Genomic DNA, 82,058 nt, shown 5'->3' on the forward strand with positions numbered 1-82,058 from the left:
TGCCAGTAGCAATGAAGTATCGGTGAATTTAGCAACCGAGGTCGAAGGAGAAATGCGCTATCACGCTTGTTGTCGTAGCCCTGCTCGCCTGTCAGTCAATTTGCAAGTTGGCTCGGCAGTGCCCGTCGCCCGTACTGCTATTGGGCGCGCTTTTTATGCGGCCAGCTCGCCAGCAAGACAGAGTGTGATTCTTAGTAATTTACAACAGCACTTATCTACAGAAGATTATAAACACGCGCAGTTGGCTTTATCTGATGCAGAAGAGCATTATAGATTGCATGGTTATACGGTATCAGACGGTGAGTTTTCTACCGATATATTGGCCGTGGCCGTTGGTGTATTTGATGTTGCCACTGGACAGTATGCGTATTCGCTCAATGCCAGTGTGCCGAGTGCCAACTGGCAGGCAGATGAATATGCGGCGACGATTGTACCTAAGTTGCAGGTGCTAGCAGAAAAAATTGGGCGCGGTATTTAAGCGCTTATTTGGCTAATAAGTCGTTTCTGCCATGCTAAAACCCTTAAAAACGGCGTTATCATGTCCTTATTAGCAAGCCGTTACTCAATTAATATGGAGCCGTGATATTATAGGCGTATGATGTACGCCATCAATTTGAGCCCCTGCCTTTATTGTCAGTGTTTAAGTTGGTGGCGCTTTAATTTGTTTTAATGAGTATTATCCAATCCTTTTATACTGAATAATGAATAGCGGCAAAGTTACGAAATAACTTTCTGCCGCATTTTTAATTCCAATGTTTTACTGTTGAGTATCGTTATGCCCCAATCTCGTACCAATTTGAATCCAGAATCAAAAACCAGTTCTCCTTATTTAGTCGGCGTATTTTTGCGCTATAGTACCTTTGCTGCCGCGGTCTTGCTGTTTTTAGCCGGACTGTTACTGACGAATTGGTGGCTAATCATTCTTGGCGGCTTCGGTGTGTGCTTGGGGATTTACGATATCACACAGTTAAAGCACGCTATTTTAAGAAACTATCCGGTTGCAGGCCACATCCGCTACGTGCTCGAAGACTTCCGCCCTGAAATTCGCCAATATTTATTGGAAAACGATAAAGAACAAGTGCCGTTTTCACGCCAGCAGCGCGCATTGGTTTATCAACGCGCCAAAAACGTCAGTGACACCAACGCTTTTGGTACGCTAGACAATTTATACGCCCATGATAAAGAGTGGTTTTTACAATCCGCCGTCAGCCAACCGTTAGAAAACAAAGATTTTCGCATCGTGGTCGGTGGCGATCGTTGTAAGCAGCCGCATGATATGTCGGTATTTAATATCTCGGCGATGAGCTTTGGTAGTTTATCTGCCAATGCCATTATGGCGCTCAACCAAGGCGCGAAGATGGGCGGCTTTACCCATGACACCGGCGAAGGTGCGATTAGCCCTTATCACCGTAAATTTGGTGGTGATTTGATTTGGGAGCTGGGCACCGGTTATTTTGGTTGCCGTGATGCTCAGGGTAATTTTGATCCGCAGTCGTTTGCCGAAAAAGCTGTTGACCCGCAAGTAAAAATGATTGAGATTAAACTCTCACAAGGTGCCAAACCCGGTCAAGGCGGTGTGTTACCCGCCGAAAAAATCACCCAAGAAATCGCTGATACCCGTGAAGTACCAACCGGTCAAGATTGCGTTTCGCCCTCTTCGCATAGCGCTTTTAGCACGCCGCGCGAGTTGGTTGGTTTTTGGCAGCAGCTGCGTGATTTATCAGGCGGCAAACCTGTCGGCTTTAAGCTATGCGTAGGCCAGCCGTGGCAGTTTATGGCGATTGTTAAAGCCATGATTGAGACGAACAACTATCCTGATTTTATCGTGATCGATGGCGCTGAAGGCGGCACAGGTGCAGCGCCCGTTGAATTTATGGACAACGTCGGTATGCCGATGGTTGAAGGGTTTTTATTGGTACACAATACCTTGGTTGGCGCCGGTATCCGTGACAAAATCAAGCTTGGTGTCAGTGGCAAAATCGTCTCAGGCTTTGATATTGCGCGCATGATTGCGCTTGGCGCTGATTGGTGTAACTCAGCGCGCGGCTTTATGTTTGCCGTTGGTTGTATTCAATCACGCTCGTGCCATACCAACACTTGCCCGACGGGGGTTGCGACCCAAGACCCATATCGCCAAAAAGCCCTCGATGTGCCAAGTAAAGCGGAGCGCGTGGCGAGTTTCCATAAAAACACCCTGAAATCACTGGCTAGCATCGTTGGCGCGGTTGGCCTCCAGCATCCAAGCCAATTACAGCCTTATCATATTGCGCGCCGTTTAGATAATGGACAAATTAAGCTATTATCGAAGTTCTTTTACTTTGCTGACCAAGGCGCATTACTTGCGCAAAACGCTCGCGCCGACGTCTTTAACCAAATGTGGGTCATGGCAAATCCTGATAGCTTCCTTGCCAATAACGATGCGCTGATTGCTTATAATAAAGACTCACGCGATAGAGGCAAAGAAACCAGCGCGCCGACCACGAAACACCCAGATGATTCAGTAGACATCATCGATGGTGGCATGTTAATTGGCAACGTCAATAATACTTTTCGCGACTTACCCCATACAGATGACTAAGTGGATAAGCACATAAGCGACAAAATATGGTAGAAGCATTACAATAGATAACTTCTGTCCACCTGCCACAAGGCAAGTCATTGATGCCAAGCGCCATTTTTACTTTATCCCACACTCTTTTGACGGCAGCGCTGATTGCATTAAGCATCAGCGCCTGTCAGCCGACAGACCAAAACGATAGCAGCACTGATAATGGCAACAAGCACTGGTCATGCCAGTCGCAAAACGCGCCCTTTACTTATAGCGCTTGTCGTATCGACGCGCAAACGTTATCAGACCCTCGCTATTCTTTACAGCTGTTTTGGCAGCAAGCAAATAGCAGTGCTAATAACACCCAGCCGCTGCTGACTTTTGATACTTTGTTAGCGACATTACCGTCTGAGCAAACGCTGAATTTTGCCATGAACGCCGGTATGTATAATGAAAATTATGCGCCGATTGGCTATACGGTTATCGAAGGTAAAGAGCTGCGCGCGTTAAATATTAAAGAAGGCGGCGGCAATTTTCATTTATTGCCCAATGGCGTTATGTGGTGGGATAAGTCTGGCAAGGTGCAAATTACTGAAAGCAATGCTTTAGATAAGCAGCTCAAAAGTGGTACAGCACAGCCTTGGTATGCGACGCAATCAGGTCCTATGCTGGTCATCAATAATAAGATTCACCCGCAGTTCAATCCTGACAGTACCTCGATTAAACTGCGTAATGGTGCCGGTGTTTGCAGCGATGGCAGCCTACAATTTGTCAATAGCGAAGAGCCTGTGAGCTTTTATCAATTTGCCACCCTGTTTAAGGATGATTTAAACTGTCCAAATGCATTATTTTTAGATGGCGGTATTGCTTCGGCATTGTATGCACCGACTATCGATAAGCATGATAAAAAAGAGATGGGCGTGATGATTGGGCTGATAGAAACAAAAAACTAGAAAAGAAAAGGTAAAAACTAGAAAACAGAAAGAAAAAATAGCCGCTATATTTTATAACGGCTATTTTTATGCGTGTTTCAATAAGAAATAAAGTAAAGGATTCTTATCGTTATCTATAGTTAGACGTTAGCGCGCCAAATAAGTGGTCATCTCTTCCACACCATGCAAAGTCATCGGATACATTTTATTGTCGAACAGTTTTTTAATCTCGACGATGGTTTGCGTATATTGCCAGTACGCGGGGTTTTCAGGATTCAGCCAAGCGACTTTATCAAAATGCGCCAGCACCCGCTTAAGCCAAACGATACCCGCCTCATTATTCATATACTCAACACTACCGCCAACTGTCATCAGCTCATAAGGCGACATCGATGCATCACCGACGAATATCACGCGATATTCTCGGCCGTATTTATTGAGCAGCTCAAAGGTAGGCATCGGCGCACTATGGCGACGATTATTATCCTTCCAAACATAGTCATACAAGCAGTTATGAAAGTAAAAAAACTCTAAGGTTTTAAATTCATTCTTCGCCGCTGAAAACAGTTTTTCTAATGCTTCCACATGGATATCCATACTACCACCGACATCAAATAGCATTAGTACCTTGACGCGGTTACGGCGCTCAGCTTGCATATGAATATCGAGCATGCCTTTTTTGGCGGTGCGCTTGATGGTCTCATGAATATCTAGCTCATCCGCGCTTCCTGTACGCGCAAACTGGCGCAAATTACGCAGTGCCATTTGAATTTGGCGCGTACCAAGCTGATTATCATCATCGAGATTGCGATATTTTCGCTGCTCCCAAACTTTGGCAGCGCTACGTTTACGCGATTCACCGCCGACGCGCACCCCTTCTGGATGGTCGCCGTAGGCACCAAATGGCGATGTCCCACCTGTACCGACCCATTTACTACCGCCTTGATGACGCTCTTTTTGCTCTTTCAGACGCTCTTCAAGCGCTTTCATCAACTCCTCTAGCGAGCCGTATTTTTTTAGCAAGCGCCGCTGCTCTTCGGTCAGATTTTTTGGGTCGAGCTTTAAATCGAGCCATTCTTTTGGGACGTCCGTCAACTTGGCCAACAGCTCGTCCATATCAAGGCTATCGACCCCTTCAAAATAGTCTGCCATGGCGCGGTCAAACTTATCAAAGTGACGCTCATCTTTGACCATACAGAGGCGAATCAGCCGATACATATCCTCGCGACTGGCAAAGGTAGACAGCTCTGGATCCTCAGGATGCGGCTGCATCATCAACCCTTGATCTAACGCAGCGTTTAGGTCAAGCAGCTCACGGGTACTGACGGGCACGCCGTAAGTACGTAGGGTATAGAACAATTTGATAAACATAAGACACGTATCACTTATTGGCTGACATTATTATCTGGCGACGTTGCTGATATGGTTACGAGTGAAGCCGTTTCATTGGCTTTATTCATGACAAATGGTCTGTTGCTTAGCGACGCATCATATTGGCAAAACGCTGTAATAAATTGACATCGGCTTCATTCTTAAGCAGTGCACCATATAATGGCGGGATAGACTTTTCGCCGCGCAAGTTTTCTTGCAGCTCTTCTTGTGCCATATCATCGGCCAATAATAACGTTAACCAATCAACCAACTCTGACGTCGATGGTGGCTTTTTAAGCCCTTGAACATTACGTAGCTTATAAAAGATATCTAATGCATCATTGACCAGCTTTTCTTGAATATCGGGGAAATGCACCTCAATGATTTGACGCATGGTTGCTTCTTCTGGGAAGTCGATATAATGAAAGAAGCAACGACGCAAAAACGCATCTGGCAGCTCTTTTTCATTGTTTGAAGTGATAATGACTACAGGACGCTGCTCGGCGGTGATGGTCTCACCCGTCTCATAAACATAAAATGACATCTTATCCAGCTCATGTAGCAAGTCATTGGGGAACTCGATATCAGCTTTATCAATCTCATCAATCAATAACACACTGCGCTCTTTACTGGTAAAGGCATCCCACAATTTACCCGGCTTGATATAGTTACCAATCTCATAAACCTTATCATCACCCATTTGTGAATCTCGCAAGCGCGATACCGCATCATACTCGTACAAACCTTGCTCAGCTTTAGTGGTTGATTTGATATGCCATGTAATCAGCGGCATACCCAAACTCTCTGCTACTTCTTCAGCTAATAACGTCTTACCGGTGCCCGGCTCGCCTTTGATGAGTAGCGGTTTTTGTAGCGTCATCGCTGCATTGACTGCCAATTGCAAGTCATCGGTGGCGATATAGCTTTGCGTACCGGTAAAGGTTTTCTTGGTTTTATCGGTCGTGTTTGTCATAAACTAAGTCTCAGTTATTGTTATAAATTAAAGGGATTAATGGGCAATTGGTGAATAAGAAATAATGAATTAGACTAGCACAGCTGCCTTAATTGCCAAAATACTCATGCGTTCGCAGTTGCTAACAAATATTACTGATATCGTTTTAATAGTCATTAATTGCTTATATCCTCAACCAGCAAAAAATGCTTTTACATAAAAAAAGACACGCATGGTGTCTTCTATTTTAACTAATGCAGCTTAACTCTACTTTAAAGCTTATCAGATTTATCACTATCCGCTTGCTTCAATGGCTTATTGTCTTTTTTTAAACTGACTTCAGCTGCAGGCTTATTTATTTCCGTCTTAGCCATTTCGGGTTTAGTCATTAATGCTGAATCAGCAGACGGCTCTGTTAAACCAGCATTGTCTGTTAAGTAATTACCCGTGGTTAGCTGCATCGTCGCTTGCGTATCTTCTGCCGTTCGGCTGCGGGCTTTATCTAAGCTTGACTCAAACGCGCCGCGAATCAGTTGCCAAACAAAACCCACAAACAAGCCGACGACCAATACCACCAATATCGGCAACATATTAGCAATCGCACCAGCTGTGTCTTTCATCATAATGGCGTACACGACACTGATACTGGCTGGTGCAATCACGCTAGGGTCACCAAGCGCTGTACCGGGAGCTAATAAAACAGCAAAGAGCATCATCCAGCTCATACCGCCAAGTGGACGCGGCAAGACCCGAGCAACCAGTAGCCAAAGTATCAAGACGATAATGACACCGCCCAAATACGCATACATGGGTAAGTCTGCGGCTGGAACGTCTTTTACCAGCTGCCCCCACCAAATCGCAATCTCGCCGAGAATGTCACTGATGGCTTCCAATGGTAAGCTGTGTAAGATACTTTTAAACCAGTCCATACGTGTTTGGTTACCTGCATTTATCACCGGCGACACGTTATGTGTCTAGCGGTATAGGGTACGTTCTGTCGTACTAGAAATAGGGCCGACTACATCATCGACATCTGTACTGAATAGGCTGCTAGTTTATCACGACTTCTAAATAAAGTGCATGCTGACCACTGTTTGGTAACGTTTTTTATCAATTGGTCGCATCGCCAGTTGGCTTGTTATTAGCACCGATTATGACTGTTTATGACTGGCTACCACTTGGCCGCTGACCTATATTTACCTTCAGTTGCCGTTAGTTGCTTTATAAAATAAGACACATTGAAAATAAGATTGCGATATAACTTAAAAGAAATACTTTAAAACAAGCGCATTAATCGTAGATATTGTCTTGTGCTTCACGGGCGCGCAACTCGGCTTGACGGCGCATAACATCTTGCGGCGGCATTTGTACAAAATAGCCTTGTGATTGTAATTTCGCCAATACTTCTTCTTTATCAACACGCGCAAGCGTTGCCGTGGTTGCCAAATCTAGATGCATGACAAACTGACTGCGCCCTAAGCCTGCACGGAAGTCTTTTGGTAATACGCCAAGCCAGTCTTTAATCTCGTCGGTATCGTTAGGATAATCAGGACGAGCAATATAGACGTACATATCATTGTGTTTGGGAAATTTGTAAATATCGCAATGCATAAAGGGCACCTATTGAGCACGAAAGGTTAAAAACCATCAATTAAAACAGTTATCAAATGACTGGTATTAAATAGCCTATATTAAATAGCTTAAATGAAATGAATGAGGAATATGGGAATAATGGTTGCTAGCCTAGCATAATTTGCCTGACTTTCAATAGTGGCTTTGCGTAGCAGGCTTTAACGAGATGGCTTTTGATTGCCTTATGTTGCTTTGTACAGGCGCAAAAAATTGGCTTTTTTAGCGGTTTATTTGCCTAAATATCTCTAAAAAAGCGCATTTTGGTTAAATTATTCACTTTAATCCATGCGGTGGCTTGTAAAAAAACCATTAACCTTTCATAATAAAAGCGTTTTTCAGGAGAGAGTCTTGGGCACGATGTCAGATGCACTTATTTAATGAGTTGCGTTGATAGTTGTAACAAGACCACCGAAGGCGCATATACCCTGCCAATCGCTCAGGTAAAAGGACTGAAAAACACATGCCACGACTGTTTCGCTGTCTACCGTCAATCGCGTAGCACATCCAAACACAAGGCATAACAAATCTGGAGAGCGGTAAGGACGGACGACGCCTTACCCACCGAAGGGGAGAAAATGCGACATCATTGCTATTTTTTTGCAAATAGATGCTTAAAAAATGATGGTTCGTGTTGAAAATCTCAGGTTACAGGACAGATAGGGCTTTTGCTTAAACCGACGTTCAGCGCTGGTTTGGCTTACTGCTTTATCTTTTTTTTCTGTGCTACCCTTGGTTGCAATGCTTGCACCCTGCAATATTGCTTCTCGCTACTATGAAACTGCACATCGCTCATTACTCTACCGAGTACGACTGATGTACACATAAGGATTTGTTATGACCGACACTCAAAACGCCAATTCTCAAAACGCCAGCCCTCAAAGCACAAGTACTTCAGCCCCTAAACGCACGCCTCTTTACCAGTCTCACGTTGATAGTGATGGCAAACTGGTGGATTTTTCTGGTTGGGAATTGCCAATCCATTATGGTTCACAAATCGAAGAGCACGAAGCGGTGCGTACCGATGCTGGTATGTTCGATGTCTCACATATGGTAGTGGTTGATGTCAAAGGTAGCGATGCCAAAGCATGGCTACAAAAGCTGCTTGCCAATGATGTTGATAAATTAAAAACCGTCGGTAAAGCGCTATATTCTGGCATGCTCAATGAGCAAGGCGGCATCATCGATGACTTAATCGTTTACCTGATGAATGAAGACGCCACCGAATACCGTATCGTCTCAAACGCTGCTACTCGCGATAAAGACATGGTACAGTTTGAAAAAGTCGCTAAAGGCTTTGACATTACCATCACCGAGCGTCCAGAGCTTGCGATGATTGCGGTACAAGGACCAAATGCCGTTGAAAAACTGGCGCAAGTTAAACCGAGCTGGGCAGATACCTTGGCGGGACTTAAGCCTTTCGTTGGTGCTGATTTAACAGACATCGAAGGCACAGATTGGTTCGTTGCTCGTACCGGCTACACGGGTGAAGATGGCGTCGAAGTGATTATGCATGGCGATGATGCTCCAGCGTTCTTTGAGCAATTAAAAGCCAATGGCGTTAAACCTGCTGGCCTTGGCGCGCGTGATACTTTACGTATGGAAGCGGGCATGAACCTTTATGGTCATGATATGAATGAAGAAACCAGCCCTTATGAGTGCAACATGGGCTGGACATTGGCGCTAAAAGACGAGCGTGATTTTGTCGGTCGTGAAGCCTTAGTAAGCAAACGTCAGCAAGCAAAAGACGACAACACCGCCATGAAACAAGTCGGCTTACTATTAACGACGCGCGGCGTATTGCGTGAAGGCATGACAGTGACCATCAATCAAGGCACGGACAATGAGCAAACTGGTCTCATTACCAGTGGCACCTTCTCCCCTAGCCTAAAAAATTCGATTGCGATTGCCCGTGTCCCTGCCAGCTTATCAGATGACGATAGCGTTCAGGTCGATTTGCGCGGCAAAGGTAAGTTTGTCGATGTACGCGTCCTTAAGCTACCGTTCGTCCGTAACGGCAAGCAACAGTTTGACTCGTAGTCATTATAAATTCTATTATTAGCTTCCACTATTTTTGTTAACCATCCTCTATCACTTAGGAGAGAGACCATGAGCAATATCCCAGCAGAACTAAAATACATCGCCAGCCACGAGTGGCTACGCCTAGAAGACGACGGTACTATCACTGTTGGTATCACTGACCATGCTCAAGACCTATTGGGTGACGTGGTGTTTGTTGAATTGCCAGACGTGGGTGACATCATCGCCGTTGATGACGAAATCTCAGTCGTAGAGTCAGTAAAAGCGGCCTCTGACGTTTACGCGCCTCTCTCAGGTGAAGTCGTTGCCATCAACGAAGCATTAGAAGATGATCCAGAAATCATCAACTCTGACCCATACGGTGAAGGTTGGTTCTTTAGAATGAAGCCTGACAACATCGCTGACTACGAAGCGCTACTAACTGCTGATGAGTACGAAAACGAGCTGTAATATCAGCTTTGCTCGCTTGCTGAAAAGCGCTATTTGACTGAAATGAAATATCGCTATTTGCAATCTTAAAAATGTAGCTTGAAAAATGTAACTTGCTATGACAGATATTGGCGTCAGCTGATATCTGTACGCCTTTTTTAACCTATTTATCGCTCAATTGACTACTGCTATTCGATTCACTCGTATTAACCACTTGTCAGACACTATTGAAAAGTTGCACTCAATACTGACCTAAGTTGATCATTCAATCCCCAGTATGGATTCTAATATGACCTCTAGCACTGACCTTAAAGACAATATTGCGACGCCTACTCATACCCCGCAGCTGCAAGCGTTTTGCGAAGTGGTTGAATCACGTCGTTCCGTTCGTCGCTTTACCGATACAAAGATACCTGACGAGGTGTTAGCAGACTGTCTGCGTTTGGCCATGCTCGCGCCGAACTCGAGTAATCTACAGCCGTGGGAATTTTATGTGATTGACGATGCTGACAATCGCAAACGCGCGGTAAAGAATTGCATGAATCAAAACGCGGCAAAAACCGCCGCACGCTTAATTGCGGTCGTTGCGCGTACCGATATCTGGCAGGATCACGCTCAGCAGATATTGCGCGAATACCCTGATACACCCGTACCCAAAAAAGTCAAAGACTACTACACCAAAGTCGTGGCCATGGACTTTTTACGCGGACCAGTTAACGTAATATCAGCGGCGAAATGGAGTGCGACTCAAGTATTTAGACGCGTAAAAGGTCCGATTAAGTCCCCTTACTATACCTTTGAAGACACCAAAAACTGGGCCACCAACAATACCGCCCTTGCCGCTGAAAACCTCATGTTGGCACTACGCGCGCACGGTTTTGATAGCTGTCCGATGGGCGGCTTTGATGAGCCTGCTATGAAACGCTTATTAAATTTAAGCAACGATCAACATATCATTATGATGATTGGTGCTGGTGAGCGCGCTGACAATGGCGTCTACAACACCCAGTTCCGCTTTAACCAAGAGCAGTTTGTCCATTACGTCTAAAACTGTAAGCCGTCATTAGTTATTGTTACTAGTTATTAGTTATTTTAGCCATCCCTTTATTACTCCCTTAACCAAGGACTCTCATGACTATTTCTCAAAACCCAACGTTTGATACCTTTAAAGGTTTATTCAACGAAGCTGAATTTGTCTATCGTCATCTAGGCTCAAATGAGACCAAGCAAGCTGACCTGCTCAGCGCAGTTGGCTATAAAGACATGGCGAGCTTCATTAACGATACCGTGCCTGAACCAGTGCGCTTACATAAAGAGCTAGATTTGCCTGTGGCGATGAGTGAGCATGCCGCGCTTGCTAAATTACGTACCATGGCAGACGACATCACGGTTAATAAGAGCTATATCGGTCAAGGTTACTCGCCTGTGCGCATGCCAGCGGTTATTCAGCGTAATGTGCTTGAAAATCCAGGTTGGTACACCGCTTATACCCCTTATCAAGCTGAAATTGCCCAAGGTCGTCTAGAAGCATTGCTAAACTTCCAGCAAGTTTGTATCGATTTGACTGGTTTAGAGATGGCTGGCGCGTCATTACTTGACGAAGCAACGGCTGCGGCAGAAGCGATGGCGATGTCAAAGCGTGTCAGTAAAAGTAAATCAACCCAGTTTTTTGTTGATGACCGCATTTATCCACAAACCTTAGACGTCATCAATACTCGTGCCAAATACTTTGGTTGGGAAGTGGTGGTTGGTGATTTTGAACTGGCTAAATCAGGTGATTATTTCGGTGCTATTTTCCAATACGTCGGTGTTGAAGGCGATGTAAAAGACTTAACCGACGTTATCGCAGCGGTAAAGAAAAACAAAACCTACGTCAGCGTTGTTAGTGATATCATGAGCTTGGTGCTATTAAAATCACCAGCCGATATGGGTGCAGACGTGGCATTGGGTAGCACCCAGCGTTTTGGTATTCCAATGGGTTTTGGTGGTCCACACGCCGCCTACTTTGCCTTCTCTGATAAAGCCAAGCGCTCAGCACCTGGCCGTATCATCGGTGTTTCAAAAGACTCGCAAGGTAATACTGCATTACGTATGGCATTACAAACCCGCGAGCAGCATATCCGCCGCGAAAAAGCCAACTCAAACATCTGTACCTCACAAGTATTGCTTGCTAATCTAGCGGGTATGTATGCGGTGTATCATGGTCCAGGTGGCGTCAAGCGTATCGCGACTCGTATCCATGCCTTTGCGACTGCCTTTGCGAATGTTATTAAACAAGCTAACGATAGCAATTTAAATGTGGTACATGAGCAGTTCTTCGATACGGTTGTTATTGATTGTGGTTCAGAGAAGCTGGCGACGCAGATTTTTGAAAATGCGGACAATGTTGGCTATAACTTATGGCGTTTGGGCGACAGTAAGCTTGGCGTTGCGTTCAGTGAAATCAGCGATGCGCAGGACTTTAATGTCTTAACTCAGCTATTTGTTAGTAAATCACATGATTTACCTGAAGCGGCTAGCGTATCACTTGATAGCGCCCACTTGCGTACTGACGATATCTTGACCCATCCAGTCTTTAACACGCATCATACCGAACATGAAATGCTGCGCTACTTAAAATCGCTTGAAGACAAAGATTTGGCGATGAACCGTAGCATGATTTCACTTGGTAGCTGTACCATGAAATTGAACGCGACCAGTGAGATGCTACCGATTACGTGGCCTGAATTTGCCAATGTGCATCCATTTGCACCGCGCGATCAAGTCACCGGTTACATTGCGATGATTGATAGCTTGCAAGAGCAACTGAAAGCCATCACAGGTTTTGATGAAGTGTCTATGCAGCCTAACTCCGGCGCTTCAGGCGAATATGCTGGTTTATTAGCAATCCGTCGTTACCATGAGTCATTGGGTGAAACGGATCGTGATGTTTGCTTCATTCCAATGTCAGCGCACGGTACCAACCCTGCTACCGCCATGATGATGGGTATGAAAGTAATCGTGGTTAAAACTGATGACAATGGTAACGTAGACATCGATGACTTGACCGCTAAATGTGAAGAGCACAGCGCCAATCTAGGTGCCTTGATGATTACTTATCCATCAACGCATGGTGTGTTTGAAGAAGGCATTCGTCATATTTGTGATTTGATACATAAGCATGGCGGTCAAGTTTATATGGATGGCGCCAACATGAATGCGCAGGTCGGCATGATGCAGCCTGCTGATGTTGGAGCAGATGTACTGCATATGAACTTGCATAAAACCTTCTGTATCCCACATGGCGGCGGTGGTCCAGGCATGGGCCCTATCGGAATGAAAGCACACTTAGCACCATTTATGGCCAACCATACGTTGAGCCCTGTGCATAATGCGCAAAATGATTGCTCAGCGGTATCGGCAGCACCTTATGGTTCAGCGAGCATCTTACCTATCTCATGGATGTATATTGCTATGATGGGCCGTGATGGTCTGCTAAAAGCAACTGAGCTTGCGCTATTAAATGCCAACTATGTTGCCAGCCAGCTTAAAGACCACTACCCTGTTCTTTATACCGGCAAAAATGGCCGCGTCGCTCACGAATGTATCATCGATATTCGCCCATTGAAGGAAGAAACTGGCATCACTGAAAGCGATATTGCTAAGCGCTTGATGGATTATGGTTTCCACTCACCAACGATGAGTTTCCCAGTAGCGGGCACCTTGATGATTGAGCCCACTGAGTCTGAGTCTAAAGAAGAGTTAGATCGTTTTATCAGTGCGCTACAATCTATCAAAGCCGAAGCGATGAAAGCCAAAGCTGGCGACGATGGTTGGACGTTAGAAGACAACCCGTTGGTCAATGCACCGCATACCGCGGCAATGATTACCAGCAGCGAATGGTCGCATCCGTACAGCCGTGATACGGCTGCATTCCCACTGCCTTATATTCGTGCTCATAAGTTCTGGCCGAGTGTGGCACGTGTTGATGACGCTTATGGTGATAAGAACCTCATGTGCTCTTGCCCAAGCATCGAAAACTATATGTAGTTTTCAAACAACTATAAATAGTCGATATAAAAACAAACCTCCAAATCAGTAGCTGATTTGGAGGTTTTTATTTTGCCTATTCTGGGCTAATAATTTAAAGGGTCATGTGATTAGCGTTTAAATTAGTGGCTAGAGTCTAGGGCGTGTCCTCAATTCAATCGATGGACATCTAAATGGTCTAAAAATAGCTAAATTTTGCCAAACTTCGTCAAATAGCTGGGTAATATCCCGATATTAACTGCACTATTTTCCTTGTTTGGCTACAATTTATCTCATTTTTATCACCATTTTTAAAATGAGGACACGCCCTGATATAATAAAACATCAGTAAAATAACTTTTGGAAAATAACATGCAACAAAAAAGCCGCGTCATTCTGATTCATGGTCTGCATCAAACCGCTTGGATTATGCGGCTATTGGCCAAACGCTTGCAAGCAGCAGGATTTGACACCCACCAATATGGCTATCGTAGTATGCGTGATGGCATCAAAACCAATAGCGCCCGCCTAAATGACTGGCTAGAAAAGCATCATCATCCTGACCAGCCAATCGATTTGGTCGGTCATAGTTTGGGCGGTTTAATTATTCGCGATTTCGTCACTCAGTATCCCAAGTGGCAAATTGGACGCTGCGTAACGCTTGGGACACCGCATTTAGGTAGTGTTTGTGCAGATTATATTTGGCGCTTGACCCCAGCTGTAGTGGGGCGCTCGTACGTCGATGCGCTAGATGGCACGGTCGCGCCCTTACCGGAGCATATTACCTTAGGCGTGATTGCCGGTAATCGTCCTTATGGCTTGGGGCAGTTATTTTTGCAGTATCATAATCGCAAACTACGTAAGACAAATAATATGCCATCAGCAGAACACCTGCTACACGATGGCACAGTATATGTTGAAGAGACCAAAATAGAGGCAGCCACTGACCATATCGTATTACCAGTATCGCATACTGGGATGCTGGTCGATAAAACAGTAGCCGCTCAAACCAAATATTTTTTACAACATGGACAGTTCGACCATAGCGAGCTTAAGCATTTATAAATACTAAGCATTTATAAATACTAAGCGTTTATAAATGCTGAGCACTTATAAACGCTACTCTTTATCGCTTAGCGAACATTGATACCCATACCCTGCTGCAACTCGGTTTTATGCTCCTTAATCACTGGAATCAAGGTTTGCATCACCCACTCATTGCGCCAGCCTTTTAAGCCTTCTGGTAATTCGCTTAAATCTTTATCAAAGGCGATCACTTCATAGAGCTGCGCGAGCCATTTTTTACGCATCAATACATTAGCAGGGACGCCGATTTTTTCTGCTTGCTTGTCTATCGCGTGTTGTACCGCTTTTGACAGTACTTTATTTTTTGAGCGATACGGTGGTAATAGGCAGTCTGGATGTTCAGCAGGATGCAGATTTTTTGCTTCCTTAATCACCTTTAGCAACTCTTCACCATATAGGCGCAGCATACTACGGTGCATCGTGGTTTTATGTGCCAGCTCGCGCATGTTGCTTGGCTTTTCGGTGATAATCTCACGTACCGCTTGTTTTTTTATGACAAAGGTACGCGGTTGATTGGTCGCCCGTGCCAGCTCTTCGCGCCACGTTGCCACTGCTTGTAGTATCGCCATTTGCTCAGAGGTATAACGATAATCTGCCATCGTTAGATACATCGCCTCATCTTCAACGTGCTGCGCGTCATACAAATCACTGGCATAAAGCTGGCAGTCCGCCCACACGTATTCAAACAGACCCTGCTTTTTCAGCTCATATTCAAGACTTAAATAAAGCGCTGGCAAAAATCGCACGTCATCAATCGCATATTGCTCTTGCTCATCTGATAGCGGACGCTGTAACCAGTCGGATTGGCTTTGTTCTTTATCAATATGCATATCTAGCTGATCATCAAGCGCCTGCTGATAGCCCATTTGCAATTGGCCAGTTAAATAAGACAGGGCAATTTGCGTATCAAAGATATTGGTCAATGGCGGACAACCAGACAGTAGATAAAAAATCCCCAAATCCTCGCCGCAGGCATGCCAAATCGCCACATCCACTTTCATCAGCGCTTGCCACAGCTCAGCCAATTGCAGTTGCGGGGCATCTAACAAATAAATATGGTCGCCCACATTTAACTGCACCAGTGCCAAGCGTGGATAATAGGTATCGCGCTTGATAAACTCAGTATCTAACGCTACCCGCCCGCAAGTTGCCAAGGCATCGATAACTTCCTTTAAACCATCTTGCTGACGTACCCAAGTGACCGAGGCTTCATCGGCGATACCTAGCAATGCATCGATATCTGGCTCGGGCGGCAAACCTGCGGGCGCTACCTCATTATTGACTGGTGGTTTTGATAACTCATCATCAGTAGCAGCAGTATTGTCTGAGAGGTTTGATTGGGTGGCAGCAGTTGAAGCAGTTGAAGCATGGTTGGACACGGGCAGATACCTGCATAAATAGGAGAAAATAAAACGCTAAATTGCGTCTTAATAAAAGTGGATAAGAAAACAATTATAACAATTCCATCAAATAAAATGGACAAGACTTGGCTTTTATAGAGAATTTATGAAATTGCTATACAGCATACTATAAGAAAGAGCGATTTTGCATGGCTTGTCCAAGAGTCATACTATCTAGATACTCAAGCTCGCCGCCCATCGGTACGCCTTGTGCCAAGCGAGTGACTTTATTGACATGACGACCAACCGCCTCACTGATAAAGTGCGCCGTCGTTTGACCCTCAACAGTAGTACCAGTTGCCAATATCAACTCTTCAACAGGCTCTTGCTTAACCCGCCAGACCAGCTGATCGATATTTAAATCATCGGCACTGATGCCGTCTATTGGCGATAAATGACCGCCTAAAACAAAGTAGCGCCCACGATAGCCTGCCGTTTGCTCGATAGCCATAACATCTGCGGCAGTTTCGACCACGCATAATAAGCCATTATCGCGCCTTGGATCTTGGCATAATGGACAAATAGCCTCATCACTAAAGCTATGGCAGCGCTGACATTCGACGATATCGCGCATCGCCTCATCAAGCGCTTGCGCGAGCGCCATGCCTTGGGGGCGTTTTTTAGTAAGCAGATGTAGCGCCATACGTTGGGCACTTTTTTGCCCCACGCCCGGCAAAATACGCAGCTGTTTGACCAGCTGATCAAATTTGGCTGTCAGCAAAGTAACTTCCTTTATTTAACTTAATTTATAAATCGTAGCTATAAAAATGGGGTCGTATCGTGTCGATAACAACCCCATTTTTGTGTTCAATCAGCAGTTTTTCGCGCTTAAAAGCTTAATATTTAACGGCTTTATTTTAAAAGAATTAGTCTTTAAAAGTTTCGTCTTAAAGAGCTTAGCGCTGAAAATCCCGCTATTTAGAACATGCCTTGCATACCCGGTGGTAAACCCATGCCTGAAGTCGCGCCAGCCATGGTTTCTTCATATAGCTCATCCGCTTGACGCACGGCATCATTGATCGCAGCAGCAATTAAGTCTTCGATCATATCTGGCTCATCTTCCAATAAGCTTGGATCGATAGTCAAACGCTTAACCACGTGACGACCTGTCATAGTAACTTTTACCAGACCGCTGCCCGCTTCGGCTTGAACTTCTTTATTGGCCAATTCTTTCTTAGCGTTTTCAACGTTTGCTTCGACTTTCTTTTGCATCGTTTGTGCTTGTTGCATCAATGCTTGAATATTCATAGTTGCCTCTTTGTATTTTGTCTTAATGCGTATAATAATGAATCGTCATTAATTACGTAAACCTGATGTTAATTGCGATTATACCTTTATCTTTACAAACTGTCTAAACCATGCGCCAAATCTTTGATGATATCTTCCACATCTTCTAAACCTACCGACAAACGGATGAGACTATCATTAACGCCTGCCTCTGCTCTTGCCTCAGGCGTTAGGCGGAAATGGGTGGTGGTCGCCGGATGAGTAATCGTCGTTTTAGCATCGCCTAAGTTATTGGTGATAGAAACCATTTGTGTTGAATCAATCACATGCCAAGCAGCGGCTTTTGAATCCCTTTTGCTTGAATCAGCGCCAGCCGACGGCTTAACTTCAAAGCCCATGATAGCACCATAGCCACCTTTCATATGATGTTGACGCGTCGCCAATTCATGAGCGGGATGATTACTCAAACCTGAAAAATGCACGGCACTGACATTGGGATGATTGACCAAAAATTCTGCCACTTGATTGGCATTTTGGCAATGCGCTTGCATACGCAGTTTCAGTGTTTCAAGCCCCTTGGTAAAGACCCATGCGTTAAATGGGCTCATGCTGATACCGCCTGAGCGCACCACGGTAAATGCTTCTTGCATCAGCTTATCGCTACCGACCAGTGCGCCGCCCAATACCCGACCTTGACCGTCTAAATACTTGGTCGCAGAGTGAATGACCACATCAGCGCCCAAATCTAACGGGCGTTGCAATGCTGGCGTCGCAAAGCAGTTATCAACGACCAATAAGATATCATTGGCTTTACATAGCTGACTTAAATAGCCGATATCGCAGATTTGCGCCAACGGATTGCTGGGGCTTTCGCAATAAATCACCTTGGTATTCGGCTGTACAGCTTTTGCCCACGCGTCATTATCGAAGCAATCGACATAGCTGACTTCAACGCCGAACTTTGCCATATAGTTATTAAACAAACCAATCGATGAGCCAAATAATTGATTGGCAGCAAGCAGGTGGTCACCTGCTTTTAAATAGGCTAAGCACATGGTCAAAATCGCGCCCATACCTGATGCGGTCGCCACAGCCCGCTCGCCATTTTCAAGCGCGGCTAAACGACGCTCAAAGGTACGCACGCTAGGATTGGTATGGCGTGAATAAACATTGCCCGACTTATCACCGTTGAAATGGGCTGCTGCATCTGCCGCCGACTCATAAACATAAGAGCTGGTGGTAAAAATAGCTTCCGAGTGCTCACCTTCGTCGGTACGATGCTGCCCTGCCCGTACCGCAATCGTTTGCATACCATAATCGAGTTCTAGATTGAGCGCGTCACTGCGCCAGTTAGGGTCTACTTTATTCAAATTTTTATCATCATGCACTTGCGACTGGCTCATAAATTTTCCATTGCACTGGTTATTATTAAACATACGGCTTATTTTGACTATAAACAGCATTTGTTCGCGTTATCATAGCATGGCAACTTATTCCAAACAGCTGGTTTCAAAGACCTGCTAAATATTATTTTTGAATACTATAGGTTTAGCACTTAGCATTAGGTTCCAGCACTTAGTGTTCAGAAATTATTATTAAATATTTAGAATTAACTATTAATGACTTGATACTAAAAACACCGATGCATTTATAAGGATAAGATGCAAGCGCAGACGATGACTGGACGATGTGGTTATCATGACCAAATAACGTGCCGTATCTAACAAAAATAACGTATTTATAATAGGCACAGATGACAACAGCTGCTAAGCTTAGCCGCGCTTTGAATATTGCTCTGAGCGATATTATGATCCGCTTCATAATCAGTGCTATCATCGGTAAAAACAGCAAGCAAAGTTAAGTCCATTATTCACCAGTATGTCATTACATTCAGGCTCATTAAGGTATCTCATTTATGTCGATGTTTAGTATAGAACCAAGCAACTTATCGCTGAGTCTAACACTGGGACTCACCTTAAGTCTTAGTGGCTGCCAAACTTTGCCAAAGCAGCCGCATTTGCCTGAAAGCCAAGCTTTATCAGCGCGTGTTGACGCGCTATATCAGCAAAATGATGAGCCACAAGACGATAGCATTGAAGGTAATGATATTCAAAGCGATAGCAATCAAAATAGTAATAATCAAAGCAGTAATAATCAAGATAGCAGCCAAGAAAATAGCCCAAATACCAATCCAAAAATCGACAATACGGATTTGGTGGCGGCGATTAGTGAACAAAGCGAGATTCACCCTGATTTATCTGGCTACCATCCGATTGTGACCGGTGCCAATGCGTTTGCCTCACGCAGTATTTTGACCAGTATGGCTACCCGCAATATCGATGCGCAATACTATATTTGGCACGATGACCAAGCCGGACAGCTGATGCTAAAAGACTTGTGGGATGCCGCTGAGCGCGGGGTTATTGTACGCTTGTTGCTCGATGATTTTAATAATAATGCCAAATTCGATCAGCATTTATTACGTTTTGCCAGTCACCCGAATATCGCGGTGCGTATTATCAATCCCTTGATGTATCGTAAATTTCAAACTTTAAACTTCGTCACCGGTTTACCGCGAATCAATCGCCGCATGCACAATAAAAGCATGATTTTCGATAAGCAAATCACCATTATTGGTGGGCGTAATATCGGTGATGAATACTTAAGTAACGATAAAAACAGCCAATTTGCGGATTTAGACGTTTTACTGATAGGTAAAGTTGTCGCTGATATTGACAATAGCTTTGCAAGCTACTGGTCGGCACCAATCTCATTTGATATTCAAACCCTAGCGACCCTTGATAAAGGTGAAACCACGGATTTTTTAGAGGGCTTGGATAAGTTAAGAGTTGATGAGAAAAATAACAGCAAAAGTAGCTTAGATGTCTATAAAGCTGCTATCGAAGATTCTTCAATTGATACCGATTTAATCAATAAGCGCGTACCCTTTCGCTGGACGGACATGCAGTTCTTAAGTGATGATGTGGGTAAACTCACCAAAACTGTTCCAGCCGATACCAATTTGGTGCATCAGCTGCGCACTTTATTGGGCAGCCCGACCAAACGCCTAACTATTATCTCATCTTATTTCGTACCGACCAAAGACGGTGTCAATACGCTGGTTGCTTTGGCTGAAGCGGGCATCGATATCAAGATTTTAACCAACTCTTTTGATGCGACCGATGTGACCGCCGTGCATTCTGGCTACAGTCAATGGCGTCCTAACCTGCTGCGTGCAGGGGTAAAAATCTACGAGCTAAAATCTACCGCTTCTGAAGAAAAACGCGAAAACAAACTGTGGAAAGCGCGCAGTCAATCGTCAACCAGCTTGCATGCAAAAACCTTTGCCGTTGATGACTATCAAGTATTTATCGGCTCATATAATGTCGACCCACGCTCCGCGAATATCAATACCGAGATGGGCGTGATTATCAATGATGATGAGCTTGCAAAGCAGTTACATGGTGCGCTCAGCGATGACCTATTAAGCCAAGCTTATGAAGTCAAGTTATTAGAAAATGGCAATTTGCAGTGGCATACCGTAGAAGATGGCAAAAAGGTCATTTACGATTCAGAGCCACGCGTTGATATCAGTGACCATGTGTGGCTCACCATCATGTCATGGTTACCGATTGATTGGTTACTATAACTGTCAGCTCACTTAGCTTTAACTCCTTTAACTTGAATCAATCAGTTTTGTTTATAAGCGCTTATTTACAAATTGTCTATAGCGACAATAACTTGAGCGAGATATCTTAAGCCGATAATTTAACCTTGAAGTATTTTTTAGTGCAAGATCCTATCTTTTCGGCAAATCATTAGCCAGTTATATGATTTGTCGTTTTTTATTATGGCCGGTTATCTAGATGGTGACTGGCTTAACAAACTCTTCCCTATGTGGATGCGTGATATATTATGCCTTCTCGTTCTCAATATGCTCTGATGTCCTCTAAAGATAGAAATGCCGTACTGTTTATTTGCTTTAGCAGCGCGGTCGCGTTTTTTGATTTTTTGATTTATTTATATCTTGCAAATATCATCGCCGCTACCTTTTTACCTGCTAATGCTGACTCTACGGTTGCCAGTATGCAAGGGCTTGGGCTTTTTGCGATTGGGTATTTGGCACGTCCATTCGGCGGCATCATCTTTGGCCGCTTTGGTGATATTAAAGGTCGAAAACCGCTCTTATTAATCAGCATATTGGTGACTGCTGCAAGCTTATTGGCCATGGCCTGCTTACCAACGCATGCACAATGGGGCTTAATTGCACCCGCCTTATTTATTGCCTTACGTTTGATACAAGGGATGGCATTTGGCGTTTTTGTACCACTTGCTTGGGTTTTTGTCTCAGAACACGTGCCGCGCCAATATTTATCAGTCGCTTGTGGCTATGTGACCGCAAGTTTTTATGTTGGTGTGTTATTTTCCAACGCCTTTTTTCTTTGGCTGACCAATGCACTGACCACTGCGCAATTGGCTGATTATGGTTGGCGTATACCATTTTTTATCGCAGCATTTTTGAGCGTTTTACCTTTGTTGGCATGGCGCTGGATAGATGAGTCACCGTTTTTTATCGCTATGAAAGCATCAAAACCACGTGATTATGTGGTCAAACCCTTTACCCTACTCTTTAAACATTGTAAGCATTCTATCTTTATCGGCTTGGTTCTGACCCTCATTGTCGCTAGTATCACGACCGTTATCGTTCTGTTATTACCGGATTTAATTGAATTGCGCTTTACCTTAGATAATGACTTGTTTGGATTTTCACACAGTCTTGGCATTGTGTTTATGATTTTTGGCTGTGTGTTTTATGGCATCATATCCAATCATCAAAATTTTGGTAAAGTATTGGCGATTGGCTCTGTATTATTGATTGTGCAGATGCTTGCTTTCTTTTACCATCTGCAAGCCAGTGGCGACTATATTCTCATTATGTATGCGCTTTTAGGTTTTTGCGCTGGTATTGTCGGCATGATACCCGCCATTATTGTGCAACTATTTCCGACCAATGTACGACTCACTGGTATGGCGCTTTGTTATAATCTATCTTACGGTCTTGTTGGGGTATTGGTGCCTTTTGCGCTTGGTTACGCCACTTTATACATCAGTTTCTCGCCTGCCCTATACATCGTATTTATCGGCTTTATTGGCATCATCATGGGCATTTATTTTTATAATCTGCCAGAGTTTAGAAAAATCAATGAAGTCATTTAAGAAGTATTTATATCATAGTAGCCATGTCATAGTAGATATGTCATTTAGCCCTACTTTGCTTGGCCATTGATTTTTTCATCGTTTAACCAATATACCCTTAGTAATAAAAAGCGCCCTGCCTCTATCAGGCATGGCGCTTTATCGACTATTTTTTTAATATATATAAAAATGCACTTAAAAGCATTTATGCTTAACAACGAGGCTTAACCCTAATGGTTGATATGACCAACAAACGACTCTCTGTTGCGCCAATGATTGATTGGACAACGACAGATTATCGCTACTTTGCACGGCTGTTTAATCCGCACGTTTATCTTTATACCGAGATGATTAGCACCGGTGCGCTGATACATGGCAATCGCGCACGGCATTTGCGCTTTGATACGCTTGAGCATCCGCTGGTGCTACAACTGGGCGGCGCCGATATTAGCGAGATGACCCAATGCGCCCAATTTGCCCAGCAGCATGGCTATGATGAGGTCAATATCAACGTTGGTTGTCCGTCTGATCGTGTCCAACATAATAAGATTGGTGCTTGCCTTATGGCAGAGCCGCATACGGTTGCTGATTTGGTTAAGCACATGCAGGCGGAGGTCGATATCCCGGTGACCGTCAAGCATCGTATTGGTATCGATGATTTTGACAGTTATGAGTTTATGGTGGATTTTGTCGAAAAAGTGGCAGCTGCAGGCTGTACGCGCTTTATCGTCCATGCCCGTACGGCGTGGCTACAGGGCTTGAGCCCGAAGCAAAATCGCGAAATACCGCCCTTACGTTATGATGATGTTTACCGGCTTAAGCAGGACTTCCCGGCCCTTGATATCGAAATTAACGGCGGTATCGAAACGGTTGCTGATATTAAAGCGCATTTACAGCATATCGATGGGGTGATGATTGGACGGGCGTTTTACCATAACCCGTATTTGCTGGCAGAAGCTAATAGCTTATGGGGCGAATCTAGTCCTAAGCGCTCAGATATTTTAGCAAAACTGTATCCATATTTAGAAGAACAAGTTGCTAAAGGTGAAGCGCTACCAACGATGACGCGGCATTATTTAGGGTTGTTTCAAGGTTTGATGGGCGCTCGCAAATGGCGACAGGCATTGAGTGGCAAACCGCAACTAACGATTGATGATATTAAACGAGCCGCTGAAGAAGTCTTAGCCTTAAATCCAGATGCTTAAAGACAAGTAACTACCCTTCTCGCGTAAAATATTATAAGCGCCCAATCACATAAGCATAAAACAATAACTAATTAGTGCATGGCTAATTGACAAAGACATTCGCCAATTAGCCGTTAGTATTTTATATATAAGTATTTAAGCGCCTTGCGCTAAATACTGCGCCATCGCAGCGCCATTATTAATAATATGTAGCAGCATCGGCAGCACTAGCGAGCCTGACTTAATACGCGCGTAGCAAAATATCAATGCCAATACCACAATGGTGCTGATTTCATAAATGCCATATTGCAAATGAATCACTGCAAATATCACGCTGGTCACTAGGCTTGCGACGACTGCGCCGCGATGCTCTGCATAGGTTGTGCCTGAGAATTGCTCTGCGATAGCTGACCACAACAGTCCACGAAATATCAGCTCCTCATAAATTGGCGCGACAATCACCATCGCAAATATCAATAGCCATACTGAGCTGACAGACTGATATAAAGGGTCGACAAAGACCAGTGGCGATTTATCGAGCAGGTAAGTTAATGCCTGACTGCCAATCATAAATATCAGCAGCAATCCTAACATGCCGATGCCTACCGTCCATGAGAAGGGCTTTAGCGCCAGATACTGCTTTACATTCCCGCCTCTCACACGAATCAACAATACGCTGATTGCCACCAGTAATATACAGCCGATGATGATAGAAAGACTTACTACCGTGCCATCGTTACTACCAAAAAAGAAAATATCGCCCATGGTTGCATTTTTAGCGGCGGGCAACACCAGTTTCCCCGCGATATAGACGCCGATTAATTGACTGATAAAAAATGTCACCACCATGCCTATAACCAACACTAGCGCACCCAAGCGCGAAAACAGCGGTGCAGGCTTAGGTGCCTTAGTCATAACAGATGGGATCATAACAGGTTTTGTGGTCGCATCTTTTAGCATAAAGTTGTCACTCAAAGGGGTGTGCTAGCTGCCAACAGGATATTTATTATGAGCATTAATAATGCATCAACTTATTTTGGTAATTGTTTTCTGATAAGCTCAAGCACTTGTAGCGCCACCGATTCTGGATGCTCAAGTGGAAACATATGACCGCCGGCGTGGGTTTCGTAATTTATATTAAGCCGTGATTTGATTTGCTGCGGGAAGCGGCGCTTAAGAAAGATACTGTCTTTACCAATGATAAGCGTCACCGGCGGTTTAGGCGCTCGGTTTGGGGTCAGCCAATACCATGACGGATTGGTACGAAAAACCTCAACTTCGCTGGCTTTAGGGATAGCCAATGTTACCTTGCCATCCGCCCGCTCATGTAAACCATGCTCGATATAGCCCTGAAAGCTACGCTCATCGAAATCTTTAAAAAAACCTTTATGACGCAGCTTATCATAAGCATCGTCGCGGCTATCCCAAACATCACGGCGATGCTTAGAGACGCCAGCTGGCGAGAGCTTATCCATCAAGCGATTATTCATCAGCGGTAATCTATCTGCGGTTTTGGCCAAATGCCATAGCAAGCTGACTTTACCATAAATCCAAGGCGGATCCATCAGTACCGCTTGCGCAAAGTGTTCTGGCGCACGGTATAACGCCTGCATAGTACACATGGCACCAAGCGAATGACCGACGCCCACCACCTGACTAACGCCATGCTGCTCACAAGTACGTTTAACACTGTCGATAATCTGCTGCGTCAGGCTCTGCCAATGGTTATCTACTGGATAATCGGGCGTATTACCCAACATAGGAATATATTCAATGGTAAAAAACTCAGCAAGCGGTGCAAAAAACGGCGCATAAACGGCACTTGGCATACCATTGGCATGAGCAAAATGAATGATAGGCTTTTGGGTTATCTTAGATTTGGGCAATGATGCAAAGGTCTGCAAGGTAATGGCACTCATGACAAGCTCTCAGTAATTTAAATAGCTGTTTATTATAATAGTCAAAATTTATATACAATTAAGGCTGAGCATAGTCATATGCTCAGCCTTAACAATCATACACATTAAATCTAAAATATAAAGGGCTTAGCGCATCTGCGCGTTACCCTCTTCTTGCGGTAGTACGTCAAGCTTGATGCTTGAGCCAAGCCCTGCGCCTAACTTAACCGCAAAGCGATCCATAAATAAGCTAAATGGGTCGGTCGGCGTATAGTTGACGACGTTATCAAGTTTAAGTTGTTTCTCTAAACTTGAAATACTGCCCTTTTTGTCGGCTAAACCAAGCTCAATAGACTGCTCGCCGGTCCAGAATAGCCCTGAAAACAGTTTATTTTGCTCAGGATTTTTTAGACGATCGCCGCGACCTTCTTTGACCGCATTGATAAAGTGCTTATGGGTATTGTCTAGCACTTTTTCGACATGCTGCTCTTCATAAGCCGTGAGCGGACGCGATAGGCTTAAGATATCTTTATACTCGCCTGCGGTAATGGTACGGTCTTTAACGCCAAACTTATCCATTAAGCCTTCGATATTATAGCTTGGCATAATTACGCCAATCGAACCGACCAAGCTTGATGGATTGACATAAATCTCATCCGCCGCTGACGCGATATAATAAGCACCAGAAGCACCCATATCACCAATCACCGCGTAAAGCTTTTTATCAGGGTATTCTTGACGCAAATCCATCATCGTCTGCCAGATTTCATCAGACTGGACAGGTGAGCCACCAGGTGAGTTGATATCGAGCGCCACCGCTTTGGCATTGCTGTTTTTAAAGGCGCGCGTCAAGGCTTCATTGACATCATAAGCATTCGCCACATCACCACTACTAATCGTCCCTTGGATTTCAACCACAGCCAAATGCGGCTTACTGGTATCCATGCCATCGAGACTGGTTGGTGTTTTAGTGCTGCAACCACGGCCAAGGGTTAAAAATATCAATAATATATAACCAAAGGTCAATAGCTTAAAGAAAATACTCCAGCGACGGGCGCGGCGCTGCTCAACCACACTGGCTAATAACGTATTTTCAATCAGTCGCCACTCTTGTCCGCTCGGCTGATTTGATTGCTGCAGCGGCGTTGGCTGATTTGCCGAGTTGTTAGGACGTTTGTTAGGGTCTGGTGGCCAGTTGGGCATATAACTTCCTAAGTCAGAAACAATGTAAAACAATAAAAGAGAGGGTCTTAAAACTTAATCGAGCAAAAACTTAATACAACCGCAATAAGTATATTTGCTTATATAAGTGCATTTTGTAGCGCTTTCATAAAAGTTAAATAAGCTACTAAGTATGATGCCATTTCACTCATGGTTCAATAGCAGAACTGTGAAATAGCTTGATATTATAATGGCGACACCTTATAGCAGTGAGGCATTTCATAAGTAGAAGCGAGGCATTTTATAAGCATAGCACTGTTAAGGTACAGCCTAAGGTTAATCCTTAGTATCAGTATTAAAAGCTAAGGCGGCATCTAATGGCTTATTATCGTAAGTGATTATCTCATGGATTTGTTGCTGGCTTATTACCTCAGTAGAGATATGCGAAGTACTGTGTCCAAGCCATGTTGTGCTATTTATGGCATTGTCTAAGGTGTTGTTTAAATTGGTATTTTTATCATTATACTCAATCGAACATAATAACGACCACATTTGCCAAACGCGCGGATGGGTATCGGCATTCAGAACCAGACGTGATTGAGCATTTTTAGCTTGAGGGGTTGGCGCCTCTATATCGGACTGAAGCGTTTGTATATTAGCAGGTAATGATTTGAGTGGCTCAGCCGCATTATAATTGATGACTTGAATAGGCAATCGACTGTCAATAGCAAGCGTACAATCCCAGACACTAACATCGTTTATTTTTCTCCAACCTGTTATTGCTCGTAAAGTTAAATCGCCATTCATGAGTTGCCAGATTTTACCTTGCTCACAACCTTGGGCGCTAATGGTTGTATGAGTTTTAGCTTGACTGGATTGACTGGCTACTTGATAAGCGTGCTGACGCTCAGGCCAGCGTTCACTACGCCCTGCTTGCCAGTATTGAGCGGTTGGGAAACGTTGACTTAGTTGCGCTACTGTCATGGGTAGTAATTCAGAGTTGCTCGGCTCAGAATTATTTGTTTTAAAACTATTAGCCTTTAAGGATTTACTGTTGCTAGTCGATGATATTGACAGTGTAGCAGTCAATGCGGTGCTACTACTTTGTACCACGATACCCTCTAAGCGCTTAATAGATAAGCTACGTAATTGCTGCTCTAGGGTCGCGGAAAACTTATCAGCCGTTAGCGTGCTTGGCATCGTACGGACACTATCAGGTCTATGGTCGGCCAAAAACAACCAGCTGACATTTTTCTTATTTACCCGTCTAGCGGCTGCGTGTTTATTATTATCCTTATGCACCTTTTCATTATTTATCACAGGGTATTGCAGCAAAACTGCACTCACATATTGGTCGCCAGTCGGTAAAATATAGAGAGTTGGTATCGTGGTTAGTGACTGCTGATTGGCATATACCGTCATCACTAGCAGTGTTAACGGCGCTAGCGCGAGCCAACGACTGATAAGCCCGCGCGGCAATAACCACGGTAACATTGCCAGTAATACCATCAGAAAAATAGCCATATTGACTGGCGTATAGAGCCATGCCCCTGAAAATATCGGTAATGCCGTCAGCCACATAATCAGCTCATGTAAATAAGCGACAATAGCAATTACCAGCGTCCAAATAGCATCTGCCAGCGTGGGCACAATAAGGTAACAAAGCCCTGCCAATAGATTCAGCGGTACAATCACCCAGCCAAATAAACCTATGGCAAATAGATTGACGACAAGTCCTAACAATGACGCTTTGCCGAATAATAACAAGGTAATGGGCAAGAGAGCTATAAATAGCCAAAACTGTAATTTGAACAGTCGTTTAAACCCTAGCCACATGCGTTTAAGCAGCTGCTTGTTTTTATCATCATCATGACTAAAAGCCGTTAATTGGGTAAATTCTGCATGACTTGGCTGTGCTGAGCTATCCTCATATTTTAGCAATAGCGCCACCGCTATAAAGGACAGCCAATAACCTGCCTGCCACAATACATATGGGTCGAGCCATGCCATCAATACCGCCAGCGCCAATAATATGCGCATGGTACTAATCGGTAGCAATGTTAAGCGTATCAAACCTATCGCTAATAACATCCAAGCGGTACGCGCAGCAGGGACATCAAACCCGGTAAATAAAGCATAAATAAAAGCCGCACTAATCATCACCCACCAGCGCACTTGCCAACGCGGGATATGACGATAAAGAGATGGACAAAAGCGATTCAGCAGTAGGACTGCCAATCCCGCTAACACAATCGCTAAAAATAAAACATGCGTCCCCGAGATCGCCAGTAAGTGTGAAATACCGGCCAGCTGATACAAATCTTTGGTATCGCGATTGATTAAACTGCGATCACCGGTCAGCAAACTTAAAGTTACCGCTTTTGCTTGCTGCTGTGCGGTATTTTGTGCTGCCCAATCTTGATAAAAGTATTGGCGCAGCTGCCAGCGTCCTTGGTCGATAGCGCTACGCAAACGGTATAAATAAGACTCGTCAGCTTTAGATAGTGCTGAGTCATCAAACGGAATAGTCGAGGTACTGGTCGCTAGTATATTAGCAACGCCATCGATATGCCGACCCCGTAACCACCGATAACTATCAAACCCGGTTGGGTTATTCAGCGCTTGCTCAGAGCCAGCAAGTGGCGCTAGCGTTAAGGTCATCAATAATTGATCACCGGGCTGCAGATGATTTAAGTCTATAATCTGTGTTTGCTTAGATAGGTTTTTAGCTTGTTTCGTAGAATATTTTTTGGAGGGTTTTTTAGGCTTGGGCTTTTTTGAATACGCGTTTAGCAATACGCGGTATTCAGCTCTCTCAAAGCTTTCAAAATCTTCAGAACTATCATGGCTTAAATTATCTTTAGTTTCTTTATTACTGCTTAGGCTATTATTCAACCCTTCTTTATAATTTGCAGTATAATTCGCCGTAAGATTATCTAAATCCTGTGCTGTCAGTTCAGACAATAAAGGTGATATCTGACTGATGGTGGCAACCTGTCGATAGCCACTATCACTTGCGACATCATAGACACTATCACTTATGCCCTCGATGCTAACCAGCGCTTGTACACGCAAAGGTTGTTTTATGGCGCTACTTTGCGCCTGTTGATGACTTATCAAGGCGAGCAGTCCACTACCACTAATCAGCGTCAGTGCTAGCGCTGCCAATAATAAATAGCGGACACACTTAGAAAGTAACGACAAGCTATACGCTGAGGTTTTCGTAGAATTTTTAACAGAAGGGTTTTGAGAAGGAGGTTGTCTAATAGTAAAGGAACGAGGATATGGAATACGACGTTGACTGACGACTAACAAAACAATAGTAAGTATCGTTAATAATAGCGGCAATGTCGCAGTAGCACTGAGGTCTGCTAATAACGGACTAACAGGCAGCGGCATGCTATCAGCAACGGCCAAAACGCCCATCATAACGATGATTATCAAGCTACCAATTAACCAGTACACCAGCGCTCCTTGCTTGATAGTCTGTATGATAAGTATAGGCTGTATGATAAATGATGATTGACGATAGCCTTAATGTTAGACCGAACCGTCAAGCGATGGCATTTATCCTGCTATTACCCTATACTGAGCAGAAATATTGCGATAGTGATTATCCACCATTATCTTCCTGCTTTTCTGATAACATCCTTACCTGTATTTTTTATTAATAATATCACTGCATACCAGCCCATCAGTATGATTGAGCGGGCTGTAGATAACGAGTAAAGGCGATTCTGTGCCAAACAAACGTCTGAAAGACCTACTTCCTACCCCTGAAAAAATCCTAGCCAGTCGCACATTAAAACTGTTTGCGCCGCAACTTGCTGACCCGCGTTTGTGGCATTTTAATCGCCATAGTCTAAATAAAGCGGTTTATATCGGTGTGCTTAGCGCGTTTTTTCCGCTGCCAGGACAAATGTTACTGGCATTAATCGGCGCGCTCATTTTTCGAGCCAATGTCCCGATGGCGCTCGGTCTGACTTGGATTACCAATCCAGTAACCAGCTTGCCGGTATTTTATGCTGGCTACTATGTCGGCGCCAAAATCCTTGACGTACCGATGATTAGTTTGCGGCTTATCGGCAGGATGATTGCTGATTTTAGCTTATGGGCATTATCAGACGGCGCTAATCCCTTTATTACCTATAAAGGCACGGTATCTCTGACGGCGTTCTGTTTAGGACTCACGATTTTAGCCATCGTTAGCAGCATCGTATGCGGTTTGGCGTTTAAAGCCATCTGGCGCTATAAGACCGTTACCAGCTGGCAAAAACGTCAGCAGAACTCCTCTGACGAAACGCCTAAGCATTAACAGCTATTACTCATTTATAACCATTCATTCAGCACCAGTCATACTATAAAAATAGCAGCATTTTATAAAAATCATTGCCCAACTTTTAGGCGGCGTTATAATTCGCCTTCTTGCTCTTTATGTTTTTCGATAGCATTGAGAATATTATCGGTAAGATTGGTGTCCATCACAAAGACATCTATCACCTTCTCGTCTTTAAGCAGCGTATAGCGCTTGCCCGTCGCACTATCCTGCGCTTTTAAGTCGTAATCGACACCCGCTAAAGTAATCGAGTCAAAAACTGGCGTCAGCAACTCTATTTGCGCTTGTTTATCAATGGTGTCAAATAACGTTGGATCCATATAAGGTTTCAATGGCTCATTACCTTCTTCGATACTGCCAAACGCTTCAATCGGGTCATCGTCTTTATTCATACTATCCATCCTTACTTAATGAATAAGGCTGCCCTATACAGCCTACTTGTTATCTTATTTTTATAAAAAGTCTAACCCTATCATGCTACTGCTTAGTAACAGCAATCATGTAACTTTTAGAAGAAACGGTTAAGAATATTGTTTATAACATTGTTTATAACGAAAGATTAAAGGCTTAGTAATCTTCCCAATGACCATTACGCAAGAGTAGCTGACGGTCAGCAAGCGCAGCCAAACTACGGTCATGCGTTACCATCAACAGCGCCGTTTGCATGGTACTTTGCAGCTCGGATAACAGCCCAAACACACTTTGGGCATTGTCATAATCCAAGTTACCGGTCGGCTCATCGGCCAAGACAAGCGATGGCTTAGTCACCAGCGCACGGGCAATCGCCACACGTTGACGCTCACCGCCTGATAGCTCACCTGGCCTGTGCGCCAAACGGTGCTCAAGACCGACACTGTTTAAAATATCTATCGCTTGTTGGCGCGCTTCAGTGGTCGACATTTTTGGGCGCATTAGCAGCGGCATAGCGACGTTTTCAACCGCAGTAAATTCCGCCAATAGATGATGAAACTGATAAATAAACCCTAAGTGCTTGTTACGCATCGCGCCGCGCTCAGTCTCATTCATGGTATTTAACAGCTGACCATGTAGCCATACTTCACCACTGGTTGGCGTATCAAGTCCGCCGAGCAAGTGCAACAAGGTGCTTTTTCCTGAGCCACTGGTACCGACAATCGCAATGCGCTCACCAGCATTGACGGTCAAATCTAAGCCCGTCAATACTTGGGTACTCACCGCCCCTTCATCGTAAATTTTATTAATATTAGTCGCTTTTAAAATCGCAGACATAGCGCTTCCTTTATTTTATTTATCATGGCATTAACGCCTATAGATTACTCGTAACGTAGCGTTTGGGCGGGCTGAATTTTAGCCGCTCGGCGTGCTGGATAAATGGTCGCCAAAAAGCTCAATACAAATGACGCACTGGTAATCAGCACCACATCGGTCAAACGCAGCTGCGATGGCAGATAGTTCACAAAGTAAGCATCAAATAAATTCAAACCAAAGCTATTATTAATAAAGCCCAAAATATCACTGACGGTCAGGGCAAAGATAACGCCGAGTATCGTGCCTGCAATCGTACCGATAAAACCAATGACCACACCCTGTACCATAAAGACATGGGTAATCAGACGCGGTGAAGCACCAAAGGTTTTTAGAATGGCGATATCGGCTTTTTTGTCGGTCACTAGCATGACTAAACTTGAGACGATATTAAAAGCGGCAACTAAAATAATTAAAAATAACAGCAAGCCAACCATGGCTTTTTCCATTTGAATCGCACCAAACAGATTGCCGTGCGTTTGGGTCCAATCGCTAGGATATAACTGCTCAGGGGCAATGGCAGCAGCTCTTTGAGCGGCCATCGGTGCATTAAAGATATCGTCAAGCTTCATACGAATACCCTGCGCGCCCTCTGGTAGACGCAGTAATTTTGCCGCATCGCCCATCGGAATAAACGCCATCAGGCTATCTACTTCTGGACTGATGGTAAAAATACCCGTCAACGTAAAACGCTTAAAGCGCGGTATCACACCCGCTGGTGATGGCGACGCTTCTGGCAACACCAACGTCACTTTATCGCCTAAGCGCAGCCCCAAGGATTGCACCATCTCTTCACCAAGCACAATACTGAACTCACCGTTTTGTAAGGTATCAATACTGCCTTCTACCATATGCTCGTTGATGATAGAGACGTTTTTCTCGTATTCAGGATCGACGCCGGTGACCATAATTCCAGCCACTTGACCGTTAGAGGTCAGCATACCTTGCAGCTGGATAAAAGGCGCAACGGCAGCGACTTCTGGATCTTCTTTGATCTTATCTGCCACCTGCTTCCAATCACCGATAATCTCGGTTGAGATCACCGTCGCTTGTGGCACCATACCCAAAATACGAGTCTTTAGCTCCCGATCAAAACCATTCATGACCGATAGCACGGTAATCAATACCGCCACGCCAAGCGTCAGACCAATCATTGAAATCAGCGATATAAAGGAGATAAAACCATTACTACGCTCTGCTCGGGTGTACCGTAAGCCGATAAATAACGCTAAAGGACGAAACATATTCAAACTCTTTATTTTATCCACGTGCGACTTTATTTATGTTATAAAACCAGATGCAACAACCGCCTCGTAACATTACATTGACTAAGGCGCTTGCTGCAAAAACATATCAATCGAACACAAAAACAGGGGTTATGACCAGCAAAATGCCGCTGTCAAAAGGGAGCTAGTTTGACACAATTTGAGTTATATGTGCCAGTCATTAGCGCAAACTGCCAGTATTTTTTAATAAAAACTCAACTTTTAACATTATTTTTCATGAGGGGCTTGCTATTAGTTGCGTCTATACCTATATATTGTATGCTAAGGACAATTGTCATTAACCCCTCATTGTTGTTTGTTGCCTCTTTACTGACGACATTGCTGGTTATCATAAACCAATCCGCTCACATATTGGATAATGGTCAGCAATCACAGTTTTAGACCCAAACCTCATGGCTGACTTAAGTTTGAGTATATTCATGACCATTAATTATCAATATAAAAATATCCAATCCCCCACCAAAATCACTCTATCTGACGAGCAGTCTGCCGGTCACGCCGATCATTGGCGTATTTTGACCGATGACATGAGTCAAGACGTGCCAGAATGGCTGCAAAAGATGATTGAAAAAGCTGCTATGCCTAAAGGGCTTAACAGCAATGTCAGCGCCAAAGACAGCTGTTTATTGCTATCTGAAGACCAGCCTTGTCATATCAATCAAGTGCTGGCGATGAAAGATGGCAAGCCTGAATGCTTTATCAATGCCTACCCTTGTGTCGATAGCCCTTATGGGCTGACGTGTAAAATCGAACGTATGATTGTCAATGACAATACCCATGATGCGGTATTACGCTTACGCACCGCTGATGGCAGCATCATCTATGCTTTTGACCAGCTTTATACGGCTAACCGTCATTTATATCAGCAGGATATGGCGTATTATGTGAATTTTAGTGCTTGGGCGCATGAGATTAAGCTGAGCGAACAAGACGAAGTGATTATGGTCGAAGACCAAGAAGCCATTCGCTACCATCGCGCTTTTAACGATATCGTCGCCGCCAACGATGGAAAAATGCCCGATGATTTACAAGAGCAAATCAAAGCATGGCAGCCAGAAACCAAAGAACAAATGGCACCGGTTGAGATTAATCTCGGTCATATGTGTGCTTACCTGTTTGGTGATACCTTAGGGCAAGAAGATGAAGCTTGGTGTCAAGGTCAGGTGCTTGGTAAGCAAGAAACGCTGTTTAATGGTAAGCCCATCATCTTATTTGATGTGGTGGTACTGCGTGAGCAAGATGCTGACCCATTTGTAATCCGTATTGGTGCGCCTAAAACTTCAACCACTGCTGCTATCCAAGTTCATGACTATGTACAGGCGAATATCTGGTTACAAGCAGCGATTTATAAAGAAAATCAAAAATCGCAAGCAAGCGCGCAACAATCAAAAGCCAGCTAATTCAGCAATTAAATTACTGGTAAGCTTTTCTATAAAAAAGCCCTTAATATGAATTAAGGGCTTTTTTTATGCTAAATCTTATTTATATAAAAATGAAGAACAGACCATTAAGCCATGGTAGTCATTGATTTGATATTACTGTACAGCGCTTTTTGCTCAGCACTTGGACGCGCCGTTTGTACTGCCATCAATTGTGACATATCGCCTTCAACACGGATTTTACCACCCATAAAGGCGCCCATGATTTCATTGGTATCAAAATCAGTAATGATAGATTGCAAGATGCTGCGATCAAGCAATAAAGTCGTCGTCGCTGCGTCATTTAAGCCGCGATGCAATAAACCATTAGCAAAACTGGCTTCGATATCTTGCTCAGTATCAGATACTTTTAGGTTCACAATCATATTAGCCAATGCTGGTGGTAGATTTAGTTCACCGGCTTCTTGACCCATTTGCTCAACTTGCTCAAACCATTCGTCTGTCAAAAAAACTGCCATATTATTATCCTTAATACCTATTATAAAAAGCTCATTTATAAAAAATTCATGTATAAAAAGCTTATGTATGGACAGCTTGTGCCGTTAAAGGCATAAGTCTGACCGCTATTTCAATGATTAAAATAATTGTTAACAGAGGTATAAAAACGTCCTGTCAGCAATACTGTTCAGCGTCATTATAAGATGCGACTTGATAATAAGTAAAACTTATTTATAGCCTCTTAAAGGTTCAATGTCGTCATAGTTACAAATTTTTCTGATAAGTTTGCGTTTTGCTTCGTTAGCACTATGTTTTTTCACCCCTAGAATAGTAGGGAAATTGGGTATAAAATGGGAGCATAATGCTGCAATATTAAGTTGTTGGCGCATATTTTTACCAAAGAGTTTGTATTTTGGCGCATAGTTCTGATGATATTTGATTAGGTTTGCGTTACAATACCCTTAAACAGAGTCGGGAGTTTTAACTAAACATTACCTAAACATGTTTTTTTGTCAGCCGCCGCTAGCATACATTGATGGTGCATAAGCTTTTTAGCGCCAGTTGAATATCAGTATCTATCTTCGTTCATACTGTTTTTATCAGTAATAATTAAGATACATACTCAGCCTCAATAGATGTTTGATGCTCAAGGAAGGCACGTTTTCTTATCAAATCTGACCGTTTATTAACAATCCTACTATCGACTAGCTGTGAGCGCAGTGCGTTTTTATCGCCGTCCTCTACTCATCAGCGATAGCTGATAACTAGCGAAGTTGATAGTTAATAATGGCAAGACTGATAAGAGTAGTCAAAAAATAGCATGTACCGCAATCATTGTCTGCTTATAAATTTTTATAAGACAGCTGCCGCGGAGAGTTAGTTAATTCTGTTGATAATTCGGGCTGTAAAGGAATCATCCAATGAGTTTACAAAACACAGCAGTCGCCCCAGTTGACCGTGAATATGAAATCACTGTCGTAAGATTCTTTACGATAATGGCCGTGATATGGGGCATCGTCGGCATGAGTATTGGTGTGTTCATTGCTTCACAGTTAGCATGGCCAGCACTCAACTTTGACATTCCATGGTTGACATTTAGTCGTCTAAGACCGCTCCACACCAACGCGGTTATCTTTGCATTCGGTGGCTCTGCCCTGTTCGCAACCTCTTATTATGTGGTACAGCGTACCTGTAAGACGAGACTATTTGCACCTTACTTGGCTTGGTTTACCTTTTGGGGTTGGCAAGCGGTTATCGTATCGGCAGTTATTACGCTTCCTTTAGGTCTGACGTCGACTAAAGAATACGCTGAGCTTGAGTGGCCAATCGATATTTTGATTGCCTTGGTATGGATATCTTATGCCATCGTTTTCTTCGGTACGCTAATCAAACGCAAAACCTCACATATTTATGTGGCTAACTGGTTCTTTGGCGCTTTTATTATTACGATTGCTCTACTGCATATCGTAAACAGTATGGCTATCCCTGTTAGTGCGTTTAAATCTTATTCGTTATTTGGCGGTGCAACTGATGCGATGGTGCAGTGGTGGTACGGGCATAATGCGGTAGGTTTCTACTTAACGGCCGCTTTCCTTGGGATGATGTATTACTTCGTTCCAGTACAGATTGGTCGTCCTATTTACTCTTACCGTTTGTCTATCGTTCACTTTTGGGCATTGATTGCTTCATATATGTGGGCTGGTGGTCACCATTTGCATTATTCAGCGCTTCCAGATTGGACGCAGTCATTAGCAATGGTATTCTCAATCATCCTATTTGCACCATCTTGGGGTGGTATGATTAACGGTGTACTAACGCTATCAGGTAGTTGGGATAAGTTACGTACCGATCCGATCATTCGCTTTATGATTGTGGCATTGTCGTTCTATGCGATGTCGACGTTTGAAGGTCCAATGATGTCTATTAAGACCGTCAACGCGTTATCTCATAACACTGACTGGACTGTAGGTCACGTACACTCAGGTGCGCTTGGCTGGGTTGGTATGATTACCATTGGTTCGCTATACGTACTGTTACCACGTATCTATAACAAACCAAAAATGTACTCAATCAGCTTAATCACCACGCATTTCTGGTTGGCAACAGCAGGTACTATCTTCTATATCGTCTCTATGTGGATTTCAGGTATTGGCCAAGGCATGATGTGGCTTGCGACCAACCCAGACGGTACGTTGGTGTACAGCTTCGTTGATACGGTTGAGTTCTCACATTTCCCATATATCGGTCGTGCTTTTGGTGGCCTATTGTATGTATCGGGTATGTTTGTTATGGCATATAACGTTTATAAAACACTGCAAATGCCAGAAGGTAAGCCTGTAGATATCGCTGACCCAACGGATCATGAACCTAGTGTTGATAAACCTTCGGCAGCTAACGTATAAGGAGCGATCATGTCTGGTACACCGCATGAAATTATTGAAAAAAATACAGGCTTGTTGGTTATCGGTATTGTTATTGCCATTAGCTTTGCAACGCTCGTTGAAATCGTACCGCTGATTTATGATAACAAGGGTCCTGAAGAAGGTGGGGTGAACGCTCCCCTTCCCGCCATGGAGCCATGGACTGCACTTGAGTTTGAAGGTCGTGACATCTACATTCGTGAAGGCTGTCACGTCTGTCATACCCAAATGATTCGTCCGTTACGTGCTGAAGTTGAGCGTTATGGACCTTATTCGCGTGCTGCTGAATCAACATGGGACCATCCATTCTTATGGGGTTCAAAACGTACGGGTCCTGACCTTGCACGTGTTGGTGGACGCTATTCTGAAGATTGGCAAAAACAGCATCTGATTGCGCCACGTTCTTTAGTACCTGAGTCAGTAATGCCTGGTTTCCCTTGGCTTGCAACCAATGAAGTTAATGGTAGCAATGTTCAAGCCAAAATGCGTCTATTCCGCGATCGCTTCGGTGTGCCTTATACTGAAGAAGATATCGAAGGCGCACCCGATGCTGTACTTGGTGCCACTGAGCTTGATGCTTTGGTTGCCTATTTACAGCAATTAGGTACCGCGATGGAAGGACAGCGCTAATGGGTATTGGTGAATTACAAACAATTGCGACCGTTTCTGCCTTTATTGCCTTCGTAGGCGTTGCATGGTGGGCGTATTCGCCAAAAAACAAAAAACGCTTCGAAGAAGATGCACAACTTGCGCTTGATGACGAAGATATCGAATCTTTGTCTGAAGAGCAGCGCAATAAGGATAAACGATGACATTTTTTTGGAGTTCTTGGATCACCATACTAAGTATTATGTGTTGGGCGGGTATCCTCGGTGTTTTGCTAATGGTTTTGAAGTACAAGCCAGAAGTAGAGGAAGACGGTACCACTGGTCACACTTACGATGGCATTCAGGAATACGATAAGCCACTCCCTAAATGGTGGCTAGTGATATTTTTTGGCTCAATCATTTGGGCCGTTGCATACTGGATATTTTTCCCTGCTATCTTTCCATCAAAGTGGGAAGGTATTACAACCGTAGAAGTGGATGGTAAAACCTTACCATGGACTTCTCATAACGAGTTGAACAGCGAACTTGAAAGTAATAACAAAGTATTTACCGATAACTTTGAGCAAAACATTTTGGCCAAGGCCGATGCGAGCGGTGCAACAAAAACCCTAGCAACGCTTTCTGAGATGCAAGCAACCCTGCGTCATAGTGAGAAGCCACCAGCAGAGCTACAGGCTCAAATCGACGAGAAAGTGGCCGAGTTGGCACCTTATGTAGAAAAGCTGGCTGAAAACCCGAATGCATTGAAGGTTGGTAGTCGCTTGTTCTTACAGAACTGTGCAGTTTGTCATGGCTCTAACGCCAAAGGTGCGGCAGGCTATCCAAATCTTACCGATAATGACTGGTTATATGGCGGTGAGGCGGCAAATATCTTGACGACTCTACATAACGGCCGCGTCGGTGGTATGACCGCATGGCGCGATCAAATCGGTGAAGATGGTGTTCGTGCCGTGTCTGAATATGTCCTATCAATATCTGGCAATCAACCAGGTTATGAGTTGGATAAAGCCAAAGTTACTCAGGGTGAGGCAATCTTCAACGAGCCAACCAACTGTGTACTTTGTCATGGTCCAGACGCAAAAGGTATGACCTCTACTGGCGCGCCAAACTTGACAGATAAAATTTGGCTATACGGCGGCGATCGTGAAACCATTCGCGAAACGGTACGTTATGGTCGTGCAGGCGTAATGCCTGAGTGGGAAACCAAACTGGGTAATGAGCGCATTATGTTGCTTGCTGCTTATGTTTACTCTCTATCAGACAGAAGCGCTCAACCTGCTAAAGCCAAAACAGTCTCTGCCCCTGCTCCTCAGGCAGCGACAACCGCAACCGCTGCAGCAGAAACGACAGCCGCTAACTAATCATATTTAGTCAGTCGCTATATCGTAAATAAGTAAGTTTAAAAAAGGGAGGACTGTTATTGCAGTTCTCCCTTTTTAGTTATTCACTGAGGGCTAAATGTTGGTTATAGTGAGTAAATTCAATAAAAACCTTAATACTCTCATTAACAATAATCAGGCTTGGTCATTTGTCCCTTGCTTATGATTTGTTTCTCATGAGTAGATGCTATTACTGCATTTGGCTATCAATAATGATGAGATTAATGTTGCTTTCTAGCATTATTGCCCCATTTATAGTAGGGAGAATGTTAAAATAGCTATCTATGAGAAACACTATTGAATCATCCATTTAAGCATATTTAAACCCATTATTTACAATCGCTCATTTGGTAGTCGAGTCAGCATATTTTGACTTTCAGTATGTCTCGCTACTTACTGACATTGATAACATCGCACATTCATATACCCAGTTATTCAGGGTATTTGTTCATCATGCCAGCAGACTGATTCTTTTTTTAAAGAGGCACGTTTATGTCAGCACAACAATCCAATAAAATCCCTGTCGTCGATCTTAACGCCAATAAAAAACGTGTACATCCCAGATTTGTCACCGGATTTTATCAAAACATCCGTGTCATTAGCATGTATGCGTTTTTGGCATTATTTCTGATTTTACCGTGGCTACGTTATAACGGTAGGCAAGCAATCTGGTTTGATGTGCCGTCGCAGCATTATTATATTTTTGGTATGACCTTTTTAACCCAAGATTTTTACTTTATTGCTGCTTTTGCGCTTATTGCTGCCTTTACCCTATTTATGGTAACTGTCTACGCCGGACGGGTGTGGTGTGGCTATGCCTGTCCCCAGACCATTTGGACGCATATGTTCCAATATGTTGAAAAGCTGGTGATTGGCGATCGTAATAAGCGTATAAAGTTCGATAAAGAGCCTATGAGCGCACAGAAAGCGTTTAAGCGTTTTTTAGTGTATTTTATCTGGTTTGTGTTCTCGATGATTACCGCCACAACCTTTGTCAGTTATGTGTCGGGTACTGAGGCGTTGTATCAAAATTGGCAGATGATAGGGTTTATCCCCTTCCCTGATTGGTCAACGTGGATATGGGTATCGATATTTATTTTTGCTTTCTCGACCTACGTCAATGCAGGCTATATGCGTGAGCAGATGTGCGTGCAAATCTGTCCTTATGGCCGCTTCCAAAGCGTGATGTTCGATAAAGATACGTTAATCGTTTCTTACGATTATGAGCGCGGTGAGCCTCGCGGCGCGCGCAAAAAAGGCACCAATCCTGAGGATTTAGGCGACTGTATCGAATGTCAGATGTGTGTGCAGGTCTGCCCGACAGGTATTGATATTCGTGATGGTTTGCAAGTAGCTTGTATCCAATGCGCTGCCTGTATCGATGCGTGTAATGATGTGATGGATAAAGTTGGCTACCCACGCGGGCTGATTCGTTATACAACAGAGCGTCAATTGGTCGAAAAAGAGCCAAGCCGTGTATTCCGTCCGCGCTTCTTCGCCTACTTAACCTTACTGACCGTGCTTTGTGGCGGCGTAATTTATGCCTTGAATGATCGCGTACCGCTAGAGATTGATATTCGCCGTGACCGCAACCAGTTGTCATCATTGAATCAGCAAGGCATGATTGAGAACAGCTATATCGTTAAATTGACCAACAAAACGCAAGAGCCTCACACTTATAAGATAACCCTTGAGCCACAAGACGGTTTGAGCTTAGAGTTACGCTTTAACGATGTGCCGTTAGAGGCTGGTGAAAGCTTTGATATGCCAGTGAGTATTTATGGTGACCCTGATGTGATTGAGTTTGGGCAAACACCAGTTACTTTAAATGTGAAGAGCGAAAATGGTCAGTATAATGTTAGCAAACAAAACATCTTTACCACGCAAGGACAATAAGTCTTTGCGTGCTTAATTACTATATTTTATAGCTCTCATCCGTTAGTTGTTAGCTGTTGGTTGATGACTATCCATCAATGATTAGCGGGTGAATATTTCGTCATTAATCTGGCAGTATTGAGCCATCATTTTATCCGTTGATACCGTTTATAACTCTCTAATAGACAGCTATAAACGAATATCTGATTAATAGGTATGTTATGTCTAGTCCAGTCCCCAACTTTAAGCATCAAGATAGCCAGCCATGGTACAAAAACTATATGGTGGTTATTTTTGTCATTGGTATGCCAGCGTTAGTCGTTATTGCTTGCATCTGGTTTGTCTATTATTCTTACCAAATACGTGACAGTGTGGTACGTGACGATTGGTATATGGATGGCAAAACCCTCTATCATGACGTCTCGCGCGACAAGCTCACCTATGATTTAGACTTACACGGTCAAATGCAGTTTGCCGATAATGGTGATATCGTGTTTTATCTGAATTATCCTGAGCAAAGCTTGCAGTCTGGTAAATTATCAAATGGCGAGCCGGTTACCTACCCTGATACCTTAGAGTTATCTATCTCACATGCCACCGATATCAAAAAAGATCGTGATGTTGTGTTAAAACATGAAGAAGGCAACAAATATAGCGCTCAGGTAAATATTGACCCAGTCAAAGCCAAATATTACTTACAAGTTAGTAATGATGGTAAGGATGATTGGCGTATGCAAGATGTAGCAAAATTGCCACGCTCAGAGGTAAGTTTTAATCCGCTACCGGTGTTTGCCGAAAGCTAGTGTTATTTAAATAGCTACTCTTAAAGTTAAAAAAACCAGCCCTTAATTATTAAGGGCTGATTTTTTATGGGGCTAACTTTTATGGATTTAACTTTATCGAATTAACTTAAGATTATTTAAGCAACATAGCTTTAAACCATCAGCGCATTAAATGACAGGGTTAATGGTTGGGATTTTCTGCGTTATACGGCTGTTCCTTGCCGTCTCAGTTTCAGCTTGCAAGTTCTGATTATTGGCAAATTTTGGATTAAAGACTTGAGTTTTTGGCGCTACAGGTAAGCCAATCTCAGCCAGACTATCGGTCTGCCCTGCTTGGATATTATCGCCTTCAAATAAGCGTTCATTATCATCACGCTCGAGGCTTAATGTCTCAAAATCAAATAATTCACGATCGGCTAATTGCGATGGTGCGACGTTTTGCATGGCTTTAAAAATAGACGCTAAGCGCTGCGGATGGGCGTCATCCCATTCGCGTAGCATGTCATTGATAATCGCCCGTTGTAGATTGGTTTGGCTACCACATAGATTACAGGGAATTATTGGAAATTCTTTTAAACGCGCATATTCAATGATGTCTTTTTCTTCAACGTAAGCAAGCGGGCGAATCAGCAAGTTTTGCTTATCATCGCTAAGCAGTTTAGGCGGCATCGATTTAAGCGCGCCGCCGTGAAATAAGTTTAAGAAGAACGTCGCCAGCATATCATCGCGATGATGGCCAAGGGCGATTTTGGTTGCGCCAATTTGTTTGGCAAAGCCGTATAGCGAGCCACGGCGCAGACGTGAACAAGCCGAGCAATAAGTTTTACCTTCTAGCACCACGCTTTTGACGATACTATAAGTGTCTTTTTCTAAAATATAATGCGCGATACCTTGCTCATTCAGATAAGCGGGCAAAATATCTTCAGGATAACCAGGCTGCTTTTGGTCAAGATTGACCGCAACGATATCAAAGCTAATCGGGGCAATACGCTTGAGTAGCAACAAGATATCTAGCAGTGTATAGCTGTCTTTGCCGCCTGACACACAAACCATGATGACGTCGCCATCTTCAATCATATTAAAATCGCGAATCGCCCATGATACTTGGCGGCGTAGCTTTTTTTGTAGCTTGCGAAATTGTGCCGTTTCAGTCGGTAGCAGCTGATTAGATAATAATTGCTCAGCCATATTATTGTCATGCGCAACTCCATCAGATTCGTCAGCGACATCCGTATCTAATGCATAGCTATCCCAACCAGTCTCGGCAGAGCTAGCATCCGTAGAAGCAGCATCGATAGACGCAGCATCTAACTGAGGGGTTATTTTTGGCGTAAACAAGGTCGCTACGGTCATAAGTTACTCAATATCTTTACAAGGTTGATTTTGCTACAAAGCAGTTAGCAATATTTTTAGCACGCGGGCTTTAAAAGCAGCGATTATAACAAATTTTGCTAACAGATTGAAAATATGACGTTAATTGATAAGGCTAAATACCAAGCCAACTCAAGAAGGCAACTTAAGAAGACAGCGTAAGACTATTATTTAACTTGATAACAGTACTTATGCCTAATCGCCTGTTTGATTGCCCTATGTCTGATTAATAGTGTTTGATGGATAATACAAATACAGTGCTGACTGAAATATCCTTTAGCCACTACTTAATCACGCTTTAGCCCTCTTTTAATAACACCTTCAAGGTTCTGTAATGGGGCTATTTTTGCTAAAATAGACGGCTTTCGTAAATCCATATTTTTGAAACAATAATTTCAAACTAATAATAGATACCACTATGACTCTTGTTACTGCGCAAACCTCCTATACCAATCCAGCAAACGACGCTAACTTGATGGCGCTGCATAAAAGCCAAAATGCCGTGGTGCTACTATCAGGCGGGCTCGATTCCGTGACTTGTTTGTATTGGGCAAAGGCGCGCTATGCTTCTGTGACGGCGGTCAGTTTTAATTACGGTCAACGTCATAATAGTGAGCTGGTCGCCGCTAAAGCCATCGCTGAAACCGCAGGTGTCAATCATCGCATTATTGATATCGATATCGCGCAGCTTGGCGGCTCATCACTCACCGACCACAGCATGATTGTCCCTGATGGCGATACCGATAAATTCCCCAGTAAAAATCGTGATGAGATCGACAACGACGCTATTCCAAACACTTATGTGCCTGCGCGTAATACCATATTTTTATCTTACGCCTTGGCAGTTGCTGAAGTGACCGATGCCAACCATATCGTCATTGGCGTAAGCTCCGTCGATTATTCAGGCTACCCTGATTGCCGTCCCGAATATATCGCTGCCTTTGAGCACATGGCCAATCTTGCCACCAAAGCTGGCGTCACCGGTCACCATTTATCCATTCAAACACCACTGCAGCAGTTATCTAAAGCCAAAACCATCGAGCTTGGTTTATCGTTAGGGGTCGATTATGGGCAGACGATTTCTTGTTATCAAGCAGATGTCGATGGATTGGCTTGCGGTGTCTGCGACAGCTGTGTGCTGCGCCGCCAAGGATTTGCCCAAGCTGGCGTTACTGACCCTACCCATTATCAGCCTTAATAGCCTGAATAAATACTGTAAAAACAGGCTTATAGCTACCTTGAAGTACGAGTGTGATTGTCTTAATAGCGCAGCTCATTAAATATTTGCGCAACATTTGCTTGCATTAACACAGCACGCTGGCGTTGTATTTTAAGCAATTTAATTGCTATGGTATGGGCGACTATATCAATGACAATATAATCGTACTGATAGTTAGCTAAATACAATGAGCGTTATATAGATGGAGAATTGCCTATATATTTGCTCATGCAAGTTATAAAATAAGTAACCAAATAAAACGACCAAGATTTTTTGCCTATAAAATCTGAAAAATTGACGCGACCTATAGAGGATGTTTATGAAGTTGTTGCCCGTATTACCCCTAGCCCTAGCTGCTCTGTTTGCATTGCCACAAGCAAACGCTGCCGATATCAAGCAAAATAATATCAATACCTGTGTCAATGGCGCAGTCAAATATAAGGTCGCTGACAAAAATACCGCGACCAAATTATGCAAGTGCACCATCGGTGTCCGTAGCGAGATGACCATCGGTCAGATGTGGGAAATTGAAAGCTACGCGCAAGATAAAAAAGACCCATCAAGCTTACCTTACGTGAAAAAAATGCAAAAAGACCTGCAGCAATGCACGGTTGGCTTGGATTTAAAGCAGCCACAAAAACCTGCTTAAATTACGGAAAAGATATTTGCTACAAATACAAAAGACTGGTCATTGCCAGTCTTTTTTGTTGCTAATGAATAAGTGAAGTGTAAAACTGAGTAGTTATTGCGATGAAATTGCGATGAATCTGCCTATAATAAGAGCAATCACTATAATATATGTATAAACAACAATATATGCATAACCAAAACTAATAAGGATTTTATAATGGCCAAGCCGACCACCGAGACTATTGCCCTACCTGATTTTCCAGTCACTATCGTGCGCGAGCTAGACGGCAACTTTATACATGACGACATCAGCCTAAAAGAGCTGGTTGCTCATACCGATAAAGGCCTAATTTTATATTTTTATCCCAAAGACAATACCCCAGGCTGCACCACGCAAGCGACAGAGTTTACCGCTCAGCTCAATGAGTTTGATAAATTGGGTTACGATATCATCGGTGTCTCGCGTGATAGCGTCGAATCTCACGAAAAATTCATCGCTAAACACCATCTTAATATCTCGCTTATCAGTGATAGTGATGAGAAATTATGCCAATACTTCGATGTCATTAAAGAAAAAAACATGTATGGCAAAATCAGCTTAGGTCTTGTACGTTCAGCCTTTGTCTTTGATAAAGATGGCACGCTAACTCATGCGCAGCGTAATTTACGCGCGGCTGGCTATACTGAGCGTTTACTAAATACGTTAGCGCCTTAATTTTTCAATAGCCTTTTTCATCGTTTTTTGTGCAAATCCATCACCTAATATCACATTCGCCTGATTTGAGAATACTATGAATAAACAGCCTGATAGCACTGCTGACAGTAGCCATAAAAAAGTGACACGCAAGGTATCGGTTGCGGTCATTGGCGCTGGTACTGCTGGTCAAAATGCCTTTCGCCAAGCCCGCAAATTAAAAGACGACGTCATAATTATTAATGATGGATTTTGGACAACCACCTGTATTGCGGTCGGTTGTATGCCAAGTAAACTGCTTATTGCTGCTGCTGACCGCGCGCATGAGGCCAATCATTCTGGCGAGTTTGGTGTGCATGCCAGCGCACGAATAGATGGCAAACAAGTCATGGCGCGGGTTCGCGCTGAGCGTGATCATTTTGCCAGCTACGTTGAGGAGCAAGTAGAAAGTTGGCCTGCAGAAACGAAAATAGCGGGTCGCGCTTATATCAATGAACAGGGATTGATTGAGGTTAACAATGAGCTAATCGAAGCGGATAAAATCATTGTGGCGACTGGTAGCTCAACCTTTATCCCAGAAGGCTGGGCGGACAAGCTTGGCGATACCATGCTTACCTCTGACACTGTCTTTGAGCTGGCTGATTTACCAAAATCACTGGCGGTGGTTGGTGCAGGTGCCATCGGCTTAGAGCTTGCCCAAGCCTTTAAACGCTTAAGCGTCGACGTTACTTTATTTAATCGTGTCAAACGCGTGGCCAGTTTAAAAGACGATGACATTAATAATAAAGCCATCGATTGCTTAAATCGCGAACTAACCATGCATTTAGGTAGTAACATTACCGAGGTTGGTACTCAAGCAGATGCAGGCGATAAAGGCTCGGTTGCCTTTATCGACTACGAAGATAGCGCCGGTCAAACGCAGCAGTGGCAAGGCGAATACGTACTGGTTGCCACGGGTCGCCGCAATAACATCGATGCGCTTGGTGTTGAAAATCTAGGCGTCGAGCTTGATGATAAAAACCGCCCAAAGCAGCTTGATAAAAAGACTGGTAAAATCGGTGATTTAGAAGTCTATATCGTTGGTGATGCCAATGCCAATCTTCCTTTATTACATGTAGCCAGTGATGAAGGATTTAGCGCTGGCAGCCTTGTTTGCGACAATAAGACAGACGCTTATATTCGACCACCTGCTACGCCATTTTCTATCGTATTTTGCGCGCCACAAATCGTGAACGTCGGTATGTCGCTACCTGAAATCCAAGCAGACTCAGAGCTTGAACATGTGATTGGCAAAGTGAGCTTTGACAATCAAGGACGTAGCCGCGTGATGGGTGTCAACTGCGGTTTATTGCATATTTATGGTTGCAAAAAGACCGATAGAATCTTGGGCGCCAGCATGGTTGGCCCTGATGCGGAATATATTGGACATATATTGGCCATGGCAATTACCAACGATTTGAGTATCAAAGACATGCTTGATACGCCGTTTTATCATCCGACGATATTAGAAGGTTTACGTACTGCATTACGTGATGTTCAGCGTATGATGAAGATACCTTATCAATCGCATGATACCCAAGAAGGCAATTTTTAAGTGATTAATTTTAACGAGATCAGCGGCAATGTTTTTTAATAAAATTATGCTTCGTACTTTTGTCGTTTTGACTTATATCACTTTAAGTTAGTGCTCAAATGAACGCTCAAGGCAATCAAGGTCATAGTTGATTTGCCTGAGCGATTTGAGTTAATTTACAATCAGACTTTTTAATACCCATTTTATTTAGACCTAAACCCTGCATGGATGAAACAATGGCAATCGCTGGTATTACTGACTTCTTTCAAGAGATTGTTCGCGACCTACATACTAGCCTATACCTTGCTATCGGCGGCACCATAGATGAAGACTCGTTAGACTGGTCAGCTAAATCGGTAGAATTGGTGAGTACGGGCATCAAAATCCTAATACTGCTGGCGGTATTGGGATTTTTTTATTGGCTTGCTATCTACATTGTCAAAAAAAGCAGAACCAGAATCCGCTTAAATGAGCGCCGATCTAAAATTGTTCGCTCAATACTACGCTATATTTGGATTGTGACCAGTTTGATAGCTATTATGAGCCAGCTTAATTTTGAGCCAGATACGGTCAAAGCCACTGCTAAAGCCAGTACTTGGGCAGGTATTTATTATGTGCTATGGACGTCATCTGGGCAAATTATTCATAAAGTCTTGCAGCATTATGGTCTAAACGCTTCTATCGAGCAGCTACTGAAAAATATCTTGTCCGTACTATTATTGGTATTCGGACTTGCCAGCGTCATGGCGCAATTTGGCTTTGATATCGTATCGTTAGTGGCAGGTTTGGGTATTGCCGGTATTGCCGTGGGCTTTGCCGCCCAATCAACGCTTGCTAACTTTATCGCGGGCATCACCATCTTGCTTGAGCAATCGTTTCAAGTCGGCGACTGGGTCAATATCAATGACAATGAAGGGCGCGTGGTGGTTATCGCTTTACGCACGACCCATGTCTTAACCCGTGACAATATCACCGTTATTATCCCCAACTCAAATGTCGCTTCTTCTGTGGTCATCAATTTAACCTCGAAAAACTTTATACGTTTTGATATCCGTATGCGCATTGCTTTTGAAGATGATATCGACAAGGCACGTGAGGTGATTTTGCAGGTATTGTCTGAGAGCGACGTGGTATTAAATCGCCCTGAAACCTCAGCGACTGTCGATGAGATTGGCGAATACGGCGTATTCTTTATTGTGCGTTTTTGGGTCAAGCCTGCGGCTGTTGCACGTATGCCTAAAATCAAAGAAGTCTTACGCGAGAATATCAAACGTGCCTTTGATGCCGCTGATATCTCAACCCCTTATCCGCATATGCGCCTGCTGATGCCAACAGAGCAGGTTTACCCTATCGTTACCAAGCCAGTTGCGACTCCTACGCAATTGGTCACAGAAACAGCCGCGTTAAAAAAAGGCGGTAAGTAGTCAGTGTAAGTAGATGCTTAACAATATAAAAAAACAATGATGCGCCATGATTTTAGTTTAAAAACAAAAAGCCGTTTCTTAAAAACAGTCTTTTAAACAATGCCGCTTTAAACTATCCATGGCGTAATTATGGTAAAATTGGCGGTTAAACATCTTATTTTATGATGTGCCTTATTTATCAATATTTATCAATTTAGCCCACAGGTATCCGTATGACCGAAACAACCACGCCCAACTCCTCACCAGCCGCTTCAGCAGAGTTGTCGCTTGACCTTATTATTACCTGTGCCGATGGGCTTGAGGCACCGCTACAAACTGAGCTGACCAGTTTTGGTATTGCAAGCGAGATCAAGAGTACTGGTCGTTTAGCGGTGACTGGTACATTGCGTGACCTATACACCATTTGCTTGTGGTCGCGGGTTGCGTCACGGGTATTGATGCTGATTAAACGCAAAAACATCAATACTGAATACGATGTGGCAGAGCAGCTTTATGGTTTGGCAAAATCGGTCGATTGGACGGAACAATTTAAGCTAGAGCAAACGTTTGCCATTCGTCTATCGGTTGATAAACGCGTTGCCGTCAGTCAGCAATTTGCCATGCTGCGTATCAAAGATGCGATTGCAGATACCTTTAACGAAGTATATGACAGCCGTCCTAACGTCGATAGTAAAAACCCAGATTTTTCGGTGTTTGCAACGGTCAATGATAAGCAAGCTGAGCTGTATCTAGATTTATCAGGCACCAGTTTGCATCGCCGTGGCTACCGTGTGGCGATGACCGAAGCGCCATTAAAAGAGAACTTAGCAGCAGCGTTGCTCTACAGCGCAGGCTGGCATAAGAAAAATGAAGAAGGTAATGCCCCTTTATATAACGCTCTGATTGATCCAATGTGTGGTTCTGGTACTTTTATTATTGAAGCCCTACTCATGCATTGTGATTATGCCGTCGGTATTGATAAAGCCGCCAATCAATTTGGTTTTTACGAGTGGCAGCATCATGATGATGCGCTATGGCAACAGATGATTGACGATGCCCAGACGCGTTTCCGTGATGCGTTGGCCATTACCAACGAGCAGCCAGATACTTTACCGCTGATTTTGGGCTTTGATGCCGATAGCGGTGCGATTTTGGCGACAGAAAAGAACTTGATAGCCGCCGGTTTGCAGGACTTATTACCACTGCTTGACCTTGAGACGCGCGCCCTTAACCAACTAAGTAGCGTCTTAAAACCACTGGTCGATGATGGTCGCTTAAGTAATCCTTTAGTCATTACCAACCCACCGTATGGTGAGCGCTTGGGTGATGAAGAGATGATTAAGCCGTTATATCATGCGCTTGGGCTGATTTTACAAGACAGTTTTGCCGGTATTGATATCGACCCTATGGTTGGAATCTTGGCGGCCAATGTCGAACAAGTCGATATATTACCGATTAAAGAGCCAAAAACTTTACGCTGTCATAACGGTGCTATTACGGTTTATTTCCGCTACGGTACGTTGATTGCTGGGCAAACGGGTAATTTGGTCAGTCGCTTTGAGAAGCGTGAGATTGAAGTGGAAGAAGGACAAGACTTCATCAACCGCTTGCAAAAAAATCTTGCCAAACTGAAGAAACTGGCTAAAAAAGACACTGTCAGTAATTTACGCGTTTATAACGCTGATTTGCCTGATTTCAAAGTAGCGGTCGATTTATATGGCGATTATGTGCACGTGCAAGAATACGCGCCACCAAAAACCATTCCACCTGAAACGGCGAAAAAACGCTTTAATTTGGCGTTAATGGGTATTCGTGAAGTCTTTGGCATTAACCGTGAACAAATCTTTATCAAGACCCGCGCGCGTCAATCTGGTAATGACCAATATAGCAAGCAAGGCAATACTGAAAAGCGTGGCAAGTTCTATGTCGCTCGTGAAGATGGCGCGTATTTCTATGTCAACTTTACCGATTATCTCGATACGGGTTTGTTTATTGATCACCGTAATATGCGCGCCCGTATCAAAGACAACAGTCGTAATAAATCCGTACTGAACTTATTTGCTTATACCTGTACGGCAAGTGTCCATGCGGCATTGGCTGGCGCGAAAAAAGTCACCAGCGTTGATTTATCACAGAATTATCTCGATTGGGGCAAGCAAAACTTTGTCCTAAATGGTCTTGACGTTAGCCGCAATAAATATCAGTTTGTCGCCGCTGATATCTTTGAGTGGATTAAAGACAATACGGAACAATTTGATATTATCTTTATTGATCCGCCAACCTTTTCGAACTCGAAAAAGTTCCAAGGCACCTTTGATGTACAGCGCGACCACTCTGCTCTCATCAACCGCGCGATGAACCGCTTGACCTCAGACGGTGTGTTGTATTTCTCCAATAACTTTACCCGCTTTGAGCTCGATGAGCAGCTGACTGAGCGCTATGATATTGTTGATATCACCCAAAAAACCATTGGTTTTGATTTTGATGTTAAAAAGCCGATTCATCAGAGCTTTGAGATTCGCCATCGTCAAAGCCTATAATTTAGGTTTCTAGATGCCGGTAAAGGTTAAGCACCGCATGTAAACGCTGTCTTTTATCGTCAGTCTTATCGTACGCATAACCGTACACACAACAATGACCCAATCGGCTTTGATTGGGTCATTTTTTGTTGTTATGATAGAGCGTCATTAAGTAATAGTTAGACAACAGTTAAACGATAGTTTTATGTACAGTTTAATCCCGCTATCGCTTATATTTATAGACTTTGGCTTTTATAGCATTCATTTCTAACGCTGTAATAGTTAAACCTTCCCTACTCTAATAACAAGGACAATTCCATGGCATTATCCCTTAATAAAGGCGGTAACTTATCGCTCACTAAAACTGACCCAAACTTAACCAAGCTGCTTATCGGTCTTGGCTGGGATGAGCGCGCGACTTCTGGCGCTGAGTTTGATTTGGATGCCAGTGTGTTTTTACTCAGTACTGCGGGTAAAGTACGCGGCGATCATGACTTTATCTTTTACAACCAGCTCAAATCTGACAATGGCGCGGTTGAGCATACCGGCGACAACCGTACTGGCGAAGGCGACGGCGATGATGAAGTCGTTAAAGTAAACCTGACCCAAGTGCCTGCTGATGTCGATAAAATCGTCGTCACCGTCACTATTCATGATGCAGCCGCTCGTAGCCAAAACTTTGGTCAAGTGGCCAACGCCTTTATCCGTGTTGTGAACGAAGAAACTGGCACGGAAGTGGTACGTTTTGATTTAGCAGAAGATTACTCTGTTGAAACCGCGATGGTATTTGGCGAAGTCTATCGTCATAACGGTGAGTGGAAATTCCGCGCCGTTGGTCAAGGCTATTCAGGTGGCTTGCAAGCCATGTGTCAGCAGTATGGCGTCGATATCTAACACGGTCTTGATATTTTATCCTTACCGTAAATCGACTTTTATAGAATGATCACGTCCAAGACCTAAAGCAGGTCTTAGCTATTTATTTAAAATGACTATTTTAAAGTGGCTATTTAAAGTGATTATTTTAAAGTGATTATTGAAAATCAATATTTAACATCACTATTTGAAACCACTATTTGAAACCACTATAAACAGTCACTGTTTAAAGGTGCTGTAAACAGGTACTTCAACAGTAATTATAAGCCGCTATTTTGACGGTAAAATATGGTTGCAAAATAGTCACAATTATTCATAGCTAAAAGACTGGTAATGCTTTATGTTTCGTTTAAAATTATGCAAAAAAGTGGTTAGCAATAACCGCTTTTTTTGCGGTTTGTGTCTATAATAGACCGACCTTAGCTTTATGCAACCAGACAGGATGTGTCATGAGACATTTTTATTTAGACTTTATCTTCACTATTATTGCCCTAGCGGTAGCGGCATGGTGGGGATATTCACACGGCGGTATAGGCGGTATGATAACCACCTTATCTATTACCGCTATTTTGGCCGTCATGGAGATTTCATTATCATTTGATAATGCGGTGGTCAACGCCTCAGTCCTTAAAGGCTGGGACGAATTTTGGAAAAAGATTTTCTTAACCGTCGGTATTTTAATTGCCGTCTTCGGTATGCGTTTGGTATTCCCTATTGTCATCGTCGCCTTTACGGCTGAACTTGGCGTTATGGAAGTTGTCAACTTGGCTTTAAATGACCCTAAAGAATACTCTGCCCGCTTAATGGCGCACCATGCTGAAATCTCAGCCTTTGGTGGTATCTTCTTATTACTGGTATTCTTGAACTTTATCTTTGATGATAAAGAAGTGCACTGGTTTGATTGGCTCGAGAGCCGCTTGGCAAAACTGGGTAAAGTCGATGCCATGAGCGTGTTTGTGGCGCTTATTTTCTTGATGATTGCCGTATCGTGGGCGAATCCTGAGCAGTCAGCAGCGGTATTGATTGCAGGCGTTTGGGGTATCTTAGTATACCTTGGCGTACAAGTGGTCTCGGGTATGCTTGAGGGTGACCTTGAAGCAGACTTAGAAAGTGAAGAGAATGGCTCGGGAGCGGCGGCGACCAGCGCGATTATGAAGGGCGGTATTATCGGCTTCTTATACTTAGAAGTCCTTGATGCTTCATTCAGTTTTGATGGTGTGATTGGCGCATTTGCGATTACCAATGACGTTATCGTGATTATGCTTGGTCTTGCAATCGGTGCGATGTTTGTGCGTTCGATGACTATCTTCTTAGTTGATAAAGGCACGCTTGATGAGTTCGTCTATCTTGAGCATGGTGCGCATTATGCCATCGGTGCTTTAGCCATCATCATGTTATTATCGGTGAAATTCCATGTGCCAGAGATTGTGACTGGTCTGATTGGTATTGCGTTTATTGGTTGGGCGTTTGTCGCTTCACTCAATTATCGTAAGCGCGAAGCGAAGTCGATTACTTAGTTTGAATTTTAGTTTCAACGCTAAGTTCACATTAAGCAAAAAGCGCGTTGACAGAAAATCGTAGTAATAACAGGTTATATCAAGTAATTGGTATAACCTGTTTTTTTATCTGTGTTTGCATACTCTGAATAATTAAATGTTTTTGAATAGTTAGCTAAATCTTTGGCATTAAACTTTAGCTTATCTACACGCTTGATGCATGGCGCACACCTTTAATCTCTATCATCAGCAGTGCGCTCAACATAGCTTATTGCTTTCTTATTTTTCCTTCCCTGCCAGCACTTTCTGCAACTTCACCAATATCACACCATATAGAGGCAAGAAAATAAGCACGCCCATTACTATTTTAAACAAGTAATCCATCGCGCCAATCTCAACCCAGTGCGTTGCCATAAAGGGGTCAGGGCTTTTATAAAAGGCGATGGCAAAAAAGCAAAAGCTATCGACCAGATTACCAATAAACGTCGATACTAAGGGCGCAATCCACCATGTTTTAAGCTGGCGTAATTTATTAAATACTTGGATATCTAACAGCTGTCCGACGACATAAGCGCTAAAGCTTGCCACCACAATGCGAAAGACAAACAGGTTAAAATCTAGCAGATGCTCATGACCAACAAACTGACCATTCGAAAACACTACTGAGAAATAATAAGAAATCACCAGCGCTGGCAGCATAGCAAAGAAGATAATGCGTCTAGCGAGATTTTGACCAAATATGCGTACGGTCAAATCCGTAATCAGAAAGATGAAGGGAAAGGTGACGGCGCCCCATGTGGTAATAAACCCAAATAGTCCGACAGGTATTTGCACCAAGTAATTACTGATAGCAATAATAAATATATGCAGACTGACAAGCCAGAATAAAGCACGGCTATAGCGAATAGATTGAATCGGGGTGGTTGAAAGGGTACTACTGCTCATAGAAGAGTCCTTTTTTTAAGTCAGGGTAGAGGGAACCTGAGCGCGCTATTATAAATCATATTAAGATAAATAGCCAAAATAGGTCTGATATAGCCATAAAACCCTTTTTTTCTAAACAAACATATAAATGTCATATAGTCACACAAAATACGCCTTGCTTAGTCAGCAAACGCTTAGTATAGTAAACCGTAATGATATGCAGGACGTGGCGTACAGGTCGATTTATTGACCTTTTGCGCTAAGATACTTTCGCTAAGATAGTTACTTTATCTAAGAGAGTAATCACTGCACTATTTTTAGTTTGTTTTATAAAACCAAATCCACTTAATTATTAATCCAAAGGATATTTATATGGCTATTAGCTTAACAAAAGGCGGCAACGTAAACTTATCAAAAGAAGCGCCCGGTTTAACCAATATTACTGTCGGTCTTGGCTGGGATCCACGCGCCACTGACGGTCAAGAATTTGACTTAGATGCGATTGGTTTTTTGGTCAACGAAGCTGGCAAAGTCCGTAACGACCAAGACTTTATCTTCTTTAATAACTTAAAGTCAGACAACGGCGCGGTTGAGCACACCGGCGATAACCGTACTGGTGAAGGCGACGGCGATGATGAAAAAATCAAAATCAACCTAGCTAGTATCCCAGCTGACGTCAGCAAAGTCGCTATCTGCGCGATAATCTATGAAGGCACAGCTCGTAACCAAAACTTCGGTCAAGTTGGCGATGCTTACATCCGTGTGGTAAACGATAACGGCGAAGCTGAAATCGCCCGTTACGACCTATCAGAAGACGGTAGCACTGAAACAGCGATGATTTTTGGTGAATTATATCGCCATAGCGGTGACTGGAAATTCCGCGCGGTCGGTCAAGGCTTTAGCGGTGGTCTTGGACCATTAGCCGCCTCTTACGGCGTAAACGTTTAACGTTAAAATAACGTCATCGTTTTATACGATAACTGTAAGACCGCTATTAAGCCCCCTATCGCAATCGACTATTTGATTGCGATAGTTAATAAGCCATCAAGTGTGCCTGTTTAAAGCATTTGATGGCTTTAAATGTAATTGGCAGGCTTAAATTAACAACGATGATTTTTATAGAAAACGAAGCATTTAAAAATTTCAGAATAAGGATTTGCACCCCATGGCCGCAACATTTAGCTTAATCGGCACTATTGAACCTTTTTTGCATTGTAACTTAAAAAAAGGCGATTCAATTTATTGTGAAGCCAATGCCATGGTGATGATGGAGTCGAACCTTGAGCTGAAAGGTAAGCTACAAGGTGGGCTCATGCAATCACTGATGCGCCGCTTTGCTAACGACGAGTCACTTTTTCAACAGCAAATTGAAGCCGTCAATGGCGAAGGTGATTGTTTGCTAGCACCCACACTAGATGGTGATATGCAAATCATCGATTGCGGCGCTCAGCAATATACCTTGAGCGATGGCGCGTTCGTTGCCGCACAAACTGGCGTCGATATCAGAGCCAATATCCAGCGCAACCTTGGCGGCGCGGTATTTGGTGATACGGGCGGCTTTATGGTCATGCAAACCCAAGGTCAAGGTCAGGTAGTGGTGTCAGGTTTTGGCTCACTATTTGAGATTGATGTGACGCCTGATAAAGACGTTATTATTGATAATGGCCATGTGGTCTGCTGGGATTCAAACCTTGATTATAAGCTTTCGGTATCGACCAGCAAGAAAAAAGGCATCATGAGCAATATTATTAACTCCGTCACCAGTGGCGAAGGCATGGTTTTAAACTTCTCAGGAACGGGCAAAGTTATCATCTGCTCGCGCAATCGTGACAGCTATCAAGGCTGGCTACAAAGCATTTTAGGTACTAGCTCAGGTGGTCGTGGTGGCAGCGGTGGGTTTTTAGATAACATCTTATAATTTAAGTTTCATTTTATAATTAAAGCTCATAGCTAAAATTACAGCTCACATTATAGCTAAGAACCAGCGCAGAAATTGACAACTGAAAGCTAATACTGAAATCAATAACCGAAAACAGCACTAAAAATTTAAGTATTCTACTCACAATTATTATAAGGATTTTACCATGGCAGTTAGTTTACAAAAGGGTCAAAAAATCTCCCTCAGCAAAGAAGCTGGTGGTGAGCTTACTCAAGTAAAATTGGGTTTAGGTTGGGACGTCTTTCAAGGGCCGCAAGAGAAAAAAGGCGGCTTTTTAGGTAAATTATTTGGCGGCGGCAGCGGCGGCGACTCGATCGATTTAGATGCCTCGTGCATCATGTTTGATGCCAATAAACAAGCCGTCGATGCGATTTGGTTCAGTCAGCTAAAATCAAAAGATGGCAGTATCGTCCATACCGGCGACAACCGCACTGGTGACGGCGATGGCGACGACGAAGTCATCAATGTTGATTTATCAAAAGTTCCAGCGAACGTAGTATCACTGGTATTTACCGTAAACAGCTTTACTGGTCAGACGTTTGAAACGGTAGAAAACGCCTTTTGCCGCATCGTCAATGCCAATAATAATACTGAAGTGGCGCGCTATAACTTATCGTCACAAGGTACTCATACGGCGATGATTATGGCAAAAGTTTATCGCCATAACAATGAGTGGAAAATGCACGCTATCGGTGAAACGGCTTCTGGTCGTACTTTTCATGACTTGATGCCTGCTATTACACCGCATGCGTAAATAGGTTAAGCAGTCGAACTTAAGACTGTTAGTAATCTATAAGCAATCAGCCCGTCTATTTATAATAGACGGGCTGATTTTTTGTATTAAACAATATTATTAAAGCGCTTACTTACTACCACGTTTCCAGCTAAAGCCCCAATTAAAGGCTTTGTCCATCTCTTGATGGCCTTTAAAGTACTCATTAATACGTTCAACGTTGATACTGCCATTTTGATTGACCAAACGCGCAATCGCACACATTGGTAAATTACCCGCACCTTCTGTCAAACGGGTTTCAATCGGTGGCTGGTCGGGTACATGAATGGTTACGACGCCATCGGTTTGCGCCCAGTTTGGTGCACCTTCGTAGATAAAAGCAAAGATAAAGACTTCTTCAATCTGCGACCACTGTTGCCCATTGATATCGAGCCACTCACCGCCGCTGACTTGTCCGGTTCTATCATCGGCACGTAATAACACATAAGGCGCTGATTGTAGATTACCAAAGCGATTGCCCAAGGCCTGAATCAGCGTTTTTTCACCATTTTTCAGATGAATCATCGCCCCAACATCAAGGTCAATACCAGCGGCTTTATGCTGCTTAAACAGGTCGCCTAGCAAGCCTTTTTTAGGGGCTTGTGTGCTGCTATCTGGGCGTTGATTCCAATTAAGGTTGACAGAAATTTTACCAAAATCATCGCGTTTTTTTAGATTGATGCTAGATTGGTTTTTGGTTAAGGTGATTTTACTTAGGTTAATTGACGGATTTTGAGAAGCTGTAGGAATTGGCGGTGGCGCAGTTGTTTGAGGCGCACTACCCGCTTTTTGCGTATTGATAGGTCTTTGTGTATTGATAGATTGAGATTGGCTTTGCGCTTGATTTTGTGACTGGCTTTGAGCTGGGGCTTCATCGGCAATTTCAACACCGAAATGTTCAGACAACGGCTTTAAGCCACCTTCAAAACCTTGCGCGATAAAACGGAATTTCCAACTGCCTTGGCGGCGGTAACACTCTGCTAAGATAATCGCTTTTTCATTACGTCCAGCAGCACTTAACTGACAAGTCATCAGCACTTGGCTGCCCTGTAAAACCTGAATATCCACATCGCCGACTTGCGCAAGCGTTTGCGCACTAGAAAACGCAAGGGCTATCTTCTCAATACTCGCAGGCTGCGCAGGTAAGTTAATATCAAAAAATCCATCGCTATCATGACCACGGAAACTGACGCTGCCATCATCGCTACGCGTTTGCCCATAAAATATCATGTCGCCATCGCCACGTACTTTGCCTTCAGTGGTCAGGCGATAAGCGGCGCAATCGATGGCGCTTTGGCTTAAAATACGAATGCTGATATTATCCGTTGGCAGCGGTGCATTAGCGCCAGCAATCAGTTTTTGAGGTTGACTCATCATTTATCCTTTAGGTTATTTATTATTTGTTTATATAGGTGAGATTGGCTATCGCTATATAGTAGCATGGATAGCGACTGATTTTTACAGTGCACGGCACAGTTCAACAAGGCGTTAACAACGCTGCAAAAACATTTTTACAAATCCTTAATGCTATTTTGTCAGCAGCATTTATAACGCTTAGCATTTGTATATAATAGACCCTGCTATAACCCATACTGTTAATCAATACTGTTAACCAACGCCGTATCGCGCCTTGGGTTATTACCTTATTAAATGCCAGTCCCAGTTATTCCCTTCTAAAATTTATGATAACGCTGAGAGAATTATGAAAACCCCTGCTAACGAAAGCCCTCATACAACGTCGACTGCCGCGCCATCTGCCGTTTGGTTAGCTGAAGGTCAGTCAAGCCAGCGTGATATGTTAGCCAGCCTGCAAACCCTAAAAGCCCAATCTGATACGCCATTTAACATTATCGCGTCACATCGCCATAATAGACCTGAGATTTTTGAATTTGCCGATAGCGTTTACCGTGAGCCTTCTGCAAGCGCTGCAGATAGCGATGAGCAAGCAATGCTCGAACCTTTAGAGCCATTGATGCCGCGTTGGCAGTTTGTGTTAGAGCAAGCTCAGAAAAACAACGTGAAAGTATTACTCACTGGTCGCAATGGCATTGATTATGAAGCCTACCGTCAGGCATTTGAGACGGCTGGTATTCGTTTATTGACTGGCGCGACAAGTGTGGCGGCGTTAGAAGCGATAGATGATAAATTTGCCTTTATGCAGCAGTGTCATCAACATGATATTCCAGTGGCAGAAGCTTGGCGCTTTGATAATGTCGCAGAGCTTGAAGCGCTACTTGCTACGCACGGTCATCAGCCTTTATGCGTTAAACCGGTTACGGGTATTTTTGCCCAAGGTTTTTGGCGTTTAGGCAAAGTTCAAGATGCGGGCAAAGAAACAAGCGAGCCATACGATAGCTTTGAGCATTTATACTTTACCGAAGAGAAAAAAATCAATACCACGCAGTTTATCAATGCCTATGCAAACAGTGTCATGGTGCGTGAGCGCCCTATTCCTATGCTGCTAATGCCTTATTTATCAGGGCAAGAATACTCTATCGATGTCGTTTGCGAATATGGTGAAGTATTGGCTGCCATCACCCGTTATAAAACAGGGAAAATCCAGCATATCGGCTACGAGCAATCAGTCATGGATGTGGTTATTCCACTGATTAAAGCCTTTGGCTGCGATGGTATCGTCAGCGTGCAAACCAAGGCCGATGATGACGGGCAGCACCGTGTGCTTGAAATTAATAGTCGCCCCTCTGGTGGCATCGATTACACCACCCATAGCGGGGTCGATTTAACCCAAGTTGGATTTGGCTACTGGCTCGGCTTAACCGATAAACCAAAGCTTGCGGATATTGCACAGCAAATCATTCCCTGCCAAGTACGCTCAATTATGGTTAGCGTAAAGATTGAAGAAGATGCTAGCGAGTAAGTAAAAACAATGAAATAAAAAATCGGCAGTAATAAATCGGCGGTAAAAATCGACGGCAACCGAATATATTCAATAAGAGGCAGGCGATGACAGCACAAACCACGTTAGTGTTAGGGGCAAATACGGTTATCGCGCAATCGAATTGTTCGGTCGCTTTTGCGACGACAAATCAGCTAAAGTTTGGCGAGCAGCTTGGGCTATTATGGCTGCCTTTAGATGAGCATCGTAAAGCGGCTTGTAGCCCTGCCTATCTGCATGAACCTAAAGAGTGGGCGCAGCTCAATAGCAAGGATAATCCAAGCGCATGGCAACTGGATTTGCCTGCATTGTTTGATAAACAAGGCGTAAGCTTTGTACAACTGATTGCTTATGTTTATCATGAGCCAAGCCTCAACTTACCCGCTGTCGAATTAAGCAAAGTAAATTTAACACTCAATGCTGGCGATATTCATTATGAATTTACCGCAAGTGAGCGCCATGTTAAAGCAGCAATCATATTAGAAATATACCGACGCAATGGACAATTTAAATGCCGCGCCCTTGGTGAAAGCTCTACCCAAGGGCTGGCAAGCCTAGAGCATCATGTGCAAATTAGCCTCGATATGCGTCCGCCAGATACGCACGCCCTTATCCAAGATGCCCAGCGCGCGCAGCAGCAGGGTTATCCTAACAGTGATACGCGCCCGCCAAGACACGTTCAGTCTGGTGAAACTTGGACAGGGACGGCTTTTGCTATTGACCCTTATCATCTACTGACTTGCTATCATGTCATTGAGTCGGCGGCGATGATTGGAATTCGACAACAAGGGCAGCCTGATCGTGAGGCGCAAGTGGTGCTTAGCGATATCGGTAGTGATTCAGCCATTATTAGAGTAAGCGAGCCGCTGCCAAGTTATTTACCCTTAGCACAGTGTTGTACTGATAATTTGGGCGAGACTATTACGACTTTAGGGTTTCCATTATCAGGATTGAGTAGCCAACTACAAGTGACACAAGGCTGTATTTCAGGACTGACAGGGTTTGGTGATGATATTCGCTATATGCAATTTACCGCGCCCATTCAACCCGGCTCTAGTGGCAGCCCTTTATTACTGCCGACTGGCGAGGTTATCGGCATGGTGACGTCTAGCCTCGTCCACGAGCATGCACAAAATATGAACTATGCGGTGAAATTTCAGTTATTATCCGCCCTACTCGCGAGCGCTGGAATTAGTTTAGATAACTTATCTGAGTCCTCTGGCTCAGATGGCATGTCACGCACGACAGCTGCCGCGTTGACCACACCGCAATTGAGTAAGCAAAGTCGCGGTGCTTTGTGGTTAGTAGGATGTCAGGGTTAAGTAATCATTACAAATTAAAAAAATATGAAAGAGTCACTTTAAGAAAGTGTATTAAGGAAAATAAATGCCCGCTAAACTCAAAAGTATCGCCGTACTTATTGATGCCGATAACGCCTCAGCAAGAAATATTGGTCATATTCTGCAAGAGATAGAGAATATTGGACATATCACTTGTAAAAAAATCTATGGCGACTGGGGCAATGCACATATTCAGAGCTGGCAAGAAGCATTACTTAAATACGCCATCGACCCTATGCAACATTTCGCTTATGTAAAAGGCAAAAACGCCACTGATATCGGCATGGTTATCGAAGCCATGGATTTACTTTATAGTAATAATTACGATGGTTTTTGTCTGATATCAAGTGATAGCGATTTTACTTCACTGGCGCTACGTATTCGCAAAAACCATGTAAAAGTATTTGGCTTTGGCAAACGCAATACGGTTAGCGCGTTTTCACAGGCGTGTGATAAATTCTTTTATGTAGAGGATTTGCTAAGTGCTCATAAAAAAGCTGAAAGCGTAATCAATCCTCCTATTTATGATAGCCACAAACTAACCCAAAATAGTTCTAAAACAGTATCCGCTTGGGGTGAGAAGCGTCTAAAATGTGATACCAAGCTACTCAATAGCTTACGCGCTTCTATTATTGACCACCCTAAAGCAGATGCAAAATGCTGGGTGAATATCGGCGCAGTAAATAGTCTAATGCAAGAAAACCATCCAGAATTTGATTCAAAAAATTATGGTTATCCGAAAATCACTACTCTGATTAAAAAAATTGATTTATTTGAAACCAAAATCGAAAAATCGACATTCTATGTACGCATTAATAATGGTAGCAAGACACCAGTACCACTTGGATCTAATCAAAAACATCCCACTTGGACAACTGAAAACTTACAAAAGCAAACCCATTTAATAAGGGTACTTAATCAACTTATCAAAGGAGACCCAAATTCTGATAAAGGTTGGTCAAATACTTCTTATCTTGCCAGTCAAATTAAACAAAACTATAAAAATATAAACCTAGATAAATATGGATATAAGAAATTTTCTGACCTGATTGCAGCCATAGATTTGTATGAAACACGCAAAAATGATAGTGCTTTATATATAAAAATAAAGACTAAAAACAATACTTTAGAACCCACTATCAATATTAAAAAACCTAAGATAGGGTTTCCAATTATTAATGCTGAGCTTAACAATGATAATTCTGCACAAACTATTCCTGATGAGCATACAACTGTTACTGTCTATTCTAGCAGTCAAACTGATATAAGGTTATTTTGTATGAACTCTAAAGAGAAGAGCAAGGGTGCTAAAGACATTATTCATACTGACAATCGACATAGTAAAGACTGTTCTATTTTACTGACTCGTAAAGAGGAAAATGGAATTTCTAAATCAATTTTTATTTGTAATTTACATAAACAAGGAAAAGATACTGACCGACTTATTTTTACAGTTATCAGTAAATTCAATAATACCTTTAGTAAGAACTGTCCAAACATTGAATTAACTATAAGTAATCGCCATAAAAGCATGTTGTTTTCCGAAGAGTTTAATGTTCAGAATAAAACTGGCAAAAACCTATTACTATTCACATTGGATCGAATTGGAAATGGTTGGCAGTTTTCACCACGAAACACAGTAGTTGGTAGCGACTTACGAGAACTTTGCCATATACCGGATAGCCTTAAACTATGACCCATAATAATGTAGCACTTAATACTATGTATAAACGCAGCATCACCCTACCACGCGGCACTCTTGATTTAACTTATCAAACCAATTCAGCCACTGAGAAAAATGTAATAGAACAAAGCAATCACTATCAATTAGAAGACTTGCTTGGATTTGCGCAGCGCATTAATCCTAAACGCGCATTTTTGTTTGTCTCAAAAGTCTTAGGTCGCCATATTCCAGTCACGCCTAGCACCATGCGTCATGCTTTTACTGATTTGGCAAACCTAGTACCAGATGAGTTGCCTGAACCCATTTTGGTTATTGGCATGGCCGAAACTGCCGTGGGCTTATCTGCGGGGGTACATCAAGCGCTACAAACTCGCTATCCAGAAGCTTTATTATTAAATTCTACCCGTCATGCGCAACATGATGACAGTCATGACAAAAGCAGCCACTCTTTATTGACCACGTTTAGCGAAGACCATAGTCACGCCAGCCAACACTTGATTTATCAAAGTGCAGATAACGTCACTCAAGCACAGCTACTTGCCAGCAAAACCTTGATTATGGTCGATGACGAAGCGTCAACGGGCAATACTTGCGTCAATGTTGTCACGGCCTTACGTAACGCAGGGCTTGATCAATTAGAGCAAGTACATCTGACCACTTTGGTTGATTGGTCCTTAAATCAGGAACGACATCAGCATCAGGATACAGCTAACTCGGATGACGCTGTGCCTGATCAAATCGCCAAACGTCTACCTAATATCAAGTTTCAACGTCATCACTTGTTATCGGGTGCCTGGACATGGACGGATGCACCCAATCCTGAGCCGATTACCATGCCATCGGTCGATACCACTGAGGCTGGCAGTCATACGCTAGGTGATACTGGCAACTGGGGACGCTTCCCAACCCTAGACAGCACCGATGGCTTTGATAATTACCTTTTGAAGTTTCAAACCGCATTCAAGGTGTTTAATAAGCAAGCCCAATCTGAGAAAGAACAATTTGGGAAAGAACAATTTGAGAAAGAGCAGTTGCCCAAGCGGATTTTAGTATTGGGCAGTAATGAGTTTGTCTGGCTGCCGTTTTTATTGGCTGAATGGCTTGAGACGCAAACTCAAAACTCTACCGTTAATTTTAGTGCGTTAACGCGCTCACCGATTGCCCTTGGTGGCGCGATTACCACTATGCTAAGTTTTAGCGACAACTACGGGCTTGGTATGACCAACTTTGCTTATAATGTTGAGCCTAACGATTGGGACTTAATTGTTTTGTGTGTGGAAACATCAGCGGATAGCGTCGATGACATCTGGAAAGATTTGGATAATGTCTTGGTGGTGAGTCCGACGCTTTAAGCTGTTTTATAAAAGCTAACTTACAAAGGCTGTCTTATAAAAGTTATCCCATTAAAACTATCCTTTAAACCCTACTTTGATTTTCACATTTAACCCTTACGCACGCTTTTATGGCAAATACTATGACTAGCCCATTTTTTCAAGCCAATTCCGATATCGTCAAACCCTACGCGCTGATGGATTTGGACGATACGCTTTTTCAAACCCAACGTAAAATTGATGCATGGGATTTGCCAACGTCTGAACCTGAAAACTTAGTTTGCGCGACCGTTAATAAACAAGGTAAGCCACTAAGTTTTATGAGTCAGCGCCAAGCTGCGTTCTTTAATTGGCTGCTGCTTAGTACAGAGCTGATAGTGGTCACCGCACGCGATCGCAGTGAAATCAAACGCGTTAAGCTGCCTTTTGATAGCTGGCAGGTCTTAACCCACGGTGCGATTATTCTTGATAGAGACGGCACGCTACAAGCTGAGTGGCAAAAGCGTATGCATAGTGAACTTGCGCCATTGCAGGATAAATTGCAGCAGCTAAGCCAATTATTTGCCAATCACAGTAAAAATGACAACAGTCAGCTGGTATTTACACCGCATATCGATCACTTTAATAATGGCGCTGTTAATGAAGAGCTGACTATTTATCTGGCTATTAAGCATGGGCAAAAAGACCATCAAGCGTTAGTAGAACTAGCTAAAAATTTACCAACGTTAATACGTAATTTTGAGCAAGATTTTTATGTGCATGTGAATGCGAACAATCTGGCGATATTGCCGCACGCGGTTCATAAACGCCATGCGGTGCAGTTTTTATTAGACCAGCATTTAGACAACCAGCGTCCGAGCTTTGGTTTTGGTGATAGCTTGGCCGATTTACCATTTTTGCAATTGCTTGACTGGTATGGCATGCCCAATCATGGTCAGCTACATGAGCGCTTTAGCTCGCAGTAATTCTAAACGCTTAACCTCTCTTAGGGCGTGTCCTCATTTTAAAAACAATAATCGAACGCATTTTTGTAAGTAGAAACTATCTTATGACCCATCCTATAACGAACCCTAATATTCAAAAAATGCAGGAATATGGCTCAGGCAGCTATCTTGCTAGCGATGTGACCGTACTGCTTGATATCGTTGATAAAAACGCCGTTGCCGATGTACCCGTCAGTCAAAAAGAAGCGCTCATCCAAAGTGGACAGCGCCATTATTCTGACATGTTAACCTTAGAGGATGCGCCAACTGCCATGCATGAGCAATTGTATCAGCAGGCATTAGCGCAAGGTACAACGAGAACCGCAACTGATATTGCTAACTTGGCTTATACGCTACATCATATTTTTCAGAAAACGGTAAGTACTGAACGTCCATTAATATTAGTCAGCTTGGTACGCGCAGGTTTACCAGTTGGCGTATTATTACAACGTGCCCTATTAGACAATGAAAGGTCAGATACTAATAGCAGCTATGCGTTGCCAACTGTGCATTATGGTATCAGTATCATTCGCGATCGCGGACTTGATCCAGTCGCGCTGCAGATGATATTGGACGCTCATCCAGACAGCACAATCATATTTGTCGACGGCTGGACGGGCAAAGGGGCGATTTATCAAGAGCTGGCTCGTAGCTTAGATATCTTTAGCAACCCTAATCATCCAAATTTTGCCAATATTTTCCATCAAGGTGAGAATGTTATTCCTCTATTAACCCTTGCTGACCCCGCAGGCGTTGCTTGGTTGGCGGCGAGCGAGGAAGATTGGCTGATTCCATCGGGGTTATTAAACAGCACCGTATCTGGGCTGATATCACGCAGTTTATATACCGAGCCACAATCGGGGCTACATCGTAGCGTCTTTTATGATAACTTGGTTGCGGTAGATCATAGCCTAGCCTTTGTTGATCATATTGATAGCACGCGGCGTGCATTGTCTACATCTCCACAATACTTGCAAACCTTTGAGCAACCACGCTATCAGACAGCTGCTGTAATTGATACGCTGGCAGCAGAGTATGACATTAACAATCGCAACCGTATTAAGCCGACCATTGCAGAGGCGACACGGGCGATATTACGCCGTGATCCTGAGCGCATCTTGTTGGCCACCGCTGATCACCCAGATACGGTGTTATTGCGGCATTTATGTAGCGAGCGTGATATCAATATTACGGTATTAGGTGCTAAAATACTCCCCTATCAAGCGATTACGCTGATCAAGCAGCGGGCAACAGATCGCTCATGATTCATTAATGTATTGATGCCTTGATGCCTTGCGAAAGAAATGCATCAATACAGCATCAATACCATATCAGTACCGCTGTTTTTATCATCCGTCCTTACGCTATGATTTCTTGCTATAACCATTCACTTATCACTATTTACGATGCCAACTATGTCCGATATGCCCCACAATGAGTCCAATCTTTATAATAACAATCAGTCTTACGCCCACCTGATTACTGAGCGTCATGCGATGCTCAAACCGCATACCCATCACCCGTATCAGCTGGGTGCTAGCCTATATATGCCTGCGACGCGGCAAGATATTTGGCAAGTCATTACGCGTGATAAATTGCCGACGATTAACAGTATTATTATCTGCTTAGAAGATGCGGTCAGCCATAGCGATGTTGAGCTGGCACTTGAGCGTCTGCAAACGCTGCTACATACGTGGGCCGCGCATGTCGATAGTATCAATGACCCAGCAAAAAAAGATGGCATTCAATCAAAAGCGCACACCGATCAGCCAACCAGACCTTTGGTCTTCGTGCGCCCGCGTCATCCGGCGATGCTAGAGCAGCTGGCAGATTTTGCCCATATTGATTTGGTTGATGGCTTTGTTTTACCCAAAGTCGATATGTATAGCTTGTCTAATTGGCGTATGGCCTGTCAGAATTTAAGCACTGAGCAGCTATTGATGCCGACGCTTGAGACGGCAGCGCTATTTAATCCGCATCACAATCAAGAGTTGGCGATTGGCTTTAAAGAAGCCTTTAGCCAACCAGTTTTTGCCCTGCGTATCGGTGGTAATGACTTATTTGCAGCGCTGCGTTTACGCCGTCCTAAAAACAGCATTGTCTATGACACTCCGATTGGTACACTCGCCTATCAGCTGCTTGGCTGCTTTGTACCGCATGGTTTTTATCTCACCGCGCCAGTATTTGAATACTTAGAGCAACCAACGCTGTTTATGAAAGAGCTGATGCGTGATGTGAACTTGGGACTGGTCGGCAAAACGGTCATTCACCCAAGCCAGATTGCTTTGGTACAGCAAGCGTATTGCGTACCGTTAAGTACCTTGGATGAAGCGCAGGCAATCTTGCATAGCGAGGCAAAAGCGGTATTTAAATATAATGATACGATGCTCGAGCCTGCCACGCACCGTGCATGGGCAACAGAAATCGTCAATCGCGCTGAGGTTTTTGGCACCCTTGATGATATTAATAATGACTATACCGCACGGTTATAAATAAAGACGTTAACCTTGCTACTTTGAAATTAATATTTTAATGTTAATTTCTTAAATAGTTTCAATAAAAAAGCCGTTATCTTAAATAGGATAACGGCTTTTTTTCGTATAAGCACTTTATTAATTGCTATGTCTTATTCAAGACTGGTTCCAATCTCGCTCAAAGTTAGACACAGTTTGCTAAAAAGGTATTAATCACTTTATTAACCTGCTCAGGTTCTTCTACCGTCGCTGTATGCCCAGCGCCTTTAATAACCGCAAGCTTCGAGCCTTTAATCGCAAAATGCATCCGCTCCGCTTTTGCATAAGGCGTTGCCGTATCTTCATCACCAACGATAATCAGTGTCGGCGTGGTAATTTCCCCTAGCCGATCATAAGTGGCCGAGCGCTCAATCACGCCTGTGGTCGCCTTAACGACCCCGCCTTTACGATTACTTTGTAGCATCGCAAGCCACTCTCTGCGATCAGCCTTACGCGACTTATCGTTCAAAAAGCTATTGCCAAACATAATAGGCATGACTTTTTGGCTGACCCGCTTCATCCCAAGCCAACGGATAGCTTTCATCAATTTGCGATACTGCGGCACGTTTTTTGGGTCTTCAGGGTCTGCTGACGTTTCAAGTAAGGTCAGCGATAACAGTAACTCTGGACGTTTCAGCGCGATACGCTGAGCGACAAAGCCACCCATGGATAATCCTAAAAAATGGCATTTCTCAATATTTAGCGCATCCAATAACGCTAGCGTATCCTCGGTCAGCGTCTCCATATCATAGCCTGATTTGGTAATCTCAGACTGACCTTGTCCGCGAAAATCAAACGCAATACAGCGGCAGCCAGATTTAAAGTATTCCACCTGCTTATCATACATCCGCGTATTCCATAGCAGTCCATGGGCAAATACCATCACTGGCTTTTGCTTATCATCCGGCGCGCTGTCTTCATAATAAATATCAACGTTATTTACATTTATCATTGGCATAATAACTTCCTTGTTTTTTGCTTATTGATTGCTTGTTTAATGAAAGAAATCCTTAAAACTACTGCCTTTTAGCATAATGCAGCGAGCGGAGAGTTCATAGCGTTATTTTTGCACAGTACGCGTTGTATATTCAATAATGTAAATATTTATTGAATAGATAAAATTTAAACCTCTTTAAGCGTGCCTTAAGCGCCCACAAAACCCGCTTTTATAATCATAGCAAGCTGCTATAGTAATCAGCTTGCATGACTTGTTACACCTTGTCCATTATAACGTCCATTGTTATCAGCAATGCTTATCTAAAATTTCTCATTAAGGAAACCAACTATGTCACAACCTCTGGTCGAATATCATAGCGAAAACCATATTGCCACCATCACTATGAATGATCCTAAGACGCTAAATGCCTTTAGCACGCCATTAAAAGGCGCAATTATGGATGCGCTTGATCAAGCCGATCAAGATACTGATGTACGCGTGATTGTGCTGCAAGGGTCAAATAACAACTTCTCTAGTGGCGGTCATATCGGTGAGATGCTAGAAAACGGCATGGAATCTGAGGCACTCGTGGCAAAGCTTGATTTTATGCTCAGAGAAGTGGCAGAAGTGAGCCTAAAGCTGCGTAATATTCATAAGCCAATTATTGCCAAATTAGAAGGGGCAGTGGCTGGCGCTGGGATGAACTTGGCATTAACGTGTGATTTCCGTATTGCCGCTGATAATGCCAAATTTGTACAAGCCTTTGTCAATATCGGTTTGATTCCAGATGCAGGTGGCATTTATTTATTGAATCAGTTGATTGGGGCGGCGAAAACAACTGAGCTTGTGATGCTGGGTGATAAGCTTACTAGCGACGATGTCGCGCGTCTAAACTTAGTCAATAGCGTCGTAAGCAAAGATGAGCTTGACGCCAGCGTACTGGCATTGGCAACACGCCTAAGCAACCTGCCCGGTAAAGCTTTGGCATCAATGAAGCATATGATTAACGTTCATGCTTTTGCAGGCCTAAATGAAGCGCTCGATATGGAAGTTGACCAACAAACTATGATGGCAAAAACCGCTGACTTTGCCGAAGGTATCACTGCCTTTATGGAAAAACGTAAGCCCGTTTATCAAGGCAAATAAAAAATCCTAACGCTACCTTCTGTACTATCAGCAAAAAGGCTACCATTAGGTAGCCTTTTTTTGGATAAAACAATATAAAGACAAGTCTATATTAATACCTTTAATCTATTTACTTATGAAGAAGCAGAAGCGGTCTTATAGTGATGCGGTAAGGTAAATATCTTGTCAAAACCCAAGGTAAAAACAAAGGTATAAACCAAGAAAAATAGCAGTAACGCCGCCTCCATCATAAAGGCTTTGATTAAACCAACGTCATACCAAATCATATATAGCGGTAAGCAAATCAATACCAAGCCGCCTTCAAACCCTAACGCATGAGCACTGCGGATTAACAACGTGCGTTTTTTAACCTGCTTGCGCCGCTCCCACGCTTCAAAAGCCGTATTGTATAAAAAGTTCCAGATAACAGCGGCCAATGACACCATAACAGCAACGGGTAACGACTCTGCCGCATCGCCGCCGCTGAGTTTCATTAATACAAAGGTAGAAGCAATAATAGCAATCAGCTCAAAAACAGTCACATAGACGATACGACGTTTGAGTGGGGATAAAGTAATCAACCAAAACTCCAAAGCACTTAAGTATAAAAAAAGTTGCCCAGCAAAGTATCGGTCCGTCCCGAGATAGAAAAGAGAAAAAAATGCAGAGCCACGGTTTCCGCCTGCCCCTATATTATACATAAGATAATGAGAGAAACCAGTCGCAGCTTATTTTGCTGGTGGACCCCATTGATTGGTTTCAAGCTTGGTATCGCTCGCTAAAAATACCAGTAATATAATAGAGCCTATCAGTGGCAAAATAGATAGCAAAAACCACCATCCTGAACGGCTGGTATCATGCAACCTGCGAATAGTCACCGCTAAGCCCGGCAAAAACAGACCAAGCGCTACAACGATATAGAATAGCCCCGTTTCTGAATTAAATATAATGGCATCTAAAATCATCGCTACAATAATCAAACCCATTTGTACCAATACAAAGTACCAATATTCTTTACGTCGAGCACGACCAGAGAAATTGGTATAATTTCTTAAAGCTTTTTTAAACCAGTCAAGGATGCCAAAGTTTGCTTCAGCACTATGATTATTAACCATTGCAGAATTCGGTAAAGGTGGCGGCGTCGTTTTATCAAGCATATTTTTATTTTCCCTAGGATTTGTCGTCAACCTTAACGGTAAAGTCGCCAACCAAAAAATTTAATCAGCCACTTTGATTATAAGCACTCAATAAAAGTTTGCAAACCGTTATTAATTTATTTTAAATTTAAAAAAACCCCGCATCATGACGATACGGGGTTTCTATTTAAATAAGATTTGTAAAACTTAAAAATACTTAACTTAAGCTTTAAGCAAAATTAGGTCAACTGAGCAACGTTAATTTTGTCGGCTTCTTCCGTATAAGAATCCATACGGTCGAAGTTCATGTACTGATAGACTTCCTCGCCCATGCTATCAAGCATGCCAGCGTACTGCTGGTATTCGTCGTTGGTTGGCAATTTACCAAGTACCGCTGCGACTGCTGCAAGCTCTGCAGACGCTAGATAAACGTCAGCGCCTTGACCGAGACGGTTCGGGAAGTTACGAGTTGACGTCGAAACGGCAGTAGAGTTCGGTGCGATACGTGCTTGGTTACCCATACATAGTGAACAACCTGGCATTTCAGTACGAGCGCCGGCTTGTGCATAAATGTTGTAATAACCTTCTTCCATCAATTGGCGCGCATCCATTTTCGTTGGTGGCGCAATCCATAGACGAGTTTTGAGGCTACCTGCTGGTACGTCTTGTAGCAGTTTACCCGCTGCACGGAAGTGACCGATGTTGGTCATACATGAACCAATGAATACTTCATCAATGGTATCACCAGCAACGTCAGCCAATGTTTTAGCATCGTCTGGATCGTTCGGGCAGCAAAGAATCGGCTCTTTGATATCAGACATATTGATTGTCATGTCGATGGCGTATTCAGCATCTTCGTCAGCACGCAATAGGCTTGGGTTAGCTAGCCACTCTTGCATTTGCTCAACACGGCGGCTAATCGTACGCGCATCGCCATAACCTTCTGAAATCATCCATTTAAGCAAGGTGATGTTTGAGTTTAGGTACTCAGTCACAGACGCTTCAGATAAAGTGATGGTACAACCAGCAGCACTACGCTCAGCTGACGCATCAGATAGCTCAAACGCTTGCTCAGCGGTTAGGTCTTCTAGACCTTCGATTTCAAGAATACGACCGTTGAACTCGTTGATTTTACCTTTCTTATCAACCGTCAAATAACCTTCTTTGATGGCTTGATAAGGAATTGCATGGACCAAGTCACGTAGCGTGATACCAGGCTGACGTTCGCCAACGAAGCGCACACGAACAGACTCAGGCATATCAAGTGGCATCACACCAGTTGCCGCTGCGAATGCAACCAAACCAGAACCAGCTGGGAACGAGATACCCATTGGGAAACGAGTATGCGAGTCACCACCAGTACCAACGGTATCTGGAAGTAGCATACGGTTCAACCATGAGTGAATGATACCATCACCAGGACGTAAGCTTACGCCGCCACGGTTCATGATAAAGTCAGGTAGTGTATGCTGAGTTTCAACGTCAACTGGCTTTGGATAAGCAGCGGTATGACAGAATGACTGCATCACTAGGTCGGCTTGGAAACCCAAACATGCTAAGTCTTTTAGCTCATCACGGGTCATAGGACCAGTGGTATCTTGCGAGCCGACCGTCGTCATTTTTGGCTCACAGTACATACCTGGACGCACGCCTTGTAGACCACAAGCTTTACCGACCATTTTTTGTGCAAGGGTAAAGCCTTTACCGGTATCAGCTGGCTCTTCTGGCTTAGCAAATACGTCTGAATGACCTAAACCCATATATTCACGAGCACGGTTAGTCAAACCACGACCAACGATCAATGGAATACGGCCGCCTGCGCGAACTTCGTCAAGCAATGTTGGCGAGTTTAGCGTAAACGTTGACAATACTTCGTCAGAATCATGCTTAGTGATTTTGCCTTCATACGGATAGATGTCAAATACATCGCCCATGTTTAGGTTATCAACCGCTACTTTTTCAATTGGTAACGCGCCAGAATCTTCCATGGTGTTAAAGAAGATAGGAGCGATATTGTTACCCAATACTAGACCGCCACCACGTTTGTTTGGTACGTTCGGGATATCATCGCCCATTAACCAAAGGACTGAGTTGGTTGCAGATTTACGGCTAGAACCCGTACCAACCACGTCGCCGACATAAGCAAGTGGATGACCTTTTTCTTTCAAAGCTTCAATTTGCTTCATTGGACCAACAACGCCCTCTTCGTCAGCAAAGATGCCGTCGCGAGAGTTTTTGTGCATGGCTAATGAATGCAATGGGATATCTGGGCGGCTCCATGCGTCTTGCGCAGGCGACAAGTCATCCGTGTTGGTTTCGCCAGTCACTTTAAAGGTGGTATAAGTGGTTTTCTTTGGTACTTCAGGGCGGTTTAAGAACCACTCAGCGTCAGCCCAAGATTGCACGACTTCTTTAGCGATGTCATTGCCAGCTTCAGCTTTTTCGGTCACATCATTGAACGCATCAAATACGAGTAATGTCTTTTTCAACGCATCAGCGGCTTCTTGTGCGACTTCGCTGTCGTCTAATGCCGCAACTAATGGCGCAACGTTATAGCCACCTTGCATAGTGCCCAAGATTTCAACGGCTTTTTTCTTGCTGATAAGTGGTGAAGTCGCTTCGCCTTTAACGATAGCGGCTAAAAATGCAGCTTTAACATAAGCGGCTTGGTCAACACCGGCAGGAATACGATTTTCTAACAAGTCCATTAAGAACGCATCTTCGCCCGCTGGTGGGTTTTTGAGTAGCTCAACCAATTCTGCTACCTGCTTCTCATTTAGTGGAAGTGGTACAGTTCCTAGCTCAGCACGTTCTGCGACATGTTTACGATAAGCTTCTAACACAATAGTCGTCCTCGTCGGTTGGTGACCAGTACATCACGTGAGTAGTCAGGATGACAGCCTACATCGATGTACTGCATTGAATAATTATCCGTGCAATCATAGCTCAAAACGCTCAAAATGTTAATGGCTGTGCGGCGAAAAGGCGCAGAATAAGGCCATATTGGACATTTATTATAAAAATAGTGCCATAAGTAATATGATTGACGCCCTTAAATAGCAAACCTGTCGCCTTACTGCTCATTTTTGCCATGCTCTTTTTCTGCATTAACTGCTGCATTAACTGCTGCATTGACTGCTGCATTCATTTCTGCATAGACTTCTACATTGGCGGTTAAATAAAAATGGCACGGCTGCTATACTCTTATCATCTAAACGCCTACGACTTTATAAGACATTTTTTAATACAAGGTTTTATAACACAAACGCCATGAGTGAATATTAAGGATAATAGCAATATGGACAATAGCAGTCTAAAAAATAGTAGTATGAAAAATAGCGAAAAAGACAATAACGCTCATTACGATAATGGTTTAAAAGTTCGTACTGAAGTGATGGGCGCAGCGCATGTTAAACGCTCGCTTGACTCAGCAACACCATTTACCCAGCCGTTGCAAGACTGGATTATCGAACATGCTTGGGGTAGCACGTGGCAAGATGACTCGGTATTACCGCGCAAATATCGCTCATTAATCACCATCGCCTTTTTAATTGCGCAAAAGAGCCCAACTGAGCTAAAGGGTCATATCCGTGGGGCGATAAATAATGGTGCTAGCGTCGCTGAAATCCGCGAAGTATTGATGCATAGCCTGCCTTATTGCGGTGCACCTGCCAGCCAAGAAGCGTTTCGTGCTGCCATAGAAGTGCTAAATGACATGGACATTGATATCAATAAATAAAACTACGATAAAGGTATGCTTCGTAGTACCCTGTTATTTACGCAAGCTTTTTTATTCATGGAAGCCTTTTTATCCTTAGTAGCTTTCTTAGTTATCTTAGTTATCTTAACAAGATTGCCTAAAAAATATTGACCCGTTATCTGCTATAATAGCTGCATTCATAAAACATTCTAATAATGCCATAAACCCTTATTCTATCAAGGGTTAAGAGAACATTTGATTATGACAAACGCCGTACAAACTCACGTCCCCGCTGCCCGTGCAAAACCGAAAAAAGCCATCCAAGGCGAAAAGCTACGTGGCTACGACAAGGTAGCACGCATCCCAATTAAAGTGATTCCGACCGTCGAGGCGAAGAAAAAGCCAGATTGGATTCGGGTTAAAATGTCCTCACCTGCGGAAGTGGCGCGTATTAAAGCAACTCTGCGTGAGCAAAAGCTTTATACCGTCTGTGAAGAAGCCGCCTGCCCTAACCTGCCGCAGTGCTTTGCCGATGGTACGGCGACCTTTATGATTATGGGTGATATCTGTACCCGTCGCTGCCCGTTTTGCGATGTCGGTCATGGTCGCCCAAATGAGTTAGACAAAGATGAGCCGCGCCATACCGCTGAGACCATTCAGGGTCTAGGTCTTAAGTATGCGGTGATTACCTCGGTTGACCGTGATGATTTAAAAGATGGCGGTGCTGCCCATTTCGTTGAAGTATTGAATGAATCTCGCGCTTTAAGCCCAAATTGCTTGATTGAGATACTCGTGCCAGATTTCCGTGGTCGTATGGATATCGCTTTGGACTTATTGACTGAAACTGCGCCAGATGTCTTTAATCATAATATCGAAACCGTGCCTCGTTTATATAAAGCCTTCCGTCCCGGCTCTGATTACCAGCATTCGCTCGATTTGCTTAAGCTGTATAAAGAACGCCGTCCTGATATTGCCACCAAATGTGGTTTTATGGTTGGACTTGGTGAAACTGAAGAAGAAATCTATAAGCTACTTGATGATTTAAAAGCCCATAACGTTGATATGATTACCGTTGGTCAGTACTTACAACCTAGTAAAGACCATGCACCAGTCGATCGTTATGTCCATCCAGATGAGTTCCAGCGTTATATGGACTATGGCAAAAAGATTGGCTTCTTTAACATTTGGGCAGGTCCTATGGTGCGCTCAAGCTACTTTGCTGATCGTCAATATTACGGCGAAGATTGCCCAGCACCTATCCGTAGCAAAAAAGCCTTGGCCGCAGAAGGTAAACTTGGCTGTTAAGTGAAATTTGTCATCATATTAAAGTAGGATGACGAAAAAACATAAAAAGGGCGAATAGTAGATAGTTACTATTCGCCCTTTTTAGCTTCTAAACTATCGCTTTAAATAAGGTTAAACGTTTAGAGGTAACACGGGCGTCTTACTGGTTTTTATATTCAATACTGCGATACCAAGGATGATGACACCCCCAATCAAACCTGTGATAAGCCCAGGATAAATCAGCAGTAAAGCACCAATGGCCAGAATGATACGCGTGATTGAATTCATACTTCCTTTAAAATAACCCTCTAACGCCGCACTAAGCCCAATCACACCAACGACCGACGTCACAACGGCAATAACAATATCCATGACCGGTGGCAATGGGAACTCTTTCGCCGTGACCGCAAGACCTGTCGGGTCAATCATCAACATCGCAGGATTATAAATAAACATAAACGGGACGATAAAACCTGCTAACGCCAGCTTTAATGATAAGTAGCCTGTTTTCATCGGATCGCCGCCCGAAATACCAGCCCCAGCAAAGGCTGCCAAACAGACCGGCGGGGTAATATTGGCAAACACCCCAAAGTAAAAGACAAACATATGCGCGGCTAAAATAGGCACATCAAACCCTGCTAATGCGGGCGCCGCCATCGTTGCAGTAATAATATATGCAGGAATCGATGGCAATCCCATTCCTAAAACCATCGACGCTAGCATGGTCAAAATTAAGGTCAGCAATAACGACCCTGCCCCTAAAGTGACAATCGAAGATGTCATTACCGTACCAAAACTCGTTAGGCTGACCACTCCAATAATAATACCTACGACCGCACAAGCAGCCATCACCGCTAGCGACTGACGGGCGCCGTCTTCTAGCGCACCCAAAATATCCTTAAAGCCCATGCGCGTTTCTTTACGTAGCATACTGATGACAACCGTAAAGCCAATGGTATAGGCAGCGGCATAGCCTACCGGCACATTTTGTATTAATAAATAAATCAAAAACACAATCGGCAATAACATATGACCGCGCGCTTTTAATACCTCTTTTACCTGTGGCAAACTTTCTTTTGCCATACCTTTTAAGTCTCGGCGACCGGCACGAAAATGTACCTGCGCGATAACGCCTAGATAATACAAGATAGCAGGTAATAATGCTGCCAAAGCAATGGTGCTATACGGTAGCCCTGTGGTCTCGGCCATAATAAAGGCACTTGCACCCATAATTGGCGGTAATATCTGACCACCAACCGATGCACTTGCCTCTACGGCGCCCGCAAAATCTTTATGGTAGCCAACCTTTTTCATCAAGGGGATGGTAAACGCGCCTGTACTAACAACGTTTGATAAGGCGGAACCATTGATACTGCCCATAAAGCCGCTTGAAATGACAGCCACTTTAGCAGGGCCGCCTTTTTTATCGCCTGCCAGCGCCAATGCCAAATCATTAAACAGCTGACCCATGCCAGAACGCGCTAAAAATGCGCCAAAGAGGATGAATAAAAAGATAAAGGTGACTGAGGCGCCGATTGCGACCGAATATAGTCCTTCCGTTTTTAGGAATAATTGACCAAAAATATCGCCCATATCATAAGGACGAGTGAGTAGCCGATCCGGCATAAAGTCCAGATGACTGACAAAGGGATATAGCAAAAATATAGAGGCCAGTATGGGCAATATCCAACCAGTAATACGCCGACTGCCCTCAAGGACGCAGATGACGGTGATAATAGAAAGTATCACATCGACCGAATTTGCCATGCCGCCGCGACTGGTGACAATATCTTGGTACTCGTATATCAGATAGGTCATGCCAGATAAAGACAACAGAAACCAAATCCAGTCATACCATGCTACCCGCTTACGACTGCTTTTTTTGCTGGCAGGAAAGATTAAAAAAATCAACGCAAAGCCAACGCCCACATGCACGGAGCGCTGCAATAGTGACGGCATGGGGTTAAAGGTAATATATAAATGAAAAAGGGAATATAAGATGCAGATGGCAGCGATAATATACTTCACCGGACCTTGGGTAATATGACGCGTGATAGACTCGCGATCATATTTTTCTAATATCGCTTGCGTCACACTAGGATCAACGTCGTCGTAATCTTCAGTCTCTACATGCGCATTTGTCTGCTGTGCCAATATCGCATTTTCATTAGCATTCACATCATCGTTAGAATTTGCATCATCGTTATAAATAGGAGTCCCGCTATTGTGATCCATCACTTGGGAGTTCATGACAAAAATCCTTATTAAATCTATCGATTAGACTATAAGCCTTGGGCGTAATAGTTACTTCTGAATAATCTGGCACCCATTGGTGAATCAAAATACGCTGACCGGCATAATCAATTTCACCCTGCGTTAATCTTGATACCACCCAATTAAGATGGGGAAACCTTTGGTTAATTTGATAGCCGACGTAGCCATCCTTTTTGATAGGAGCAACGTTTTCGGTAGACGGCGTACCGGCACCAAATGCTTGAAAATAGGTATTGGTTAGTAGTAAACCCTCCTCTTCACGAAGATACTGCTCTTCCCACCACTGCTTTTCTACTGAATGAATCCAGCGTAATTGAAAGTCAGGCTCAACAAAATAACATAGCAAGCTATCGGCTTTAGTATCGCCCGCTACCCGTATTTCAATGACAGATTGGCGGCTAAAAACCGCCCATAGTATCAATAAAACCAGCGCAGCCATTGCTGCTGCGCCAGCTATCCACCATAAAGATTTATTTGGCTGCTTGCTCATCATAGTATTTTTTGGCACCAGGATGAATAGGAGCTACCATACCGACTTGAGCGGTCTCTAAACTGATATCATTCGCCGCTTGGTGAGCGTTTTTCAAGCCCTCTAAGTTTTCAAATAACGCTTTGGTCAACTTATAGCCATCATCCTCAGAGATATCAGAACGCACCAATAAGGCATTCATGACGGCTGTGGTTGGAATAGCAGCAGCATTACCATAGGTACCGGCAGGAATCTCAAAAGTCTTAAAGTAAGGCTTGGTTTCGATAATTTTTTTGAGCTTATCTTGATTGATGGTGACCAGCTGTAATTTGATGCCTTGCTCTAGCTCTAATAATGAAGAGTTCGGTAAGCCACTACTAAAAAACGCCGCTTCAATTTTACCCGCTTTCATCGCATCGGCTGCATCGGCAAAGCCTAAATAGTCGACTTTGACATCATCATAAGTGATACCAAAACCTTCTAACAGGGTGCGAGCATTGACCTCTGTACCCGATCCTTGATCGCCAACTGCAATACGCTTACCTTTTAAATCTTCAATATTTTTGATACCAGACTTCTCTGAGGCAACCACTTGAATGACGTTAGGATAAAGCACGGCAATTTGCTGGATATTGGTGATAGGCGCTGCCTTAAAGTCATTTTTGCCTTCTACCGCATCAGTGACAACATCACTAAGCGCGAGTACCATATCTACTTTACCTTGGGTCAATAGATTGACGTTTTCTACTGACGCCCCTGTCGTTTGGGTTTTGGCGTTAACACCAAAGGTTTTGGCATAAATCTCTGCTAAAGACGTTCCAATAATATTATAAGGACCGGAGGCGCCCCCTGTAGCAATGGTGACGAACTTGGTTTCGAGCTTGTCACTTGCTGTGGCGGCAGTATCTGTAGAAGTGTCGGTAGTAGTAGCACTATCAGTAGCGGCATTATCAGCAGGCGCTTTGTCTGAACAAGCAACCAGAGTCATACTGGCTGCAATCATGGCGGCTAATAGAGGCATCTTATAAATAGACTTCATTATTTTCTTCCTTGATAAAATAAAGCAAAATGGGTTTATAAAAAAAACTTGAATGCAAAGTTCTTGAACGCAAAGTTCTTAAATACAAAGTTCTTAAATACAAAATTGGAGTAGCAACTCATTCTTGTTGACTACCAACCTCAGTCTATGACGCTGACCTTCGCTATAAACTCAGGAGTTAAGCGTTCCATAACCTAGGGTCTCCTCAATTAAAACATGGCATATCATATATTGCTACGATGTTTTAATGGATGCGAGTGCTTATGCGCAAAAAATAGTCAGTGATATGGTTGTCTATATTTAATGAGCTAAGCAATATATCGCAAATCACAATACAAATCACAATCTAAGCTACGCCTTGTACCAAAGCTATGGTTAACCATAAATAAGAACGTTTTTTGTCACGTGCTGCTGGTATAAATTTTACTGGCGTGCGGTGTCTACGCTGACAGAGGCTGCGCATAATTAATCCCAGCAGCACTGTACCGTTTTCATAGTATTTTAACTATATATCAACAGCCGAAACCATATCTATAGTTTCGCTATGCGATACTAAGTTTCATATTATAAATGATTTAAACAAATTTTGACGGGGTTGTAAACCTTTATCCGCGCTGCTCTTCATAAAAATGCGTCAAGCTATTTTTATTAACATCATATTTTATTAAAAAATATATCAATAGCACTTTTCTTATAACGCTACTGCTAGCCATTTATTTACTTCGTTAATGCCGCTTATATGACCGCCCTTTAGCAGAATAACGCCACCTAAATTAGACAATATTTTTTATTAAACATTCAATTTTTTGAAGGCGAAATCCATCTCTATTATGCTACAGTGCAAACGCTGTATTCGCTCTATAGCTAAGCACTACAATAAGCAGCTGAAAATAGCGCTTAGAGCATACGACCGCCAATAATGCTGAACAACCTTATAGGAAAATTTATGAAAAAATTACTTACTTCAACCATGATGTTGGCCACATTTGCGCTAGCTGGCTGTGCCACAACCGATGTCAATTCTAA

At 43.5% G+C, this 82,058-nt stretch carries 66 protein-coding genes and 2 riboswitches (1 of these 68 cut by a window edge); of the genes, 40 read left to right on the forward strand and 26 right to left on the reverse strand.

The genetic code is table 11. The annotated features are described in order from the left end of the window. The 3 genes from PG901_RS06475 to PG901_RS06485 form a co-directional block, all read left to right on the forward strand. A protein-coding gene (locus tag PG901_RS06475; protein ID WP_271133942.1) for an IclR family transcriptional regulator crosses the window boundary here: on the forward strand, positions 1 to 478 show its 3' portion. The gene continues 350 nt to the left of window position 1, outside the view; 478 of the gene's 828 nt are visible here — the last part of the coding sequence; the start codon falls outside the window, past its left edge; its stop codon occupies positions 476 to 478. Positions 479 to 775: 297 nt separating this feature from the next. Then, complete coding sequence (locus PG901_RS06480; protein ID WP_201565116.1) at positions 776 to 2,578, forward strand: FMN-binding glutamate synthase family protein; 1,803 nt, start codon at positions 776 to 778, stop codon at positions 2,576 to 2,578. A gap of 83 nt (positions 2,579 to 2,661) precedes the next feature. Next, on the forward strand, positions 2,662 to 3,501 hold the full coding sequence (locus tag PG901_RS06485; protein ID WP_271133943.1) for a phosphodiester glycosidase family protein: 840 nt from the start codon (positions 2,662 to 2,664) through the stop codon (positions 3,499 to 3,501). A 126-nt stretch (positions 3,502 to 3,627) separates the two neighbouring features. Here PG901_RS06485 and PG901_RS06490 read toward each other — a convergent pair whose 3' ends face one another. From PG901_RS06490 to PG901_RS06505, 4 genes are all read right to left on the reverse strand, one after another. Continuing rightward, positions 3,628 to 4,851 carry a vWA domain-containing protein gene (locus PG901_RS06490; protein ID WP_271133944.1) on the reverse strand — a complete coding sequence of 408 codons (1,224 nt, stop codon included), beginning with the start codon at positions 4,849 to 4,851 and terminating at the stop codon, positions 3,628 to 3,630. A 106-nt stretch (positions 4,852 to 4,957) separates the two neighbouring features. Continuing rightward, the gene (locus tag PG901_RS06495) at positions 4,958 to 5,824 is read right to left on the reverse strand and encodes an AAA family ATPase (RefSeq protein WP_271133945.1); all 867 of its coding nucleotides are present in this window, start codon (positions 5,822 to 5,824) and stop codon (positions 4,958 to 4,960) included. A gap of 251 nt (positions 5,825 to 6,075) precedes the next feature. Then, a complete protein-coding gene (locus tag PG901_RS06500; RefSeq protein WP_271133946.1) occupies positions 6,076 to 6,732 on the reverse strand; it encodes a hypothetical protein in 657 nt (218 codons plus the stop codon). A 361-nt stretch (positions 6,733 to 7,093) separates the two neighbouring features. Next, positions 7,094 to 7,414 carry a YcgL domain-containing protein gene (locus PG901_RS06505; protein ID WP_201565121.1) on the reverse strand — a complete coding sequence of 107 codons (321 nt, stop codon included), beginning with the start codon at positions 7,412 to 7,414 and terminating at the stop codon, positions 7,094 to 7,096. Between the two features lie 347 nt (positions 7,415 to 7,761). Beyond that, a riboswitch (glycine riboswitch) is annotated at positions 7,762 to 7,897 on the forward strand. A 54-nt stretch (positions 7,898 to 7,951) separates the two neighbouring features. After that, a riboswitch (glycine riboswitch) is annotated at positions 7,952 to 8,101 on the forward strand. Positions 8,102 to 8,269: 168 nt separating this feature from the next. On the opposite strand from PG901_RS06505, the gene gcvT reads away from it, so the two are divergent. From gcvT to PG901_RS06530, 5 genes are all read left to right on the forward strand, one after another. Next, positions 8,270 to 9,472 carry a glycine cleavage system aminomethyltransferase GcvT gene (gcvT, locus tag PG901_RS06510; RefSeq protein WP_271133947.1) on the forward strand — a complete coding sequence of 401 codons (1,203 nt, stop codon included), beginning with the start codon at positions 8,270 to 8,272 and terminating at the stop codon, positions 9,470 to 9,472. Between the two features lie 69 nt (positions 9,473 to 9,541). Next, positions 9,542 to 9,922, forward strand: coding sequence for a glycine cleavage system protein GcvH (gcvH, locus tag PG901_RS06515; RefSeq protein WP_144297111.1), 381 nt, complete (start codon positions 9,542 to 9,544; stop codon positions 9,920 to 9,922). Positions 9,923 to 10,190: 268 nt separating this feature from the next. Further along, positions 10,191 to 10,949 (forward strand): nitroreductase family protein, encoded by a 759-nt coding sequence (locus PG901_RS06520; RefSeq protein ID WP_271133948.1) that lies wholly within the window; start codon positions 10,191 to 10,193, stop codon positions 10,947 to 10,949. Positions 10,950 to 11,032: 83 nt separating this feature from the next. Next, complete coding sequence (gcvP, locus tag PG901_RS06525) at positions 11,033 to 13,930, forward strand: aminomethyl-transferring glycine dehydrogenase (protein ID WP_271133949.1); 2,898 nt, start codon at positions 11,033 to 11,035, stop codon at positions 13,928 to 13,930. Between the two features lie 351 nt (positions 13,931 to 14,281). Further along, the gene (locus PG901_RS06530) at positions 14,282 to 14,974 is read left to right on the forward strand and encodes an esterase/lipase family protein (protein WP_271133950.1); all 693 of its coding nucleotides are present in this window, start codon (positions 14,282 to 14,284) and stop codon (positions 14,972 to 14,974) included. A gap of 68 nt (positions 14,975 to 15,042) precedes the next feature. On the opposite strand, the gene PG901_RS06535 is transcribed toward PG901_RS06530, so the two are convergent. From PG901_RS06535 to PG901_RS06550, 4 genes are all read right to left on the reverse strand, one after another. After that, positions 15,043 to 16,374, reverse strand: a complete 1,332-nt coding sequence (locus tag PG901_RS06535; protein ID WP_271133951.1) for a ribonuclease D — start codon at positions 16,372 to 16,374, stop codon at positions 15,043 to 15,045. Between the two features lie 148 nt (positions 16,375 to 16,522). Next, a complete protein-coding gene (recR, locus tag PG901_RS06540) occupies positions 16,523 to 17,116 on the reverse strand; it encodes a recombination mediator RecR (protein WP_201625404.1) in 594 nt (197 codons plus the stop codon). A 197-nt stretch (positions 17,117 to 17,313) separates the two neighbouring features. Next, positions 17,314 to 17,643 (reverse strand): YbaB/EbfC family nucleoid-associated protein, encoded by a 330-nt coding sequence (locus PG901_RS06545; RefSeq protein ID WP_025651278.1) that lies wholly within the window; start codon positions 17,641 to 17,643, stop codon positions 17,314 to 17,316. A 92-nt stretch (positions 17,644 to 17,735) separates the two neighbouring features. Next, a complete protein-coding gene (locus PG901_RS06550; RefSeq protein ID WP_271133952.1) occupies positions 17,736 to 19,025 on the reverse strand; it encodes an O-succinylhomoserine sulfhydrylase in 1,290 nt (429 codons plus the stop codon). A 512-nt stretch (positions 19,026 to 19,537) separates the two neighbouring features. On the opposite strand from PG901_RS06550, the gene PG901_RS06555 reads away from it, so the two are divergent. From PG901_RS06555 to dusA, 3 genes are all read left to right on the forward strand, one after another. Then, positions 19,538 to 21,271: a phospholipase D family protein gene (locus PG901_RS06555; protein WP_271133953.1), complete on the forward strand. Its 1,734-nt coding sequence runs from the start codon at positions 19,538 to 19,540 to the stop codon at positions 21,269 to 21,271. Between the two features lie 266 nt (positions 21,272 to 21,537). Beyond that, positions 21,538 to 22,839, forward strand: coding sequence for an MFS transporter (locus PG901_RS06560; RefSeq protein ID WP_271133954.1), 1,302 nt, complete (start codon positions 21,538 to 21,540; stop codon positions 22,837 to 22,839). 212 nt (positions 22,840 to 23,051) lie between these two features. Then, a complete protein-coding gene (gene dusA / locus PG901_RS06565; RefSeq protein WP_271133955.1) occupies positions 23,052 to 24,023 on the forward strand; it encodes a tRNA dihydrouridine(20/20a) synthase DusA in 972 nt (323 codons plus the stop codon). A gap of 135 nt (positions 24,024 to 24,158) precedes the next feature. Here the strand turns inward: dusA and PG901_RS06570 are convergent, their stop codons facing one another. From PG901_RS06570 to PG901_RS06585, 4 genes are all read right to left on the reverse strand, one after another. Beyond that, entirely contained in the window at positions 24,159 to 24,962 is an 804-nt protein-coding gene (locus PG901_RS06570; RefSeq protein WP_442966859.1) for a lysostaphin resistance A-like protein, read from the reverse strand. Positions 24,963 to 25,033: 71 nt separating this feature from the next. Beyond that, entirely contained in the window at positions 25,034 to 25,921 is an 888-nt protein-coding gene (locus tag PG901_RS06575) for an alpha/beta fold hydrolase (protein ID WP_271133956.1), read from the reverse strand. A gap of 126 nt (positions 25,922 to 26,047) precedes the next feature. Then, on the reverse strand, positions 26,048 to 27,103 hold the full coding sequence (gene sppA, locus PG901_RS06580; RefSeq protein WP_271133957.1) for a signal peptide peptidase SppA: 1,056 nt from the start codon (positions 27,101 to 27,103) through the stop codon (positions 26,048 to 26,050). A gap of 294 nt (positions 27,104 to 27,397) precedes the next feature. Continuing rightward, the gene (locus PG901_RS06585; RefSeq protein WP_271133958.1) at positions 27,398 to 30,526 is read right to left on the reverse strand and encodes a ComEC/Rec2 family competence protein; all 3,129 of its coding nucleotides are present in this window, start codon (positions 30,524 to 30,526) and stop codon (positions 27,398 to 27,400) included. 274 nt (positions 30,527 to 30,800) lie between these two features. Between PG901_RS06585 and PG901_RS06590 the strand changes: the two genes are divergently transcribed. After that, the gene (locus PG901_RS06590; RefSeq protein ID WP_227670362.1) at positions 30,801 to 31,376 is read left to right on the forward strand and encodes a DUF2062 domain-containing protein; all 576 of its coding nucleotides are present in this window, start codon (positions 30,801 to 30,803) and stop codon (positions 31,374 to 31,376) included. Between the two features lie 95 nt (positions 31,377 to 31,471). Here PG901_RS06590 and PG901_RS06595 read toward each other — a convergent pair whose 3' ends face one another. The 3 genes from PG901_RS06595 to PG901_RS06605 all read right to left on the reverse strand — a co-directional run bounded on the left by PG901_RS06595 (position 31,472) and on the right by PG901_RS06605 (position 33,925). Next, positions 31,472 to 31,789 (reverse strand): hypothetical protein, encoded by a 318-nt coding sequence (locus tag PG901_RS06595; RefSeq protein WP_201565677.1) that lies wholly within the window; start codon positions 31,787 to 31,789, stop codon positions 31,472 to 31,474. A 175-nt stretch (positions 31,790 to 31,964) separates the two neighbouring features. Continuing rightward, positions 31,965 to 32,645: a lipoprotein-releasing ABC transporter ATP-binding protein LolD gene (lolD, locus tag PG901_RS06600; protein ID WP_201565678.1), complete on the reverse strand. Its 681-nt coding sequence runs from the start codon at positions 32,643 to 32,645 to the stop codon at positions 31,965 to 31,967. Positions 32,646 to 32,689: 44 nt separating this feature from the next. Beyond that, positions 32,690 to 33,925 (reverse strand): lipoprotein-releasing ABC transporter permease subunit, encoded by a 1,236-nt coding sequence (locus PG901_RS06605; RefSeq protein WP_201565679.1) that lies wholly within the window; start codon positions 33,923 to 33,925, stop codon positions 32,690 to 32,692. Positions 33,926 to 34,386: 461 nt separating this feature from the next. Here PG901_RS06605 and PG901_RS06610 point away from each other — a divergent pair, with 461 nt between their 5' ends. Continuing rightward, on the forward strand, positions 34,387 to 35,367 hold the full coding sequence (locus PG901_RS06610; protein WP_201565680.1) for a hypothetical protein: 981 nt from the start codon (positions 34,387 to 34,389) through the stop codon (positions 35,365 to 35,367). Between the two features lie 107 nt (positions 35,368 to 35,474). Here PG901_RS06610 and PG901_RS06615 read toward each other — a convergent pair whose 3' ends face one another. Continuing rightward, positions 35,475 to 35,864 carry an SCP-2 sterol transfer family protein gene (locus PG901_RS06615; protein WP_271133959.1) on the reverse strand — a complete coding sequence of 130 codons (390 nt, stop codon included), beginning with the start codon at positions 35,862 to 35,864 and terminating at the stop codon, positions 35,475 to 35,477. 900 nt (positions 35,865 to 36,764) lie between these two features. On the opposite strand from PG901_RS06615, the gene ccoN reads away from it, so the two are divergent. From ccoN to PG901_RS06645, 6 genes are all read left to right on the forward strand, one after another. After that, positions 36,765 to 38,246 (forward strand): cytochrome-c oxidase, cbb3-type subunit I, encoded by a 1,482-nt coding sequence (gene ccoN, locus PG901_RS06620; protein ID WP_183618774.1) that lies wholly within the window; start codon positions 36,765 to 36,767, stop codon positions 38,244 to 38,246. A gap of 9 nt (positions 38,247 to 38,255) precedes the next feature. Continuing rightward, the gene (ccoO, locus tag PG901_RS06625; RefSeq protein ID WP_183618776.1) at positions 38,256 to 38,894 is read left to right on the forward strand and encodes a cytochrome-c oxidase, cbb3-type subunit II; all 639 of its coding nucleotides are present in this window, start codon (positions 38,256 to 38,258) and stop codon (positions 38,892 to 38,894) included. Next, entirely contained in the window at positions 38,894 to 39,076 is a 183-nt protein-coding gene (locus tag PG901_RS06630) for a cbb3-type cytochrome oxidase subunit 3 (protein ID WP_191690612.1), read from the forward strand. The genes ccoO and PG901_RS06630 overlap by 1 nt, the downstream gene beginning before the upstream one ends. Beyond that, complete coding sequence (gene ccoP, locus PG901_RS06635; RefSeq protein ID WP_271133960.1) at positions 39,073 to 40,233, forward strand: cytochrome-c oxidase, cbb3-type subunit III; 1,161 nt, start codon at positions 39,073 to 39,075, stop codon at positions 40,231 to 40,233. The genes PG901_RS06630 and ccoP overlap by 4 nt, the downstream gene beginning before the upstream one ends. A 510-nt stretch (positions 40,234 to 40,743) precedes the next feature. Further along, positions 40,744 to 42,147, forward strand: a complete 1,404-nt coding sequence (gene ccoG, locus PG901_RS06640; RefSeq protein ID WP_271133961.1) for a cytochrome c oxidase accessory protein CcoG — start codon at positions 40,744 to 40,746, stop codon at positions 42,145 to 42,147. A 200-nt stretch (positions 42,148 to 42,347) separates the two neighbouring features. Further along, positions 42,348 to 42,929, forward strand: coding sequence for a FixH family protein (locus tag PG901_RS06645; protein WP_271133962.1), 582 nt, complete (start codon positions 42,348 to 42,350; stop codon positions 42,927 to 42,929). Between the two features lie 147 nt (positions 42,930 to 43,076). Here PG901_RS06645 and ttcA read toward each other — a convergent pair whose 3' ends face one another. After that, a complete protein-coding gene (gene ttcA, locus PG901_RS06650) occupies positions 43,077 to 44,096 on the reverse strand; it encodes a tRNA 2-thiocytidine(32) synthetase TtcA (RefSeq protein WP_442966860.1) in 1,020 nt (339 codons plus the stop codon). A gap of 658 nt (positions 44,097 to 44,754) precedes the next feature. On the opposite strand from ttcA, the gene queC reads away from it, so the two are divergent. The 8 genes from queC to PG901_RS06690 all read left to right on the forward strand — a co-directional run bounded on the left by queC (position 44,755) and on the right by PG901_RS06690 (position 54,707). After that, complete coding sequence (gene queC / locus PG901_RS06655) at positions 44,755 to 45,477, forward strand: 7-cyano-7-deazaguanine synthase QueC (RefSeq protein ID WP_271133984.1); 723 nt, start codon at positions 44,755 to 44,757, stop codon at positions 45,475 to 45,477. Between the two features lie 340 nt (positions 45,478 to 45,817). Further along, the gene (locus PG901_RS06660; RefSeq protein ID WP_201565699.1) at positions 45,818 to 46,147 is read left to right on the forward strand and encodes a hypothetical protein; all 330 of its coding nucleotides are present in this window, start codon (positions 45,818 to 45,820) and stop codon (positions 46,145 to 46,147) included. Between the two features lie 198 nt (positions 46,148 to 46,345). Further along, the gene (locus PG901_RS06665) at positions 46,346 to 46,843 is read left to right on the forward strand and encodes a peroxiredoxin (RefSeq protein WP_201628895.1); all 498 of its coding nucleotides are present in this window, start codon (positions 46,346 to 46,348) and stop codon (positions 46,841 to 46,843) included. 76 nt (positions 46,844 to 46,919) lie between these two features. Beyond that, the gene (locus PG901_RS06670) at positions 46,920 to 48,416 is read left to right on the forward strand and encodes a dihydrolipoyl dehydrogenase (RefSeq protein WP_271133964.1); all 1,497 of its coding nucleotides are present in this window, start codon (positions 46,920 to 46,922) and stop codon (positions 48,414 to 48,416) included. Between the two features lie 215 nt (positions 48,417 to 48,631). Beyond that, positions 48,632 to 49,819, forward strand: coding sequence for a mechanosensitive ion channel family protein (locus PG901_RS06675; protein ID WP_227692326.1), 1,188 nt, complete (start codon positions 48,632 to 48,634; stop codon positions 49,817 to 49,819). Positions 49,820 to 50,031: 212 nt separating this feature from the next. Next, a complete protein-coding gene (gene rlmKL / locus PG901_RS06680; protein ID WP_271133965.1) occupies positions 50,032 to 52,338 on the forward strand; it encodes a bifunctional 23S rRNA (guanine(2069)-N(7))-methyltransferase RlmK/23S rRNA (guanine(2445)-N(2))-methyltransferase RlmL in 2,307 nt (768 codons plus the stop codon). A gap of 297 nt (positions 52,339 to 52,635) precedes the next feature. Further along, positions 52,636 to 53,211 (forward strand): TerD family protein, encoded by a 576-nt coding sequence (locus tag PG901_RS06685; RefSeq protein WP_025650997.1) that lies wholly within the window; start codon positions 52,636 to 52,638, stop codon positions 53,209 to 53,211. A gap of 428 nt (positions 53,212 to 53,639) precedes the next feature. Beyond that, positions 53,640 to 54,707, forward strand: coding sequence for a DUF475 domain-containing protein (locus PG901_RS06690; RefSeq protein WP_271133966.1), 1,068 nt, complete (start codon positions 53,640 to 53,642; stop codon positions 54,705 to 54,707). Positions 54,708 to 54,965: 258 nt separating this feature from the next. On the opposite strand, the gene PG901_RS06695 is transcribed toward PG901_RS06690, so the two are convergent. Further along, complete coding sequence (locus tag PG901_RS06695) at positions 54,966 to 55,631, reverse strand: 7-cyano-7-deazaguanine/7-aminomethyl-7-deazaguanine transporter (protein WP_271133967.1); 666 nt, start codon at positions 55,629 to 55,631, stop codon at positions 54,966 to 54,968. A 351-nt stretch (positions 55,632 to 55,982) separates the two neighbouring features. Between PG901_RS06695 and PG901_RS06700 the strand changes: the two genes are divergently transcribed. The 3 genes from PG901_RS06700 to PG901_RS06710 all read left to right on the forward strand — a co-directional run bounded on the left by PG901_RS06700 (position 55,983) and on the right by PG901_RS06710 (position 58,303). Further along, complete coding sequence (locus tag PG901_RS06700) at positions 55,983 to 56,558, forward strand: TerD family protein (RefSeq protein ID WP_201565719.1); 576 nt, start codon at positions 55,983 to 55,985, stop codon at positions 56,556 to 56,558. A gap of 217 nt (positions 56,559 to 56,775) precedes the next feature. Next, positions 56,776 to 57,528 (forward strand): TIGR00266 family protein, encoded by a 753-nt coding sequence (locus tag PG901_RS06705; RefSeq protein WP_068408074.1) that lies wholly within the window; start codon positions 56,776 to 56,778, stop codon positions 57,526 to 57,528. Between the two features lie 166 nt (positions 57,529 to 57,694). Beyond that, the gene (locus PG901_RS06710) at positions 57,695 to 58,303 is read left to right on the forward strand and encodes a TerD family protein (RefSeq protein ID WP_201618778.1); all 609 of its coding nucleotides are present in this window, start codon (positions 57,695 to 57,697) and stop codon (positions 58,301 to 58,303) included. A 108-nt stretch (positions 58,304 to 58,411) separates the two neighbouring features. On the opposite strand, the gene PG901_RS06715 is transcribed toward PG901_RS06710, so the two are convergent. Next, entirely contained in the window at positions 58,412 to 59,695 is a 1,284-nt protein-coding gene (locus PG901_RS06715; protein WP_271133968.1) for a TerD family protein, read from the reverse strand. A gap of 328 nt (positions 59,696 to 60,023) precedes the next feature. On the opposite strand from PG901_RS06715, the gene PG901_RS06720 reads away from it, so the two are divergent. The 7 genes from PG901_RS06720 (at position 60,024) to PG901_RS06750 (ending at position 69,047) form a co-directional block, all read left to right on the forward strand. After that, on the forward strand, positions 60,024 to 61,199 hold the full coding sequence (locus PG901_RS06720) for an ATP-grasp domain-containing protein (RefSeq protein WP_271133969.1): 1,176 nt from the start codon (positions 60,024 to 60,026) through the stop codon (positions 61,197 to 61,199). 86 nt (positions 61,200 to 61,285) lie between these two features. Further along, positions 61,286 to 62,539 carry a trypsin-like peptidase domain-containing protein gene (locus PG901_RS06725; protein WP_271133970.1) on the forward strand — a complete coding sequence of 418 codons (1,254 nt, stop codon included), beginning with the start codon at positions 61,286 to 61,288 and terminating at the stop codon, positions 62,537 to 62,539. A 64-nt stretch (positions 62,540 to 62,603) separates the two neighbouring features. Continuing rightward, positions 62,604 to 64,253, forward strand: coding sequence for an NYN domain-containing protein (locus PG901_RS06730; RefSeq protein ID WP_271133971.1), 1,650 nt, complete (start codon positions 62,604 to 62,606; stop codon positions 64,251 to 64,253). Further along, entirely contained in the window at positions 64,250 to 65,593 is a 1,344-nt protein-coding gene (locus tag PG901_RS06735) for a phosphoribosyltransferase domain-containing protein (protein WP_271133972.1), read from the forward strand. Before PG901_RS06730 ends, PG901_RS06735 begins: the two co-directional genes overlap by 4 nt. A 122-nt stretch (positions 65,594 to 65,715) precedes the next feature. Continuing rightward, positions 65,716 to 66,537 carry an HAD hydrolase family protein gene (locus tag PG901_RS06740; RefSeq protein ID WP_271133973.1) on the forward strand — a complete coding sequence of 274 codons (822 nt, stop codon included), beginning with the start codon at positions 65,716 to 65,718 and terminating at the stop codon, positions 66,535 to 66,537. A gap of 83 nt (positions 66,538 to 66,620) precedes the next feature. Next, complete coding sequence (locus tag PG901_RS06745; protein WP_271133974.1) at positions 66,621 to 67,820, forward strand: cysteine protease StiP domain-containing protein; 1,200 nt, start codon at positions 66,621 to 66,623, stop codon at positions 67,818 to 67,820. Between the two features lie 150 nt (positions 67,821 to 67,970). Beyond that, entirely contained in the window at positions 67,971 to 69,047 is a 1,077-nt protein-coding gene (locus tag PG901_RS06750) for an HpcH/HpaI aldolase/citrate lyase family protein (protein ID WP_201618784.1), read from the forward strand. Positions 69,048 to 69,213: 166 nt separating this feature from the next. On the opposite strand, the gene PG901_RS06755 is transcribed toward PG901_RS06750, so the two are convergent. Further along, positions 69,214 to 70,026, reverse strand: a complete 813-nt coding sequence (locus PG901_RS06755; protein ID WP_271133975.1) for an alpha/beta fold hydrolase — start codon at positions 70,024 to 70,026, stop codon at positions 69,214 to 69,216. Positions 70,027 to 70,353: 327 nt separating this feature from the next. Here PG901_RS06755 and PG901_RS06760 point away from each other — a divergent pair, with 327 nt between their 5' ends. Beyond that, positions 70,354 to 71,151 (forward strand): enoyl-CoA hydratase/isomerase family protein, encoded by a 798-nt coding sequence (locus PG901_RS06760; RefSeq protein ID WP_271133976.1) that lies wholly within the window; start codon positions 70,354 to 70,356, stop codon positions 71,149 to 71,151. 113 nt (positions 71,152 to 71,264) lie between these two features. Here PG901_RS06760 and PG901_RS06765 read toward each other — a convergent pair whose 3' ends face one another. The 3 genes from PG901_RS06765 to acnB form a co-directional block, all read right to left on the reverse strand. Next, positions 71,265 to 71,711 (reverse strand): PACE efflux transporter, encoded by a 447-nt coding sequence (locus PG901_RS06765; RefSeq protein ID WP_201625183.1) that lies wholly within the window; start codon positions 71,709 to 71,711, stop codon positions 71,265 to 71,267. Between the two features lie 147 nt (positions 71,712 to 71,858). Further along, positions 71,859 to 72,287: a DUF805 domain-containing protein gene (locus PG901_RS06770; RefSeq protein ID WP_201563017.1), complete on the reverse strand. Its 429-nt coding sequence runs from the start codon at positions 72,285 to 72,287 to the stop codon at positions 71,859 to 71,861. Positions 72,288 to 72,505: 218 nt separating this feature from the next. After that, entirely contained in the window at positions 72,506 to 75,109 is a 2,604-nt protein-coding gene (acnB, locus tag PG901_RS06775; protein WP_201563015.1) for a bifunctional aconitate hydratase 2/2-methylisocitrate dehydratase, read from the reverse strand. Between the two features lie 485 nt (positions 75,110 to 75,594). Between acnB and PG901_RS06780 the strand changes: the two genes are divergently transcribed. Both PG901_RS06780 and lipA read left to right on the forward strand, forming a co-directional pair. Then, on the forward strand, positions 75,595 to 76,005 hold the full coding sequence (locus PG901_RS06780) for a carboxymuconolactone decarboxylase family protein (RefSeq protein ID WP_271133985.1): 411 nt from the start codon (positions 75,595 to 75,597) through the stop codon (positions 76,003 to 76,005). A gap of 222 nt (positions 76,006 to 76,227) precedes the next feature. Beyond that, the gene (lipA, locus tag PG901_RS06785) at positions 76,228 to 77,271 is read left to right on the forward strand and encodes a lipoyl synthase (RefSeq protein WP_271133977.1); all 1,044 of its coding nucleotides are present in this window, start codon (positions 76,228 to 76,230) and stop codon (positions 77,269 to 77,271) included. Between the two features lie 111 nt (positions 77,272 to 77,382). On the opposite strand, the gene PG901_RS06790 is transcribed toward lipA, so the two are convergent. The 3 genes from PG901_RS06790 to PG901_RS06800 are packed head-to-tail and all read right to left on the reverse strand — an operon-like array spanning position 77,383 to position 81,032. Continuing rightward, positions 77,383 to 79,500 (reverse strand): TRAP transporter permease, encoded by a 2,118-nt coding sequence (locus PG901_RS06790; protein WP_271133978.1) that lies wholly within the window; start codon positions 79,498 to 79,500, stop codon positions 77,383 to 77,385. Continuing rightward, positions 79,472 to 80,017 (reverse strand): DUF1850 domain-containing protein, encoded by a 546-nt coding sequence (locus tag PG901_RS06795; RefSeq protein ID WP_271133979.1) that lies wholly within the window; start codon positions 80,015 to 80,017, stop codon positions 79,472 to 79,474. The genes PG901_RS06790 and PG901_RS06795 overlap by 29 nt, the downstream gene beginning before the upstream one ends. Beyond that, positions 79,995 to 81,032, reverse strand: coding sequence for a TAXI family TRAP transporter solute-binding subunit (locus PG901_RS06800; protein WP_271133980.1), 1,038 nt, complete (start codon positions 81,030 to 81,032; stop codon positions 79,995 to 79,997). The genes PG901_RS06795 and PG901_RS06800 overlap by 23 nt, the downstream gene beginning before the upstream one ends. Positions 81,033 to 82,058 lie beyond the last annotated feature (1,026 nt).

This window comes from Psychrobacter sp. ANT_H3 (assembly GCF_027919975.1).
Classification (GTDB): Bacteria; Pseudomonadota; Gammaproteobacteria; order Pseudomonadales; family Moraxellaceae; genus Psychrobacter; species Psychrobacter maritimus.

Coding starts and splice junctions, on each gene's coding strand:
- PG901_RS06500 (WP_271133946.1), bottom strand. CDS start 6,732: ATGGACTGGTTTAAAAGTATCTTACACAGCTTACCATTGGAAGCCATC.
- PG901_RS06560 (WP_271133954.1), top strand. CDS start 21,538: ATGCCTTCTCGTTCTCAATATGCTCTGATGTCCTCTAAAGATAGAAAT.
- ccoG (WP_271133961.1), top strand. CDS start 40,744: ATGTCAGCACAACAATCCAATAAAATCCCTGTCGTCGATCTTAACGCC.
- sppA (WP_271133957.1), bottom strand. CDS start 27,103: ATGCCCAACTGGCCACCAGACCCTAACAAACGTCCTAACAACTCGGCA.
- PG901_RS06710 (WP_201618778.1), top strand. CDS start 57,695: ATGGCAGTTAGTTTACAAAAGGGTCAAAAAATCTCCCTCAGCAAAGAA.
- PG901_RS06555 (WP_271133953.1), top strand. CDS start 19,538: ATGTCGATGTTTAGTATAGAACCAAGCAACTTATCGCTGAGTCTAACA.
- queC (WP_271133984.1), top strand. CDS start 44,755: ATGGCGCTGCATAAAAGCCAAAATGCCGTGGTGCTACTATCAGGCGGG.
- gcvP (WP_271133949.1), top strand. CDS start 11,033: ATGACTATTTCTCAAAACCCAACGTTTGATACCTTTAAAGGTTTATTC.
- PG901_RS06705 (WP_068408074.1), top strand. CDS start 56,776: ATGGCCGCAACATTTAGCTTAATCGGCACTATTGAACCTTTTTTGCAT.
- gcvH (WP_144297111.1), top strand. CDS start 9,542: ATGAGCAATATCCCAGCAGAACTAAAATACATCGCCAGCCACGAGTGG.
- PG901_RS06505 (WP_201565121.1), bottom strand. CDS start 7,414: ATGCATTGCGATATTTACAAATTTCCCAAACACAATGATATGTACGTC.
- PG901_RS06730 (WP_271133971.1), top strand. CDS start 62,604: ATGCCCGCTAAACTCAAAAGTATCGCCGTACTTATTGATGCCGATAAC.
- dusA (WP_271133955.1), top strand. CDS start 23,052: ATGGTTGATATGACCAACAAACGACTCTCTGTTGCGCCAATGATTGAT.
- PG901_RS06720 (WP_271133969.1), top strand. CDS start 60,024: ATGAAAACCCCTGCTAACGAAAGCCCTCATACAACGTCGACTGCCGCG.
- PG901_RS06605 (WP_201565679.1), bottom strand. CDS start 33,925: ATGTTTCGTCCTTTAGCGTTATTTATCGGCTTACGGTACACCCGAGCA.
- PG901_RS06665 (WP_201628895.1), top strand. CDS start 46,346: ATGGCCAAGCCGACCACCGAGACTATTGCCCTACCTGATTTTCCAGTC.
- PG901_RS06700 (WP_201565719.1), top strand. CDS start 55,983: ATGGCTATTAGCTTAACAAAAGGCGGCAACGTAAACTTATCAAAAGAA.
- PG901_RS06520 (WP_271133948.1), top strand. CDS start 10,191: ATGACCTCTAGCACTGACCTTAAAGACAATATTGCGACGCCTACTCAT.
- PG901_RS06550 (WP_271133952.1), bottom strand. CDS start 19,025: ATGAGCCAGTCGCAAGTGCATGATGATAAAAATTTGAATAAAGTAGAC.
- PG901_RS06485 (WP_271133943.1), top strand. CDS start 2,662: ATGCCAAGCGCCATTTTTACTTTATCCCACACTCTTTTGACGGCAGCG.
- ttcA (WP_442966860.1), bottom strand. CDS start 44,096: ATGGCTGAGCAATTATTATCTAATCAGCTGCTACCGACTGAAACGGCA.
- PG901_RS06610 (WP_201565680.1), top strand. CDS start 34,387: ATGACCATTAATTATCAATATAAAAATATCCAATCCCCCACCAAAATC.
- PG901_RS06570 (WP_442966859.1), bottom strand. CDS start 24,962: ATGCTAAAAGATGCGACCACAAAACCTGTTATGATCCCATCTGTTATG.
- PG901_RS06575 (WP_271133956.1), bottom strand. CDS start 25,921: ATGAGTGCCATTACCTTGCAGACCTTTGCATCATTGCCCAAATCTAAG.
- PG901_RS06685 (WP_025650997.1), top strand. CDS start 52,636: ATGGCATTATCCCTTAATAAAGGCGGTAACTTATCGCTCACTAAAACT.
- PG901_RS06615 (WP_271133959.1), bottom strand. CDS start 35,864: ATGGCAGTTTTTTTGACAGACGAATGGTTTGAGCAAGTTGAGCAAATG.
- PG901_RS06495 (WP_271133945.1), bottom strand. CDS start 5,824: ATGACAAACACGACCGATAAAACCAAGAAAACCTTTACCGGTACGCAA.
- PG901_RS06790 (WP_271133978.1), bottom strand. CDS start 79,500: ATGAACTCCCAAGTGATGGATCACAATAGCGGGACTCCTATTTATAAC.
- rlmKL (WP_271133965.1), top strand. CDS start 50,032: ATGACCGAAACAACCACGCCCAACTCCTCACCAGCCGCTTCAGCAGAG.
- PG901_RS06675 (WP_227692326.1), top strand. CDS start 48,632: ATGGCAATCGCTGGTATTACTGACTTCTTTCAAGAGATTGTTCGCGAC.
- PG901_RS06750 (WP_201618784.1), top strand. CDS start 67,971: ATGTCCGATATGCCCCACAATGAGTCCAATCTTTATAATAACAATCAG.
- PG901_RS06745 (WP_271133974.1), top strand. CDS start 66,621: ATGACCCATCCTATAACGAACCCTAATATTCAAAAAATGCAGGAATAT.
- ccoO (WP_183618776.1), top strand. CDS start 38,256: ATGTCTGGTACACCGCATGAAATTATTGAAAAAAATACAGGCTTGTTG.
- PG901_RS06545 (WP_025651278.1), bottom strand. CDS start 17,643: ATGAATATTCAAGCATTGATGCAACAAGCACAAACGATGCAAAAGAAA.
- PG901_RS06755 (WP_271133975.1), bottom strand. CDS start 70,026: ATGCCAATGATAAATGTAAATAACGTTGATATTTATTATGAAGACAGC.
- PG901_RS06735 (WP_271133972.1), top strand. CDS start 64,250: ATGACCCATAATAATGTAGCACTTAATACTATGTATAAACGCAGCATC.
- PG901_RS06795 (WP_271133979.1), bottom strand. CDS start 80,017: ATGATGAGCAAGCAGCCAAATAAATCTTTATGGTGGATAGCTGGCGCA.
- ccoP (WP_271133960.1), top strand. CDS start 39,073: ATGACATTTTTTTGGAGTTCTTGGATCACCATACTAAGTATTATGTGT.
- PG901_RS06490 (WP_271133944.1), bottom strand. CDS start 4,851: ATGTTTATCAAATTGTTCTATACCCTACGTACTTACGGCGTGCCCGTC.
- PG901_RS06780 (WP_271133985.1), top strand. CDS start 75,595: ATGAAAAATAGCGAAAAAGACAATAACGCTCATTACGATAATGGTTTA.
- PG901_RS06630 (WP_191690612.1), top strand. CDS start 38,894: ATGGGTATTGGTGAATTACAAACAATTGCGACCGTTTCTGCCTTTATT.
- lolD (WP_201565678.1), bottom strand. CDS start 32,645: ATGTCTGCGATTTTAAAAGCGACTAATATTAATAAAATTTACGATGAA.
- PG901_RS06800 (WP_271133980.1), bottom strand. CDS start 81,032: ATGAAGTCTATTTATAAGATGCCTCTATTAGCCGCCATGATTGCAGCC.
- PG901_RS06695 (WP_271133967.1), bottom strand. CDS start 55,631: ATGAGCAGTAGTACCCTTTCAACCACCCCGATTCAATCTATTCGCTAT.
- PG901_RS06530 (WP_271133950.1), top strand. CDS start 14,282: ATGCAACAAAAAAGCCGCGTCATTCTGATTCATGGTCTGCATCAAACC.
- PG901_RS06760 (WP_271133976.1), top strand. CDS start 70,354: ATGTCACAACCTCTGGTCGAATATCATAGCGAAAACCATATTGCCACC.
- PG901_RS06645 (WP_271133962.1), top strand. CDS start 42,348: ATGTCTAGTCCAGTCCCCAACTTTAAGCATCAAGATAGCCAGCCATGG.
- ccoN (WP_183618774.1), top strand. CDS start 36,765: ATGAGTTTACAAAACACAGCAGTCGCCCCAGTTGACCGTGAATATGAA.
- gcvT (WP_271133947.1), top strand. CDS start 8,270: ATGACCGACACTCAAAACGCCAATTCTCAAAACGCCAGCCCTCAAAGC.
- PG901_RS06725 (WP_271133970.1), top strand. CDS start 61,286: ATGACAGCACAAACCACGTTAGTGTTAGGGGCAAATACGGTTATCGCG.
- PG901_RS06670 (WP_271133964.1), top strand. CDS start 46,920: ATGAATAAACAGCCTGATAGCACTGCTGACAGTAGCCATAAAAAAGTG.
- PG901_RS06595 (WP_201565677.1), bottom strand. CDS start 31,789: ATGAATAAAGACGATGACCCGATTGAAGCGTTTGGCAGTATCGAAGAA.
- PG901_RS06660 (WP_201565699.1), top strand. CDS start 45,818: ATGAAGTTGTTGCCCGTATTACCCCTAGCCCTAGCTGCTCTGTTTGCA.
- lipA (WP_271133977.1), top strand. CDS start 76,228: ATGACAAACGCCGTACAAACTCACGTCCCCGCTGCCCGTGCAAAACCG.
- PG901_RS06480 (WP_201565116.1), top strand. CDS start 776: ATGCCCCAATCTCGTACCAATTTGAATCCAGAATCAAAAACCAGTTCT.
- PG901_RS06740 (WP_271133973.1), top strand. CDS start 65,716: ATGACTAGCCCATTTTTTCAAGCCAATTCCGATATCGTCAAACCCTAC.
- PG901_RS06690 (WP_271133966.1), top strand. CDS start 53,640: ATGAGACATTTTTATTTAGACTTTATCTTCACTATTATTGCCCTAGCG.
- PG901_RS06715 (WP_271133968.1), bottom strand. CDS start 59,695: ATGAGTCAACCTCAAAAACTGATTGCTGGCGCTAATGCACCGCTGCCA.
- PG901_RS06770 (WP_201563017.1), bottom strand. CDS start 72,287: ATGCTTGATAAAACGACGCCGCCACCTTTACCGAATTCTGCAATGGTT.